Source organism: Labilibaculum euxinicum (assembly GCF_963678175.1).
GTDB lineage: Bacteria > Bacteroidota > Bacteroidia > Bacteroidales > Marinifilaceae > Labilibaculum > Labilibaculum euxinus.
On sequence record NZ_OY782756.1, the window covers coordinates 576,713 to 692,055 of the forward strand.

General features: G+C 35.2%; 105 protein-coding genes and 2 tRNA genes (2 of these 107 running past the window's edge). 28 read left to right on the top strand and 79 right to left on the bottom strand.

Going from position 1 to position 115,343, the window contains the following annotated elements:
• The 8 genes from ACY0M5_RS02585 to ACY0M5_RS02620 form a co-directional block, all read right to left on the bottom strand.
• On the bottom strand, positions 1–684 hold the 5' portion of the coding sequence (locus ACY0M5_RS02585; protein WP_461630721.1) for a DUF2797 domain-containing protein. It extends 120 nt beyond the left edge of the window; only the first 684 of its 804 coding nucleotides appear in the window; it begins with the start codon at positions 682–684; its stop codon lies beyond the left edge, outside the window.
• A gap of 12 nt (positions 685–696) precedes the next feature.
• Entirely contained in the window at positions 697–1,200 is a 504-nt protein-coding gene (locus ACY0M5_RS02590; RefSeq protein ID WP_461630722.1) for a peroxiredoxin family protein, read from the bottom strand.
• 53 nt (positions 1,201–1,253) lie between these two features.
• The gene (locus tag ACY0M5_RS02595; protein WP_320020214.1) at positions 1,254–2,510 is read right to left on the bottom strand and encodes a peptidase U32 family protein; all 1,257 of its coding nucleotides are present in this window, start codon (positions 2,508–2,510) and stop codon (positions 1,254–1,256) included.
• 165 nt (positions 2,511–2,675) lie between these two features.
• Entirely contained in the window at positions 2,676–3,182 is a 507-nt protein-coding gene (locus tag ACY0M5_RS02600; RefSeq protein WP_461630723.1) for a TlpA family protein disulfide reductase, read from the bottom strand.
• A 163-nt stretch (positions 3,183–3,345) separates the two neighbouring features.
• Positions 3,346–3,876, bottom strand: coding sequence for a hypothetical protein (locus tag ACY0M5_RS02605; protein WP_124993369.1), 531 nt, complete (start codon positions 3,874–3,876; stop codon positions 3,346–3,348).
• Positions 3,877–4,156: 280 nt separating this feature from the next.
• A complete protein-coding gene (locus tag ACY0M5_RS02610; protein WP_461630724.1) occupies positions 4,157–4,852 on the bottom strand; it encodes a hypothetical protein in 696 nt (231 codons plus the stop codon).
• A gap of 331 nt (positions 4,853–5,183) precedes the next feature.
• On the bottom strand, positions 5,184–5,639 hold the full coding sequence (locus tag ACY0M5_RS02615) for a hypothetical protein (protein ID WP_461630725.1): 456 nt from the start codon (positions 5,637–5,639) through the stop codon (positions 5,184–5,186).
• A gap of 4 nt (positions 5,640–5,643) precedes the next feature.
• Complete coding sequence (locus ACY0M5_RS02620; RefSeq protein WP_461630726.1) at positions 5,644–6,024, bottom strand: InlB B-repeat-containing protein; 381 nt, start codon at positions 6,022–6,024, stop codon at positions 5,644–5,646.
• 1,033 nt (positions 6,025–7,057) lie between these two features.
• Between ACY0M5_RS02620 and ACY0M5_RS02625 the strand changes: the two genes are divergently transcribed.
• Positions 7,058–7,801, top strand: a complete 744-nt coding sequence (locus tag ACY0M5_RS02625; protein ID WP_461630727.1) for a DUF6261 family protein — start codon at positions 7,058–7,060, stop codon at positions 7,799–7,801.
• A 426-nt stretch (positions 7,802–8,227) separates the two neighbouring features.
• On the opposite strand, the gene ACY0M5_RS02630 is transcribed toward ACY0M5_RS02625, so the two are convergent.
• From ACY0M5_RS02630 to ACY0M5_RS02640, 3 genes are all read right to left on the bottom strand, one after another.
• Positions 8,228–9,013, bottom strand: a complete 786-nt coding sequence (locus tag ACY0M5_RS02630) for an alpha/beta hydrolase (RefSeq protein WP_461630728.1) — start codon at positions 9,011–9,013, stop codon at positions 8,228–8,230.
• Positions 9,014–9,075: 62 nt separating this feature from the next.
• A complete protein-coding gene (locus tag ACY0M5_RS02635) occupies positions 9,076–9,318 on the bottom strand; it encodes a zinc-ribbon domain-containing protein (protein WP_461630729.1) in 243 nt (80 codons plus the stop codon).
• Positions 9,319–9,602: 284 nt separating this feature from the next.
• Positions 9,603–10,964, bottom strand: coding sequence for a YihY/virulence factor BrkB family protein (locus ACY0M5_RS02640; RefSeq protein ID WP_156197064.1), 1,362 nt, complete (start codon positions 10,962–10,964; stop codon positions 9,603–9,605).
• Positions 10,965–11,145: 181 nt separating this feature from the next.
• On the opposite strand from ACY0M5_RS02640, the gene ACY0M5_RS02645 reads away from it, so the two are divergent.
• The 7 genes from ACY0M5_RS02645 to ACY0M5_RS02675 all read left to right on the top strand — a co-directional run bounded on the left by ACY0M5_RS02645 (position 11,146) and on the right by ACY0M5_RS02675 (position 19,603).
• Positions 11,146–11,829 (top strand): response regulator transcription factor, encoded by a 684-nt coding sequence (locus tag ACY0M5_RS02645; RefSeq protein ID WP_124993363.1) that lies wholly within the window; start codon positions 11,146–11,148, stop codon positions 11,827–11,829.
• Positions 11,830–11,832: 3 nt separating this feature from the next.
• On the top strand, positions 11,833–13,089 hold the full coding sequence (locus ACY0M5_RS02650) for a sensor histidine kinase (RefSeq protein ID WP_461630730.1): 1,257 nt from the start codon (positions 11,833–11,835) through the stop codon (positions 13,087–13,089).
• Between the two features lie 51 nt (positions 13,090–13,140).
• A complete protein-coding gene (locus tag ACY0M5_RS02655; protein ID WP_461630731.1) occupies positions 13,141–15,051 on the top strand; it encodes an LTA synthase family protein in 1,911 nt (636 codons plus the stop codon).
• Positions 15,052–15,398: 347 nt separating this feature from the next.
• Positions 15,399–16,127: a glycosyltransferase gene (locus ACY0M5_RS02660; RefSeq protein ID WP_124993360.1), complete on the top strand. Its 729-nt coding sequence runs from the start codon at positions 15,399–15,401 to the stop codon at positions 16,125–16,127.
• A complete protein-coding gene (locus ACY0M5_RS02665; RefSeq protein WP_124993359.1) occupies positions 16,127–16,762 on the top strand; it encodes a lipid-A-disaccharide synthase N-terminal domain-containing protein in 636 nt (211 codons plus the stop codon). Before ACY0M5_RS02660 ends, ACY0M5_RS02665 begins: the two co-directional genes overlap by 1 nt.
• Positions 16,763–16,774: 12 nt before the next feature.
• Positions 16,775–18,442 (top strand): ArnT family glycosyltransferase, encoded by a 1,668-nt coding sequence (locus ACY0M5_RS02670; protein ID WP_461630732.1) that lies wholly within the window; start codon positions 16,775–16,777, stop codon positions 18,440–18,442.
• Positions 18,443–18,556: 114 nt separating this feature from the next.
• The gene (locus tag ACY0M5_RS02675; protein WP_461630733.1) at positions 18,557–19,603 is read left to right on the top strand and encodes a GDP-mannose 4,6-dehydratase; all 1,047 of its coding nucleotides are present in this window, start codon (positions 18,557–18,559) and stop codon (positions 19,601–19,603) included.
• A gap of 88 nt (positions 19,604–19,691) precedes the next feature.
• On the opposite strand, the gene ACY0M5_RS02680 is transcribed toward ACY0M5_RS02675, so the two are convergent.
• From ACY0M5_RS02680 to ACY0M5_RS02705, 6 genes are all read right to left on the bottom strand, one after another.
• The gene (locus tag ACY0M5_RS02680; protein WP_461630734.1) at positions 19,692–20,342 is read right to left on the bottom strand and encodes a glutathione peroxidase; all 651 of its coding nucleotides are present in this window, start codon (positions 20,340–20,342) and stop codon (positions 19,692–19,694) included.
• 143 nt (positions 20,343–20,485) lie between these two features.
• Positions 20,486–21,520, bottom strand: a complete 1,035-nt coding sequence (locus tag ACY0M5_RS02685) for a glycosyltransferase family 9 protein (protein ID WP_461630735.1) — start codon at positions 21,518–21,520, stop codon at positions 20,486–20,488.
• Positions 21,521–21,730: 210 nt separating this feature from the next.
• Positions 21,731–21,970 carry an ATP synthase F1 subunit epsilon gene (atpC, locus tag ACY0M5_RS02690; RefSeq protein ID WP_124993356.1) on the bottom strand — a complete coding sequence of 80 codons (240 nt, stop codon included), beginning with the start codon at positions 21,968–21,970 and terminating at the stop codon, positions 21,731–21,733.
• A gap of 54 nt (positions 21,971–22,024) precedes the next feature.
• Positions 22,025–23,539 (bottom strand): F0F1 ATP synthase subunit beta, encoded by a 1,515-nt coding sequence (gene atpD, locus ACY0M5_RS02695; RefSeq protein ID WP_124993355.1) that lies wholly within the window; start codon positions 23,537–23,539, stop codon positions 22,025–22,027.
• 93 nt (positions 23,540–23,632) lie between these two features.
• Positions 23,633–24,607 carry a polyprenyl synthetase family protein gene (locus tag ACY0M5_RS02700; RefSeq protein ID WP_156194814.1) on the bottom strand — a complete coding sequence of 325 codons (975 nt, stop codon included), beginning with the start codon at positions 24,605–24,607 and terminating at the stop codon, positions 23,633–23,635.
• A 152-nt stretch (positions 24,608–24,759) separates the two neighbouring features.
• A complete protein-coding gene (locus ACY0M5_RS02705; RefSeq protein WP_461630736.1) occupies positions 24,760–27,180 on the bottom strand; it encodes an efflux RND transporter permease subunit in 2,421 nt (806 codons plus the stop codon).
• 491 nt (positions 27,181–27,671) lie between these two features.
• Here ACY0M5_RS02705 and ACY0M5_RS02710 point away from each other — a divergent pair, with 491 nt between their 5' ends.
• Entirely contained in the window at positions 27,672–29,366 is a 1,695-nt protein-coding gene (locus tag ACY0M5_RS02710) for a Na/Pi cotransporter family protein (RefSeq protein ID WP_124993352.1), read from the top strand.
• A gap of 483 nt (positions 29,367–29,849) precedes the next feature.
• Here the strand turns inward: ACY0M5_RS02710 and atpG are convergent, their stop codons facing one another.
• From atpG to rsgA, 14 genes are all read right to left on the bottom strand, one after another.
• A complete protein-coding gene (gene atpG, locus ACY0M5_RS02715; protein WP_461630737.1) occupies positions 29,850–30,722 on the bottom strand; it encodes an ATP synthase F1 subunit gamma in 873 nt (290 codons plus the stop codon).
• Positions 30,723–30,800: 78 nt separating this feature from the next.
• Positions 30,801–32,402, bottom strand: a complete 1,602-nt coding sequence (gene atpA / locus ACY0M5_RS02720) for a F0F1 ATP synthase subunit alpha (RefSeq protein ID WP_461630738.1) — start codon at positions 32,400–32,402, stop codon at positions 30,801–30,803.
• A gap of 42 nt (positions 32,403–32,444) precedes the next feature.
• A complete protein-coding gene (gene atpH, locus ACY0M5_RS02725) occupies positions 32,445–32,993 on the bottom strand; it encodes an ATP synthase F1 subunit delta (protein ID WP_461630739.1) in 549 nt (182 codons plus the stop codon).
• 61 nt (positions 32,994–33,054) lie between these two features.
• Positions 33,055–33,549: a F0F1 ATP synthase subunit B gene (locus ACY0M5_RS02730; protein ID WP_124993348.1), complete on the bottom strand. Its 495-nt coding sequence runs from the start codon at positions 33,547–33,549 to the stop codon at positions 33,055–33,057.
• 98 nt (positions 33,550–33,647) lie between these two features.
• Positions 33,648–33,905: an ATP synthase F0 subunit C gene (gene atpE / locus ACY0M5_RS02735; protein ID WP_156194809.1), complete on the bottom strand. Its 258-nt coding sequence runs from the start codon at positions 33,903–33,905 to the stop codon at positions 33,648–33,650.
• A 62-nt stretch (positions 33,906–33,967) separates the two neighbouring features.
• Positions 33,968–35,053, bottom strand: a complete 1,086-nt coding sequence (gene atpB / locus ACY0M5_RS02740; RefSeq protein WP_461630740.1) for a F0F1 ATP synthase subunit A — start codon at positions 35,051–35,053, stop codon at positions 33,968–33,970.
• Between the two features lie 655 nt (positions 35,054–35,708).
• Positions 35,709–35,951 (bottom strand): AtpZ/AtpI family protein, encoded by a 243-nt coding sequence (locus tag ACY0M5_RS02745; RefSeq protein ID WP_124993346.1) that lies wholly within the window; start codon positions 35,949–35,951, stop codon positions 35,709–35,711.
• Positions 35,938–36,306: a bactofilin family protein gene (locus ACY0M5_RS02750; protein WP_124993345.1), complete on the bottom strand. Its 369-nt coding sequence runs from the start codon at positions 36,304–36,306 to the stop codon at positions 35,938–35,940. Before ACY0M5_RS02750 ends, ACY0M5_RS02745 begins: the two co-directional genes overlap by 14 nt.
• Before the next feature lie 311 nt (positions 36,307–36,617).
• A complete protein-coding gene (locus ACY0M5_RS02755) occupies positions 36,618–37,616 on the bottom strand; it encodes a beta-ketoacyl-ACP synthase III (RefSeq protein ID WP_124993344.1) in 999 nt (332 codons plus the stop codon).
• Between the two features lie 232 nt (positions 37,617–37,848).
• The gene (rpmF, locus tag ACY0M5_RS02760; protein WP_101311674.1) at positions 37,849–38,034 is read right to left on the bottom strand and encodes a 50S ribosomal protein L32; all 186 of its coding nucleotides are present in this window, start codon (positions 38,032–38,034) and stop codon (positions 37,849–37,851) included.
• Between the two features lie 16 nt (positions 38,035–38,050).
• A complete protein-coding gene (locus ACY0M5_RS02765; RefSeq protein WP_461630741.1) occupies positions 38,051–38,578 on the bottom strand; it encodes a YceD family protein in 528 nt (175 codons plus the stop codon).
• 200 nt (positions 38,579–38,778) lie between these two features.
• A complete protein-coding gene (locus tag ACY0M5_RS02770) occupies positions 38,779–39,924 on the bottom strand; it encodes a sensor histidine kinase (protein ID WP_156194804.1) in 1,146 nt (381 codons plus the stop codon).
• 65 nt (positions 39,925–39,989) lie between these two features.
• The gene (gene mnmH, locus ACY0M5_RS02775) at positions 39,990–41,021 is read right to left on the bottom strand and encodes a tRNA 2-selenouridine(34) synthase MnmH (RefSeq protein ID WP_461630742.1); all 1,032 of its coding nucleotides are present in this window, start codon (positions 41,019–41,021) and stop codon (positions 39,990–39,992) included.
• A gap of 83 nt (positions 41,022–41,104) precedes the next feature.
• The gene (rsgA, locus tag ACY0M5_RS02780) at positions 41,105–42,031 is read right to left on the bottom strand and encodes a ribosome small subunit-dependent GTPase A (protein ID WP_124993340.1); all 927 of its coding nucleotides are present in this window, start codon (positions 42,029–42,031) and stop codon (positions 41,105–41,107) included.
• Between the two features lie 154 nt (positions 42,032–42,185).
• On the opposite strand from rsgA, the gene ACY0M5_RS02785 reads away from it, so the two are divergent.
• Positions 42,186–42,953 (top strand): exodeoxyribonuclease III, encoded by a 768-nt coding sequence (locus ACY0M5_RS02785; RefSeq protein ID WP_124993339.1) that lies wholly within the window; start codon positions 42,186–42,188, stop codon positions 42,951–42,953.
• A gap of 242 nt (positions 42,954–43,195) precedes the next feature.
• Here ACY0M5_RS02785 and pepE read toward each other — a convergent pair whose 3' ends face one another.
• The 5 genes from pepE to ACY0M5_RS02810 all read right to left on the bottom strand — a co-directional run bounded on the left by pepE (position 43,196) and on the right by ACY0M5_RS02810 (position 48,873).
• Positions 43,196–43,906, bottom strand: coding sequence for a dipeptidase PepE (gene pepE / locus ACY0M5_RS02790; RefSeq protein ID WP_461630743.1), 711 nt, complete (start codon positions 43,904–43,906; stop codon positions 43,196–43,198).
• A 46-nt stretch (positions 43,907–43,952) separates the two neighbouring features.
• Positions 43,953–45,959 (bottom strand): tetratricopeptide repeat-containing sensor histidine kinase, encoded by a 2,007-nt coding sequence (locus tag ACY0M5_RS02795; RefSeq protein ID WP_461630744.1) that lies wholly within the window; start codon positions 45,957–45,959, stop codon positions 43,953–43,955.
• A gap of 123 nt (positions 45,960–46,082) precedes the next feature.
• Positions 46,083–47,162 (bottom strand): outer membrane beta-barrel protein, encoded by a 1,080-nt coding sequence (locus tag ACY0M5_RS02800; RefSeq protein WP_160463479.1) that lies wholly within the window; start codon positions 47,160–47,162, stop codon positions 46,083–46,085.
• 156 nt (positions 47,163–47,318) lie between these two features.
• Positions 47,319–48,377 (bottom strand): hypothetical protein, encoded by a 1,059-nt coding sequence (locus ACY0M5_RS02805; protein ID WP_461630745.1) that lies wholly within the window; start codon positions 48,375–48,377, stop codon positions 47,319–47,321.
• A gap of 10 nt (positions 48,378–48,387) precedes the next feature.
• A complete protein-coding gene (locus ACY0M5_RS02810) occupies positions 48,388–48,873 on the bottom strand; it encodes an RNA polymerase sigma factor (RefSeq protein ID WP_124993334.1) in 486 nt (161 codons plus the stop codon).
• A 174-nt stretch (positions 48,874–49,047) separates the two neighbouring features.
• On the opposite strand from ACY0M5_RS02810, the gene ACY0M5_RS02815 reads away from it, so the two are divergent.
• Positions 49,048–49,860, top strand: a complete 813-nt coding sequence (locus ACY0M5_RS02815; protein WP_461630746.1) for a 5'-nucleotidase, lipoprotein e(P4) family — start codon at positions 49,048–49,050, stop codon at positions 49,858–49,860.
• A gap of 90 nt (positions 49,861–49,950) precedes the next feature.
• Here ACY0M5_RS02815 and ACY0M5_RS02820 read toward each other — a convergent pair whose 3' ends face one another.
• Positions 49,951–50,208, bottom strand: coding sequence for a hypothetical protein (locus ACY0M5_RS02820; RefSeq protein WP_461631703.1), 258 nt, complete (start codon positions 50,206–50,208; stop codon positions 49,951–49,953).
• 55 nt (positions 50,209–50,263) lie between these two features.
• Here ACY0M5_RS02820 and ACY0M5_RS02825 point away from each other — a divergent pair, with 55 nt between their 5' ends.
• The 5 genes from ACY0M5_RS02825 to ACY0M5_RS02845 all read left to right on the top strand — a co-directional run bounded on the left by ACY0M5_RS02825 (position 50,264) and on the right by ACY0M5_RS02845 (position 54,359).
• A complete protein-coding gene (locus ACY0M5_RS02825) occupies positions 50,264–50,893 on the top strand; it encodes a DUF4271 domain-containing protein (protein ID WP_461631702.1) in 630 nt (209 codons plus the stop codon).
• A 36-nt stretch (positions 50,894–50,929) separates the two neighbouring features.
• Complete coding sequence (locus ACY0M5_RS02830; RefSeq protein ID WP_124993331.1) at positions 50,930–51,682, top strand: uroporphyrinogen-III synthase; 753 nt, start codon at positions 50,930–50,932, stop codon at positions 51,680–51,682.
• Between the two features lie 84 nt (positions 51,683–51,766).
• Positions 51,767–52,204 carry a ribonuclease P protein component gene (gene rnpA / locus ACY0M5_RS02835; protein ID WP_101311683.1) on the top strand — a complete coding sequence of 146 codons (438 nt, stop codon included), beginning with the start codon at positions 51,767–51,769 and terminating at the stop codon, positions 52,202–52,204.
• Positions 52,188–52,385 (top strand): membrane protein insertion efficiency factor YidD, encoded by a 198-nt coding sequence (gene yidD / locus ACY0M5_RS02840; protein ID WP_231610292.1) that lies wholly within the window; start codon positions 52,188–52,190, stop codon positions 52,383–52,385. Before rnpA ends, yidD begins: the two co-directional genes overlap by 17 nt.
• Before the next feature lie 288 nt (positions 52,386–52,673).
• On the top strand, positions 52,674–54,359 hold the full coding sequence (locus ACY0M5_RS02845; protein ID WP_461630747.1) for a S41 family peptidase: 1,686 nt from the start codon (positions 52,674–52,676) through the stop codon (positions 54,357–54,359).
• 221 nt (positions 54,360–54,580) lie between these two features.
• Here the strand turns inward: ACY0M5_RS02845 and ACY0M5_RS02850 are convergent, their stop codons facing one another.
• Positions 54,581–55,348 (bottom strand): LytR/AlgR family response regulator transcription factor, encoded by a 768-nt coding sequence (locus ACY0M5_RS02850; protein WP_461630748.1) that lies wholly within the window; start codon positions 55,346–55,348, stop codon positions 54,581–54,583.
• A 236-nt stretch (positions 55,349–55,584) separates the two neighbouring features.
• Here ACY0M5_RS02850 and ACY0M5_RS02855 point away from each other — a divergent pair, with 236 nt between their 5' ends.
• Positions 55,585–55,980: a MotA/TolQ/ExbB proton channel family protein gene (locus ACY0M5_RS02855; RefSeq protein WP_461630749.1), complete on the top strand. Its 396-nt coding sequence runs from the start codon at positions 55,585–55,587 to the stop codon at positions 55,978–55,980.
• Between the two features lie 56 nt (positions 55,981–56,036).
• Here ACY0M5_RS02855 and polA read toward each other — a convergent pair whose 3' ends face one another.
• The 3 genes from polA to ACY0M5_RS02870 all read right to left on the bottom strand — a co-directional run bounded on the left by polA (position 56,037) and on the right by ACY0M5_RS02870 (position 59,762).
• On the bottom strand, positions 56,037–58,811 hold the full coding sequence (gene polA / locus ACY0M5_RS02860; RefSeq protein ID WP_461630750.1) for a DNA polymerase I: 2,775 nt from the start codon (positions 58,809–58,811) through the stop codon (positions 56,037–56,039).
• A gap of 155 nt (positions 58,812–58,966) precedes the next feature.
• Positions 58,967–59,413: a 6-pyruvoyl trahydropterin synthase family protein gene (locus tag ACY0M5_RS02865; RefSeq protein ID WP_124993325.1), complete on the bottom strand. Its 447-nt coding sequence runs from the start codon at positions 59,411–59,413 to the stop codon at positions 58,967–58,969.
• A gap of 49 nt (positions 59,414–59,462) precedes the next feature.
• A complete protein-coding gene (locus ACY0M5_RS02870; protein WP_101311803.1) occupies positions 59,463–59,762 on the bottom strand; it encodes an ArsR/SmtB family transcription factor in 300 nt (99 codons plus the stop codon).
• A gap of 203 nt (positions 59,763–59,965) precedes the next feature.
• Between ACY0M5_RS02870 and ACY0M5_RS02875 the strand changes: the two genes are divergently transcribed.
• Complete coding sequence (locus ACY0M5_RS02875; RefSeq protein ID WP_461630751.1) at positions 59,966–60,952, top strand: polyprenyl synthetase family protein; 987 nt, start codon at positions 59,966–59,968, stop codon at positions 60,950–60,952.
• On the opposite strand, the gene ACY0M5_RS02880 is transcribed toward ACY0M5_RS02875, so the two are convergent.
• The 7 genes from ACY0M5_RS02880 to dtd all read right to left on the bottom strand — a co-directional run bounded on the left by ACY0M5_RS02880 (position 60,949) and on the right by dtd (position 72,025).
• Positions 60,949–62,865, bottom strand: a complete 1,917-nt coding sequence (locus tag ACY0M5_RS02880; RefSeq protein WP_461630752.1) for a PAS domain-containing protein — start codon at positions 62,863–62,865, stop codon at positions 60,949–60,951. The genes ACY0M5_RS02875 and ACY0M5_RS02880 overlap by 4 nt on opposite strands.
• A gap of 99 nt (positions 62,866–62,964) precedes the next feature.
• Positions 62,965–63,864 (bottom strand): deoxyribose-phosphate aldolase, encoded by a 900-nt coding sequence (gene deoC / locus ACY0M5_RS02885; protein WP_461630753.1) that lies wholly within the window; start codon positions 63,862–63,864, stop codon positions 62,965–62,967.
• A 234-nt stretch (positions 63,865–64,098) separates the two neighbouring features.
• On the bottom strand, positions 64,099–69,087 hold the full coding sequence (locus ACY0M5_RS02890) for a T9SS type A sorting domain-containing protein (protein WP_461630754.1): 4,989 nt from the start codon (positions 69,085–69,087) through the stop codon (positions 64,099–64,101).
• 60 nt (positions 69,088–69,147) lie between these two features.
• Positions 69,148–70,308 (bottom strand): ABC transporter substrate-binding protein, encoded by a 1,161-nt coding sequence (locus tag ACY0M5_RS02895; protein ID WP_461630755.1) that lies wholly within the window; start codon positions 70,306–70,308, stop codon positions 69,148–69,150.
• 62 nt (positions 70,309–70,370) lie between these two features.
• Positions 70,371–70,955 carry a phage tail protein gene (locus ACY0M5_RS02900; RefSeq protein ID WP_124993319.1) on the bottom strand — a complete coding sequence of 195 codons (585 nt, stop codon included), beginning with the start codon at positions 70,953–70,955 and terminating at the stop codon, positions 70,371–70,373.
• Between the two features lie 281 nt (positions 70,956–71,236).
• A complete protein-coding gene (locus ACY0M5_RS02905) occupies positions 71,237–71,572 on the bottom strand; it encodes a nucleotide pyrophosphohydrolase (RefSeq protein ID WP_225441413.1) in 336 nt (111 codons plus the stop codon).
• Positions 71,573–72,025 (bottom strand): D-aminoacyl-tRNA deacylase, encoded by a 453-nt coding sequence (gene dtd, locus ACY0M5_RS02910; RefSeq protein WP_461630756.1) that lies wholly within the window; start codon positions 72,023–72,025, stop codon positions 71,573–71,575.
• A 184-nt stretch (positions 72,026–72,209) separates the two neighbouring features.
• On the opposite strand from dtd, the gene ACY0M5_RS02915 reads away from it, so the two are divergent.
• Entirely contained in the window at positions 72,210–73,193 is a 984-nt protein-coding gene (locus tag ACY0M5_RS02915) for a lipoate--protein ligase (protein ID WP_461630757.1), read from the top strand.
• Between the two features lie 68 nt (positions 73,194–73,261).
• On the opposite strand, the gene uvrC is transcribed toward ACY0M5_RS02915, so the two are convergent.
• The 24 genes from uvrC to ACY0M5_RS03035 all read right to left on the bottom strand — a co-directional run bounded on the left by uvrC (position 73,262) and on the right by ACY0M5_RS03035 (position 102,923).
• On the bottom strand, positions 73,262–75,064 hold the full coding sequence (uvrC, locus tag ACY0M5_RS02920) for an excinuclease ABC subunit UvrC (RefSeq protein ID WP_461630758.1): 1,803 nt from the start codon (positions 75,062–75,064) through the stop codon (positions 73,262–73,264).
• A 26-nt stretch (positions 75,065–75,090) separates the two neighbouring features.
• Positions 75,091–76,734: an adenine deaminase gene (gene ade / locus ACY0M5_RS02925; protein ID WP_461630759.1), complete on the bottom strand. Its 1,644-nt coding sequence runs from the start codon at positions 76,732–76,734 to the stop codon at positions 75,091–75,093.
• A gap of 169 nt (positions 76,735–76,903) precedes the next feature.
• Complete coding sequence (mnmG, locus tag ACY0M5_RS02930; RefSeq protein ID WP_124993315.1) at positions 76,904–78,781, bottom strand: tRNA uridine-5-carboxymethylaminomethyl(34) synthesis enzyme MnmG; 1,878 nt, start codon at positions 78,779–78,781, stop codon at positions 76,904–76,906.
• 146 nt (positions 78,782–78,927) lie between these two features.
• Positions 78,928–79,353 carry an rRNA maturation RNase YbeY gene (gene ybeY, locus ACY0M5_RS02935; RefSeq protein ID WP_101311242.1) on the bottom strand — a complete coding sequence of 142 codons (426 nt, stop codon included), beginning with the start codon at positions 79,351–79,353 and terminating at the stop codon, positions 78,928–78,930.
• Positions 79,354–79,356: 3 nt separating this feature from the next.
• A complete protein-coding gene (locus tag ACY0M5_RS02940) occupies positions 79,357–79,764 on the bottom strand; it encodes an ATP-binding protein (protein ID WP_101311243.1) in 408 nt (135 codons plus the stop codon).
• Positions 79,757–83,050: a synaptonemal complex protein 1 gene (locus ACY0M5_RS02945; RefSeq protein WP_461630760.1), complete on the bottom strand. Its 3,294-nt coding sequence runs from the start codon at positions 83,048–83,050 to the stop codon at positions 79,757–79,759. Before ACY0M5_RS02945 ends, ACY0M5_RS02940 begins: the two co-directional genes overlap by 8 nt.
• Positions 83,051–83,071: 21 nt before the next feature.
• Positions 83,072–84,298 (bottom strand): murein hydrolase activator EnvC family protein, encoded by a 1,227-nt coding sequence (locus tag ACY0M5_RS02950; protein WP_461630761.1) that lies wholly within the window; start codon positions 84,296–84,298, stop codon positions 83,072–83,074.
• Between the two features lie 7 nt (positions 84,299–84,305).
• The gene (locus tag ACY0M5_RS02955) at positions 84,306–85,169 is read right to left on the bottom strand and encodes a DUF4292 domain-containing protein (RefSeq protein ID WP_461630762.1); all 864 of its coding nucleotides are present in this window, start codon (positions 85,167–85,169) and stop codon (positions 84,306–84,308) included.
• Positions 85,159–86,937, bottom strand: coding sequence for a tetratricopeptide repeat protein (locus ACY0M5_RS02960; protein ID WP_461630763.1), 1,779 nt, complete (start codon positions 86,935–86,937; stop codon positions 85,159–85,161). Before ACY0M5_RS02960 ends, ACY0M5_RS02955 begins: the two co-directional genes overlap by 11 nt.
• Positions 86,938–86,943: 6 nt before the next feature.
• A complete protein-coding gene (locus ACY0M5_RS02965) occupies positions 86,944–87,948 on the bottom strand; it encodes a sugar phosphate nucleotidyltransferase (protein WP_461630764.1) in 1,005 nt (334 codons plus the stop codon).
• A gap of 103 nt (positions 87,949–88,051) precedes the next feature.
• The gene (gene dut / locus ACY0M5_RS02970) at positions 88,052–88,486 is read right to left on the bottom strand and encodes a dUTP diphosphatase (protein WP_101311249.1); all 435 of its coding nucleotides are present in this window, start codon (positions 88,484–88,486) and stop codon (positions 88,052–88,054) included.
• A gap of 186 nt (positions 88,487–88,672) precedes the next feature.
• Positions 88,673–90,166, bottom strand: a complete 1,494-nt coding sequence (locus ACY0M5_RS02975) for a lipopolysaccharide biosynthesis protein (RefSeq protein ID WP_461630765.1) — start codon at positions 90,164–90,166, stop codon at positions 88,673–88,675.
• Positions 90,167–90,537: 371 nt separating this feature from the next.
• Positions 90,538–90,906, bottom strand: coding sequence for a YccF domain-containing protein (locus ACY0M5_RS02980; RefSeq protein WP_156194775.1), 369 nt, complete (start codon positions 90,904–90,906; stop codon positions 90,538–90,540).
• 20 nt (positions 90,907–90,926) lie between these two features.
• Positions 90,927–91,916 carry a DUF3187 family protein gene (locus ACY0M5_RS02985; protein WP_461630766.1) on the bottom strand — a complete coding sequence of 330 codons (990 nt, stop codon included), beginning with the start codon at positions 91,914–91,916 and terminating at the stop codon, positions 90,927–90,929.
• 48 nt (positions 91,917–91,964) lie between these two features.
• Positions 91,965–92,912 (bottom strand): ROK family protein, encoded by a 948-nt coding sequence (locus ACY0M5_RS02990; RefSeq protein WP_461630767.1) that lies wholly within the window; start codon positions 92,910–92,912, stop codon positions 91,965–91,967.
• Between the two features lie 74 nt (positions 92,913–92,986).
• The gene (locus tag ACY0M5_RS02995) at positions 92,987–94,285 is read right to left on the bottom strand and encodes an HlyD family secretion protein (RefSeq protein WP_461630768.1); all 1,299 of its coding nucleotides are present in this window, start codon (positions 94,283–94,285) and stop codon (positions 92,987–92,989) included.
• Between the two features lie 33 nt (positions 94,286–94,318).
• Complete coding sequence (locus ACY0M5_RS03000; protein WP_461630769.1) at positions 94,319–94,702, bottom strand: GxxExxY protein; 384 nt, start codon at positions 94,700–94,702, stop codon at positions 94,319–94,321.
• A gap of 54 nt (positions 94,703–94,756) precedes the next feature.
• A complete protein-coding gene (locus ACY0M5_RS03005) occupies positions 94,757–96,964 on the bottom strand; it encodes a peptidase domain-containing ABC transporter (protein WP_461630770.1) in 2,208 nt (735 codons plus the stop codon).
• 83 nt (positions 96,965–97,047) lie between these two features.
• The gene (locus ACY0M5_RS03010) at positions 97,048–97,926 is read right to left on the bottom strand and encodes a thiopeptide-type bacteriocin biosynthesis protein (RefSeq protein WP_289530506.1); all 879 of its coding nucleotides are present in this window, start codon (positions 97,924–97,926) and stop codon (positions 97,048–97,050) included.
• Positions 97,907–100,072, bottom strand: a complete 2,166-nt coding sequence (locus ACY0M5_RS03015; RefSeq protein WP_461630771.1) for a lantibiotic dehydratase family protein — start codon at positions 100,070–100,072, stop codon at positions 97,907–97,909. Before ACY0M5_RS03015 ends, ACY0M5_RS03010 begins: the two co-directional genes overlap by 20 nt.
• Before the next feature lie 5 nt (positions 100,073–100,077).
• Positions 100,078–101,232 (bottom strand): lanthionine synthetase LanC family protein, encoded by a 1,155-nt coding sequence (locus ACY0M5_RS03020; RefSeq protein WP_461630772.1) that lies wholly within the window; start codon positions 101,230–101,232, stop codon positions 100,078–100,080.
• Positions 101,233–101,319: 87 nt separating this feature from the next.
• Complete coding sequence (locus ACY0M5_RS03025; protein WP_461630773.1) at positions 101,320–101,475, bottom strand: TIGR04149 family rSAM-modified RiPP; 156 nt, start codon at positions 101,473–101,475, stop codon at positions 101,320–101,322.
• Positions 101,476–101,746: 271 nt separating this feature from the next.
• Positions 101,747–101,944: a hypothetical protein gene (locus ACY0M5_RS03030; RefSeq protein WP_461630774.1), complete on the bottom strand. Its 198-nt coding sequence runs from the start codon at positions 101,942–101,944 to the stop codon at positions 101,747–101,749.
• Between the two features lie 274 nt (positions 101,945–102,218).
• A complete protein-coding gene (locus ACY0M5_RS03035; protein ID WP_461630775.1) occupies positions 102,219–102,923 on the bottom strand; it encodes a Crp/Fnr family transcriptional regulator in 705 nt (234 codons plus the stop codon).
• 215 nt (positions 102,924–103,138) lie between these two features.
• Here ACY0M5_RS03035 and ACY0M5_RS03040 point away from each other — a divergent pair, with 215 nt between their 5' ends.
• Positions 103,139–103,558 (top strand): OsmC family protein, encoded by a 420-nt coding sequence (locus ACY0M5_RS03040; protein ID WP_124993298.1) that lies wholly within the window; start codon positions 103,139–103,141, stop codon positions 103,556–103,558.
• 149 nt (positions 103,559–103,707) lie between these two features.
• Here the strand turns inward: ACY0M5_RS03040 and pheS are convergent, their stop codons facing one another.
• From pheS to ACY0M5_RS03060, 4 genes are all read right to left on the bottom strand, one after another.
• The gene (gene pheS, locus ACY0M5_RS03045) at positions 103,708–104,730 is read right to left on the bottom strand and encodes a phenylalanine--tRNA ligase subunit alpha (protein WP_124993297.1); all 1,023 of its coding nucleotides are present in this window, start codon (positions 104,728–104,730) and stop codon (positions 103,708–103,710) included.
• Between the two features lie 120 nt (positions 104,731–104,850).
• A complete protein-coding gene (locus ACY0M5_RS03050) occupies positions 104,851–105,675 on the bottom strand; it encodes a peptidylprolyl isomerase (protein ID WP_124993296.1) in 825 nt (274 codons plus the stop codon).
• A 109-nt stretch (positions 105,676–105,784) separates the two neighbouring features.
• Positions 105,785–106,597, bottom strand: coding sequence for a peptidylprolyl isomerase (locus ACY0M5_RS03055; protein WP_461630776.1), 813 nt, complete (start codon positions 106,595–106,597; stop codon positions 105,785–105,787).
• A gap of 37 nt (positions 106,598–106,634) precedes the next feature.
• On the bottom strand, positions 106,635–106,991 hold the full coding sequence (locus ACY0M5_RS03060; protein ID WP_461630777.1) for a hypothetical protein: 357 nt from the start codon (positions 106,989–106,991) through the stop codon (positions 106,635–106,637).
• 141 nt (positions 106,992–107,132) lie between these two features.
• Between ACY0M5_RS03060 and ACY0M5_RS03065 the strand changes: the two genes are divergently transcribed.
• The 4 genes from ACY0M5_RS03065 to ACY0M5_RS03080 all read left to right on the top strand — a co-directional run bounded on the left by ACY0M5_RS03065 (position 107,133) and on the right by ACY0M5_RS03080 (position 108,945).
• Positions 107,133–107,207 (top strand) — tRNA-Val (locus ACY0M5_RS03065).
• A 29-nt stretch (positions 107,208–107,236) separates the two neighbouring features.
• Positions 107,237–107,311 (top strand) — tRNA-Val (locus ACY0M5_RS03070).
• 325 nt (positions 107,312–107,636) lie between these two features.
• Positions 107,637–108,203 carry an RNA polymerase sigma factor gene (locus ACY0M5_RS03075; protein ID WP_124993293.1) on the top strand — a complete coding sequence of 189 codons (567 nt, stop codon included), beginning with the start codon at positions 107,637–107,639 and terminating at the stop codon, positions 108,201–108,203.
• Positions 108,175–108,945 (top strand): hypothetical protein, encoded by a 771-nt coding sequence (locus ACY0M5_RS03080; protein ID WP_461630778.1) that lies wholly within the window; start codon positions 108,175–108,177, stop codon positions 108,943–108,945. Before ACY0M5_RS03075 ends, ACY0M5_RS03080 begins: the two co-directional genes overlap by 29 nt.
• Positions 108,946–109,278: 333 nt before the next feature.
• Here ACY0M5_RS03080 and ACY0M5_RS03085 read toward each other — a convergent pair whose 3' ends face one another.
• Positions 109,279–111,996, bottom strand: a complete 2,718-nt coding sequence (locus ACY0M5_RS03085) for a CHAT domain-containing protein (protein WP_461630779.1) — start codon at positions 111,994–111,996, stop codon at positions 109,279–109,281.
• Between the two features lie 500 nt (positions 111,997–112,496).
• Here ACY0M5_RS03085 and ACY0M5_RS03090 point away from each other — a divergent pair, with 500 nt between their 5' ends.
• The 4 genes from ACY0M5_RS03090 (at position 112,497) to ACY0M5_RS03105 (ending at position 114,080) form a co-directional block, all read left to right on the top strand.
• Positions 112,497–112,598, top strand: a complete 102-nt coding sequence (locus ACY0M5_RS03090; RefSeq protein ID WP_124993290.1) for a bacteriocin class II family protein — start codon at positions 112,497–112,499, stop codon at positions 112,596–112,598.
• A gap of 67 nt (positions 112,599–112,665) precedes the next feature.
• The gene (locus ACY0M5_RS03095; protein ID WP_124993290.1) at positions 112,666–112,767 is read left to right on the top strand and encodes a bacteriocin class II family protein; all 102 of its coding nucleotides are present in this window, start codon (positions 112,666–112,668) and stop codon (positions 112,765–112,767) included.
• Between the two features lie 67 nt (positions 112,768–112,834).
• Positions 112,835–112,936, top strand: coding sequence for a bacteriocin class II family protein (locus ACY0M5_RS03100; RefSeq protein ID WP_124993290.1), 102 nt, complete (start codon positions 112,835–112,837; stop codon positions 112,934–112,936).
• A gap of 280 nt (positions 112,937–113,216) precedes the next feature.
• The gene (locus ACY0M5_RS03105; protein WP_124994529.1) at positions 113,217–114,080 is read left to right on the top strand and encodes a sensor histidine kinase; all 864 of its coding nucleotides are present in this window, start codon (positions 113,217–113,219) and stop codon (positions 114,078–114,080) included.
• Between the two features lie 51 nt (positions 114,081–114,131).
• Here ACY0M5_RS03105 and ACY0M5_RS03110 read toward each other — a convergent pair whose 3' ends face one another.
• Together ACY0M5_RS03110 and ruvB are read right to left on the bottom strand one after the other, a co-directional pair.
• Positions 114,132–114,461 carry a hypothetical protein gene (locus ACY0M5_RS03110; protein WP_461630780.1) on the bottom strand — a complete coding sequence of 110 codons (330 nt, stop codon included), beginning with the start codon at positions 114,459–114,461 and terminating at the stop codon, positions 114,132–114,134.
• Between the two features lie 12 nt (positions 114,462–114,473).
• Positions 114,474–115,343, bottom strand: partial view of a Holliday junction branch migration DNA helicase RuvB gene (ruvB, locus tag ACY0M5_RS03115; RefSeq protein WP_461630781.1) — the 3' portion only. Its footprint extends 153 nt past the window's final position; only the last 870 of its 1,023 coding nucleotides appear in the window; the start codon falls outside the window, past its right edge; it ends in the stop codon at positions 114,474–114,476.

Genomic DNA, 115,343 nt, shown 5'->3' on the forward strand with positions numbered 1-115,343 from the left:
CTCCTTTTCGAACCCAAAACTAACTATCTTTTCCGGTTGTGAACTCATAGGATAAATCATCTCAAACACCTCATCCTCAGCGGAAATGTATTGTTGCAATTCAGGATGCAACAAGCCTCCTGCTTTTTTCTTTTCGGATAATAAATCAACACCTTCAGTGTGTTTCAACTTCAACATTGCCCGCCAGTTGGTTTTATCCGAGAAATGGTCTTTTAGAGCTACTTCAATAATACCGGCAATATGACGATTGGGCGTTTTTGCCAATTTAACGGCTTTACTCGCTCCCTGATCCATCCAACGGGTAGGCACCTGCGATTCCCGGGTGACTCCCACTTTCAGATTTCCGGAATAGGCCAGGTATACAAAATGAGGTTGAAGCGCATTTTTTTTTGCCCATTCCATATCGCGTGAAATTCCCAAATAGGAAAGATCCAGCTCCGGACGAAGAATACTTTCATCTGTCTGCGGAAGCTTAGTAAAACAAGAATAGCAATATCCCTGCGAGAAAGATGTCTTCGTTTTCTTTCCACAATGAATACAATTGATCTGTCCTAAATAAGTAAAGCTTAGTTTTTTGCCTACCAAAGGATTCATTTGAACTACATCTTCGCCTATTGGCAACTGATACTCAACGATCTCTTTAAGATCAGTTCTCATTTTTCTGATGTTTCCCTGCTTCTGCATTCAATTCTCTATTTATAAATTCTCCTGAATCACTTTCATCATATGCTCGAGTTCTTCCAGACTAAAACCAACTCCCTGCCATACAATTTTGCCTGTTTTATCAACAATAAAGTTACGGGGAATGTACTGACTTGCAAATTTAGCATACACCTCACGTTTGGGATCGGGAGCAATAGGAAATGTAAGGCCTTTTTTCCCGTTGAAAGCTTCCAATTGTTCCTTTGTGTGTTCTCGCCCAATAGAAACCATTGTAAAATTTTCATTTTTAAATTTAGGCCACAACTGACTCTCAACTTCCGGCAGTTCTTTCATGCATGGGCCACACCAGGTAGCAAAAAAGTTAACCAAAACTACCTTGCCTTTTAAATCACTGATAACAAATTCTTTTCCATCCAAAGTAGGAATTGAAAAATTGGGCACCTGATCGCCGGTTTTTACCAGTGATCCCTGATGATCCTGTGCAAAAAGTGTTACTGCGGTAATAATGGCCAATAGAGTAATGAATATTTTTTTCATCTGTTTAATATTATTTTCAATTATTGCAGACTCTTCAAGATACTTTAGACTCTCTACTGAATTAAGTCGTTAGTTACCTCTACAATCTTATACAATTTATCCGACCGGCGAATCATTGTATCCATTGAAATGGAAAAGCTATCGCCTTTAACGGCTTTTTCGACTGATTTCAGATCAACCCGAATTTCTTTTACGGTTGTTTCAATTACTCCGGTTGTTGGCCCGGTTATCAAAATCTGATCACCCACCTTTAATTCCTGCGATTCCAATAAAAATTCTGCCACTTTAATCTTGGCAAAGTAATTGGTTCCCTTACCAATCAACATCTTGCGCTTGGTTGCACGGTTGCCGTACTCCTCACTCCATTCTCCAATCTTTTGTCCGAGATAATAACCATCCCAAAAACCACGATTAAAAACTGTTGCCAGATTCTCCATCCATTGGTCGATTTTATCACGGGTATAAGCACCTTCCAAATACGCATCAACAGCTTCGTTATAATTTGAAACCACTGTTTTTACATATTCCGGAGAGCGGGCCCGGCCTTCAAATTTCAAGACACGAACTCCTGCATCGAGCATTTTATTTAGAAAACCAATGGTGCACAAGTCTTTTGGCGACATGATGTATTCATTATCGATCTCCAGCTGATTTCCAGATTCTTTTTCGGTAACCGTATAGGCTTTTCGGCATGTTTGCATGCAGGCACCACGATTTGCCGATGAATTTTTCTCATGCAGACTCAAGTAACATTTTCCTGAAACGGCCATACACAATGCTCCGTGGGCAAACATTTCAATCTGAATCAACTCCCCTTTTGGACCGCGGATTTCCTCATCAACAATTTGCTTGTAGATAGCTGCTACCTGATTCAAATTCAATTCCCGAGCCAGAACTACCACATCGGCAAACTGAGCGTAGAACTTTACTGCCTCGATGTTGGTAATGTTGCATTGGGTGGAAATGTGTACTTCCACATCAATTGTTCGGGCATACATGATTGCAGAAACATCGGCAGCGATAATTGCTGTTACGCCGCCTTCTTTTGCCGCATCTACAATTTTGTGCATTACTTTGATATCATGATCGAACAAAACAGTGTTCACCGTTAGGTACGATTTGATATTGTTCTCCTGACAAATAGAAGCAATATTGTGCAAATCTTCGATGGTAAAGTTGTTCGAAGATCTTGATCTCATATTCAACTGCTCAATGCCAAAATAGATAGAATTGGCTCCTCCCTGTATGGCTGCCATCAATGATTCGTACGAACCAACCGGCGCCATTAATTCAATTTCACTTCTATTCATCTAAAAAATCTCCTTATCTGGAAAAATAAAAAATTCACTATTTAGAATGATTTCTGCTTTTTCAGGCAAAAACACCTTCTTTCTGATACTCAGCAAAAGTACTCTTTATGAGCCATTCCTGCAAAACAATCAGGGAATCAAAATTAGCAGATTTGTTATTAGAATCTAATTATTTCGGCTTATTACATTCATAAACTCATCGTAGCAATGCGGCAACTTTTTGTTCAGCACTTTCCCATTTCTGTCAACCAGAAAGAAAACGGGAATAGCCCAGGTAAATATCTCAGCCTTCGGAAAGGTTTTTTCCAACAGGAACTGAATGCCCAAATTCTGGAACACACCTTTATCGGGACCAGTGAAATCGAGAAACCAGGAATTTATTTGTAAGCCCGAAGCGGAAACTAAAGAATCAACTTCTTCTTTGTTTTTACTTGCTGCAATTAGCAGTATCTGATATTCGGAAGTATCGATAGTTTCCTGAAGTCTGGGCAGCGTTTCGGCCAATGTTTTGCGGCAGCCACTGCACCAAGTGGTCCAAACATATACCAGGGTTTTATCCTTTTGGGAGATAAGATGAGTCAATTTCCCGGAATCAATCATCCTTCCCTTTTCGGAAGAATTTGAGCAGGAAAGTGTTGCAAATAATAGGCTGATAGCTAGTAAGTATCTCATGGCAGGTATTTTTATACCGTAGAAGATACAAATTTTATGATTGTCTTTGTTTAAATTACAACACGATTCAATCGTGTGGCAGCGGGGAGTTAACCCACCGTAGCTATTGGGCAGTTCCTGCCACACGAATGCTTAGTTGTTATGTGGTTTTTTGAATTCCTGCTTATAAGGCTAAAACCAATAATATCCAGGCGCCCCAACCTAAAGCTTCCATTCCAATAAGCTGTCCTTTTGCTTTTTTCCTGTAACAACTTAAATACTCAGGGTCGCTGAATTGGTCTTTGTTTTTAGACATCATATAGGTCTGTCTCCCTTTTTCAGGAGTTGGATTTGCCAATGCAGTTCCTATAATTGCAAATGGTCCAAATAATACTCCTAAAACAAAGTGACCACCCTTTTTACCGTGATAGTTTTCTGCATCAAGTCTTGCATTAAAACATTTGTTTTCTTCGTCAGCTTGCATTTCCAGATAGTTTGTATAAACTTTATCTTCTGCATTTTCAAATTCAATTGAATATATTTCTGATGCAGGAACAATGTATTTATTACCTTCTGATTTGAAGACAATTGCACAGTCTTTGATTCTTTTTACTTTTCCTTCAAAAACCATTTCATTGTTGAGGGTTAAAATGTCATTGGCAAAGGTGCTAAAAGCAAAGACAATTGCGGTTAAGGTCAAAATTGTTTTTTTCATAATTCGTTTTTTTTACTTCCTACTCTTATGGATTTTCGGTGTCTCCCCGTTTTTTTTAATGGGCTCAGGTTTCCATTAATTGTTTTTGATTTTTTTTAAGTCTTAATTGTTAACGCAAGAACTATTAAAATTTGTTGATTTTTTCGTTTGTGTCCTTTGGCCTTATTGGTTTTAAACAAACCAATTAAAGAGGTTTGCTGGTGTTCATTAATTGTATTAAACTTTAAAACGACTCATCACCGCCCATGAAATTTAGCTTTTGTTATGCCATGGCTTTTTTTTAATCCTTGTTTTGAGTCATTTGAAATACAGCTGCATTTAATACTTGTAAACAAATTTTTGCTGTTCTCTCGTCTGGGAAAAAGTTACTTCTCATTTGCTCAAATGGATGAATATAATTCCTAAAATCGCGTAGAGCATGACTAAATTTTTTCACGTCTTCTTTTAAAAGCCCAATTTCTGCTACAACATCAATAAAATTACTTAAAGACCATAAATGAAACTGTTTAACTTTTCCTTCCTTAGTTTTTGGGGTGCATTTTGCTGTATTAAATGATTGTGGTTTATTAGAGGCAATCCCCAACAACAAACCTTCAAGTGTACTGCCTGACATAAAAATTACCGACAACCATGATTTTGCTTTAAAACATTTTTGAATTTCGTCAAAACGATTGGTTAGAACGTCCGTAATTATTCCGTCGAGACCAATCCTTTCAATTGAGATATTTGAAAACTCTCGATTTATAAAATCATCTTCTTTTACTTCACTCTTATGCTGATCAAAGTTTATGCTTCCAGCTTTAACAAATGTTAGGTCTTTTCCAATTCGCTTTACTTGCCAGTCATCAAATGCCAAGAATTGGTTGAAATCTTTAATCAACATGTCAAGAACATCAATCCGACCTACAAAATTTACAGGAGCAAAAGCTTTTTTAATACATTTATCAAGTTCAGGTGTTCCATTAATTTTCTCCAATTTGGAGTCTGTATAAATCCATCGTGAAGGGAAACCTTGTCCATATGAATCACTGAAGCCTAATTCATTAAAGAAAGCAACAAGCTCATGACCTTTTCGGTATTCCGTTTCTTCATTTATTAAATCCCGAAGTCGTTCGAGAGTTTTTTTTTGTAATATCATTTTCGTTCTAGTAATTCTGGTTAAGCTTGGACATGACGTTTAGTATATGAAAAGTAGGCGGTTTCGAAGCACTTCACTTTCAGTTAAGCACAAACTTTGAAACGAGCCAAAACCCTTAATTTTACCACTAATCCGCCTATTTTTTATATACATTGTGTGTAAACTGGCTTTATTTAATTCTTTTAACTCCGACACTATTTCCTTCTATAAGAATTTTATGATCGTACCCATTTGAATATATAATTGCATCAGGTCTATATGAATAATTGTAGTCATAATCATACTCGCTTTGTTTCCATATTTGTCCATTGTCAAGTTCAAAAATCGTATCTCCTGACCATCCATTAAAATCGTTAACAATCGTTGCCTTAATGACATCTTCTATTAATTCAACTTCCACGAATTGTTTTTGTCCGTCAACCGTCAAAAAGTGTCTATTCCGATATTCATAAATAGTAACATTAGCCATATAGGAATAATGATACCAATATTTGTAATTTTTTTGAAGCCAAAATTGACCGTTGTAAAGAGGAAAAAGGTTTTCGTCATCAAAACCTTCAAAATCTCCATCAATTCTAGATTTTATTTTTGGTTTTCCATTGGATATTAATTCATTGTAATCCATTTGCTTAAAGTTTTTTAGCGACTATTCGTCCACTTTTATTTTCCTTATATGTGTAACCTGATGACGGAAATGCAACCACTCGACCATCTTTTCCTTCACGATATGTATATCCACTTGACGGGAATGCGACAACTCTTCCGTCTTTTCCTTCTCTATAAGTGTGTCCTGAAGAAGGAAATGCAACAACTTTTCCGTCTTTTCCTTCTCTATATGTATAACCGCTAGAAGGGAATGCAACAACTCTCCCATTTTTTCCTTCTCTATGAGTATAACCACTGGAAGGAAAAGCCACCACTCGACCATCCTTACCTTCTCGATAAGTGTATCCACTTGATGGAAAAGTAACCTTGACTCCATCTTTTCCTATTCTGTATGTATCTGCCATATTATTCTTTTAAGTTACAATGTTTGTTCAGCTTGTTTACAACGATTGTGAATGTGTATATACATTTATTTCTACTATATCAAATAAAAAGGTACACAACACATGCCGTATGGGGGTGTATTGTGCAGCTATTTACAATTCACAATCCCAAATCTAGCAAATTATAATCACTATCGGGGTACTATTTATAAGGTTTTTAGTTGCCATAAGCGATTGAGCGGAAAGTTGAAAGCTTTGCTCTTACATATTCAACCATAAATATATTTTCGCAGACCGCCGCCGAAGAGAATTGCTCAAATGAGTGCTAAAAACAGGAATTCTTCTTCGGCATTGATAAGTGAAGGACAAATTGGCAGATTTCTGATCAGAAATGAACTCGTTTGTGCAAATTTGAGCGTTTTCTCTTCGGCAATGAGCAATTTGAATGTAATTGTGGGCAATTCTGATGTGAAATGGGCAATTTGATGGCAAATGTGATCAAATTCTCTTCGGCAGTGGTCTTTTCAGCTCAAAAATGGCTGTCAACTCAAAATAAATGGCTTACAGGCATGACAAGCTGTCCATTTTCTCTTCGGCAATGCAAATATGAGTTCATTTTTGGCCTTTTCGTAAGAGAAAAGGCTGCAGACAATGCGAAAATCGATGTTTTTGAATGAAACAAGGCCTAATACAATTCAAAAACAAGCTTTGCATGTGAGTTGAAACTGAAACCGGAAGAATTTTTGATGCATACCTGGCGAAATACCACATAAATAGTCGTTAAATACATTTAAGCATTTAATTTTACTATATCATGGCAATAAAATCAGATAATAAAATAGACTGATGGAAATACCGAAGCTGTAAGCACTTAAATCATGCGATTTGAAATTATCATAGTATTTTTCATTAAAAACATGCTTACTGTTAGATTGATTTTGTAGATTAGCTGTCCGATAGCCCAAAAATATCCAACACAAAACATTTTTAACACAGAAGCTCTGCACCGCTTTTTACCTTTCCGGCTCAGACTTCGCTAAAATTATCAGAGAGAATGACTATAAATTATTATCATTATTGCGACAGCAATGAAATTAGTACCGGCACAAGTGTTATTGTTGGTGAACTGGACAAAAAAGATTGGTCGGCCGACCAGATATTGAGCCATATTATTGCAGATTTGGGAACGACAAATAAAGATCTTACCCGGTCGATTGAGTACAGCCTTAGTGGTGCTTTGGCCGAGAACCTTAGAAAAGAGGATGAGATTGCCGACAACGATTTTGTGTGCTTAAAGCAGTTTGTAAAGGCAAATACGTATTTGCCCAATGCGAATCTGGTGCAGGATGCTGTTGATGTTTGGGGCTTATTAAAGTCGCATAATTTGAATCTTCATAAACAGAGCTGCGAGAAACAATTGGCATTAAGCAAAGCGCTGCTGGGTAATTTAGACAGTGCGCAATTTAAGGCGAAAATTGCCAATCTGATTGCTGTTAGTCCCAGAGTTGAAAAGTTTAAACAATCGACCTCTGATTTAGAAACAGCTTACTCGAAAATAATGGAGGCAAATGCCGTTAAAGAGAATATTACGGCTCCTTCGGCACTAAAAAATGAGGTGAGAAAAATTGTGAATGAAAGATTACTGCCTCATCTCGAAAATGCAGTAAAAGCAATGCCGGAAATCTACCAGGAAATTCTTGGTGTAATTACCGAGACCATCGAGGCCGTGAATGCTAAGGCGCAAATCCGCAAAAGCATTCGATCCAAAGCCGCCGCAGAAGAGATTCCTGCAGAATAAAAACAACGGGCTAATTATAAGAAGAGCAAACCTGGGCGGGTTTGCTCTTTTTTTTGCTTGCTATTGAATAACCCTCCTCTGCTCTTTTACACAAATATTCGCTTCCCGGGCAATAGTTTGTTTGTAAATATTAAGCACCCCTCAGTTCTTCGAACATCTCCACTTAAAATGGGAAAAAGATCTGCGGATTTATCTCTCCCTTTCACACCTCAACCTGTCGGCTCCACGAAAACTTTCGGGATCCCCTTAAAAAAGGAGAATTTCGGAAAGAAAGCTTTAGACTCTTTTTTTACTTGATACTTGTTACTTGATACTTGATACTTGTTACTTGATACTTGATACTTGTTACTTGATACTTGATACTTGTTACTTGCTACTTGATACTTGTTACTTGCTTCTGAACAAACACCACTCTGCCAGCCTGTTTTATTTCAGTTGATTTAAGAAACCGGTTATGGCCACCCAATACTCTTCTCCGCCTTGCTGATTTTTCCACAAAGCACGGGAACCATGATGTCCGGCTCCTTCGGGAACAAACTGAACCTGTTTTTCGAGTAATTTATGCTTTGCGAGCAAATCGGTCACACTTTTTGCTTCGCTGTTCGAACTGGTTAGAAACATGGGCTTGTTAAAATCTTCCAAAACATCGACTAATGACCCTTTGGTTCCGGCCAGATAATTACCCGGACTAAAAGAGATTACTGCACTTACATCTTCCCGATCGGCAGCGATATACAATGCCAGCGTTGAGGAATAGGAAGATCCCCACAAGATTACTTTCGAGGTGTATTCCTGAGTCAAATAATCGATTGCTGCAACAATGTCTGCTTCAGCATCCTGATAATCGACTCCTTTTGCCGCTTTATGAGCTCTTAAATAGGTTTCGTTCTGAGTGTTGCCAATTGGCCCGCCCGAACGCTGATCAATCGCCAGGCAGTTAAAACCCATCTCGTTTAATCGTTCGGCAATACCGGCATATTCAAATTTGTTGAACCGGGCCTGATGGCAAAGTAAAATAAACGGAGATGTCTCATCAATCTGATACAAGTGAGCGCTAATCATCAATGAATCCAAAGATTCAAACTCAACCAATTCAGGATATCCGGCTTGTTCCTGTATTTCGGAAACGGCTGTTTCAGCTTTTTTAGAAGCCGGATTGCATGATGCCAATACCAAGTTTAAAGCGAACAGTAGTAAGAGAATATTTTTCATCAATTTTAAGTTTAGTGTTTTTACTAACAGATGATTAAATGTAGGAATACCCTGCTTGAAAATCAACGGGCATTCTTTTTCCAATTGTACTCGTCTTCGTTCAATTGATTTCCATTTTTACAAATCGGACAGTAGTGAATGTATCGGGTTTTTATTGGGAATACGGATATAAAGAACAAACTGGCATAAGTGGCGTTCTTTTCCAATATCCATTTTGTGGTGTTGTTACAATGGTAACAATGCTCCTGATTATAGCATTGCTGCTGTTCTACTATTTTATCGTTGGCTCCGAAAATGAAGATCATATTTTTGTTTTTTTATTTAGAACCCTTTAAGTGTTTGAGATAATTGTCACAAGATAATATTTGATGCAAACAATACTGCAAGTCTGCAAAATAATATTTAGAACACGCCTTTGCCTGCCAGGTATCTCTGCAAAAAAGGGAGAATTCCGGAAGCGGGACATTTCATCGGATTCTTGTAAAACCTCACCCATCACATTGTATTTGGAATCAAAACCTCACCCCGGCCCTCTCCTGCAAGGAGAGGGAGAAAAAAAGCAAATAGCCACTTTGGTATTCTTTGGGTACTATGCAGTAAACTCTTTATCCAAATCAATATCCTTCAAAAATGTCTCTTGCTGACTCGATGAAACTGAATTTCGGTAGTCCTGCAAAATAGATTTTAGTTCTACATATGTCTCGGTCTCCAAAACAGGAATCTTATCAGATCCTGTATTCTCCAAAATATCAATCACTTTGTTTACCGACATGGTATTAATATCAAAAGCCGGATGGTATGCTATTTGTTTGTCTGTATCGGTTACTAATTCTGCCACCAATCGGGCATTTATCAAATCGAAAAGAATTTCCCGTACCAAACGGATAGGCATCTGTAATCGATGAGAAATATCCTGAGAAAGCATTGGCACCTGATCCTTTTTAAAATTATGGATAATTAAATGCAGAACATATATACTTAACAAGCGTTTGTAGTCGTATGCTATTTCGGAGGTTTCTGTTTCGTACTCGTAATTTTCAACATTCTGCTCAGCAAACGAAATTTCTGCGCCCAACAAAACCACCAACCAACTCATCTGCAACCACATTAAAAATAGCGGCAAGGCGGCAAAACTACCGTAAACAGCATTATAGGTTGTAACCATCCCCTGAAACTCGATGTATAAAACCTGAAATATTTGATAAATTGTACCGGCAATTACTCCCGCAAGTAAACCCGATTTAAATTTCACATGCGTATTCGGCATAAAGGTGTACAGCATGGTAAATAAAGTCCAAACCAAAAAATAAGGAGTTAAATTAATCAGAAAGCTGAGATACGGCCCAACTGCTTCCATCAACGTATTCCCTTGGGTTACCTGTTTAATCATGGTTTTTAAGAAAACTGTTGCACCGCTGGAACCAATCAGTAAAATGGGTGCAAAAATCATGATTGCAGTATAATCACTGAATCTGCGCCCCCAGGTTCTCCCCTTCTTTATTCGCCAAACATCGTTAAACGATTCCTCGATATTGGTTAAAACCTTTAATACCGACCAAAACAAGATGACAAATCCCAATCCAGCAACTAGCGATCCTTTTGTATTGATCAACATCTTGTTCGCAAACTCAATCAGCCAGTTCAAGACTTCTTCCTGACCGGAAAGATTCGCTATCAGCTCCTTCTCTAGCTTCTGTTCCAAATCGAATCCTTTGGCAATTCCAAAACCCATAGCCAAAACAGGCACCACTGATAAAATGGAATAAAAAGTTAATGCAGATGCCCGCAATTGACATTTGTCTTCGTAAAAGCCTTTAATAGCCAAAAGGTAAATTCGTAATTGCCGAATTAAAAAATAACGAGGTCCGGACAATTCTTTTAAGCGCATGTTCCATACTCCACGACTCAAAAAATTCATTACGATGTCGAAATAATTACGAAGACTCTTCATTTCTTGCTTTTTATTAACTGATTTATGAGTTCGAATTTACATAAAAGGCAAAGATTTACCAATAATTTCAAAATCCTGCCATCTGATTGATTCAAAAGAAGCAAAAAATCTTTTTCTATTAAGAAATCTTCTTCCCTTTTTTTAAGTTTGTAAGAACTAAGCTTACTTCTTATCTCTCATCATGAAAAAAGAAATTCTAATTATTGAAGATGACCTTTCGCTGCAAAAAATCTTAGCTGATTATCTTTCAAGTTGTGGATTTCAATGTACTTGTGTGGAGCTGATTAAGGACGGCAAATCTCTTTTCGATAAAAAATTTTTCCACATTGTACTTCTTGATTTGGGACTTCCCGATGGAGATGGATTGGATTGCATCTCTTTTATTAAATCAATTTGGTCCAATACAGGTGTGATCATTATTTCAGCCCGCGATAAGCTGGAAGACCGGGTTGATGGTCTTAATTTAGGTGCTGATGATTATTTAGTAAAACCATTTCATCTTTCAGAACTCAATGCACGCATCAATGCTCTTGTGCGGAGAAACTTTCAAGCCGAAAATCAGGTGTTAAGCTTTGGCGAATTGGAAATTGATACTCGTTCCAATCAAGTGAAAATTAGGAATGAACAAGTAGATTTTAGCCGAAAAGAATTTGACTTATTGCTGTATTTTATCGAAAATAAAAATAGAGTTCTTACTAAAGAGAGTTTATTTGAACATGTGTGGGGCGAAAATCCGATTTTTATGGATAACTCCGATTTTATTTACACACACATCAACCGACTCCGGAAAAAAATCAAAAATCATACCGGAGAAAATTACATCAAAACTGTTCATGGGTTTGGCTATAAATTAGATAATCATTAAAAAATGAAACTCTTAACGAAGATCAACAGATCCTATTTCAAATATGGTATTCTGGTATTTCTAATAGCTGATGTTATAATTATTGCAATGAGCAATTACTTTTTAAAAGAAGAAATTGACCAGCAATTGCGTCTTGAAGCTAAAGAAATTTTTGAGGTACTTAAGGAAAAAGGAGAATTTCAGAGCATCTATCCTACGGATATGGCTACTCCCATTTCTTCCTCAGAAAATAGAACAAATATCAAAAAGGACACATTGATTTTGGACTTGTACCAAAATGAACTAACTCCTTATAGAGAATTCACAACCACTCAATCAATTAATGAAAAATATTATCGAATTACAACACGGCAAATGCTGATGGAATTCGATGACATTTTCACAATTTTCACCACCCTAATATCCAGTGTTTTATTATTAATTTTCATCGGTTTACTGCTATTTACAAGTCGGTTAAATACCTCCCTATGGAAAACATTTAATGACAATATTGAAAAAATAAAATCTTATTCTTTTACTCCTCCATCAAAATTGGAATTAACAGCTACCGGAATTAATGAGTTTGATGATTTAAACCAGGTGCTTTCCATGATGTCGAGTCGATTGGAAAAGGATTACACAGCAACTAAGGAATTCTCCGCCAATGCTGCCCACGAGCTTCAAACTCCGCTTGCAGTTATTCGAAATAAATGTGAAAACTTATTTTCTGACTCCGACTTAGATGAGAAAACAATCAAAACAATACGGGAAATATATCTTTCTACAGATAAACTTTCAGGCATTACCAAAGCACTGCTCTTGCTTGCAAAAATTGACCACGGACAATTTAATGAGAGAGATCATGTCTCCTTGAATCAAATTTTCAACTATTGGATCAATGCATTTCAGGATGTAATACAAGATAGAAACCTACAGGTTTCTCTTTCTGCTGCGGACAACTGCCAATTGTTAATGGACAAAAGATTAGCCAACCTATTGATTCAGAATATTTTTGTAAATGCCCTAAAACACAGTAAGAATGGTGAAGAAATTTCAATATATTTAGCTGAAGATTATTTTACAATTGCTAATTCGGGTGAACAAGCCATTAACCAACCCGAAATGATCTTTAATCGGTTTTATACAGAAAGCCAAAATGTTGGATCAACAGGAATTGGTTTGGCTATTGTAAAAAAAATAGCAGACCATTATAAAATAGATATCAACTATTCTTTTAAGGATTTTAAACACTTATTTACATTCAAATTACAGGATTGTTAGCTTTTTGTTAGAATCAGGTTGTTTTTTTGGCTCGTAATAATTTAATAAAATATGACGTTCAAAAATATCCTGCGTAGTCGATTTGGTGGTCTTGTACTGTTTGGTTTCATTTTCCTTGCCATTTCTTTTCTGATCCGCACCATTCTATTAATTACTGATTTACAAAATGTTGATCTTAGCTTTATTCGGTTTATCCAAATTTACAGCATAGGCATATTTTACGATCTGGTAACCATTTCCTACTTTATCATTCCTTTTACAATCTATCTGCTGTTTGTTCCTGATAAAATATTTAACTCCAAAATCCATCGCTGGATTTCTTATGTGTTTTTTATTGTAACGATTGGAATTCTTGTTTTTTCGGGAATTGGCGAATGGTTTTTTTGGGAAGAATTTAGTGTGCGATACAACTTTATTGCTGTTGACTATCTGGTTTACACTCACGAAGTTATTTCCAATATTCGGGAGTCCTACCCAATGCCTGCTATCCTATTAGGTATGTTATTGGTTTCAGGAGGAATTTTTGCCTTGGTTAAAAAGAATTTCGACCTTAGCATCCATTCAGAATCCCGATTCGTTAAGCGTCTTATCACCTGTGTTATTTTGTGGATGTTCCCTCTTGCTGCATTCTATTCAATCAATAAAAGTTCAGCAGAAATAACTAAAAACACATACTCCAATGAGCTGGCTCACAACGGAATCTATCAGATTTTCGCAGCCTTCCGAAACAATGAGCTTAACTACAATTCCTTTTATCAATCAATCGATGATAAAGAGGCTTTTACAAACCTTCGAAAGTTGATAAAAACATCAAACAGTGAATTTACAAGTGAGGATGTTTTTGATGTAAGCAGAAAAATTACTTATCCGGGCGACGATAAAAAATACAATGTAATGCTGATCACTGTTGAGAGCCTGAGCGGGTCATTTTTTACTCGTTTTGGCGGAAAAGACAATATTACTCCCAACATGGATACGATTGTTCAGCAATCGCTTTTTTTCACCAATTTCTATGCTACAGGTACACGTACAGTTCGTGGAATGGAAGCACTAACTCTCTCCTTGCCGCCAACTCCTGGATTTTCGATCGTTAAACGACCAAAAAACGAAGGCATGTTTACCCTTGGGAATATATTGACCTCAAAAGGTTATAATTCAAGCTTTATTTATGCCGGAAACGGTTATTTTGATAATATGAACTACTTCTTTGGAAACAACGGATACAATGTGGTTGATCGAAATGATTTTCTGGACAGTGAAATTACATTTGAAAATGCCTGGGGTGTTTGCGACGAAGACCTGTTTGCGAAAGCATGTCAGGTGGCCGACAGCAGTTATAAAGAAGGAAAACCTTTTCATAATTTTATCATGACAACATCCAATCATCGTCCTTATACTTACCCTGATTCAAAAATTGATATTCCATCACACACAGGAAGAAACGGTGCTGTTAAGTATACTGACTATGCCATTGCTAAATTTCTTCGTGAAGCAAAAGATCACGAATGGTTCAAGAATACTATTTTTGTAATTGTTGCAGATCATTGTGCTTCAAGTGCAGGAAAAACATCTCTTCCGGTAAATAAATACCACATTCCGCTTATTATTTACGCTCCAAATATTATTCAGCCATCTGAAAACAATTCGGTAGCTTCCCAAATTGATTTTGCTCCGACTATTCTGGGGCTTTTAAATATGGATTACACATCCAAATTTTTTGGCAAAGACATTCTGTTGGAGAAACCAAACCGTGCATTAATTGGCACTTATCAAAAAATTGGCTTGTTACAAAACGATCAACTGATTGTTCAATTGCCTGTAAAACGAACCGAATCCTTTAAAATATCCGGAGAAGAACAAGATGTGGAACAAATAAATCCGGCCGAATTAAAAGATGCAATTACTTACTATCAAACAGCCAGTTATCTTTTTCACCATGAAAAATATTCTTTTAAAGACTAAAAAACCTTATACCCATAGTTGGCGCTGTTCTGCAAAACTAATTTTGAAACACCTTAAAAAGGCTAAATAAAAATGAAAGGATTCCCTAATAATACAACCTCAAAGGTTGTATTATTAGCTCCTAAATTTAAGAATGTCCCGTTTCCTCTTTTTAAGTCTCGGCAAAAATTGCACTTTTACAAGTAAAGAAACCATCTCGTCCCGTTATGTTTTTACTTATTTCAATCAAAAAGTACACATTCAATTCATATCTTTGAAAAAATGTATATTTAGAAAAAATGTATTATCTGTATTGTGATTTGTTTGGCAATGCTTATAACCACTACCAATTCGTTAAACCAAACTTAATGAGCCAGCAAGAAAAAGAATTCGAATTAACGATCATTGTTCCCGTTTTTAACGAGGAAGATAATATGCAGCGTGTAAAAGAGGAATTTACAGCCTACTTTGCAAGCTCAAAATATGCCTCAAAAGTACTTTTTGTGAACGATGGTTCATCGGATGGAAGTCAAAAAATGATTGAAGACATTTGCAATAATTCTGATCGTTTTTCTTATTTGGAACTAAATAAGAATCATGGTTTAAGCGCAGCTATTAAGGCTGGTTTTGACAATACAACAACTCCTTTTGTTGGCTACATCGATTCTGATTTACAAACTACCCCGTTCGATTTTGATTTATTAATGGAACATCGAAATGAATTTGCTCTGGTAACAGGTGTTCGTCAAAACAGAAAAGACAGCTTTGTGAAAAACATGAGCTCAAAAATTGCAAATGGATTTCGCCGTTATATGACTAAGGATACCGCTGAAGATACTGGTTGTCCACTGAAAATAATGAAAACCGATTACGCTAAAAAAATGCCTTTCTTTACAGGAATGCATCGTTTTATTCCAGCCTTAATCATGTTGCAGGAAGGTGAAATAAAACAAATTCCGGTACGCCATTTTCCAAGAATTGCAGGCGAGGCCAAATACCATCTTTTCAACCGTTTGGTTGGCCCTTTTAAAGATTGTTTCGCTTATCGCTGGATGAAAAAACGTTACATTAATTACGAAGTTATTTCTCGTAGCTAATGGACAGCATGTATATTTACGCCATTGGTTTTTTTGCACAAGCTCTGTTTTCAGCACGGTTAATTGTGCAGTGGGTAAAGTCTGAAAAAGCCGGAAAAACCTTATCTCCGGTATTATTTTGGCAAATCAGTATTTTGGCTTCGTGGATGCTGTTTATTTACGGCTTGCTGCGCGATGATTTTGCCATTATTATGGGACAAGTGATTGCTTATTCCATTTACATCCGAAATCTGCACATCCAGAACAATTGGAAAACCTTGCCCATATTAACACGACTAATTGCCATTATAACTCCTGTTGTTGTTTTAGTTTTCATGCTAAAAAACTGGGGATTTCACTATCAGCAATTATTTAAAAACGAAGACATTCCAACTCTTCTTTTAATTTGGGGGGTAGCAGGACAAATTACCTTTACTTTCCGTTTTGTTTACCAATGGATCTACTCTGAACGTAAAGGAGAATCTGTACTTCCTATGGGTTTTTGGGTCATCAGCATCATCGGATCAATCATGATCTTATCTTATGCTCTCTATCGAAAAGATCCTGTTCTTTTTCTTGGTCAGGGTTTTGGGATGTTGGTTTACTGCAGAAACATCATACTTATTCGAAAACAATCTCACAAGTTAGATCACTAAACTCAACTTAAAATGATTCAACGTTATCTGTTTGAGAACAAAACTTCTGTTCATATTTTATTTCTACTAGTGGTTTGCTACTTCGCATTCTTCTTTGCCAACAGTAGTTTTTTTGTGAATATCATGGAAGCACGAAACTTTGTGACTGCCCGTGAAATGATTGAAAAAGGAAACTGGCTTGTTCCCACAATGAACGGCGAATTGCGCTTGGCAAAACCACCGCTTCCTACATGGATTACAGCAGTATTTGGAAACTGGTTTGGAATCGAAAATGTAAGTATGCTTCGATTTCCGGCGGCAATGGTCAGTTCCCTAATGGTAATCTTGATGTATTTCTTCACCATTTCCCTAAATAAAAACAGAATAGCTGCTTTATGCAATAGTCTCGTTTTAGCATCAAGTTTTTATATCGTTTATATGGGAAGAACCGGAACCTGGGATATTTACTGTCATAGTTTTATACTTGGTGCCATTCTCTTTTTTCATAAAGCCTGGAAAACAGAAAATAAAAACTGGAGATTATTTATTGGTGCCGGTATCTTTTTGGGTTTATCCTTCTTAAGTAAAGGACCCGTCGCATTTTTTGCCGTTTTAATTCCATTTTTAGTTGCCTATTCATGGGTATACGATGGAAAAGTAATTCTACAAAAATGGCAGCCGCTTTTATTAGCCATTGGAATTTTTATTGTGATCAGCTTTTGGTGGCCTGTTTTTATCTCTTTGGTTCACGCTGATGAAGCTGCCGCAATTGCTAAGCTGGAATCCGGCTCTTGGATGAACCGTCATGTTCGTCCGTTTTATTACTATTGGAATTTCCCTATTCAATCAGGAATCTGGACACTGATTATTTTCTCAGCATTAATTTTTCCATATGCCCTTAAACGATTCGAAGCCAAAAAAGAATACAAATTTGCACTAATCTGGACCATTACAGCTGTTGTGCTGCTATCGCTGATACCAGAAAAAAAAGACCGATATCTACTTCCTGTACTAATTCCTGGCGCTTTACTAGCCGGGCAATTAATTCAGCACTTATTTCAGGTTTTTAAAAACAAAACGGCTGACAAATGGGACAATCTCATTTTTGGAGTTAACATCTGGTTAATTGCCATTGTTGCTCTTGTAATGCCTGTTGGTATTTTTATCTTTTTCTATCAGGATCAGCAAATATCATTACTCGCATTTATTCTTTTTGCTCTTATTTCCGAAGGAATTTTTCTGTTATTGCTGATGGCATGGAAAACCAAAAACATTCTAAACTTTGTTTTTGGTTTGATTTGTTTAATGACAATTACTGAAGTGTTCATAATTCCAAACACCAGCAGTTTACAAAACAGAAATAAAGAATTTAAAAATATCCGGGAGGCACGAAATATCGAATCAATAAAAGATTTAAACCTATATAGTATTGGTAAGGAAGAATTTAGAATTGAATTGGTTTGGGAAGTTGGCCGAGAAGTAAAGTCTTGTAATACAGAAGATTTAACTGAATTCCCTAAGGAGAAATCATTTGTCGTTTTCTCCTCTGAGAATCCAAAGGAATTGTTCTCCGACTTGCAGCTTCAAAATATGGAATTTGAAACAATCGATCATTACGATTACAATCGTCAACCAAAAGGAAATAAACGCTACAGTCCATATTTTCAGAAATACATGACCCTTATTACGATCAAACAATAGGATACTATTAGTTAAAAAAATTAATATTTCAGGCAAAATCAGTCATCTTTCATGATTATAGAATAGCTTTGTTTTACTTTTAAGTTAATTCTTCGGTTGTTGAAGATAATTGATATGGATTTATCTAATTTTGATTCACTCTTTTTGAATCAAATCCAAAAAAATAAGTCAGAAGTAAATATGCAAACTGTGGAGAATAAATCAACAAAAAGAACCATTCTTATAACCGGATGTGCTGGTTTTATTGGATCTCATCTTTCAGAAAAATTACTATTGCTGGGATATAAAGTTATTGGTATCGATAATTTCGATCCATTTTATCCGAGAAATATAAAAGAAGAAAATATGGATCCTTTTTTTCAGAATTCATCCTTTACATTTCATGAACTGGATTTACGGATTGATTCAAGTTTGGATATCATCGAAGATCCAATTGATTTGGTTGTGCATTTGGCGGGCAAGGCGGGAGTCCGGCCTTCTATCGAAGATCCGCAAGGATACATCGACAGCAATATCACTGCAACCCGAAATGTATTGGATTTCATGCGAAAAAAGGAAATTAAAAAGCTGGCTTTTGCTTCCTCCTCATCGGTTTACGGCAACAACAAAGAGGTTCCTTTTTCAGAAAATCACAATGTTGACCGGGCCATTTCGCCTTATGCTTTTTCCAAAAAATCCTGCGAAGTTTTAAACCACAGCTACCATCATTTGTACGATTTGGATATCATTAACATGAGATTTTTCACTGTTTTTGGTCCTCGTCAGCGACCCGATCTGGCCATTCATAAATTTCTGAAATTGTTCCGGAATAAGCAACCGATTCCAATGTTTGGAGATGGTTCAACGGCAAGAGATTATACTTTCGTTGATGATACTGTGGAGGGAATTGTAAAAAGTTGCAACTATCTATTCAATCACGAACAGGTTTTTGAAACCATAAACCTGGGCAACAGCTATCCAATTCTTCTTCGCGACATGATTGAGATAATAGCGAAAAACGCTGAATGCGAACCGAAAATCAATCATCTGCCAATGCAGGCAGGTGATGTGGAACGAACCTATGCTGACATTTCCCGTGCAAAAGAACTGATTGGTTACAATCCACAAGTTAGTTTCGAAGAAGGAATTAAACGCTTTATAACTTGGTTCGACAATCAATAAAAATCATCTGTATTGAGTTAAAACATAAAAAAGAGACTCCAAATCAATTGAAGTCTCTTTTCATATTTTTTCTGATTCACAATCAGAATTATAACATTCCTTTTATTTCATCTTCAAAATCTTCAGGAGCAACGTTTGGTTCAATTCGTTTTACCACTTTTCCATTTCTATCGATAATAAATTTGGTGAAATTCCATTTGATCCCGTTTCCTTCATAAATCTCAGGAAATTTTTCACTGATGAATCCCTTGAATTTTTGTCCCGATTCTGAATCATCAAAACCTAAAAACGGTTTTTCTTCAGTCAGCATTTTATAAAGAGGATGAGCATTTTCCCCACGAACTTCAATTTTCTCGAACATTGGAAAGCTTACGCCATAGTTTTTCTCACAAAAAGCAGCAATTTCTTCCGATGTTCCAGGCTCTTGTTCCAGAAACTGATTACTCGGAAATCCTAAAATTACGAATCCCTGGTCTTTGTATTTCTGATACATTGCTTCCAAACCTTTGTATTGTGGCGTTAAACCGCATTTACTTGCCGTATTAACAACCAAAACAACTTTTCCTTTATACTGATTCAAATCAACTTCCGCACCAGTTAAAGAGGCTACTTTAAAGCCATACAATACTTCTTTCATACATTTCTCTTTTTTACAATCTTTCTTTGTCTCTGTTTGTGCTATTGTCTGATAAGACATCAAACCTACAGCAAATATTAGCAGTAAGGCAATTTTTTTCATTTCGACTATTTTTATCGTTTGTGTTTGTTTTGCATTTCGAAAAAATCCATTCCAATTTGTATCGCGTGCGATACAAATATATGCTTTTATTTTTAATTGTTTTAAATAAGCGTGTTAAATATCTGTTAACTGATTAAAATAATTCAGGCCATCCGTTGAATCACTTCTTTGGCCACCCATTCCGGAGTAATATCTACCATACATTGCTGGTAAACCTTTTGTTTGCACTTCCCTGAGCCATCTTTTGTACATGGCCGGCATTTCATATCCACATCGAGGGTTTTGATGTGTTCTCCCGTGGTAAATCCAAATGCAGTTGGCCCCATTAAAGATAAAGCAGGAATACCAAACTTATCTGCAGCATGCAAAAAACCAGTATCACCGGAAATTACCAAGTTCGATTTCTGAACCAAATAACAGGATTCCAGTAAATTGGTTTTTCCGCTAAGGTTCAGAACTCTTTCTTTTGCTGCAGCCTCAATTTCTCCACAGAATACATCATCGGGTCCGGCTAAAATTACAAAATGATAATCCGGCAATTGCTGCACCAACTTTTGCCAATGAGAGACAGGCCAGCGTTTCATCATCCAGGCTGCAGAAGGAACCAAAGTGACCAATTTAGATGGTTCCCCCTTAAAATTTGAAAAAACCTTCTCCTCCATTTTCTGCTTTAACTCCTCAGGAAAATACCAATTGGCATTGACTTTTGAATAATCTGTTAAACCCCATTTTTCAAGAGGTTTCCGATACGAAAGCATTCCTTTAAAAGGCATTGGAAAACGATCAATACCAAACTTGAATAACAAAATTCTTTTGATTCTATCTTTGCTCCGCATGGTATATTTAGATCCAATACCGAACCAACGTTTCCATCGTGGTACCAATACTGTTTTCAGCACAATCGATCGAATATTGCTGTGAGCATCGTAAACAAAGTCGAATTTTTCCTTTTTAAGCTCTTTTGCCTGCTTTATAAGACCTTTAAATCCCTGTCTTCTATCAAATCCCCAAACTTTGTAAATACGCTGATCCATCGCTAAAAAAGAAGACATGTCCTTTCTCGCAATCCAATGAATCTCAGCATCCGGATAATGGTTTAAAATACCATCAACAGCTGTCATGCATTGAATAATATCACCTATGGAAGAAAAACGAATAATCAGGAATTTTTTAGGCATTTTTTCTAGTATCTGGTACGGCGTAAATAGACTATTTACAGCTTTTGTTTAAACAATTATCGTCACAAAAATAGTAAGAGTAGTTAGTAAATCCACAATGTTGGCAATAAAAAAAGAGACTTTAGAAATTCTAAAGTCTCTTTACGATAAGTTGTATTGCCAATATTAAGTACTGATTACTATCGTACTAAATACGAACTTCTATTTTCTCTAGTTATCTGCCAATACTGAAATTACATTTTTCTTACATTCAACAACACCTCCGTTGATTTCAAAGAAAATTTCTTCACCTCCAACTGATTTAAGTTTAATCGTTCCTTTCTCCAGACTTGAAACAATTGGAGCATGGTTTTTCAATATTTCAAAAGATCCGTTTTTTCCTGGCAACTGAACCAGTTCAACTTCTCCGGAATACAGACTCTTTTCAGGCGTAACAATTTCCAAATGCATAATTAAAAATTCTAATTTACAAGCACTTACACTTCAAGTATTTTAGGTGTCTTTTTATTCTTTTTCAGATTCTGCCAACAATTTTTCACCCTTTTCGATAGCTTGTTCAATTGTACCAACAAGGTTAAAAGCAGCTTCCGGATATTGGTCAACTTCACCATCCATAATCATGTTAAAACCTTTAATAGTATCCTCAATAGAAACCAAACATCCTTTTAATCCGGTAAATTGCTCAGCAACGTGGAATGGCTGTGATAAGAATCGCTGTACACGACGAGCGCGGTGCACGACCAATTTATCTTCTTCAGAAAGTTCTTCCATTCCCAAAATCGCAATAATGTCCTGCAATTCTTTGTATCGCTGCAAAATCTCTTTTACATCTGTAGCACATTTATAGTGAGCTTCACCAACAACATCTACTGAAAGAATACGGGAAGTAGAATCCAATGGATCCACCGCAGGATAAATTCCTAATTCAGAAATCTTACGATTCAATACAGTGGTTGCATCCAAATGGGCAAAAGTTGTTGCCGGAGCAGGATCTGTTAAATCATCCGCAGGAACATAAACCGCCTGAACCGATGTAATTGAACCTCTTTTTGTTGAGGTAATTCTTTCCTGCATCACTCCCATTTCTGTTGACAGGGTTGGCTGATATCCTACTGCCGAAGGCATACGGCCAAGTAGTGCCGAAACCTCAGATCCCGCCTGAGTAAAACGGAAAATATTATCTACGAAGAAAAGAATATCACGTCCACCTGATTTTTCATCACCATCACGCAAACTTTCCGCAACAGTTAGTCCCGAAAGAGCAACACGGGCACGTGCTCCTGGTGGTTCATTCATCTGACCAAAAACGAGTGATACCTGAGAGTTATCCAAAGCTTTTTTATCAACTAGAGAGAGATCCCATCCGCCTTTTTCCATGTTTTTTTCAAACGCTTCTCCGTATTGAATAACTCTTGACTCGATCATTTCACGAAGCAAGTCATTTCCTTCACGGGTACGTTCACCAACACCAGCAAATACAGATAAACCGTCCTGACCAATGGCAATATTATTAATTAATTCCTGAATCAATACTGTTTTACCAACACCAGCACCACCAAACAAACCAATTTTACCACCCTTTGCATATGGTTCAATAAGGTCAATTACCTTAATACCAGTATAGAAAACCTCTGATTCTGTACTAAGCTGATCGAATGCCGGAGGAGTTCGGTGAATTGTATAACCACCTTCTTTACTAACAGAACCAATTCCATCAATGGTATCCCCGACAACATTTAGTAATCTACCTTTGATTTTATCTCCGGGAGGCATCATAATAGGCGAACCTGTTGCAATTACATCCATTCCACGACGCAAACCGTCAGTTGAATCCATTGCAATGGCACGAACAGTATTTTCACCAATATGCTGCTGACACTCAACAACCAAATTTTTACCATTTTCAATCACGACCTCTAAAGAATCGTAAATTTCAGGAAGCTTGGTTCCTTCCTTATCAAAACTTACATCGATAACAGGTCCGATAACCTGTACAATTTTGCCTGTATTTTGTGACATTTACATTAATTTTTTGGATCATTAATATCGCGTGACAACAAATTTAGAATTTTTTGTCAATAAAGGAGAATGTAATCTGAATTTTTAACATTCTTAAACGGAACGATCGACTAAACCTTTAACCAATGAATATAGTTCCTTTTTCTTTTCGGCATCAACATCTACTTTATCAAGATATTCGAGACATAAAGCAAAATAATTCTCAATTTTATTCTGTGAATATTCACGAACATTCAATTGCTCATAAATAGTTCCTACGGCCTTTATTTTTTCTTCCGGATTAAAAGATTTTGTTGTAATCCAGAACTTTAATTCTTTTTCGACATCTCCCGAAGCAGTTTCCAGAGCATTAATTAAAAGAAAGGTTTTCTTATTGGATAAGATATCACCACCAATTTTCTTTCCAAAAACAGCCTCATCACCAAAAACATCTAAAAGATCGTCCTGAAGTTGGAATGCCATACCTAAATTCACACCAAAATGGTATAATAACTCAGCATCTTTTGAGCTGGCATCACCCATTATTGCTCCCATTTTTAGACTTCCTCCTAATAGAACTGCTGTCTTCAATCGAATCATATTTAAATATTCTTCAATTTCAACATCATTTCTATCTTCAAATTCCATATCGAACTGCTGTCCCTCACAAACTTCCAATGCTGTTTGATTAAACACAGTAAGAACATCGCGCAGATATTTGTCTTCGCAGGAACCAATATACTGATATGCTTTAATAGACATGGCATCACCAGAAAGAATAGCTACGTTACTGTTCCATTTTTCGTGAACTGTTTTCTTCTTTCTGCGAATTGGAGCGTTGTCCATTACATCATCATGCAAAAGTGTGAAATTGTGAAATATTTCTATGCCGATAGCAGGCAAACAAACTTTTGATAGATCATCCTTGTATAAATTAGCACCCAGCAGAACTAAAATTGGGCGAAGCCGCTTCCCTCCAATACCTAATATATATTTCATTGGTTCGAAAAGACCTTCCGGCGGAGCAGAAAACTCCAGTCCATCTATCTCTTTTTCAATAATTTCATGAAGTTCATTAAAACTATACATTTTTTTATAGAATTTAGATATAAGAAGTTAGATCTGAGATCGATTTACAGGAACTCAAAAAAACCTCAAATGAGATTTATGCTTTTAATCAGAAATCGCTAAAGGCAATTATAGAATAGCTTTCAGAAACAGCTCACTAAAATATAAAAAAATCAATTCACAAGGCTTTCTTTTTCCTCTTTGTTTTCCATCGGAGCAATTCTAAGATCATCCAGTTCAATATCTTCCTCTTCATCGAAAATCTGAAGCAGTGGTTCTTTGAACGATCGGTTGGTAATAAACTTCTCAAGAGTCAGCAACAATGATGGCAACAAAATTAAGTTGGAGAGCATTGCTGAAAGTAAAGTTACCGACACCAGTATCCCCAAAGAAACAGTTCCTCCAAAATCAGATAAAGCAAAAATACCGAAACCGAAAAACAAAATGATAGAGGTGTACATCATACTTTGCCCGGTTTCGCGAAGTGCAAGAACAACAGATGATCGAATACTCCAATTGGTTGCTTTTAATTCTTGACGGTATTTAGCCAAATAGTGAATGGTATCGTCAACGGAAATACCAAATGCGATACTAAACACCAATATGGTTGATGCCTTAATAGGAATACCGAAAAAGCCCATTAGTGCTGCTGTAATTATCAATGGCAAAATGTTTGGCAGCAAAGCAACCACAACCATTCTTTTGGAAGAAAACATCCAGGCCATGAATGAGGCAATAAGAAAAATTGCCAAAGCAAGACTTATAAATAGATTCTTTACCAGATATTTATTCCCTTTAAAAAAGATGATACTGGATCCTGTTACATGAACAGTGTATTGATCCTCAGGGAAAATTTCACTTACACGGGCAAGAATTCTTTGCTCCATTTCTTCCATTCTGGTAGTTCCAATATCCTTCATTCGAAAACTCATTCGGGTAATTGACTGAGTAGAATCCACGAAAGTGCTGAACAATTTAGAATCATCACCAGTATCGGCCTTGGCCAAATAGGACATTATCACATTTCGAGTATTGCTGGTTGGCAATTTGTAGTATTTTTCCTTGCCGTTGAAGTAAGCTTGATTGGCAAATTTAGCCGCCTCAACAATCGAAACAGATGATGATATTTCAGGATATGATTTTAACGTATCGTTAAGAGCATTTAATCGTTTTAAGGTTGATAACTTTAAAATGCCTGCCTTTTTCTTGGTTTCTACCATCACTTCCAAAGGCATAATTCCATCCATGTTCTTTTCGAAGAACTTCAGATCCTGAAATATTACATTGTCATGCGGCAAGTCATCAACCATATAACCAGTGCTTTTAATTTTGCTGATTCCAACACCCCCAATGGCAACCAAAATAAATGCCGCAGTATAAACTACAGTCCGTCTGTTCAATACAATCTTTACCAATTTGCCCACAAACCAAACAGTCATTTTATTGTCCAAATGACTTGTTGCTTTTTGATCCGGAGGGTTTAAAAAACTAAAAATGATTGGGATTAGAAGTAATGAAAGAACAAAAACCACCATAATATTTAAGGCCGCAATCACACCAAACTCCTTCAATATCTGACTGGAAGTCACTATAAAAGTGGCAAAACCTGATGCTGTAGTAAGATTGGTCAAGAAAGTTGCATTTCCAATTTTAGAGACAACACGTTGCAAAGCTTTTATCTTGTTGTTGTGCCGAATATATTCTCCGTGATATTTATTAATGAGAAAAACCGAATTCGGAATCCCGATTACCACCAGTAATGGCGGTAACATTGCGGTAAGCAAAGTAATTTTGTAATCGAACAAGACCATTGATCCAACCGCCCAGATTACACTCAAACCAACAACCAACATGCAAAAGAAAACCACTTTAAAAGAGCGGAAAAACATAAATAAAATAATCGCAGTAATTAGAAGAGAAAGGTAAATAAACATTTTCATCTCCTTTTTAATCATTTGCGCGGTAACTACCCTAATATAAGGAAGTCCCGAGTATTTCATTTCCAAATCGTACTTGGCTGTAAACCGGTCAGTAATTTCCCGAACCTTAACAACCATTGGTTCACGCGCTTTCGAATTAATAATTCTGCCGTTCACCGTAATTCCCATCAAATATGTATGAGATTCCTTATTAATTAAGCTGCCTTGATAAAATGGCAATGACTCGGCAACAATAGCAAGACTATCTAATTCTTCCTGGGAATTTAGTTTCTTTGGGAATATTGTTTGAAATTCAAATTTCTTCGCTTCATTGTTTTTATTGATATTGTAGGTGTGTGCAATGGAAACCACGGCATCAATTCCATCCAAAGCTTTCAGGCTGTCTCCTAAGGCAATCCAATCGTTAAACTTCTCAAGTTCATAAAAATCGGTATCCTGAACGGCAAAAACCATTACATTTCCTTCTTGCCCAAAAGTGTTTTTAAAACGCTCATATTCCACAGATGCAGGGTCATCATCAGGAAGAAGTGCCGCATACTGATAGGACATCTCCACAAATTGAGCTTTGTATCCCATAAATATTGTGATAAGTCCAACTATCACCAAAAGTAAAATTCTATTCCTAAGAATTAATCCTGCAATTCTGTTCCACATACTATTATCCTGCTAAAGAGATCTTCTCGTTTTTATTTTTAGATTTCGGCGAAAATACGACTTATAATCATTTTATCAAAAGATGATGATTGTATAGAATCCTAATACGCATCTGTTAATGGTATTAAGCTTCAAAATTATACAAATTCAATGAAACCAGTTGGTTTTTAACAAATTAATTGCCAAAAACAAGTGTGTTTTAAATGATTAAATCTCAATTATTCACAAATTTCATTAAAAATTAAATATGAATCCCAATTTTCCTGATGCAAGCCTGCACACAATCAACTTACTATCAAAACAATTAGTAAGCGTTAAAAATTTATAAAAAATCTCGGTGCCATTTTATTGTAACATTTTTCTAAGCTTATTTTTACTTTTTCTTAATACTCAATTAACACGATAAAAAATTAGAGGTTTTGCAAATATCTTCTATTTTTGCGGCCTTAACAGCTACTAATCTATTGAAAAACAAATAAACTAAATAAGTTATGAATTACGGATTGACCGATATTTTAACACTTATAGGGTCTTTAGGCTTATTCCTTTACGGAATGAAATTGATGAGTGAATCTCTTCAACAAGTTGCCGGAGACAAGATGCGAACCATTCTCGCAGCAATGACTTCCAACCGATTTAAAGGTGTAATGACCGGTGTGTTAATTACTGCCCTTATTCAGTCGTCATCAGCAACAACTGTAATGGTGGTTAGCTTTGTAAATGCCGGGTTGTTATCGCTGGTAGAATCAATAGGAGTAATTATGGGTGCCAATATCGGTACTACGGTTACTGCCTGGTTAATCTCACTTTTGGGATTTAAGGTTAGTATGAGTGCAATATCTTTGCCTTTAATAGGTTTAGGTCTTCCATTCCTGTTTTCAAAAAATCGCACAAAGAAAAATTGGGGTGAATTGATTATGGGATTTGCCTTGCTTTTTATAGGCTTGCAATTTCTTAAAACTTCAATGCCTGATATCAAAAACAATCCTGAAATTCTAAATTTCCTGACCAGCTATACGGACATGGGATTTGCTTCTTCCCTACTATTTTTGACTATCGGAACCCTTCTTACTATTTTAATTCAATCATCATCAGCTACCATGGCACTTACTTTAGTAATGTGTAATAGTGGATGGATTAGTTTCGAAATGGCTGCTGCTATGGTACTGGGAGAAAATATTGGTACTACCATTACAGCGAATCTTGCCGCAATGATTGCCAACACTTCAGCTAAAAGAGCTGCAAGAGCCCATCTAATCTTTAATACTTTTGGTGTTATGTGGATGCTGATTGCACTGCCATTTTTCTTAAAGATGGTTGCTTGGGTTAACATGACTATTCTTGGTGGAGGCAATCCTTTTACAAACACAGCTGCCGTACCTATTTCTTTGTCATTATTTCATACCGGATTTAATATTCTAAATGTTGTTATCCTGATTTGGTTTGCCAATTTCATAGTAAAAGTAGTTACCAAACTGGTTCCTGTTCGGGAAGATGTAGAAGAGGAATTCAAACTTCAGCACATAAAAACTGGAACTCTTTCTACTCCAGAAGCATCTTTATTTTTAGCTAAAAAAGAAATCAGTGCATACGTAAAAAGCACGAAGAAAATGTTTAGCTATACCAAGCAGGCATTTAACGAAACTAATGATAAAACTTTCAATAAACTTTTCGAGAAAATTGACAAAAGAGAAGATGAAAGTGATGATATGGAAGTGGAAATTGCCAACTTTCTTGCTAAAGTGTCTGAAACCAGACTAAGTTCTGAAAACTCGGAAAGAGTTCGTGCTTATTTTAAAATGGTAAGTGATATTGAAAGTGTTGGTGATTCAACTCTTAACCTCGCCAAAGCAATGAAAAGGAAACGTGAACAAAAAGCATGGTTTCCTCAGGAATTGAGAGATAATATCAACAATATGTTCGCCTTGGTTGACGAAGCTCTTGATGTGATGCATGAAAACACTAAAAAAGAATTTGCGGAAGTAAAAATCAAAAAAGCCTGGGAAATTGAGCGTGAAATAAATGATTACCGAACTCTCCTAAAAACAGAACATTTAAACAATGTTGAGGAACATAAATACAAATATCAGGCTGGTATTATCTACAACGATCTGTTCTCTGAGTGTGAAAAAATAGGTGATTACTGCATCAATGTAAGTGAAGCTCTTAACGAGATAAAAGAATAATCCAGCTATTGGCATTTTAGCCATTGGCTTTTGGAATACAATTGATCCTCATCCGGAATGGATGGGGATTTTTTTTTGTCCTGTTTCACCATCAGAACAATCCAACATATCATGAACCACTGGGAATTTAATGGAGCAGTCCCGTGCTGTCTGTAGTAAAATGATAAACTTATATTGGTAAGTTACACGGTATTGGAACTGCTGTTTCAAAACCAATCTATTTCCCCTATCTGGACACGTTGTATACTTTTTCATTTGATTTAACACAATTGTCTGGGAAATACATCGCACCAATTGTGAAAAGGATCAATTGCTATAGCTTAACAGTCATTGTAAATTTAGAATTTCGGCCAGTCTGTATAAGTAGCTATCACAGACTGGCCTAAATTCATCACAAAAACAAGTCTATTCTAAAAAAAAAGCCCACCCTAAGGTGAGCTTGCAGCAAATATAAATCGTTTAAATATGGTCTTTAAAATGGCATTAGCTGGACAATGCATCTGCTCCTGATACAATCTCCAAAATTTCGTTGGTGATTGCAGCCTGACGGGCTTTATTGTAGGTCAGATTCAGATCCTGAATTAAATCAGAAGCATTATCTGTTGCCTTATGCATTGCTGTCATTCTTGCTCCGTGTTCCGAAGCAAAAGAATCCAGCATTGCCTTATAAAATTGTGTTTTTAAAGATTTTGGAATCAACTCATCTAAAATTTCTTCCTGATTTGGTTCAAAAATATATTCTGTCTGACTGCTCATATCCTCTTCGGGCTGAACTACTGGCAAAAACTGTTCGGTTGTTAGAATTTGTACTCCCGCATTTTTAAACTGATTGTAAACTAATTCAACTCTGTCATATTTCCCTTCTACAAACTCTTTCATAACGAAAGAAGCAATAGCCGAAACACTTTCAAAGTTCAAATTATCGTACACATGATTGTATTCTCCAACAACATTGAAATGTTTACGAAGAATTTCAAATCCCTGCTTTCCAATTGCCAATATGTGCAGTGAACCTCGCTGCTTTTGTTCAGCGTAAGTAGTCTCACCCAAAATAGTAACCTGCTTAATTACATTTGCATTAAATCCACCGCATAAGCCCTTGTTAGATGTAATCGCAACCAACAAAACCTTTTCAGGCTCTCTCTCCACACCGTATAAGTTATCATCAGAATTAGTCAAACTTCCAGTCAGGTTCGATAAAATCTCATGAAGCTTAGCCGCAAATGGACGAATTTGCACGATAGCATCCTGAGCCTTTTTTAATTTGGCAGCAGAAACCATTTTCATCGCAGCAGTAACCTGTTTGGTTTTCTGAACCGATGAAATACGAGTACGAATTTCTTTTAAATTAGCCATTTATTCTAATTCATAATTAGCAATGATCAATTAATAATTAATGAGTTATCTTCCTCATTATTAATTACTAATTGTTAATTATTTATATTTCGCAGATAACTCATTCACAACGGATTTCATGATATCCTGTGCTTCCTGAGTATATTTTCCCGATCCCAGCTCAGTTAACACAGCTTTGTGCTTCATAGCCATGAAATCAAGAAATTCAACTTCAAATTCTTTTACTTTATCTACAGGAACATTACGCAATAATCCTTGTGATCCGCAGTATAAAATAGCTACCTGCTTATCAACGGTGTAAGGTGAATATTGTCCTTGTTTTAAGATTTCCACATTCTTTGAACCTTTATCTAAAACAGAACGGGTTGCAGCATCCATATCAGAACCAAACTTGGAAAAAGCCTCTAATTCACGATATTGAGCCTGATCCAGCTTCAAAGTACCCGCTACTTTCTTCATTGATTTGATCTGAGCATTACCACCCACACGAGATACCGAGATACCTACATTAATTGCAGGACGAATACCAGCATTAAAAAGATCTGATTCCAAGAAAATCTGACCATCGGTAATCGAAATTACATTGGTTGGAATGTATGCTGATACATCACCAGCCTGAGTCTCGATAATTGGAAGTGCAGTCAAAGAACCTCCTCCTCTGATAATCGATTCACCATTCTTATCCTTAGCATTTTTCATGCTCTCAGGCAAGTCATTCATCTGACGGGCAATCTCATCTGAATTAATGATTTTAGCCGCACGTTCTAACAATCTTGAGTGCAAATAAAATACATCACCTGGATATGCTTCACGCCCTGGTGGACGGCGAAGCAGCAGAGAAACCTCACGGTATGATACCGCTTGTTTCGATAAATCATCATAAATAATCAATGCAGGACGACCTGTATCGCGGAAAAACTCTCCAATAGAAGCTCCTGCAAAAGGGGCATAAAACTGCAATGCAGCCGGATCAGCTGCTGTTGCCATCACAATAACCGTATAGGCCATTGCTCCATGCTCCTCAAGTGTTCTGGCAATATTTGCTACAGTAGAACCTTTCTGTCCTATAGCTACATAGATACAATAAACCGGCTCTCCTTTGTCGTAAAATTCTTTCTGATTGATAATGGTATCAATTGCGATTGCTGTTTTACCGGTTTGACGGTCACCAATGATTAACTCACGCTGTCCGCGTCCAATCGGAATCATCGCATCAATCGACTTTAATCCTGTTTGCAAAGGCTCGGTTACCGGCTGACGATAAAGTACCCCGGGAGCTTTACGTTCCAATGGCATTTCGTATGTTACACCCTTTATTTCCCCTTTTCCATCAACAGGTTCACCAATGGTATTAATTACACGTCCTAACATTCCCTCACCGACATTGATTGAGGCAATTCGCTTGGTTCGTTTTACAACATCACCTTCTTTAATTCCTTGAGTTTCTCCCAAAAGAACAGCTCCGACATTGTCCTCTTCGAGGTTCAATACAATACCTAAAACGCCATTTTGGAATTCAATCAACTCATTGGATTCAACGTGCGATAAACCGTAGATGCGGGCGATACCATCCCCAACTTGCAATACGGTTCCGACTTCTTCCAGTTCTGCTTCGGTTTTTAATCCTTGTAATTGCTGCTTTAGGATTTCCGAAACTTCTGCAGGTTTAATACTAGCCATATTTAATTTTTATTTAGTCAGAGTTTAATCCGATTTGAAATTCTATTTCATATGATTTGAAAGCAATTCGCGCTTAATTAAATTCAACTGATTGCTAACACTCGCATCCAGTTGCTGATCTTCAATTCGAAGCACAAATCCACCAATAATCTCTTTATCAACCACCTCCTGCAATTCAATTCTTGCATTGAAAGATTTTGAAAGTAATTCACTCAATTTGAGATTGATTTCCTTCTCAATAGCTGATGCAGATGTAAGTGTTGCTGATAAAACCCCTTTATCTTTACGACACAATGACAAAAAATTTCGGGAAATATCCTTTAGATAAATTTCACGACGATTTTGCACCACCAAATCTAAAAAATTAAGACTGACCGGATTTATTTTATCACCAAATATCAGCTTAACCGAAGTTCTTTTCTGAGAAGTTTTAACAACAGGACTTTCAACCATAAGCCAAAATTCAGGCATTGTTTTACAAACCTCATCAACCAGCTGAATATCTTTAATTACGGACTCAATTAAGTTTTCCTCTTTTCCTAATTCAAAAAGAGCTTTGGCATAACGAACCGAGATTTTACTTTCGTTCATATTCTTTTAGATTATTAGATGTGAGATCTGAGATTCAACGAGATTCCCATCCTCTCATTTACTAATTCAACTTTACTTCGTCCATTAACTTTTTGAAGTAATCTTTTTGCTGCTGATCATCAGCAAATTGCTGACGGAGAATTTTCTCTGCTATTTCAACAGAAAGAAGTGCAACCTGAGCTTTAATTTCATTCAAAGCTGCGGATTTTTCACTCTCAATGTTTATTCGTGCCGATTCTATTACTTTATCAGCCTCAAGAGTCGCTTTTTGTTTGGCTTCACTAACCAATTTACTGCCCATCTCTTTTGCCTCTTTAAGCATTGCTTCACGCTCTTTTCTTGCCTCCTGAAGAATTCTTTCATTATCGGCCTGTAATGCCGCCATTTCTTCTTTGGCACGCTCAGCAGAACAAAGAGCTTCTTCAATAGAGTCTTCCCGTTCTTTTAATGCACTTAATATCGGTTTCCAAGCAAACTTTTTCAGGATAAATAATACAATGGCAAATGCCAAAAGCATCCATATAAAAGTTCCTAATTCAGGTGTTACCAAGCCCATGTTATTCTATTTTAATTCACTTAAAGTGATGTTAACATCCAAATAGATTCCACAATTTGCCGCAGACAATCTCTTATGGCAAATTGTGGATAATGCTATTACAATACGATAGCCAACAAACAGATGATAATCGCAAAAAATGCAGCACCTTCAATAAGAGCCGCAGCAACAATCATGTTTGAACGAATATCTCCAGAAGCTTCTGGTTGACGAGCAATACTCTCAAGAGCACTACCACCAATTTTACCGATACCAATACCAGCACCAATGGCAGCTAAACCAGCTCCAAATGCAGCACCCATTTTGGCAATGCCCATACTTGCCGCAGCCTGAAGAAGAATTGTTAATGTAATCATAGCGTTTTTAATTAATTGATAAAAAACTATTAAAGCTCCCATTTTTGGGAGTAGATAAATTCTTAATGATGTTCTTCTGTTGCCATACCAAAGTAAAGCGCAGAAAGAAGCGTAAACACATAAGCTTGAATTAAGGCTACCAACAGCTCAAGCATATCCATAAATACAACAAAAAGTACTGAGACAACTGAGGTTCCGTATCCTAATCCCGGACTAATCTGTCCAAAGATGAAAATCAAACTAACAAAAGCCAAAACAATCATATGACCTGCAGTAATGTTGGCAAAGAGTCGAACCATTAAAACAAATGGTTTTGTGAAAACACCCATTACCTCAACCAAAGGCATCAAAGGTACAGGAAACTTTAACCACCATGGTACACCTGGAGTGTTCACAATATGTTTCCAATACGATTTATTTGCATTCACTGATGTAATTACAAAAGTAAACAATGCCAATACCATTGTTATGGTAATATTTCCAGTGACATTTGCACCTCCCGGTAAAAATGGTACCATTCCCATTAAATTATTCAACCAAATAAAAAAGAAGATGGTTAACAGATAAGGCATGTATTTTGCGTATGTCTTTTCTCCAATGGCGGGTTTAGCAATCTCATCCCGAATAAAAATTATAATTGGCTCAACAAAAGACTGAAGACCTACAGGAGCTTTTCCTTTTCTTCTTGTATACGATTTGGCTACAGAAATAAATACCAACAACAGAATAACCATACTTATCAGCATGGCGACAACATTCTTAGTCATTGAGATATCAAATGGACGTACTTCATGTCCGTTTACCATTTCAACTACTTTTCCTCTGTATTCACCTTCACTGGCAATCGAAAATCCTTCATAAGCTGAATGTCCGTGATGAAAATTACTGGACATGAACATGTGAAATCCGGAATGCTGAGAGTAAACAATCACCGGCAAAGGCATGGTTGCATGAAAATCACCAACACTAAAAACATGCCAATCGTAGGAATCAGCAATGTGATCCATTATAAAATTTCCTGGCTCAAACTTTTCTTTTTCATGTGTTTCTTGAGAAGCAGGTTCCGCATGCTCATCTCCAGAGGCAAAAACCGGAATAACATTTAATGCTAAGAAGAAAATCAACAGAAATCGATGAATATTTTTCATACGTAAATGACTTACTTTTTACAACAGATACCAAATACCTTGGCTTGAGGCAAAATCAACTGATTTGGATTTTATTCAATCTGTTTGGTTAAAATGTTAATTCAAAACAAATTGCATTAACAATATTTTCAGGAATGATTACTCATTCATTTATTACTTACTTTTTAAACTAAAAAACTACAGGTTTTTAATTTGACTTCCAAATTTAATAAAAAAACTATTGCATTCGGCTTTTTAAAATCATTTAACATTTCCAGACCTTAGTGTATTGGATAAAGATACAACATCATAAGTCGTATATACTACGTAGCAAAATCCAAAAAACAGGACGAAACTCAATGCCTGTGAACGATCCAATAAAACATAAATGATGACAAAACTTAGGTGTGAGAATAATTTTATTCCAAACCATGCCATATAATTTGTATTGAAAACCCGGGGATTATTCTTTGCGGATTTAATCAATTTATAATGCTGAAAGGAACTTATCAGGAAAAAGTACAATATAACGAAAGGAAACACATAATTGAACCATGGTTTTAACAGAGTCAAATACATCAGAACCGAGATGACTAACAGTGCTCCGGAAATAACTCCTAAGTTTCGAATGTACTTTTTAAATGATTTTTCCATATTCGAATTTATATGCGTCCGATTATTTTTTTAACAAATCTTTTAACGCAAAATATAAGGATAATACAACACCTCCAAATGCTCCGATGATTGTGAATAATGGAAATTCATTTTCCAAATACTTATCTAACTGAAACCCTCCAAATAACACCAAAAGGATGATGGCAATCATTTGAAATGCCAGACCAGAATATTTTGCCAAACTGGTCGTTTGTTGTTTTCGCTTTTCGAAGGAGCTTTTGTGATTCTCTTTACTTTTTTTCATCTTTTTTTGGAGCTGGCTCACCCATTTTACAGGATCCGGTAAATTTGGCTCCTGGCTCAACAGAAATTTTATCAGTAGTAATATTACCTAAAATTACTGCTGAATTTTTTAAATTAACCATTTCTGAAGCAAAAATATTGCCTTCTACCATTCCTGAAACATCAATTGTTTTACAATGAACATCTCCTTGAATTTTACCGGTATTTCCGACAACAACTTTTCCATTCACCTTCATTTTCCCGTTCAGGAATCCATCAATTCGAATATCTCTTGATGCTTGAATATCTCCGGTTATGGATGTTCCATCGCAGATCAAATTTACTGCGGTTGACTGTACTTCGTTGTTTTTGCTCATTTTATCTTTTTTGCTAAACATGTTAATATCATATTGAATTTATAAATCTGAGTGGATAAATATTGCCAACACTTATGAAACTGATGTCATCACCATAAAGCAGTTACAGATACACGAATTTCATCAGCAATAGTAAATCAACTCAATTTTATAAAAAAAAGTATTTTCGAATTAAAAAAGAGCTTACGGCTCTCTTTGCAAGCCATACAAATATAAAAATTTGGTTGAAGAAAAACCACTCTTTTAAAATGATTCCAAGAAAAAAGGCCTCCCAATTGGAGGCCTGATTATATTTTCACTTAATTATTGTTTTATTTAGGATTGTAACCCCATTTCAAAAGAATTGAGCCCCAGGTAAACCCAGCCCCAAATCCTGAAAGGATAATGTTATCACCTTTACTCAATTGGTTCTCCCACTCCCATAAACACAAAGGAATTGTTGCAGAAGTAGTGTTTCCGTACTTCTCAATATTGATCATTACTTTCTCTTTTGCCAATCCCATCCGTTTTGCTGTAGCTTCGATAATACGGTTATTCGCCTGATGCGGTACTAACCATGCTAAATCATCAGCAGTCATATTGTGTTTTTCCATCATTTCAACGGAAACATCAGCCATATTGGAAACAGCATGCTTAAATACATGATTTCCCTCCTGATAAATGAAATGCTCGCGGGCATCAACTGTTTCATGACTCGCCGGTTTGCAAGATCCACCAGCTTTTTGATGCAGATGTTTTCTACCAAACCCTTGAGTATGCAGTATCTCATCGATAATGCCAATATTTTCAGTAGTTGGCTCCAACATTACTGCTGCAGCGCCATCTCCAAATATAGGGCAAGTCTGACGATCTGTATAATCAACGATTGATGACATTTTTTCAGCACCAACAATTACCACTTTCTTATACATTCCCGATTGAATGTATTTTGAACCTGTTACCAATGCGAATAAGAATCCCGAACATCCGGCATTTAAATCAAAACTAAATGCGTCATTAATTCCCAGTTTATCGCTAATTATATTAGCTGTTGCCGGAAACTGCATGTCAGGAGTTACTGTTGCACAAATCAACAAATCTACATCCTCAGGAGAAGTATTGGTTTTTTTCAAAAGCTCTTCAACAGCTTTAGCTCCTAAATCTGAAGATCCTTTTCCTGCGCCTTTTAGAATTCTTCTTTCCTTAATACCAATACGAGTCATAATCCACTCATCGGTTGTTTCAACCATGGTGCTTAATTCCTCATTGGTAAGAACATAGTCCGGAACATAAGCTCCAACACCTGTTATTACTGCATTAATTTTTGACATTCTTCTAGCTTACTTAGTGTTTATCAGATAGATTCAGCGTTCTACTTACACAAAAATCCCATTCTAAACAAATTAAACAGATACCGAATTATACTTCAACAAAAAATGATTGAAACAATTTAATAACTCCGGAATTTGCAAAATGAAACTGTATAATAAGCAAAATTGCTCCCAAGTAAGACCTGAGGAGCAAATTTACATATTGCGTTTAACCTAAATAACTTGACTTAGATTATGCTGTAACTTTCTTTTCGATCGCCAATTTACCTCTGTAATAACCGCATTCAGGGCAAACAGTATGATATTTAACAGTTGCTCCACAATTTGAGCAAGATGCTAAAGTAGCTGGAGTAGTTTTAAGATGAGTTCTTCTCTTATTTCTTCTCTGCTTCGACGTTCTGTGTTTTGGATGTGCCATTTTTCAACCTATTTAACTAATTATTATCAATCAATTTTCTTAAATCATTCCATCTTGGATCGATGATCTGTTCATCGTTCACCGAATGGTCATTCAATTTTTGAATCATTTCTTCATTACAAGTACTATCTCCATCTTCATCTTCCGGATGAACAAAGCTTAAAGGCAAGCTAAGTGAAAACAGTTCATAGATGTAATGTGCTGTTTCCAGTTCGTTTACCGCTTCTGAAATCACAATAACATCATCAGCCAATTCTTCGTTTTCCTCTCCAAATTTCACATAAACAGAGCTTTCTCCGCTCACCTCCATGTCAAATAGTTCGAGACAACGATCACAGGCCACATTCATTTTACCTTCCAATTCAATAGTAAGAGTCATAACCAAAGTTTTCTTCTCCAGTGTTACTTTCACTGAGGCATCAACCTGATATGCATCTTCCTGTTGAAAATGCTCAAAGAATTCCTGATCAATGGTAAAATTGAATTCATGCTTACCATCTTTCAATCCTTTGAAAGGAATCGTATATTTTGCTAGATAATCCAAAATATTCTAATAAAACTTTGCAAAAGTATAAAAATTAATCATACGTTTTCATAAATCTCAACATCTTTTTTCGGCAATCTTAACCAATTATTAAACTGAATTACAGTTTCAATGATAAAACTCCCTTGAAAACGGGCTGCAAAAATAGGTAGTTATTTGTTGGTTTCAAAAAAAAATCAGCTATTTGAAAATCAAATGGTTCAATTTAAAGGTAAAATAATCCTAAACACCGCACCGTTGCCCAATTCTGAGCTAACAACAAAAATTTTTCCGCGGTGATAATTTTCAATAATTCGTTTCGAAAGAGATAATCCAAGCCCCCATCCTCTCTTTTTTGAGGTAAATCCTGGCTTAAAAATAGTCTTAAATTGATTTCTTGCTATGCCTTTACCGGTATCGCTGATATCGATTATTAGTTGATTTGCTTTATTCGAAACTAAAAATTTCAAACTCCCCTTGCCTTCCATCGCATCAACCGCATTCTTCGACAAATTCTCTATTACCCAAGAAAATAACTCTTTATTTAATGGAACAACTGCATTCTCCACATCAACACCATCTAAATTAAAATCAACCTTGCCCGAAGTTCTCTTTTTTAAGTATTCGATACTGCTGCTAAGTACATCCAAGATGTTTGTAAACTTTAAAACCGGCTTTGAACCAATTTTTGAAAAACGTTCAGCGATTACCTCTAACCGATTAACATCTTTTGCCATTTCGAGAGATAATTGAGGATCAATCTCACCGGATTTAATCAGCTCCATCCAAGCCATTAAAGAGCTGATAGGTGTTCCCAACTGATGAGCTGTTTCTTTTGACATTCCGACCCAAACCTGATTCTGTTCAGCTGATTTTGAATACGAAAAAGCCAAAAATGCAATCAGAATAAATGTGATAATTGCTCCCAATTGAACAAATGGATACCAGGCCAATCGCTTTAAAAGACTTGAATCGTCGAAATAGATGTAGTTTTTTCCATTTACAAGCTCTATTTCAATAAAATGGTTATCATCCTTCATGTCCTGAAGTTTCTCCTTTAAAACCTCATCTTCATTCCTTTTCGGGAGTTTAATATTTCTATGATCAACGATATTTCCATCATCATCAATAAGAATAACAGGAATGGTTTCATTCTGTTCCAAAATACGGTTAATCAGAGAAACATCCTGATCAGGATTCAACTGCAGACTCCGCATTCCTTCGGCCCACAATTCAATTTTTTTCACCTCTTCGTTAGCTAGTTTTCCAACTAAATTATTGGTATAAAGAATTGAGCCAAAAACGATTATTATGGCAATCAGTAAAAAATAAAATTTCCAATGCCTGTTTTTCAGATAGATATCCAAGATTTTCGAGTTCTAAGGTTTCACATAAAGGTAACGACAAATCTTTTGATTTCTTATCTCAAAAACTACTTCTTTAAGTTCGAGTAAAACTCAAGTATGGCTTTCGCATTCTCTTTAGGATCATCTTTTTCGAGTGCAATAGAATAAATGGTTTGCCCTTTTCGTTTTTGCTGACCGTGGAGGTAAGCTTTGTCGTAGTAGGTTAAAGTAATATCTGCAACAGTATGAAAATCGCCTTTATCAAGGCTTTCCAAAGCGTTTTTCACATTCAATCCGCCTAATCTTTTCTCAATTTTTAAAACAAGTTCCTTTAAATCAGCAATATCGAAACATGCATATTCCCTCACCAATCTTTCAATTCGCTCGATTTTCGGAATATCCATTTTAACAACATCAGCTTTTCTCATTCTAAGAAACAGTTGCTCGTTAACCCAAACAGCACCAACAGAGTTGCTTTCATCTTCAATCCAGATGGTCTTATCAAAATCGAAACCAGACCAGATTTTAGCCAGTTCATTTTCAAAATTCTCATTGGTTGGTTGATCAGCTTGTCCCAAGGCTCCAAACACCGATCCTTTATGATTTGCAACTCCCTCTAAATCGAGAACCTGATGTCCCATTTTTATCATTTCATGCAAAACTTCCGTTTTACCGCTTCCAGTCATTCCACCCAAAACAATAATCTCCGCTTTCCGGAGAAACTGCTCTCGATTATACGCTCTGTAAGCTTTGTAACCACCCTTTAACAGATAAACTGTAAATCCGGCAGTCTCGAACAACCAAGCCATGCTTCCGCTTCTCATTCCGCCTCTCCAGCAGTGTATCAATATTTTTCTTTCGGGAGCAATTTTTTTTGCTTGCTTTACAAAACGAGCCAATTTTGGCCCCACCAATTCCAAACCTAATAATACAGCTGAATCCTTTCCTGCTCTCTTGTATTTGGTCCCTACTACAACTCTTTCTTCATTGGTGAAAATTGGAAGATTCTGAGCTCCGGGAATATGACCTGTCTCAAATTCTGCAGCAGTTCGAACATCAACCATAGGTACTATTTTACCCATTTCAAGAAATTCCTTAGGATCAAGTATTGTAGCCATTTATTCGTTCCATATTAATAAAAAATAGCACGTAGTAATTACGTGCTTATGTCTTAAAATCGTTTTTACAATTCCTGTATTTTCTAAATTCTGTATTTACTGTCCTCATCTTCCATGATCATCCCCAGATAACTTTCATATCTGGTAATACAGATTTCTCCAATTTCGACTGCGCCTTTTACAGCACATTTTGGTTCATGCACGTGGGTACAGTTGTTGAATTGGCAATGCTTAGAAGTTTTAAATATCTCTGGAAAAAAATGAGACATTTCTTCCTTTTCCATATCAATAGTTCCAAAACCTCTAATACCTGGAGTATCGATTATATAACCCTCAAAATCCAATTCGAACATTTCTGAAAAAGTTGTGGTGTGCTTCCCTTGAGAATGAGCTTCGGAAATTTCTCCAGTTTTTAGATCCAGACCAGGTTGTATCGCATTTATTAAAGTTGATTTTCCAACACCAGAGTGCCCTGAAAGCAAATTTATTTTGCCTTTTAAAGCTTCTCTGATAATATCCAGATGGGTTCCCTTCTTCGCAGAAATTTCAAAACACTTGTAGCCTATTTTTTCGTACGTATATTTTAGTTCCGCTAAACGTGTTATATCATTTGGACGATATCTGTCAATTTTATTAAAAATAAGATTCACAGGAATTCGATATGCCTCGGCAGCAGCTAAAAAACGATCAATAAAAGTTGTCGTTGTCAACGGATAGTTGACAGTAACAATTAAAAATGCCTGATCGATATTTGCCGCAATAATTTGACTGTGTTTTGACAAATTTGATGATTTACGAATAATATAATTCTTACGATCGTGAATCTTCACAATTACATTCGCCTCATTTTCTTCTTCAAAATCTACTTTATCACCAACCGATATAGGATTGGTTGTACGAATGCCTTCCATTCTAAACCGCCCTTTTATCCGGCAATTATGGATTTCACCATCGTTGGATTTTACGGTATACCAACTTCCTGTCGACTTGATTACTACTCCTTCTTTCAATGTTCTTATTTTTATTACAAAAGTAGTTGATTTGAAGTAATTTTAGGCAATCGTATTGCATTTTCTGAATTTTTAATTTATCTCTTATCTGAATTTATCCTTATCAGGGTTTTCTTTTTTTTATCTTTATTCTCTTCAAATAAAAACATACGCTATGCGAAAAATAATAAGTTACAATGTAAATGGAATTCGAGCCGCCCTCGGAAAAGACTTTATTGGATGGCTCAAACAAGAAAATCCGGACATCCTTTTAATTCAGGAAACAAAAGCTCAGCCAGAGCAGATAGAAACTCATCTTTTTGAAGAATTGGGATATCATTGTTACTGGTTTTCTGCTGAAAAAAAAGGATACAGTGGTGTTGGTATCCTGACTAAAGAAAAGCCAGACAGTGTGGTTATTGGCGTTGACAACCCAAAATATGATATTGAAGGAAGAGCAATTAGAGCTGATTTTGGAGATGTTTCGGTTTTTAGTACATATCATCCATCAGGAACAACCGGCGGGCCACGACAGGATTATAAAATGGAATGGTTGGCCTATTTTCACGATTATATTAATGAACTTAAAAAAGAAAGACCAAATTTGATTATTGGAGGCGATTATAATATCTGTCACAAAGAAATAGATATTAGTAACCCGGAAAAGAAGAAAGGTGTTTCGGGATTCCTACCTGAAGAAAGAGAATGGGTAAGCCAATTTATTGACAGTGGTTTTATAGACAGCTTCAGAGTATTCGATCAATCACCGGATAAATATAGTTGGTGGAGCTACAGAGCTGGTTCCAGAGGGAAGAATTTGGGTTGGAGAATCGATTACCATATGGTAAGCGAACCTCTTCGCGAGCTACTAAAAGGAGGATCGATACTAGCTGATGTGATTCACTCGGACCATTGTCCTATTGTTGTTGAAGTTGATTTTTAATATCACCGATATAAAATACTATCATCCCGGGAAGGTTTTCCTTTTCGGGATTTTTATTTTTAAATTTGATCCTGCACTTGTTTCTATAATCTATAGAAACATTAACAATCCTAACTGTTGCAGCAATTGATTGGATGACACGCGGACATGGATAGCAAAATTAGACTGTTTTGTCAATCCTACTCAAAACTAAAGCAAGCGGTTGAAGCAGATTCAACCGCTTTAAATATATCTTCTAAAATTTATTTCAACAAAAAATTAAAATCATCCTTTGGACTCAATTCGTATGCTTGAACATTATTTTTAAAGATCCGGCAGTTGAGTTTACCAATCAAATTAATTTTCCCGTTTTCTACCAAGAACATACTACCCTCTCTTAAACCTGCAACATACATATCAGTATTTACAACCATAAATTCATTAATACGATCTTCGCGTGTTTCTCCTCCATGACCATCAGGATTTTTATCTAAATAGTGTGGGTTAATCTGAAATGGGATTAAATTAAGTGCATCAAATCCCAAAGGATCGATGATTGGCATATCGTTCGTGGTTTTAATCGTGGGGCAAGCCAAATTTGAACCTGCACTCCAACCGATATATGGCACATTTTCACTGATAACTTTCTTGCGGATTGCCTTCGTCAGGTTGTTTTTATGCACCAAATGCAGCATATTCCATGTACTTCCACCACCTACAACAATTGCTTCAGCCTCTTCAACAGCCTTTACCGGATCTTCGAAATGATGAATAGAAACAATATCATGGCCAACTTCATTGAACTTAGCCTTTACTTTGGCTTCATACTCGTCGAAAGAAACAGTCACTCCTGCGTAGGGGATAAATAAAGCCTTAACCGGCTTATCGCCTAAAAAATCTTTGATGTTGTTTTTAGGATAGTCTAAATATTCCTCCCCGGCCATCGTGGAGTTACTTATTAATAATAATCTCATTTGCGCTGAATTTAGTTTATGTAGATGTGAATTATCTGACCTAAATTTAGACATTTACAAATGAAATCAGGGTCTCCTTTTTCACAAATTCACTAAATTTCTCATCACTCATCGGTCTGCGGGGAATGATAAACGAAAATGTGCTGCCCTTATCAACTTCACTTTCTACCATCATTTCGCCATGATTTTTCACTAAGAAATCCCTGCACAAAGTAATACCCAGACCTGTACCTTTCTCATTAGCAGTACCATCAGTCGTTTTTCCCTCGTAAATATTCTCAATCTGATCCGGCATCATTCCAATTCCATTGTCAATCACCGAAATTTTAACAAAATACTCTCCAATCTCCGATTTAACTTCAATAATTCCTCCTTTATTGGTGAATTTAATTGCATTTGAGATCAAATTTCGCAGAACTGTATTAATCATATTCCAATCGATATACACTTCTACTGAAGGATTGGTACTTGCAATTAAACGAATGGACTTAATTTTTGCTAACTCTGCCGACAAATTTATATTTGAATTAATTATCGAACTGGCATCAACCATTTGTAAATTAGCAGATATTGTAGATGTTTGATTTTTTGCCCAAAACAACAGATTTTCAAGCAATTCGAATGAATTATCCGCAGAATGAAACAAAGATTGCAAAAATTCTGTTTTATCTTCTTCAGACAGATCCAATTCCTTGTCGGTAAGCATCATTCGTAATCCATTACTAATGTTGCCAATTGCTCCCCGCAAATCATGGGCAATTAAGGAAAACATTTTATCCTTGGTTTCATTGGCTGTTCTAAGCTTATCTTCACTCTCTTTAAGCCTTTTCATTGCTCCTATTAACTCCTCCTGATGCTGACTTACCAGACGATTACGCAGGTATAAAAGCTCATTGTCCTTCAGATTATTTCGGTACCGGAAAGTGAGAAGAAATATAACCACAAGTAGTAAAAGTAGAATCAGTAAACCAATGGTATACTGACGGTTAATTTCCAATTGTTGTGTTTGATTCTCAGCACGAAGAGCCTGATTTTCCTGATTTTTAATGTTTTCCATGTGCCTGGAATCCAAATCATCGATTTTATTTGATAAATGCTCCGACGCAATAGAATCCTGATAAGATTGAAGATTTTGATAGGCAATTACTGAATTCTTATAATCGCCAAGTTTTGTATAGTAAAGCGAAAGATATTTGTAATAATCCCGAAGTAATCTTTTCGATTTTAATTGTTTGCCAACCAGATAACCTTTGTCAAGATGATGTTTTGCTTTGATGAGATCGTTATGATGGAGATATAAATCACTCATATTCAATTCAAAAACCCCGGTTTTATTGTTTGGTCCATTTGATTTATAATAGTCAACAGCCTCATGATAAGTTCGAATAGCTTTAAGAGTATCTCCCATTTCGGTATACAAACTGCCAATATCATTCAATAGTTCTCCAACGATGGATCTGTGCGAAATTTCTTTCCCAAGTTTCAGTCCTTTCTGTAAATAATCAATGGCCTGATCATAATCTCGAATTGACTGATAGTAAACACCAAACATATTCAGACATCGGGCAATTCCCACCTTATCATCCAGTTGCTTATAAATAGTGTTGGCTTCCTCTGTGTAATTGTATATTTTGTTGATTTTCCCAGATTGGTAGTAAACAGTAGCCAATTGGTGACTGATATCAGCAACTTCCTTTTGGTAATCATGATTTTTCGCAAAACGATATGCCTGCAGTAAATAATCCAGCGAGAAATCATACTGATTATCCTTATAGTAAGCCGTTCCCAAATAAAACATGGCTTTCACTATTTCCTGATCATAACCAAGACTTTGAGCCGTCGCTAGAGCTCTGGTAGCTATTTCAATTCCTTTTCCAGGTTCAGTATCCCAATATGCCCGGCTCATCTCCAATAATGTCTCCAATTTTTCCTGACCAAACACTTTTGTATAGCGATTATTCAAGCTATCCAAATTTGTCTGAAAATCAGCAAATACAGGCAGAGCAAGGAAGATAGAAAAAAAGCAAATTAAAAGCTGGAATTTTCTTTTCATGTCGCTAATATACTATTTTTAAAGCACATAATTCAACACTCGTCAAAGCTCAAAAAGCAAATGAATAAAAATGCCGGATTCATCAAGTATCCGGCATAATAATATTTATATATCAGTAGTATTCTAAAAACTCACCAAGGTAATTCCAACTGTAAAAGGCACTAATTCCGGACCTTTATTATATTCGAATAAATCGGTTAATCCATAGGTAGCAAAAAAGTTCAGTGAACGATAGCCAATGCGAGCATGAGCTGCACAACGCAGAGTGTTCAGGTTAAAATCGTCGTGATCTTTATCTTTGTGCATATTCCCGTTCGATTTGTATTTCACTTTTGTATGAGAACCAATTCGTAATCCACCCACTAATCCAGCCGACATGTGAACTCTTCGGGATTTGTACTTAACAGGAATTTGAAACTCTAACAATAAAGGTACAGTTAGGTACAAACTGGTTAATTTGCTTTTTTTGATGTTCCAGTCAGGATCAAAAGCAATTGGTTCAATTTTTCCGGAACCATCATTGGCTAATGTTATATTTTGATCGAAACGGTAATTGTTCCATTCCAATCCCATACCAGTCACCAAACCAATGGTGTTTCTTTCCTTTTGTAAACTAATATCATACTGAAGAAAGTTTAAGTTAACGGCAAGTGATTTGGCCATATCTAAATCCATAAAATCCTTCTGATCATCGAGATAATCACCATAATACTCGTCAGCAAAACCATTTACGCCCACTTCAAAACCTGCCCAATGTCCTCGAAAACCTTTCTCCTCTTCAAGAAAAAACTTATCCTGATTAGCATCCCAAGGATTTACCTTCTGAATTCGGATTCTGGTTCCGTGCCAGCCGTCAATAATATTAATCTGCTTTCCGCCAAGTCGGATTTTTGTAGTGTCTCTGTCCTCTTCAAAACCTACTTTGCCAATCTTACCAATTTTAGCTTTAATCCCTTTGTCATCCTCAACGACTTTTACTAAATCTTTTTCGAGAAATTTAACTTTTGTAGTGTCAGCGGTCGTTTCCCATGATTGAGTTTTAACAGTTTCTTTTTTCTCTGATTTCTTTTTTTGGTTCGACCACGAATCTTCAATTAAAATCTTCTTCTTGATTGTATCTGTTTTTAAGGTATCAGCAACTTCCTGGGCGTTACTTCCAAATACAAGCACAAAGGCCATACATAGCAAAAATATTTTTTTCATCATTTTATAATTTTCTTGTTACTATCAGGTGGAACTTGCCAATTATAAATCATCATTCGTATAGAGTTAATGATAATTTACTCTTGGGCGTTTCATAATGGTATATTTATCTTATTTCTATGGGTAAGACGAAGTGGTGAATGAATAGTTACAGGCTTATTTAATTGTTTTTGAAAAACCGATGCCTGCAGTATTAAAATCTAATCGCGTTTTCTCTGTAGCAGAGTCATACTTCTTCTCCAACTGAACATTTTTCCCTGCAATTTCGCCCAATTTATCGACGCCATATTTCGCAATAGCATATAAAACAGAGTTTTGAGCTTTCTTTTCGGGCACACTTGATTTCCATGACATACCCAATTGTGCAAGTCCGTTATTTTGAGTGCTGATTTCAGTATTCTCTTCTTTGGGAATATCCAGTTCTATCTTTGGATCTGCAGAATTGGCTAATGCAATGAGTTCTGCATCAGCAGAAAGCACCACAGGTTCAACTCGCTTAAACACCTTTTCTATATTTTCAACTTGTTTTTCATCTTCCTGACTATCTGTTGTCTGCGCCTGTCCTTTTTCAACAGAATATTTCTTCTCTGGCTTCACAATCTCTTGTTTGGGAGTTGCAATAGCCTCAACATCAATTGCCTTTTCAGTTTTATTTGTCTCCTTACTTTCCGTAATTGCAGTTTCTACCTTAGCCGTAATTTTCTCTTCATTTGATTGATTGCCTTCAAATTGATACAAAATACTCCAAAGTGAAAAAAGCAGAACAATTGAGGCAGCAACTCCAACTCTTGAAGAATACCGCCAGTAAACAACTTTACGGGAACTTCTTTTCAGCTTTTCCTTATCGGTGAAAACAAGACTATTATCAGCATGTAAAATCGTTTTTTGATAAATCTGATTCTCGTAATGAAAGGACTTGTTCTTTTCCAGAAAAGTATCGAATGCAATTTCATTTTCAACCGACAAGTCTCCTTCTAGCCGGGCAATACAAAACTCATCAAAACTTTCGCGAAAAGGAATTTCTTTTAATGATTTTAAATCAATTTTAACGCAGTCTTTAGTAAAAACAGGACACTCCATCTCCTCCAATTCTAATTTTAAATCTGGATTTTTGGTTAAAAAATCTTCCAACGCGACAATCTGAAGGGAACTTAACGTTCCTTCCAAATAATCAAGGAAGAATTCCTCGTAGTTGTATCGGGTTATTTCCCTCATCTCCTATTCCTTATACTATTGATTCAATACTTCCAATGTAATTCTTCAAATGCATTCTTGCCCGATAAATATAAACTTTCACCTGCGACTCAGTTAAATCAGTAATTTTTGCAATTTCGGTGTAAGAATATCCTTCGTAATCGCGCAATAAAATTACCGATCGCTGAACCTCCGATAATCTTTTCAAGGCATCATCAAGAATCTCACTTAAATCTGAATAATGCTCTGAATGCGAATAATCCCGAACATCCACATTTTCAAAATCTTCTTTTCTTTTCTCCCGTCGAATCAAATCAATCATAGTATGATACGCCGTTGTGTACAAATAAGATTTTACTTTCAGAGAATTCACATTCTCAACATTTCGCCATAATTTCTCGAAACTATCCTGCACAATATCCCTCGCTTTATCCTCATCTCTAATGTTTTTGAGGATAAAACGAAACATTCCATCAGCATGCTGATCTACGCTTATATTGTATTCGTCCAGGTTCATATTTAGTGGCAATCAAATGTATGACGCATACACCTAAATTAAAGTTACAGCCATTTTTTTATTATCTTCGATTTCCGAAACCATTTTTAGTATAATCTGCAATTTGAAATTCATCTCCGAAGATTTTAAAAATTCAATTCCTAGTGAATTACTAAAATTAAAATATCAATTGATATGAGAAAATTATTTTTTGCTTTAGCTGCATTTTCCATCCTGATTTCGTCTTGTTCCAAACCTCAGGATTCAAAAAAACAGGAAAATAATCAGAATGAACATTTAGTAATGGCTACTCTTTGGTTTCAAAGAGCTTCGGAGTGCCGAGCATTGTATTATCAGGCATTTAACATGGCTAAACTTTCGTTGGATAATCAATTATTAACCAAGAGTGATAATACAAAACCCAAAGCTGTTGTTGTTGATATTGATGAAACCGTTTTAGACAACAGTCCTTTCGAAACCAATTCGATTCGCAGCGGCAAAGCATTTACACGCGCAGCCTGGAAAGAATGGACAGATATGGCAAAAGCTTCAGCTACACCTGGCTCTTTGGAGTTTTTAAAATATGCAGAATCAAAAGGCGTTGAAACATTTTATATATCCAACCGTGATACTTCGGCTTTGGCTAAAACCATCGAGAACCTTAATGAGTTAGGATTTCCCTTTGCAGATAAAAGGCATGTGTTACTAAAAACGAAAACAAGTATAAAAACCGAACGCAGAAACAAAGTACTGGAAACTCATGAAATTTTAATTCTTGCCGGTGATAATTTAGGTGATTTTGATGAGTTTTTGGAAGACAGATCAACTGACTTTGGCTTTTCGAAAGTAGATGAAAGGCAGGCCGAATTTGGACAACGATTTATAGTTCTTCCCAACCCAATGTATGGTTCATGGGAGAAAGAGGTGCTGAAAAGTGAGAAAAAATTAGATGGATTTGAAAAAGAGAATCTGCGCAAAAAGCAATTAATAGGTTACGAAGAACTCTAAACAAGATTATAAGCCCGATAAAATTTCGGGCTTTCTTTTTGGCTGGAAATATATCTCCACGAAAAATAAAATTATCTTTGTAAAAATCAATCAAATAAGTTCCTGATATAGTATGTCGCAAAATAATTCACACCTTTTACTTGTGAACAAGATTCCTCTAAATGATTCATTGATCCAATCAGGCAATGAATTAAAGGATTCCATTATTTTTCTTCCCGCGCAGCAAGTATCAGCAAAACAAACAGGAACAGCAGCAGATTCTGTTCCATTCACTAATCCGGGAATCAGAATCCCAATTGATTCTTTACTGATTTCAGACAGCATCCCAATAACTGAAAAAGATTCCACTGTACAAGTAGTCCGTGAGAAAGGAGTTCTAATTGCTTCTCATAAAAGCGACTGGATGGCTGGTGTGCTTCTATTTGCATTGATTTTAATGGCAATCGTAAGATTTTCATTTAGCAAATTCCTGCTCCGGGTATTCGATTCAACAATCAACCACCAAACTTCGTCCAACCTTTTGTTGGAAAAAAATATGAGAAACTTAAGAGGTTCAATTTTCTTAAACCTCCTTTTTTATGTGAATTTCACCCTGTTTATCGTACAGTATCTTGTTTACATCCTTTCGCTGAACCATGAGAACAACAATATTGTTTTTTTCCTCTATTGTTTTGTCGGATTAGTGGCTTTATACAATGTCAAATTCATCTTCATCAGATTTATTGGATATATTTTTAACGGGATTAAGGAAAGTAAAGAATATTTACACACAGTATCTATTTACAATAAAAATTTAGGGGTAATCCTCTTGCCCATCACTATTAGTGCGCCATTTATAGCACAACACTCTGTACCAATGCTATTAAATTCGGGTCTAATTTTAACTCTGATTTTTTATGTATTCCGACTATCCAGAGGTTTAAAAATATTATTTCGCCAACATGTGTCAATATTTTATATGATTTTGTACCTTTGTGCACTGGAAATTTTGCCCTTGCTAATGATTTACAAACTGTTGTATCTATTGGTATAGGTCGGTTAATAAATTGTCGAACTAAACTCTACTATTTTGAAAATCAAGACGATACTGGTTTCGCAACCAAAACCACAAACTGAAAAGTCCCCGTATTTTGATTTGGCCGAAAAATATAATTTAAAAATTGATTTTCGACCTTTTATTCAAGTTGAAGGAATTTCAGCCAAGGAGTTTAGACAAGAAAGAATCAATGTATTGGATCACACAGCTGTAATATTTACTAGTCGTACAGCAATTGATCACTTCTTTAGAATTTGTCAGGAACTTAGAATTACTGTGCCCGATGAGATGAAATACTTCTGTATCTCAGAATCAACGGCTTTTTATCTTCAGAAATACATTGTTTACCGCAAAAGAAAAATCTTTTTTGGAGAAAAACGATTTGAGGATTTAATGGAAATTATTTTGAAGCACAAAGGAGAAACATTTTTAGTTCCTCTTTCGGACATTCATAAACAATCCATTCCTGAATTGCTTACTAAAAGCAAAATCAAATATTCCAAAGCTGTTCTATACCGAACTGTAAGCAGTGATTTGTCGGATTTAGCAAATGTGAATTATGATGTATTAGCCTTTTTCAGTCCTTCAGGAATTGCATCTTTGCTCCAAAATTTCCCTGATTTTAAACAAAACAATACACTTATTGCTGCATTTGGACCTTCTACATCTGATGCTGTTACATCAAATAACCTAAGACTTGATATTCAGGCTCCGATGCCGCAGGCACCATCTATGACGATGGCTCTTGATCAGTTCATTAAGAAATTTAATAAGGAGAATAAATAGATATTATCTCTAAAAAATTCAATCAAACAAAAAAAGGGGAAATTATTCCCCTTTTTTTGTCGATTTTTGTAATATATGGTAGATATGAATCGCTTCACATTTAAAAAGGCGGAAAGACTGACTCATAAAATCCTTATTGGAAAACTTTTTTCTGAGGGAAAAGGATTTATTTGTTACCCTTTTCGTGTTGTATGGAAAGAAGCGAAACTTAATTCGGAATTTCCGGCACAGGTAGCCATAACAGTATCTAAACGAAGTTTTAAAAAGGCAGTTACCCGAAACTTGTTGAAAAGAAGAATTCGTGAAATTTACCGCCTCAATAAGGGAGAACTATATCGTGAACTCGAGTCCATCAATATAAACATTGCTTTTATGCTCGTTTATCTACCTAAAACAATTCTTACAACTTCCGAAATGGAAGACAAGTTGATTAAAGCCCTTAAAAGATTACCAAAAGAATATGAAAAGCATTCTCAACTTTCTGAAAAAAGTGATTCTGTTCATCATGATACTTCCGATTAGGTTTTATCAATACGCAATTTCACCCCTTACCCCTTCTGCCTGCAGGTATCATCCTACCTGTTCAACATATGCCATTCAGGCTCTTAAAAAGCACGGCCCTTTTAAAGGCACTTATCTTGCTGTAAAAAGAATATTTTCATGCAATCCCTGGGGCGGACATGGCCACGATCCTGTACCTTAGACATTTTTTTTTTGCAAAAAAACAAATTCACAACCAGGTATTTAGAACTATTCTTAATAATCTGGCGTATACAGATTTTATTCCATTTATTATTTCCCTTTTCTCACTGAATTCAAGTGCCGTAGGGTTAACAAATGTTAAAGTCAATTATTTTAAAAAGGGAATAATTATATTTGTTTTAACCTACATATTATTTTATTTCTTCTAATTTGTAAATTCGTGCGTTAGGGATAGCAAAAGCTAGGCTGCGGGGAGAGTTATTTTAAGTATCAATTTAAACAAAAACATATGAAGCTTCGAAAAAAATCGGGAGCCATCTGGTTACTTGCTGTGTTACTGTTTTGCAGTGCAGCTTTCTGGGGGTTTAACAGAGACGAGAGAAATTTTGAGATTAGCAAAAATTTAAACATTTACTATACTTTATTTAGAGAATTGAATCTGTTTTATGTAGATGAAATTGATCCGGGTGACTTGGTGAAAAAAAGTATGGACGCCATGTTAAGTACTCTTGATCCTTACACAACTTACATTTCTGAATCAGAAATTGAAGACTTTAAGTTGATGACCACCGGCGAATATGCCGGTATTGGTTCATTAATCAGCAAACACAAGGATGAAGTAATTATTGCAGAACCTTACGAGGGATTTCCTGCTTTTAAGGCTGGTTTAAAAGCAGGTGATGTATTGCTTGAAATCAATGGTACACCGGTATCAAAAAAGAGTACTGACGATGTAAGCAGTCTGTTAAAAGGACAACCGAATGTTCCTCTTACAATTAAAATAAAGCGACCTGGTGATGATAAAACAATGGAGAAGAAATTGGTGCGTGAAAACATCCAATTAAAATCAGTTCCCTACTACGGAATGGTTTCTGATTCAATTGGATATATTCTTTTAAATCAATTTACAGATAAAGCTTCAGGGGAAATTAAAGCTGCTTTAAAAGAGCTTAAAGAACAAAATGCAAAATCTATTGTTCTCGATTTGAGAGGTAACCCGGGAGGTTTATTGGATCAGGCAATTGAAATTGTGAACCTGTTTGTGGACAAAGGTGAAGATATTGTTAGCACCAAAGGAAAAGTGTCGCAATGGGATAAGTCTTACACAGCCACAAAAACACCTTTTGATGCCAAAATTCCAATTGCGGTATTGGTAAACAGAGGATCAGCGTCGGCGTCGGAAATTGTTTCAGGTGCCATTCAGGATCTCGACAGAGGTATTATAATCGGAGAAAGAACATTTGGTAAAGGATTGGTTCAGACGACAAGAAATTTGACCTACAACGCCAAATTAAAGGTGACTACAGCGAAGTATTACATTCCTAGCGGAAGATGCATTCAGGCACTCGATTACAGCCATAGAAACGAAGATGGAAGTGTAGGAAAAATTGCTGATTCTTTAATTACAGAATTTCACACTAAAAATGGACGGTCTGTTTATGATGGCGGTGGTGTTCTTCCGGATTTGAAGATTGAATCGGAAAGATACAGTAGCTTAAGCATTAACCTGATTCGTCACTTCCTGGTTTTTGATTACGCAACTTTGTATGCAAACAGCCATGATAAAATAGCGGGCGCGAAAGAATTTAAAATTTCGGATCAGGAATTTGAAAAATTCTCTAAATACATTAAAGAACAGAAGTTTGTTTACGAATCGGAAAGTACTGAAATTCTGGATGCTCTTAAAAAGTCAGCTAAAGAAGAAAAGTACTTTGATATCTCAACCAATGAGTTTGATGCTCTTACGGCAAAGTTAACTCCTAACCTAGATCGCGATTTAACACGATTTAAAGATGAAATCAGCGACTTGCTGGCACATGAAATTATTAAGAGATATTACTACCAAAATGGTGGTATCGAATACAGTTTAAAAGAAGATAAAACTCTTTTAAAAGCCATTGAAGTGCTTCAAGATAAAAATGAATATCTGGGTATTTTAGATGGAAGTATCGGTTTGCATGCTTTAAATAAGTAAAAAGATTACTTTTAAATTGATATCAAAAAAGCTCATTCTTTTCATTGAAAGAATGAGCTTTTTCTTTGCACGGCATTACTACCAAATTAACATCAAAATTGATCTTATAAAATAGTGCTCCTAGAATCAAGTCATACCCTGACAAGAACGGCCTGTATATAGTCAGAGCATGACAAGCTGATATTTTAAGCAGGATTTTGGTATTAAATTGGTATAAATATTTATTGTCCTCCTAAGGATTCTTTAACTTGTTTTCGATAAGTTCGTCCGATATTTAATTGGATGTCATCTACTAAAACCTGATCGTAAGAAAAACTCTTAAGTCTATCTTTATTAATGATAAAAGAACGATGAATCCGTAAAAAACTCCCCGGTAACCTATCTTCCAAATTACTGATTTTTTCTTTCGTTTTTATTTTCTCTGTATCGGTATGAATATTTACATAGTTAGATAAACTCTCAATATATTTAATATTTGTATACTTAATTTTAATTGTTTTTCGATTGGATACAATCTCCAGGCAGGCTTGTTTCAACTTTTCTTTTTCAAGCATAAATTCCTGAATAATTTGCTGCTTTTCCCTAATCTGCTGACTCATTAACAAAAAGGAACCAATAAAGACCATCAAATAAAGAAGTGCAGCCAATAGAAATGTATTTGAGGCATTTGGACCAAGGTTTTTAAAGTTAAAATTTGCAAGATATATAAAAGAGAACATTAGTACTATTGTTTCGAGATACATCGATATTACAGCCGTGTAAAAAGAATATAAGCCAAACCGAACATATTTCTTTTGCATATAATATCGTGGAACCAGAAAATAGTTAAAGAAATAAGAGGTGCCCAGAACAATTGGTAAAAGCATACTTATAAAGAAAAATGCTGCTGCATTATTTCCCCATGAAAATCCAAAAACCAAGGTTAAAATAAGAAGAACAAAAATCCAGTAAAAAATATGATAGTATGGATTTGACGATTTTTTAATCATTCTTTTTCAGTTAAGTTCTCAATTACAGCCTACAAAACTTCCTATTATCTCAATATATGTTAGATTACAGATTTGCAGACAGATTTAATATATTTTCGGCTAATTTAGCTTAGAAATTAAAAATACCTAAACAATGTAGATAAACAACACGTTTAGAACCGTATTTGACCTTGCCTTAAAACTGCTGATCACATTACTTTGAAGGTATTAGTATTAATCTTTTAAAAGTAAAAATTATGAAAGAAATGTTTTTTATGGGTGGTGTACTCTTTATGGGGATACTTAGTATACTTCTTATTGTTATGGTATCGTGGATTGCTTATCATTTAATTGGTGCTCTATTTTCCAATAATACAACACTGGAAAAAGCAATTCAAAAAGTAGGGTATGGACAATCAATCGGCTTATTTGCCATGATAATTGGCATATTTGGGCAGTTACTTGGATTATTCAATATGTTTTCGGTTTTAGAACAAGTGGGTAGTATTTCACCAAGTGTGATTTATGGCGGAATAAAAGTTTCGATGATACCCACATTTTATGGAATCATTATTTATCTCCTCTCTATCCTATTGAGGTTTGTTGCTGGTATTTTAATTGAAAAAAAACTGGAAAAGCAGGGGATTTTGTAACAAAAAAGCTCATTCTTTTTGCAAGAATGAGCTTTTTTTAGTTTCTGATATTTTTATTAATGCGCTTCCAACCAGTTCTCTCCAACTCCCATATCTACGGTAAGCGGAACGGAAAGCTGAATGGCATTTTCCATTTCTTCTTTTAAAATCAACTTCATTTGATCCAATTCAGACAACAAACAATCAAAGTTCAATTCATCGTGCACCTGAAGAATCAATTTAGATTGCATCCCCTCCCGTTTCATTCTTTTGGTGATGTTGATCATCGCAATTTTGATTACATCTGCCGCTGATCCCTGAATAGGTGCATTAACCGCATTTCGTTCTGCTACACCCCGGACTATTGCGTTGCTGGAATTAATATCTTTTAAATATCTTCGGCGGGACAGTAAGGTAACTACAAACTCATTTTCACGGGCTTTCTCCACACATTGATCCATAAACAACTTAACTCCCGGATAAGATTCAAAATAGCCTGTAATCAACTCTTTTCCTTCTGTTCGGCTAATACTCAACCGTTCGGCAAGTCCCCAGGCCGAAATTCCATAAATAATTCCAAAATTGGCAGTTTTAGCTCTGCTTCGCATGTCCTTGCTCACCTCCTCGAGTGGAAGCTTGTAAATTTTTGCCGCCGTAGCTGTATGAAAATCTTCGGAATTGATAAAAGCATCTATCATATTCTGATCCTGACTCATGTGAGCCATTAACCGCAATTCCACCTGCGAATAATCAGCTGAAAGGAAAGCGTGATTTTCGGATGAAGGGACAAATGCTTTTCGGATGTATCTGCCCTGCTCGGTACGAATTGGAATATTCTGTAAATTAGGGTTGGTTGAACTTAATCTTCCTGTTGCAGCTTCGGCCTGATTAAAAGAGGTATGTATTTTCCCTGATTTTTCGTTAATGTAAGTTGGAAGTGCCTCAACATAGGTGGAAATCAATTTTTTCAGCGATCTAAAATCCAATATTTTTTGAATAATTTCATGCTTATCCTTCAATTTAGAAAGAACATCTTCGGATGTTGAATACTGACCCGATTTGGTTCTTTTAGCTTTACTGTCGAGCCCCATTTTATCAAACAAAACATCGCCCAGTTGCTTAGGCGAAGCCACATTAAAATCGACCTCGGCCATTTCTTTGATGTCTTTTTCGATACCATCTACCTCCTCATTCAGAACAAGAGCGTAGTCTTTTAGAGTTTGTACATCAATACTAACTCCTGTGAACTCCATATCTGCTAAAATGCTTACCAAAGGCATTTCAATATTGTAGAACAAATCAAGTAGTTCGTTATCTTTCATACGACCTTCAAATTCTTCTTTCAATTCAAGGTTTAGAACTGTTTCCTCACAATAAGATTCATGTTCAATCACCTCTGGCTCCAACATCAAACTCAATTGAGCTTTTTTTCCTTTCGACTTATCCTCTTTTGAAATTGTCTGATAATTTAAAATAGAGTAAGCAACAAATGCGAAATCATGTTTTAATTCGGGTTGAATTAAGTAGTGAGAAATCATAGTGTCGAAAATCGGCCCTTTTACATCAATTCCATGCCAACGCAAAATCAAAATATCACGTTTGATATCGTGACCAATTTTTAAAATGTTTTCATCTTCGAAAATAAATTTAAACTCTTGAGCCACTTTTTTTGCTTCTTCGAAATTTTGAGGAAAAGGAACAAAAAAGGCTTTGTCTTTTCGATACGAAAAAGTCAATCCAAGAAGATTTGATGTATTTGGGTCGGAACCGGACAAAATTGTTCTAAAAGAGTACTCTTTCTGAACACACAATTCAGCTTTTAAATCGGCTCTTACAGCCTGATTATCAAGTACAAAAAAATCACAACCCAATCCATTTATATCTCTTAGAATCACGTCCTTAACTTCTACTGTATCCTTGTCCGTAAATTTTTGACTCTCATTGGCAAAAAGATTCCCCTGATTTTTAAAAACCCGTTCTGCCAAGGTAAAAAACTCCAACTCCTTAAAGACGGCTCTCAATGCCTCTTCATTATAATCTATCAGTTTAAAATTATCTTCATCAAAATCTATGGGGGCATCGAGTGATATTTTTGCCAGCACTTTTGAAAATCGAACTTGTTCTTCCGATTCAATAATTTTTTCTTTTTGTTTTCCTTTTAGCTTATCGGTATTCTGATACAAACCATCGATGTCCTTATAAAGCTCTATTAATTTTTGAGCCGTTTTCGGACCAATTCCCGGACAACCCGGAATATTATCCGCTGCGTCTCCCATCAAACCTAAATAATCAACAATTTGATCGGGATGTTCTACGCCAAACTTTTCTTTAATTTCAGGAACACCCCAAACCTCAACCTCTTTCCCATTACTTTTAGGCTTAAACATGAAAATATTCTCACTCACCAATTGTGCATAATCCTTATCGGGAGTCATCATATAAACCGTATAGCCTTTTTTTTCAGCCTTTTTAGCCAAGGTTCCAATCACATCGTCAGCCTCGTATCCTTCTACGTCAAATTCAGGAATATTAAAACCTTGAATAATTGACTTGATATAAGGGATCGATTTTCTTAAGTCTTCGGGCATTGGAGGACGCTGTGCTTTGTAATCCTTAAACATATCATGACGAAAAGTTGGTCCTACCGGATCAAAAACGACAGCAATGTGCGATGGCTTTTCTTTTTCAAGCACTTCCAATAATGTATTGGTAAATCCAAGCATGGCCGAAGAATTAATTCCGGTTGAAGTAAATCTTGGATTTTTAATAAATGCGTAATATGATCGGTATATCAAGGCAAAAGCATCTAATAAAAATAGTTTTTTGCCCGAGTTGGTATTTGCTGAGTTCATAAGATTCTAAATATAAATTGTATTGAAACAAAAGTACAAGATAATCGCTTTGTAACAATTTTCAAGACTATTATTCTCAGTTCTCTTCTTGTTTTATAAACACAAAAAAGCCTGGCATTTTTTCCAGGCTTATCAATTGTAAATTTTATTTCAGCTTAATTGTCTTCTGCATACCACTCAGCAAACGATGTGGCTGTTTCGTGTAATTTTAGTGAGTGCAGTTTCACATCCAAAGGCAAACGCATTTTTATTTTTTCAGCAAAATCAACAATCATGTTTTCACAAGTTGGCTGATAATCTGTAATAAAAAAACGCTCAAACATTTGTTCAATATTCAATTGCTCCAGATTTGGAGTTGCCTTACTCAAAACAACGGAATGATCCAACTGGTCAACAATTTCTTCATTAACAATATTTTTCAAATCTCCAAAATCCATTACCATTCCCAATTTCGAATTATTTGGATCGGTTATTGGTTCGCCAATTACTGTAACAAATAAAATATAGGAATGACCATGAATATTTTTACAAAGTCCATCGTAGTTCCATAAGGCATGAGCCATTTCGAAATGAAACTCTTTGGTTAATCTTACTTTTGCCATTTACTTACATTGTATAAAAAAACCAGCACTAAACTGGTTCTTGAATTTCTTATCCATGAGTACAATTGCTGATACAATCAACAATGTTACTAAGACTGCAGTGTTTTAAATAATAATATGTATTCTTTCCTTCTCTTTTTGAAGAAAGAACGCCTTTATCTTTTAAAATTCCCAAATGATGAGAAGTTGTTGATTGCTCAATTTTTAATAATTCATGAATTTCAGTCACTGTAAGCTTCTTTCCATCCTCCAGATATCCTAAAATTGCAATTCTCATTGGATGAGCAATTGCTTTAAGCATGTTAGCCGCTTGCTCTAGCTTTGCAGGTTCTAATTCTTTAATTTTCATACACAACTATTATTCACGTAAAGTATCAAATGCAAATATATGAATATATTCTTAAATAGGCTATATTATACATATTGAAATAGTTAAATTTCTCGTTTTGTATATAATTTAATTAAAGTCTTAATAAATACTAGAGTTTTAAATCCGATTATTTGAATTAGGAACGGTTTTACGAGAAAGATAAATTATTAACTTTGGTTGCTATGAATTTGAAGAAAACCAGTATCAACGATATAAAAGCTCCGATAAAACAAGAAATGGAGAAATTCGAGTCCTTTTTTAAGGATTCAATGAAGACAAAGATCCGTTTACTGGACATCATTAACCGCTACATTATCAAACGTAAAGGGAAAGAAATAAGACCTATTCTTGTTTTTTTAAGTGCTAAAATTACCGGTGAAATTAGCAATTCTACCTATATTGCGGCAGCACTTACTCAACTGCTGCACACGGCCACATTAATACACGATGATGTTGTTGATGAAGCTTACGAAAGAAGAGGCTTTTTTTCAATTAATGCTTTGTGGAAAACCAAAGCTGCCGTATTGGTTGGAGATTTTCTTCTATCGAAAGGCCTTTTGATTGCTCTTGACAACAATGAATTTGAACAGCTAAAGGTTCTTTCGGAAGCTGTGAGAGAAATGAGCGAGGGGGAATTACTTCAGTTGGAAAAATCAAGAAAATTAAACATTACAGAAGAGATTTATTTTGATATAATCTATAAAAAAACAGCCAGTTTAATGGCTACATGTACTCTGCTTGGAGCTATTTCTGCTAAAGCAAATGATGCTGATCAGCAAAAACTTAAAAAATTCGGAGAATACCTCGGAATTGCTTTTCAAATGAAAGATGATTTGTTTGATTACGAGAAACAAGGAAGTATTGGAAAACCGACTGGCAATGATATCAAAGAAAAAAAGTTAACCCTTCCCTTGATTTATGTTTTAAGAGGGGTTTCTGAAAAAGAACGTCGCTGGGCTCTGACGATAATTCGCAAACACAATAAAAACTCTGAAAAAGTGAACGAACTAATCTCTTTCGTAAAAGAAAAGGGAGGCCTTGATTACACCCGGGATAAAATGTTTGAATTCAAACAAAAATCATTGAATATTTTAAATGAATTTCCTTCATCGGAAGCGAGGGAAGCTTTAATCAACATAGTGGATTACACAATTAACAGAAACGTTTAGGCTTGCTGGTTTATTGGCAACTGAACGGTAAAAACACTCCCTTTTTCCGGTGTACTTTCAATCGATATTGAACCATTATTCAGAGCAACAAACTCTTGACAAAGTATTAATCCTAAACCCGTTCCGGATTCTTCACAGGTTCCAACTCTGGTATAATTTGTATCAATCCGAAACAATCTTTTCTGATTCTCTTCGCTAATTCCTAATCCATCATCTTCAATAGAAATAATTGATTTAGACTCGCTTTGTGCAATTCGAATTTGAATATTGCCACCGGGTCTGGTAAATTTTATGGCATTCGAGTATAAATTTCGGATAACTGTATCAAGCATGTATTCATCGGCGAAAGCCATAGTATTTGCTCCTTTAATTACCCTTACAAATATATTTTTCCGATCGGCTTTGGTTTGATGAAGTTGAATATTTGACTCCATCAATTTTGATAAATCAATTTGTTTGGGGTCATGTTTTATTTTTCCCATTTGAGATCTGGCCCACTCGAGGAGGTTATTCAATAAATTGTACTCCAAATTAGCTGCTGAATGAATAATTGAAGAAGCTTCAAATATCTGATCCTTTGACATTTTCCTGCAATTTTGATGCAGATTTTTAGCTATCGGCAGTAAGGCATTAAATGGATTCTTTAAATCATGTGCGATAATTGAGAAAAACTTATCCTTTGCCTTAACAGCCTCACTTAAAGCCTCTTCGCTTCGTTTTCTTGTCGTTATATCACGAGCTATTGCCATTAATGTTTCACACTCTCCTGCCCTATTAAATTCAGGAATTAATTGCCATTCAAAATGAAGAACTTTACCTTCAACAACAATGCTAAAATCAACACAATGCAGCTTCTTTGTTTTAAAAGCAATATCTATTCCCTGTTCCCAAAAATCACATTTATCTTTTGGAAAGCCCATTTCCTGATGCGTTTTTCCAATAAATTTCTCTGGTTTAATTTTTAATATCTGCAAAGAAGCCGAATTCACAAATATATGTTTGTGATTTACATCAAACCGCATAATTAAGTCTGTGGCATTCTCTACTAAAGTCCGGAAACGCTCCTCACTCTCCTGCAACTTATTTTCCGCAATTTTTCTTTTTTCGATATTTCTAATGGCTACAAAATAAATATTTGTATTCGAAAAACGGATGAGATTTGCACTTACTTCAACTGCAATTCTTTTGCCTGATTTACTAATTAAGCAAGTCTCAAATAACGCAAAACCACTTGCCTCCATCTCTTTAATACGAAGATCTAAATCCATCGAGCAACTGGCATCATCAATATTATTGATATTTAATTGACTCAGTTCTTCTTCAGTATACTCCAATAATTCACTTAAACGCGAGCTAAATTCAATTAAATTTCCTTTTCCATCATGAACTAAGAAAGCATCTCCTGCAGATTCAAAGATATTTTTGTAGAATTCTTCTCTCTGCCCTATTCGATCTACCAGATGATAGTAACTGGAAATGTCTTTACTTTGAATAATAATTCTTTCAACATTTCCTTTTTTATTTAAAATCGGTGAAAGATATTTTTCTTCAAATCGAATCTTATTATTTTCCAAATTTGACTTTAGAAAACTATTTGGCTCCCGACTTTCCAGAATCTGCGGAACAACACATTCTTCACAAGGTTTATCTAACCCATAAAAAATATTATAGCATTTCGTACCAATTAATTCAGATCGTTTTAAATCTGCTCCTTTTAAGAGTTTTTCATTCACCTCAATTAAAGTGAAATTTGTATCAATTACCGAAACTGCATCTTTACTATTAATTAAAGATTTAGATTGATTGTGTTCCTCTGTAATATATTCCTGAGGAATTAGCTCACGCAATCGTTTAATTTCATTTTCCAGTTCTTGAACTCTTATTTTCAAAGGATCATTGGATTCATTGTACATGTACAAATAAACATTTAAATGGTGATGTTAAATAAATTTATTGCAAGTAAATAAAAAAAGTCGGAAATAATCCGACTTATAAGTTAATAAATAAGCATTTTAAAAATACTTTATTTCTTTTGGATCACCGGTTTCCAGTTTATGAATCTCCGTTAATAATGCATTTGCCAAACTGGATGCTCCTATTCTTGACCATTTGTTATTTAACCATTCCTCTCCTAAATTATTTTTTGAAACCGCATAAAATTCAATAGCATCCTTAGCTGTAGATATTCCTCCTGCAGGTTTAAAACCAATCATCTTTCCTGTCCTGTTAAAATACTCTTTAATTGCCTGAGTCATGACATAAGCTGCTTCTAAAGTTGCATTTACTGCCACCTTACCAGTGGACGTTTTAATGAAATCAGCACCAGCTTCCATTGCAATAATAGATGCAGTACGAATATTTTCTGCCGTTTTAAGTTCTCCTGTTTCCAGGATAACTTTTAAATGTGCCTTACCACAAGCTTTTTTCTGAATTGCAATTTCATCAAACACCGTTTGATAATGCCCTTCTAAAAAAGCTCCAATCGATATCACGATATCAATATCGTCAGCTCCTTTTTCAACAGCCATTTTACACTCCAATGCTTTAACTTCTATAAATGATTGAGAAGATGGGAAAACACCTGCTACAGAAGCAATTCTAACGCCCTCAGCTTTTAAGTTTTCATTCAATGTTGACACCTGATACGGATATACGCAAATAGCTGCCACATTTGGCATGTCAAAATCATTCTGGAAGTTATTTACATTGTCAGCAAAACTTTTAGCCTTTGCGTGCGTGTCTGTAGAGTTCAGTGTCGTTAAATCTATAAAAGAAAAATTCTTCTTCAGATTCTCAATTGTGTACAAAGTTTCATAGTCTCTGTCCAAAATTGATTTGACATTTGCTTTTACTTCTGCATCGCTAATCTTAAGATCATATGATTTTAAGATTTCTAAAATGTCTTTCTCCATAATGTATGTAAATAATTAGTAACCAGTTGCGAATCTTTATTCGCTGATTTTTCCATCAATAATCTAAACTTCTATTAGTCAGAATATTGTCTTTAAGGTTACGAAATTAAGATATTTTTCACTCATCCCCTATTTCTACTATGTTAATTTATTAGAACTTAGCCAGCCTAAAACAAGAAAACCAAAATCATCGCAATGATGACTTTGGCTAACTGCTATAAAAAATGTACTTCTTTATTGCTTAACAATCTTGTAGCTTTTTCGGTATCCTTCCGATTCAATAACCAAAAAATAAGCGCCGCTTCGTAATTGCTCAACTGATTTAATAATTCTTACTTCTCCACCTATATTTTTATGCTCTTCCTTAAATATCAAGCTTCCTGTCATGCTGAACAATGAAATTGTAGTCTCATCATTTCTAAAATCAGATAGATCGATATGCAATTCATGAATAACAGGATTTGGATAGACCCGAACGCTTAGTTTTTTTGGAACATCATCAATTCCTGTAACTGTTTCAACAGTAATTTCAAATTCTTGTTTTACCGAAAATTCATCATCTGAAGCTTCTAGTATTACATTAAACTTACCTATTTCAGTCGGTATTCCGCTTAATGTACAAGATCCATTTCCATGATCCTCCACACTTAACCAATCTGGTTTTTCAATAACTGATATTATACATCCATCCTCATCAACATCCTCATACTCCATATTATAAACATACATATCACCCACTGTTGCTTGAACAATTGGTTCTGATAAAAATTCCGGAGTTTCGTTTTGATTCTCAATATTAATGGTAAACCTATCGTTATAACTTAATCCGCCTTGATCAGTAACTGTTACTTTTAGTGAATAGCTAATATAATCTTCATAATTAAATATCTCTTTCGAAACAATCCTGTCTCCATCCAATTCGAAATACTCATTCTCTGCCAGATTAAATGTGAATGTCTCATCAATATCAGCGTCGCTAGCAGTTAATATTCCCACTTCAGTTCCAATGGCAGAATTTTCGGCAATTGTAGTATTTGACAATTGAATGGCTGTTGGGGCATTTTCGTTACTATCATTGATATTAATTATTACTATTTCTGCAGAACTGGTATGTGTTCCATCGCTTACAGTAACTGTTAACGAGTAACTTGTTGTTGTCTCGTAATCCAGATTCGTGTTATCTGTTACCGTAATTTCTCCGGTAGTTGAATTAACAGCAAAAATGCCGTCAGTATTGCCTGCTGTGATTGTCCAGCTGCTAAATGTTGTTGCGGTTGCATCTGAATCGGTGGCCAAAACTGTTCCTACGGATGTTGTATTTGAAGCATCTTCATCAATATTGAATGTTTGTGAAGCTGTCACTATCGGAGCTACATCATTGACATCTGTGATATTGATTGTTATCGTCTCTGCTGTTGAAGTGTTTATTCCATCGGAAACAGTAACGGTGTATGTGTATGATGTTGTTGTTTCATAATCTATACCTGAGTTATCGGTTACGGTGATGGCGCCACTTGATGCATTGATCTCAAAAATGGAGGCGCCGGTTCCTCCTGTTTCTGTCCAGGCTGAGAAAGATGTTCCTGCATCTCCGTCTGTCGCAAGTACTGTTCCTACGGCTCCTGAGTTTGCGGTATTTTCTGCAATACTAAAACTCTGGGTGGCTGTTACAACTGGAGCTACATCATTGACATCTGTGATATTAATGGTTATCGTCTCTGCTGCTGAAGTGTTTATGCCGTCAGAAACTGTTACGGTGTATGTGTATGAGGTTGTTGTTTCATAATCTATACCTGAGTTATCGGTTACGGTGATTGCTCCGCTTGATGCATTGATCTCAAAAATGGAGGCGCCGCTTCCTCCTGTTTCTGTCCAGGCTGAGAAAGATGTTCCTGCATCACCGTCTGTTGCAAGTACTGTTCCTACGGCTCCTGAGTTTGCGATATCCTCTGCGATACTAAAACTCTGAGTAGATGTTACAACTGGAGTGTTATCATTTATATCTATGATATTAATGGTAATCGTCTCTGTTGCTGAAGTATTGGTTCCGTCAGAAACTGTTACCGTGTATGTGTATGATGTTGTTGTTTCATAATCTATACCTGAATTATCGGTTACGGTAATTGCACCAGTTGATGCATTGATTTCAAAAATAGATGCGCCGGTTCCTCCTGTTTCTGTCCAGGCAGAGAAAGATGTTCCTGCATCTACATCGGTAGCCAGAACAGTTCCTACAGCTCCTGAGTTTGCGGTATTTTCTGCAATATCAAAACTCTGTGAAGCTGTTACAACTGGAGTGTTGTCGTTTATTGCATTCACATCAACTGTTACAGTTTCTGTTACTGAAGTGTTAACTCCATCTGAAACTGTGATGCTCAAGCTGTAACTTGTGATTGATTCGTAATCCAGTTCATTCGCATCATTAACTGTAATTTCACCCGTCGATGAGTTGATGGCAAATACGCTGTTTGTATTGCCTGCTGTAATTGTCCAACTGCTAAATGTTGTTGCGGTTGCATCTGAATCGGTGGCCAAAACTGTTCCTACGGATGTTGTATTTGAAGCATCTTCATCAATATTGAATGTTTGTGAAGCTGTCACTATCGGAGCTACATCATTGACATCTGTGATATTGATTGTTATCGTCTCTGCTGCTGAAGTGTTTATTCCATCGGAAACAGTAACGGTATATGTGTATGATGTTGTTGTTTCATAATCTATACCTGAGTTATCGGTTACGGTGATGGCACCGCTTGATGCATTGATCTCAAAGATGGATGCGCCGGTTCCTCCCGTTTCTGTCCAGGCTGAGAAAGATGTTCCTGCATCTCCATCTGTAGCCAGAACTGTTCCTACTACTCCTGAATTTGCAATATTTTCTGCAATACCAAAACTCTGGGAGGCTGTTACAACTGGAGTGACATCATTGACATCTGTGATATTAATGGTTATCGTCTCGGATGCTGAAGTGTTGGTTCCGTCAGAAACAGTAACGATGTATGTATATGATGTTGTTGTTTCATAATCTATACCTGAGTTATCGGTTACGGTGATTGCTCCGCTTGATGCATTAATCTCAAAAATGGATGCGCCGGTTCCTCCTGTTTCTGTCCAGGAGCTAAAGGAAGTTCCTGCATCTACATCGGTAGCCAGAACAGTTCCTACAGCTCCTGAGTTTGCGGTATTTTCTGCAATGCTAAAACTCTGAGAGGCTGTTACAACTGGAGTATTATCATCATCTGTTAAAGTACAGATAACCTGCTGTGTACCCGATTCAGTGCCATTTGTCACAGAAGAAATATCAATAATTACAGTTTCATTATCTTCATCCAAATCATCATTCACTCCTGTTATTGTAGCAGTGCCTGTAGTATTTCCGGTAGTTATAGATATGGATGTAGAAGATAAGGAATAATCCGTCCCTGATGTAGTACCCGATTTTAATAAATTTACACTTACAGTCTTATTAAATGTATTTGAAAGGGTAGCTTTAACAGAAGTACTTCCTGCATTCTCAGAGATTGAAGAAGAAGGATCCAAACTCAAGGTAACTGTTGGTTCAGGCGTAACTGTAAGTGTTGCCGTATATGTTGATGTACTATAATCAGTTCCATCACTCACATCAAAAGTAAAACTTGAAGAAGTACCATTTGTATTCAAATATTTTAATTTTCCTGCATCTAAATCAGCTTTCGATACTGTTCCATTATTTGATAAAGCTGATTCTGCTCCATTTATTGTTCCACTACCATCAGCATCTACCCATAAAGATCCATTAGCAGGAACTGCCGTAATCCTAACATGATCAAGAGGATCACCATCATCATCAGAATAACCAAAATTTGCAGTTGCAAACGCATAGGTAGTATTTTCATAAATAGTAGATGTGGTAAAACTTGAAGCAGTGGGCTTATCATTAACGGCAGTAATATCAACATTAACTGTTCCTAAAGGAACATTTGTTCCTCCACCACTACCTGTATAGCCCCCATCATTAGCAGTCAGCGTTAAAGTAGCGGCATCGCTTCCATTAACATTCGAAGCACTTGTATATTTTATATTCGATGACGTATTTAAATAAGTATCAATATTAGCTACAGAACCTGTTAAGCTTAGTGTTGCTGTACCTGAACCTCCAATGGTGACTGAACCTCCTGAACCAGCAGTAAGAGTTCCTGCTGATGCCTCAATAGTTAATACAATACTGTTTGATCCTGCATCAACATCACTTAATGTGGCAGCAGAAAGATCAACATTACTAGCAATGTCCTCAGAAACCGTTATATCTGTTGGCAAACCTGAAACGCTTGGATCATCGTTCACTGCGGTAATATCAAAGCTAACACTTGTCGGGCTGGAATCATCAGTCCCATCATTGGAAATAAAAGCAATGGTTCCTGCATTCGTGCCACTTAGGTTTGGTGTAGGAGTAAAAGTTGCAGCATCTAAGGCAGTATTAATTGCTGCCAATGTACCTGTAGCTGTAAAACTTGCATTTCCATTTCCGGTGCCACCAAAAGTAATGCCTGTAGTTCCTATAGTAAGTGTTCCTCCTGTTATTGTGAATGTAACAGTCTGGTCATCTCCATCGGTATCTGCTACTTGAATATCATCAGCCAAAGCAACATTTGTATCATCTTCAGTTACACTTGGTGCACTAGGTGCTGTGGCAGTGGGGGGGGAATTGATTACAGCTGATTCAAATTTAAAATTATCAAAGAAAAAACATAAATCAGCTCCTTCAATCCTTATTTCATCTACAACCCAATCATAAGCCTTTGTTATTTCTGAACTTATACTAAAAGCTTCCTGATCGCCAGTAGGATTACCTCCTAAATATCCTTTAATTGTAATTGAGGCATTTCCAATATCATTATATAACCAAATTCCCTTAAATGAAAAGGACTGACTATCGGTACGTTTCACTATTAAAACAGTAATATCTCCTGCATTTGAAGCTACTAGAGCAATTCCACCACTACTACTCTCTCCATAATTTGGCCAATAATCCATCCCGTCATCAATACCTCCATTAGTAGTAAATTTAAAATCTTGATAAGTAAATGGTGTTGTGCCAAGACAAAGATTATAATCAGCCCCTCCTAGATCATTAAAATTATAAGTTGTTTGAGCATAGCTTAAAGTTCCAGCAAATAGAAAAACTATTGCCAATATATTTTTAGTAAATCCAAGGACTAGATGTTGGGTATAAAATGCTTTCATAATTTAAGTTTTTAGGTTGCTCTGAATTGTTGAACTAGGTATAAAAAAAACATATCTATTTTACACACACAAGTACGGATTTTGCCAACCGCTAACGTTCTCTTTATGAATCTTTTCATAGGTTTCATGATCGTATTTCATGGCTGTTCCCTGTCCAATTACAATCTTATTGACGTTGTTAGTGTGAAAACCAATTTTTTCAATATCGATAAGGGGAGCAGCATATTCTGAGTTCAAGAAAAAGGAGCGTTTGCCTCTGGGGCCATCAATAGTTTCTGTCTTTAATCGTTTTTTAATCTCTGTCCAATTACCATTTAAGAACTCGGGTATTAATCTTTCGAAAATCAAACCTGTTTCATATCCTAATAGAGTATAAAAATCAGGTTTCTGCCCTGCAAAATCGGACACTCTTTTCTTGAACAATAGATTAGCCTTTTCTTGTGAATTGTAATTCCACATCGAGGCCGAATAGAATTTCAAATCCAGATTACTTACTTTTTTTAATATTTCATCGGAAGCCATATGAGCACTTACAATCAGAGGAATTTGCTTGTTTAAACCCGATTTGTAAAATTCGTCATAGAACTCTAATGCTTCATTTCCACAGAAAAGTGCATGAATGAATGAGGGTTTTTCAATTCTTATTTGCGAAAAAACTTCTTGAATTCTGCCTTTTACCTGAGAACCTTCGGGAAGATAATTGAGAACTTTAAAATCCATCTCTTTGGCTCCTGCCATCTCTGCACCTTGTCGAAAAGCCGATTGCAGATGATATCCACCATCGTAAATGGGTGTCAGCACTATTCCCTTATCTCCAAATTGCTTATAAGTCCAATATCCTAAAGCAAATTCTGACTGCCACATTTGAAAACTATTATTAAAAACAGCTTCAGAAATATGGTGATTGTAAGGAATATACTCACCAACATCAAAGAATAAAGCCATTTTTTGTCGGTTTTCGATACTAGGAATAATCGACGGTAAAACTTTATAGCTGACAAAACCCGAAACAATATCAACTCTGTTGAAATTTAACAATTTATTAACTGCCTCAGTAATGGCTTTATCCCCACCCTGTCCTACATACTCAGGAATAAATTGAAAAAGATGATGATATTGTTCTGGAATAGCTGAATAAAATCCAGAGATGAGACTAGGTGTCATTTCTGGGTAAATAGAAGAATACGGTGTAAGGAAACCGATTTTAATATTATTGTTCATCAAAAAAATAGGGTTTGATAATAAGTAAAATTGGGCCAGCAGATATTGCCAACCCATATATATCAATATTGTCTTGGAGGATAAATTCCATTCATACAAATGATATAATTTACAACCAATGACGGCTGAATATTGGTATGGTAATGGTCTCCTCCTGCTGCTTCAATAGCAATATCACCACCACTAGAAGCCACCCCTGTCAACTCTACAGTTGGCACTTCTGAATTGTAAATGGTATCAGGATATCTTCCTGCTGTTGCGGCCAAAGTTCTGGCATTATTAGTGCCTGGTACGCTTTCTGTTCCAGGAAGTGCACTAGCCATAAATTGAACATCTACAGACGAAAGAGTTGCTGTATGTGTATGTACAGGTATCTGAGATGAAACAAGTTTCACTTTTTCTACACCTGCCCTCAATCCCATTTTATTAGGAGAAAGACCTATGCCACTTCCATAACCCAGAGGAACTCTGCCTCTAAAATCAGGCAACATAAAACTAGCTCTACCATCACCACCGTATGTGATACCAATCAAAGAAAAAAGAGCTGTGTTGTCGTCAATTGATAGTGTTTGACCCCAACAAAGAGACCAGTAATTAGGAGCCCAACTTAGGGGCCACAAGCCAATAAAAGAAAGAAATGCGTCCATAATTTAAATTTAAGTACAAATAATATTTGTTTGACAAAACGACATCAAATAGTTATGAATGTACGTAAATTAATTATTAAAGTTAAAAATACCACTGTGAAATATTTCACATAACAAGTTATATTTTTAATAATCAACAGAATACTTCTTCAAATTATAAAAGTCGTTTTTCTGTTAACCTATTTCATATCGAGAAAAGTATAAATAAATAGGCCAAAGTCATCGGAATGATGACTTTGGCCTATTTATGAATACAAATTATTTTTTACTATTCCGTAAACTTAGAGTTTCTCATTATTTTTATGCCGATACATATCCCGCTCCGTTTTCTTCTCAAGATTCTTCTGAAAAGCTTCGTTTAAATCAACTCCTGTTTGATTTGCCAGGCACATTAGAACCCAAAGAACATCAGCCATTTCATCTGCTAAATCAACTTCCTTATCGCTTTCTTTGAAAGATTGCTCTCCATATTTTCTGGAGATAATTCGAGCCACCTCTCCTACCTCTTCGGTCAAAATAGCCATGTTGGTCAATTCATTAAAATAACGAACTCCATACTTTTTGATCCATTGATCAACTTTTTCCTGGGCTTCCTTAATTCCTATCTGATTCATCATCTATTCCTTGTTTTTAGTATCCATTACAATGGTAACCGGACCACCGTTAACCAATGAGACCTGCATTTCGGCACCAAATTTTCCTGTTTCCACCTTCTTTCCGGATTCTTTCTCCAAACGAGCAACAAAATTCTCGTACAGAGGTACTGAAATATCAGGTTTTGCAGCTGTAATATAAGATGGTCTGTTCCCCTTTTTAGTTTTTGCATGCAAAGTAAACTGACTGATTACCAAAATATTTCCATCCACTTCAAGTAAAGATTTATTCATTACTCCTTCCTCATCGTCAAAAATTCGAAGATGACAGATTTTTTTACTCAACCATTCCGAATCCTCTTCCGTATCAGCATTCTCTATTCCCACCAACACCAGCAATCCTTTCGATATCTGCCCGATTATTTCAGAATCTACACTCACTGAAGCTTGAGTAACCCGCTGAACCACAACCCGCATATCAATATATTTATTAAATGTTACAATTAATTGTTCCTCTCAAATATAACACATCATATTCATGTAAAAAAGATATTGCTAAAGCCGTTTTTCCAGACTTGCACCTTATTAAAATTGATTCTAAATTAAGATATTTCCCAATTAATACTGATATTTGTAATCCGTTACAAAAAAAAAGTAAAGCATGTTGTATTTCATCAGTTCATCTACCAACCCCGTTTTTAACATTGCCTGCGAAGAGTATTTGCTAAAGAACCATGAAGATGATTTTTTCTTCTTGTATACCAATACTCCTGCATTAATTGTAGGAAAACATCAAAATACCCTGGCTGAAATCAATCTCGACAAAGCTGAACAGGAAAATATACCTGTCATTAGAAGAATGTCAGGTGGAGGAACCGTTTTTCACGACGAAGGAAATCTAAATTATTGCTTTATCAAGAGTGGAGAAAAAAGTAAATTGGTTGATTTTCAAAAATACAGTCAGCCAATTATCGATACTCTTCAAAAGCTGCACGTAAACGCTAAATTTGAAGGAAAAAGCGATTTAACGATCGATGGAAAGAAATTTTCAGGGAATGCTTCACACATTTTTAAGAACAAGCTTATGCAACATGGCACAATGCTATTTTCAAGCGATTTAAATCGCTTAAATCAGCTGTTAAAGGTAAATCCTCTCAAGTTCAAAGATCGGGGCATAAGATCAATTAGAAGTAAGGTAACGAACATCTCTGAATATCTTTCCCATTCCATGAGTATCGACAACTTTGCTCAATTAATTTTAACGGATTTGACAACGAAATTTCCAGATGCCAAGGAATTTGAACTATCGGCAATTGATATTGAAAAGATAGAAGCTTTAATGGCAGAGAAATACAACAACTGGGAATGGAATTATGGCTACTCACCCAACTACATCTTTGAAAAACTCAGTAATTTTTCGGGAGGAATCATATTAGAGGTTAGCATGACAGTAGAGAAAGGAATTATTAAAAATCTTAATTTATTAGGTAATTGCCTGGTAGAAAACCACATTTTGGACTTTAAAAGCTTAATGATCGGTCAATATCATGACAAAGAGACTGTATATAAACAAATTAACAACCTAAAAATAAACTTATACTTTAAACATATCACACAAAAAGAGATTTTGTCCGCATTTTTTTAGCTGTGTGAATTATTTTTGAATTAAAATTACATTGAATAAATATTCAAGTAACTTCTCAAATAAAATCTCTAATGGAAATATTTCCAGACTATTAAAGCTTTTGAATTTCCTAATTCAGATTCCAAATCAGCAAGTGTGGCATTTTTTACATTCTCTACAGATTTAAACTTTTTAATTAACTTTTCAACTGATTTTCGCCCAATACCTTCAATTTTATCCAATTCAGAGACAATAAATGCTTTTGATCGCTTCTGCCTATGAAAGGTTATTGCAAAGCGATGCGATTCATTTCGCAAATGTTGAATAGTTTTAAGAGTCTCTGAATTTTTATCCAGATACAATGGGTAAGGATCTCCGGGAAAATAGATTTCTTCCAGTTTTTTGGCGATTCCAATTACAGAAATCTTTCCACGCAATTCTAATTTATCCAGACTATTTAAGGCGGCTCCCAATTGTCCTTTTCCCCCATCAATCAAAATCAATTGCGGTAAACTCTTTCCCTCGTCCAGCAATCTTTTATAACGCCGGTAAATTATTTCTTCCATAGAAGCAAAATCATTTGCTCCAACTACTGTTTTTATATTAAAATGCCGATAATCCTTTTTATAAGGTCTTGCATTCCTGAACACAACACAAGAGGCGACGGGATTAGTTCCTTGTATGTTCGAATTGTCAAAACATTCAATATGAACCGGCGCATCTTTTAATCTTAAATCGGTGCGCATGGTTTCTACAATACGTTCGGAATGCGATTGTTTTAGAGACTTATCCCCTTTCTTTAACTTTTCGAGACGATAATATTTAACGTTGCGTTCAGATAAATCCAGCAATTTCTTTTTATCGCCACGTTGAGGGACAACAAACCGAACATTTTCAATGGATAATTCAAGCTCAAAAGGAATCAAAATTTCTTTTGCCGTACTAAAAATCTTCTGCCGGATCTCTGTAATAGCAAGCAAAAGCAAATCCTCTTTACTTTCGTAAATTTTCTTTTTCATTTCAATGGTGTGTGCCTGAATAATGGCTCCATTTACCACTTTTAAAAAATTTACATAAGCAGAATCTTCATCATCAACAATAGAATACACATCAATGTTATTAATGGAAGGATTTACAATTGTTGACTTACTTTGATACTTTGCCAGTAAATATAATTTCTCTTTAATAAGATGTGCTTCTTCGAATTTAAAATCATTGGCCAGTTCCTGAATTTTTTCTTTCAAATGAGAAGTTACCGAACCAATATTTCCTTTCAATATATTCCGAATATCCTGTATTGTTTGTTCATACTCTTCTTTACTCTCCTTCCCAACACAAGGTGCTTTGCAATTCCCAATATGATACTCCAAACAAACTTTGAATTTTTGATCTCTAATCCCCTCTTCCGACAAACTTAAATTACAAGTTCGAAGTTGATACAAAGACCGCATCATATCCATTAAAATCCGAACCATTTTCACACTCGTATAGGGTCCAAAATATTCCGAACCATCTTTAATCAAATGACGGGTGACTTGCACTCTGGGAAAGTTTTCGCTTTTAATACAAATCCAGGGAAAAGATTTATCGTCTTTCAAAAGAACATTGTACCGCGGCTGATGCTTTTTGATTAAGTTATTCTCTAATAACAGGGCATCCTCTTCCGATTCAACAACAATGTGCCGAATATCCACAATTTTGCGAACCATTATATTGGTTTTTGCCGAATCGTGAACTTTGTTAAAATAGGAAGCAACCCTTCTTTTGAGTCGCTTTGCTTTTCCTACATATATAATTGTATCGTTCTCATCAAAAAACTGATAAACTCCTGGCTCTTCAGGCAAGGCGGAAACCAAAAATTTTAAATGTTCTATGTTTTTGTTTTTTATCACTTATTATAATTTTCCACTAATATAGCTTACTCTTCTTTAAAAAGGTCTATTACTCTAAATTCTTTAACATCAAAAAGACCTTTATCTGATAATTTTAGTTTTGGAATTACCAGTAAAGACATAAATGCAAGAGTCATAAAAGGAGACTGAAAATTTGACCCCAAATCGGAAGCAAAATCACTCAATTTTGCATATTCCCTTACCAAATCCTCTCCTGTCTTGTTCGACATTAATCCCGCAACTTCCAATTCAACCGACTCACTTTCTCCGTTGTTAACGGCAACAATACCACCTTTCATTTCAATTAGAGTATTAATTGCATGAAGTAAATCTTCATCACTTGTTCCTACCGCAATAATATTGTGACTATCGTGAGCAATACTTTCGGCAATAGCTCCATTTTTAAAACCAAATCCTTTGGCAAATCCCATTACTGGTTTTCCATTATCGTATCGACTCATCACAACCATTTTCAATAAATCATTATCAATGTCAGATACAACATTTGAATCAATTACCTTTGGTGTACACAAAATTGAATCAGTTATCAGATCACCATCCTTAACAACCATTGCCCGCAATGAGCCATTTTTAGGCTTAATAGCCAAATCTGCTAATTGAATTGGTTTTCGACTAAAATTATTCAAGATGATTTCATTACTTACATTAAACAAAACCTCCTTATTTTTATAAATACAAACACCTTTTCGAAATGCCTGCTCTACAACAAATGATTCCGGATGATCAATTACAATAAAATCCGCAGAATCGCCAACCTGCAGCAATCCCAGGTTTAATCCGTAATGATGGATTGGATTGTAGCTAGCGGCCCGAAGTAATGAAAATAAATTAAGTCCCTTCTTCAATCCACGTTTAATCAGAAAATTTATATGCCCATTTTCAATTAAATCATCTGGATGCAAATCATCTGTGCACAACATGATTCTATCCGGGTGTGTTTCCAACAAAGAATACAGCGCCTCAAAATCTTTAGCAGCACTACCCTCCCTTATTTGAATCATCATCCCTAAAGAAATTTTTTCAAGAGCTTCCTCCAAAGTTGAACATTCATGATCCGCAGAAATTCCAGATGCCACATATTTTTTCAAATCCCTTCCTTTTAAACCTGGAGCATGACCATCGATTTTTTTTCCAAGATTCTTACACGCTACTATTTTTTTGAGTACCTCAAGATCGTCTTCAATCACACCAACAAAATCCATTACTTCAGCAAGACAAACAACTTCTTCTCTTTTCAGTAAGCTTTCCACAATATTACTATCCAAAACAAAACCTGAAGTTTCGTGTTTGGTGGCCGGCACGCATGAAGGAACACCAAAGCGAATTTCCAAAGGAACTTTACCGGCATCATTAATCATGAAATCAACGCCAATCTCACCCAGCACATTTGCTATTTCGTGCGGGTCTGTAACCAAACCTAATGTACCAAACTGTACAACTAAACTTGCAAATCGACTTGGTATTAATAAGGTACTTTCAATGTGCATGTGTGCATCAACAAGTCCTGGTAAGATATATTGATCAGGAACAGAATCCCTCTTACTAATGGAAGTGATTCTTCCCTCTTCAACATACACCTCTGCATTGATTATTTCACGCGAAACAACATCCACAACTTTACCTGATATCGAAAATCTATTACTTGTCATATCTCATCTATTATCATTTAATAATGGTAATCTCTAAATTCAATTCCTAAAATAGCTCAATATTGCCTTCAAAAACGCCCGAAATTAACTTTTCGACATGCAAAAAGGCAATTTCGGGCGTTTTAAGGAGTAAACTATTTTAAAATACTCCTTAGTTCCACGTGGAACGTTATCGTCCCATGAGTACCAAAAGAACGTTAATATCGCTAGGAGAAACACCCGATATCCGCGATGCCTGTCCAATAGTTTGAGGCTGAATTTTATCCAATTTTTGTCTTGCCTCAGTCGAAATAGATTGCAAACTTGTATACTCAAATCTGCCTTTTATATTAATATTCTCCAAGCGGGTTAATTTTTCTGCGATCAATTTTTCCCTATTTATATAGCCCGAATATTTTATTAAAACCTCAGCTGCTTCAATAATTTCTTCTCGTCTGTTTGGTATTAAATCCACCACTTCTTTTAATGGGATAATATCTTCCAGTAAATCTTTAATCTGAACCTGCGGACGAAGAATAATATCATACAATTTAACGCCCTGTTTTAATGGTGCCGTTCCTAATTTTTCCAGAACCGGATTTAAGAATTTTGGTTTGCAGCTAAACTCTTTACAAAAGGTAACTAATTTATCTCTAAACTCAATTTTCTCTTCCAGCAAGTCAATTCGTTTTTGTCCCACTAATCCTAATTTAAAAGCCTTAGGACTTAAGCGTAAATCTGCATCATCCTGCCTTAATAAAATACGGTATTCGGCTCTTGATGTAAACATTCGGTAAGGCTCATCAACACCTTTAGTTACCAAATCGTCAATTAAAACACCAATATAAGCTTCGTCTCTATTCAGTGTGAAAGCCTCTTTTCCTTGCACCAATAAACTCGCATTTATTCCTGCCATCATTCCCTGAGCTCCTGCTTCTTCATATCCGGTTGTGCCATTAATCTGTCCGGCAAAAAATAAGTTCGAAACCAATTTTGTTTCCAAAGTATGATGAAGTTGTGTTGGATCAAAATAGTCATATTCAATTGCATATCCCGGACGATACATTTTCACATTTTCCAATCCCGGAACTTTTTGAAGTGCTTTTAGCTGAACATCCCAAGGAAGACTCGATGAAAATCCGTTGATATAATACTCATGAGTGTGCTCTCCTTCTGGTTCTAAAAAAAGCAAATGTTCCTGCTTCTCAGCAAAAGTTGACAGCTTAGATTCTATACTCGGACAATATCTTGGGCCTGTACTCTGAATTGTTCCATTATACATCGGAGATTCTTCAAACCCTTCTCTGAGACTATCGTGAACATCCAGATTTGTATACGTAATATAACATGGTCTCTGAGTAAGAATACGATCTACATGATCTGTCAGATAAGAAAATTGATAAAATCCTTCTTCCCCATCCTGTCTTTTCATTACTGAAAAATCAATACTTCTGCCATCTAAACGTGCAGGGGTTCCGGTTTTCATTCTCCCAACTTCAAAGCCAATACTTTTTAATTGTTCACTAATTCCTACAGATGCAGGTTCTGCTGTTCTCCCCCCTTTTTCCTGCTTACGCCCAATGTGCATTAATCCGTTAAGGAAAGTTCCATTAGTTAATATTACCGATTTCGCAGTAATGTCAATTCCCAATTTAGTAGTCACACCAACTGCCTTGCCATCCTCTATAATTACTTGAACAACGGCATCCTGCCACATGTCCAAATTATCTGTATTTTCAACAATTTTTCTCCATTCCGAAGAGAAAATCATTCTATCGCATTGTGATCTTGGACTCCACATTGCAGGTCCTTTAGAGCGATTAAGCATACGGAATTGGATGGATGAACGGTCGGTAACTATTCCTGTAAAGCCTCCCAAGGCATCTAATTCACGAACAATTTGCCCTTTTGCAATTCCACCAATAGCTGGATTACATGACATTTGAGCAATTTTATTCATATCCATGGTAACCAAAAGAACCGAAGATCCAAGGTTTGCCGCAGCTGTTGCCGCCTCACATCCGGCATGACCGGCACCTACTACTATAACATCATACTTTGGCAACATACAATAAAAGATATTTATATTCGTTATTCTTATTCGTGCAAAGGTAATTATTTTATCTAATAAACTGAAAACCAATTAACTGCAATGGACATACCCATCCTAATCATCTAGAATTCAGATCAATAAACTAAAAAAATTTCACAAATTTAATCAATATCGGAAAGTAATGCTAATGATTCGTCCTCCTTTTGGGTCATTATTTCCTGATCCTCATCAGTTTTATCATCAATTCCCATTAAATGAAGGACTCCATGAATCATTACACGATGCAATTCCTGAAGATACTCGCATCCGTATTCTTTTGCATTATCAAGAACTGTATCAACACTTATAAATAAATCTCCTGATACAATATCAGCAACAGTATAATCAAAAGTAATTATATCCGTAAAGTAATCGTGATTTAAGTGTTCACGATTCATTTCAAGCAGGTAATTATCAGAGCAGAAATAGTAATTTATCTCTCCAATTTCGAAACTATTATTAACAACAACGCGATTGATCCATTCGCTTAAGCGCTTCTGATCAATCGCGGGAATACTAGCTTCACACGTATCGTAAGTAATCAACATTTTTTATCCAAAAATAAATTTCATTTCTACTATAGCACCATTCTCTCCAAATTCAATATCATCAGCCAGGTGATTCATTAGAAAAACTCCCCGTCCATGTGTCTTCTCCAAATTTTCAGGAAGCGTTGGGTCAGGAATATTAGAAAAATCGAATCCTTTACCTTCATCCCACACAATGAAACTAATAGATTCGTCATCAATATTGTATTTAACTTTCACCTTTTTAGTTACGTCTAGCTGGTTGCCATGCAAGATCGCATTATTGACAGCTTCAATAAGAGCAACTGAAATTTTTCCGTAAATTTCAGAACTAAGGTTATGAGATGAAGAAATCTCATCTATGAGCCTTTCAACTCTGCTTATATTCTCTAATTCGGATGGAAAGATTAGCAATTTTTCTGATTTAGTCATTATTTATTTTGATCATGTAATCCAAATACAATTTATTATAGTAGTCGAGCATTTTTACATAAGAGTCATCGAAAATACCTTCAAAATCTGTTCGTATTCTTTTATACTCAAATATTTCCGTAGGGTTACTCAATTTAATAATATTTCCAGAATTACTTTCTCTTTTTTTATCAAAATCTTTTTCTCTCTGAGCGTTTTCAGCTTCCAACAAACGAGAAATTATTCTATTTTGCCTATTAATTGTATTCGAATTTATGGAAAAATTAGATATGTCTGATTGCGTTTGGTCAATCATTTTCATTATTTCACGTAATATATTCTCTGTCTCGTCTCCAACTCCTCTTTTCTGAAGAATTTCACTCAAATTTTGTTGAAACATTTCCTGCCTTTGTAAAAACTTTCCCAATTTTTCTTTAGAATTATTTTTACCATTTCCTGATTTCATTTCCTGAATCATCTCCTCCAACATCTTTTTTAAGGACTGCTGCTCCGATTGCATACCCGCAAATGATGGTTTTCCTCCTTTTTGATCGCCAATTTGATCGCCAGGCATAGCATTCGCCATTTGTTCCATGAGTTGTTTTAATGCCTCGGAAAGAAACAGTGATAATTCGTTAACTTCAGTTAATACTTTTTGTTGTGTAACATTGGCTTGAATTTTTCTTCTGTTGTTAGCTTCTTCGAGAACCTGATCGAGATAATTGCCTATACCAAAAATTCTATTTCCAATTAAAGCTGCAACCTGAGGTGAGTGAGATGAAAGAGATAGCAATGAATCCTGAATTAATAAATACTCTTCTTTTAATCCCCCCTGTTCTTCAATCATTTTTACAAATAAAGGATTTCGATAATCCACAGTTTTGTAATCAGTCAATACGGCCTCCTGCTGAAATGAAAATTCCATCAGGTTATTCATCAGGCGAATTAAATTATCAATATCAACGGTAAGCTGAGCACTTACACTTTTTGAAAGATTACCATTCAACTTCTGAGCAAGTGCTTTTTGTTTTTTAGAAGTTGCTTTCATATTTTTTGAAGCCTTAGAGGTTTTACCTTCTTCTAGAAAGTTTTTTGATTCTTTCATCATCTCAGAAATAGACTCAAGATCTTCGGAAGGATTTTGAAATTGATACGGGTCACTAATGCCGGAATTTTTTTCGAGAAGATTTTGCAGATCTTTTTTCAGATCATCCCATTTTTGACTTTCCTCAACTTGCTGAGAATTCATTTTTTCCTCCTGCCTGTGCCCTAGCTCACTAATTTCCTCCTGACTATTGGCAATTTCATCAATTCTATCAATAATTTTATTCGTATGAGCCTCAATATCATATCGTTCCAACAAACTCAGATTGCGATCCATTTGTTTCTGAAAATCATCAAACGACATGTTTATTTGGTTCCCTAGCTTATTTAAATCTTCCGGTTTAAAATCTTCAGCCAATTTGTTAAATTCTTCAAACAATTTTTGCAACTCATCATCCATTACATTTTCAAGAAGCTTTTCAATTTGTTTTTGCTTTTCGATTAGTAAAGAATCTTTTTGTCCCAAAGAATTTGACAACTGATTTTTTTTTGCATTCTCTTGCTTGATATTATTTAGCAACTCATCCAATTGTTTCTTTTTAGAATCGATTTGCTGAAACATTTGCTGTTGCTGCCATTTGTCTCCGGTGCCATCCAACATATTTTTTTGCAGACGCTTTATATCTTCCTGTATGGATTGACTCAGATCAATTCCTTTTTCGATTCGATTCGAGATACTATCCTGCATACTTGTATTTAAATCGTACAACTGCTTCGAATCCGGAACTAATAAAGAAAATTGCTGGGAACGAGACATTTTCGGTTTATTTATTCCATCATTATCGAAAACTTCAAAATAATATTGTACACGACTTCCTTCGCTTACATCAACATTTGCAAAATCGAAGGCATAATAAAACTCCTGAGAACTAAGATTCCGATTCAAGCTTAGAGGAATGTAAACAGGTAACTGATCATTAATAAGATAACAAAACCGCAATTTCGAAAATCCATAATCATCCTTCAATATACCTTTAAAATAGTAGGCCGTAGGCAATAAAGTATCTTGTATAACTGACACCTGAATTTGCGGATAAAGATCTGGTATTATATCAATGGTATAATTGGCAAAAAGCTGTTTTTCAAATTGCTCATTACTAACATAAATTTGGTAGTTGTTTTTCTGAAAAATGGTTTTTGAAAATAAGAAGGTATTGCCTTTATCTTTTGAATCGACCTGATTTAAAGAATCATTGAAGACAACTTGAACTGAATTGGTGTCCTCCCCCTCAATCGTCCATTCCAATAAAGATCCTTCGGGTACACTAATATCTCCCAAATTTTTCTCTTTAGTTTCTGGTAATTTTGTGTAAGATGGTGATTTTACCGTAAGTTCAAAAGACTTAATTCCCGGTTTTAATAAAATCTCCAGCTGATAGGTTAATGATGTTATTTTACCGGCCTTTAAAAAGAAACTTACTTCTCTATTTACATTCCTGAAAAGATAACTGAAACGATTACTTCCTTCCTTTTTTAATAGGAACTGATTCCCTTCACATACCAGGTAGACATCAGCCGGCACATATTTACCTTCGGTTTGCACTTCTAAGTAGAAATCAGAGCCTCGAACCACCTTCATAGCACTTTGGCTTACTACAAATTTAAAGTCGGCTGGAGCGATGTATTCCTTCCTAAAATGAACCAGACGATTCGCGCTGCTGGAGTACATATCCGGCAAGGCAATATAAGTTCCAATAATTGCTATAAATACGATAATAAGGTATTTTAAATAGCTAAGGTTCGATTTGAATGATATTGCTTTTCTAAAAGGAATCAATTGAATAGATTCCATTCGTTGGTTGATGCTGGCCATTAAAAGGGAGTCGACGGATGAATCACTTTTAGCTGACAGCTCGGTTAATTCCAATGTATTAATCAACCGATCCTGCAGATCTGGAAAATATTGTGTAATAATACTAATTGCCTGCCTGTAGCTTATTCTTTTTCCAATCTGCAACAAACCAATTATGGGTAAAATAATTAGTTTCACGATCATTAACGAAAAAAAAAGTACAGAAAAAATAGCGAGAAATGTTCGAACCGAAACTGAAAAATACAGTAAGTATTCTGTATATGAAACAATCAAGAAATAGGACAAAATCAGAACAATACTCAAAAGCAAACCTCTTAGGAGCTGATTTTGGTAGTATTTTCGAATAAACCGATCTAATTTTTCGATAAAAATTTCCTGCTTAGAACCCATATCAACTACTACGTAAAAGAGTTAATTCCGATACAACCACAATGAGGGATCCAATTTTGTACTCCCTTTCCATAATTGGAATTTAAGAACAGTTTGGCTTTGTGCCTGGTCGGTATACACCACACCAATTTTCTCTTTAGAAGTAACTATATCGCCTTTTTTCACGGTAACTGAAGAAAGGTTTGAATAAACTGAGAAAAACTCACCATGGCGAATAATGATTACATTATTAAGACCAGGCATTGAAAGAATGTGTGTGACTTCCCCTTTAAAAATAGAGCGACATTCGGCATTGCTGTCAGTCGTTATATTTACACCATCGTTTCGAACATTAACATGCTTAAGTACTGCATGTTTGTGCTCTCCGAATTTTTCAGATATAAAACCAGTTTTTGTTGGCCATGGAAGCTTTCCCTTATTTTGATCAAATGATTCTGAAAGAACTTTTTCCTCTGGAGTTAAGCCATATTTGCCTCCTCCGCTGTTTTTCTTGGCTGCCAGTTTAGCCTGATTTTCGATGATTTTCTGAATTTCTTTTTCCAGCTTTTTAGTATACCGTTGTTGTTTCCTTAAATCATCCCTAAGTTGTTTTTCACGCTTTTTCAATTTTGAAATAATCTCAGATTGCTGAGATTTCTCTTGAGCTAAACTCTGACTTTCCTTTGTTTTATCGGATAGCAAAACAACTTTTTCACTCTTTGCCGTTTTTAAACGAAGCAGGTTTGCTTTCAGTGTATCTTTTTTGGAGCCTATCAGTTTGCCTTGTTCTTTGCTGTATTCCGAAAATTGCTGAAGATACTTATATCGTTTATAAGCTTGGTTAAAATCTTTCGATGACAATAAAAACATCAGTTTTTCGTGTGAATTTCTTTGCTTGTATGCGTATTGAATCACCTTTGCGTACTGTTGTTTCAGCTTATTCAATTCATCTTCCAATCCTTTTACATCTGCATTAATTTTACCTATCTGAGAATTGATATAAGAAATTTCATTTTCAATGGACTGAATCAAAGCTTGTCTGGACTTTATTCTTTGATTTAGAAGGTTTAATTGCCCCAACGTTACATTCTTATTCTTCAAAGTGTTGTTAAGAAGACTATTGGTATACGCTATATCTTTAGAATTCTGCTCTTTTCGTTTTTTAAGAGTAGAAATATCATGCTGAGAAAAAGCATCTACTGATGATAAAAACAGAAGAGCAATTACTAAATAAAATATTTTATTACACGTTAATTTGTTAATTCCCATAGTGGTTTTATGGATAAATTCGATCGTATTTGTCCGGTATTGTAAACGAAAAGCGCAGATCTTCACTAAATGTTACCTTATTAAATTTAATGTTACAAGATAATAAATGTTTTGGATCCTTTACTTCAAAAGCCAATCGTTGAGGAAACTTCCTGCTTTCAAAAACAGTGAAATCCCGATACTTAATCGTAATGTCTCTCGCTGCATCAAATTCTTTTACCAATATATCTGTAATTCTCATTAATGAAGGATCGATATCTACTCTTTGATAATTAAACCTATTTAATTTTTCCAGCTTATCCTTTTTTAATTTTCGATCAATCTTTCTCGCTTTATCAGATATAAAAACATACTTGTTGTCAATTATTTTTCCATCAAAGGATCGAATAAAAGCTTTTTCCTTCTCTTCATTGTCTACTCTAAAAATTGAATTGGTAAGTATACTTTGGAAAGAATAAAAATCCAAATCCATATTTAGTTTGTCAGAAAGAAACTCAAAGTTATCAATAAAATAGGTTTTCTTTATCCGATCGATCATTTTTACAGAATCAGGTGTAATGAGCAGCCGGGCTACCGGTATCCCAACAGAGGCAGTAATATCAATCCAAATAACACTATCCTTTTCTATTTTAATAGAACCTTTAAAACTTTTGCTTATGCCATCAACCGAAAAGCTTGCAGAAAAGCGCTTTACATATATACTTTTATAATTTAAACTACTATCTATTAGCCCATTATATAACCTATTGTCGGAGATTGGTTTTGCCTTCTCAACACCTAACTCATAAAATGATTTACAGGAAAACTGAAAAAGGGCAATGATAACGATCAGAGCCCTTACGACAGTTTTTGAATATTTTTTATTGCCCATTTTCTTGCTTCTCTTCTTCTTCAGGAATGCTCCCTGTCTTTATTTTTTCGGCCAAATACACTGAACCTTCACCTATTTCAATTGCTTTTTTCCACTCTTCAAGAGCCTTTTCATTCTCCCCTAAACGAAAAAGAATATCACCATAATGCTCCACAATTACAGCAGATTCTCCCCCCCCGAATTTCAAAGCTTTTTCCAAAACACTTTTAGCATCCTTAAATTCTCCCATTCGATATAAAACCCATCCATGAGTATCCAGATAAGTAGAGTTTTCTGCCTCAAGTTTGATGCAAAGAGAACTCATTTTTTTAGCTTTTTCAAGTTCTTGCCCTTTAACTGATAAATAATAGCTGTAATTATTTAACACAATTACATTTTCCGGCTCAAACAACAATACCTCATCATACGCTTTAAATGCTTTTTGTGCATCGCCCATTTGATAGTAAGCATCGCCTAAGTAAGTCTTAAACTGAACCCGTAACTTTACATTTTCACCAATATAAGAAAAACCCTCCTCCAATGTTTCAACTGCGGTTTTGTACTCTTGTTTTTGAGCTGCAGCAACACCTTTAAAGATATATAAAAGAGGTTGGGTCGGAAAATATTTTAATGCTTCAGAGCTTTCATTAAACATACTTTCAAAATCCAACATTTCATTGTCTATTAAAAGCAATTCTTCCCAAACTACATAATTTGTTTTTTCCTCTTCAAGCACTTTCCTTAAGTGATATCGTGCGCCTTCATTATCTTTTCTTTTTCTAAGAAAATCAGCATAAAGTGCATGTACTCTTACTTGTCCAGGATGAACTTCAACCAATATGTCCAATAATTCTTTCAAATACTCATCAGACATGCCTTCTTTATTTCCATTCATCAGAATGGAAATTAAAAATTGAATTTTCTGATCCGATTCAATTTCTGGATTTCTGAAAGCCTTTGTAAGTGAAGCATTACTTTTTTCAATTTCGCCTTTTCTTCGATAAAAATCCGCTAAATAAAAATGAACCAAACCGTTTTCCGGATCAATTTTCAATATCTTTTCATACTGCTCAAAAGCTTTATCTTCATCTTTGTCCTCCATATACAAATCGGCTAACATTCCATAGAAATCAGCCCGGTAAGGATTCTTTTTTATCAGCTTCTGAATTTCGGAATAGGCCATTTTTCTGTTGCCTGCAGCAAGATACAAGCGCTCTTTTTCCAACGAGATCCCTTCCTGAATTCCCTCCTTTTTCTCTAAACGATTATAGACTTCTATGGCTTCATCAAATTTTTCTACTGAAGCAAATATCGCGGCTTGTAAATAATAAAAGTCGTTTCGTTCCGGATGTAATTTTACCAAGTCATCATACACAGCACAAGCTTGATCCATCATCCCCTTTTTTTGGTAAATATTTGCAAGCTGAATTTGATACCAAATATTTAATGGCTGCAATGAAACAGCAGCTCTGGAAAGCTCCAGTGCACTCCCCAAATCTTCCTGACTCATATAAATATTCGCCAATTCGTAACGGACAACAGCACTCGACGGATCAATTTTAAGGCAAGTTGCATACAAAGAAAGTCCTTTATCCAACTCCTGCAGCAAAATAGCCTTCGTTGCCTCCGCAAAAGCAAAATCGAACTCTAATTTTTGCGCCTCTGTCAACCTTACTTCTTTCTGTACTATCTCTTTTTTAGGCATTGGTACAATTTCCCCTGCTAAAACAGAGCCTGACACCAAACAGCCGATAAGAACTGCCATCCAAAATTTACATCCCACCTTCATCTATCTTTATTTTGAGAAGGTCGCAAAATCTCCAACATTCCATTCCGAAACTTCACCCTGAACATCAACATAATTACCTATCATAGAATTTTCAAGGTTTAAGTTTTCAAGATTTGAGTTACGCTGAATGATTGAGTTGCGAACCAAAGTATTACTTACTGTCGTATTTGCACCTACCGAAACATGAGGTCCAATTACCGAATTCTTAATTTTTACATTTTCTCCAATGTAACATGGAGGAATAATAATGGAATTTTCAGCTGAAGACGAAGGGCAAACTAAATCATCATTCTTGTGGTATTCCAATATTCTTTGATTTGTATGAACGGTTGCATCCTTATTTCCACAATCCATCCATTCTATAACTTGTCCTGGCTTAAAAGAAAGTCCTTTGTTCTTCATGTTTTCCAGTGCATTTGTAAGCTGGTATTCACCATTTACCAACACCTTATTTTTCATCAGATATTCCAATTCATCCCGCAGATTATCACCATCTTTAAAATAGTAAATTCCAATGATTGCTAAATCAGATACAAAATTCTTTGGCTTCTCTATAAAATCCGTAATGTTGTTCTCATCATCAATTTTAACAACCCCAAAAGCAGATGGATCCTCCACTTTTTGTACCCATATCACACTGTCTGCCTCAGCATCCAAAACAAAATCTGCTTTAAACAAAGTATCTGCGAAAGCAACTACAACCTTGTCGGATAATGAAGGTGCCGCGCAATAAATGGCATGAGCAGTACCCAGTGCTTCTTCCTGATAGTAGATACTTGCTTTAGCGCCAACATTTTTAGCAATACCGCATAATCTTTCTTCAACTTCCTTGCCAAAATCACCAATGATGAATGCTATTTCATCAATTGCTTCGTCGGAAACTTTTGCAATTTCCTCGACAAGACGCTGAACAATAGGCTTGCCTGCAATTGGAATTAAAGGTTTTGGAACCGTTAAAGTATGAGGACGCATGCGTTTCCCCATTCCTGCCATTGGAACAATTATTTTCATCTGTTAAAATATCTAGTAGTAGTGAATTGTAAAATAACTAAAAAACGGATCAAATGTACCCTTTTACAATTTGTTTTGATCCAAATTAATAATTTTTAACGCATTAGGATTTTCCTGTATGTCCGAATCCTCCGGCACCTCTTTCTGATGTCTCCAAATCCTCAACCGGTTCCCACCTTACCGTTTCATGAGCCGCAACAACCATCTGACAAATTCTATCTCCATCTTTGATCTCCACCACACGATTTGAAAGATTTGCAAGAATTACTCCTATTTCACCACGGTAATCAGCATCAATAGTTCCTGGTGTATTTAATACAGTAATCCCTTCTTTTAGAGCCATACCTGAACGAGGTCGAATTTGAGCTTCGTATCCGGCAGGTAATTCAATAAACAATCCTGTTTTTATTAATTTACGTTCCAATGATTCTAATAATACCGGTTCGTCCAGATTTGCTCTAAGATCCATACCTGCAGATAATTCTGTACTGTATTTAGGTAAGTCGTGCTTCGATTTGTTAACTATTTTTACTTTCATCTGTTTATATTTTTTTTATGGTCAGATGGAACTTAGCATGCTGGAAAATTATTCTCCTGTGTGTCAAAATTCCTTGTCATGGGCGTTCCATATAAATGACTATTGCTTGAAGAATATTTCATTTTTTTTCGAGTGGCTAAGATACATTTTTCAAAACTCTTATGAAAGGTTGATAATAGATCTTGATTACTTCCTTTTCCTGTTTATACCAACAATCTTTCCTAAAGAACTCCACAATCGCTCTTTTTGAATAAATACAATTATAAAAAGCAATAACAATGGAGTTTTTTCAGCCATTTTCAGCCATTGATTTTCTGGGTTAAAATAAGTGCTGATTGCAAAAATGGTTGTTGCAAGCAGCAAATAAAAAAGTATTCCCTTTAAATCGTATGGTACAGGATAGTATTTTTGACCTGCGATATAGGATATTACAGTTATTACAAAAAAGCAGGCAAGAACTGAATATGCCGCCCCCATATACCCGAATATTGGAACAAGCAAAATATTCAAAACTACAGTAATTATAACTCCGACAATAGCTATATAGGCACCAAACCGGGTGTTATCGGTTAGCTTGTACCACAAAGATAAAGAGAAAAATATTCCAAAAAATAAATTTGCCAGGAGTACGTACGGTACAATTCCCAGTCCTTCATGATAACGGGAATCAATTAAGATCTTTACAATATCAAGATAGAACATCACCCCAAGAAAAATAATAAGACCAAGTATTACGAAGTATTTTAACACATCGGCATACACCTGCTTTGAGTTCTTCTCTTTTGCCTGAGAAAAGAAAAATGGCTCGAAAGAATATCGAAAAGCCTGTATAAATAGAGTCATGATTACTGCAAGCTTGTAATTTGCTCCGTAAATTCCTGTTTGATAGAAAGGATTTTGTGATTCAGGAATCAACTCCGGCATTATCATTTTATCTAAATTGATATTGAGCGTTCCACATATGCTTACCACTAAGATCGGTGAAGAATAGATCAGAATTTTAATGAGTAATTTTTGATCCAACTTTAATCGAACCTTTAATATATCAGGAAGAAGTAACAGTAAATTTATGAAGCTGGAAACAAATATGGCCAGAAAAATATAACCGATTCCAAATTCAGGATTCCATATTATAGTGATTGGAATTTGAGGATAGTTATTATAAATCCATGGACACAAGAGTAAAAAAAAGAGATTTATTCCCAAATTAACTCCAATGTTGATCAGCTTTAGTCCTGCATAACGAACCGCTCGGTTCTCCTTGCGTAATTTTGCAAATGGCAAAGCTGTTATAGCATCAAGTCCCAATGTAAGTGCAAGCAGTATAATAAAGCTCTTGTTTGTAGGAATTTCGAAAAAAACAGCGAGCGGATTTAAAAAACATGCAATAATAATCAAGAACAAAATACTTGTTGTAATTAAAGAAATAAAACACGTTGAAAAGGTGCTATCGCCCTCCTTCTCTTGACTTGCGAACCGAAAGTATCCTGTTTCCATGCCATAGGTTAAAACAACCAGTAATATAGCAACATACGACATTAGATTCGTAACAATCCCATAGTCTTCGGGAATAAATAAACTGGTATACAGTGGCACCAGTAACCAATTAAGCAATCGGCCCAAGATGGAACTTACTCCATAAATGACTGTTTCTCCGGCAAGCTTTTTAAGAGGATTCAAATCAAGTAAATTAGTGTATTAGAATTGGCAAATATATGATAATTTTATTTTTCATTTTCCTAAAGTGTCTGAAAATGAATTCATAGATGTTCCACGTGGAGCAATTCGATTTTTGCGTGAGAAAAAGACCGTTCGGTATTTATATCAAAAATAAATAAGGGGCACACAAACGATTTCGATGGAAATATTTGATAATTTGAGTCTTATAAGCTTAATAAATACTTTTTTATCCCAATTATTTTTTTCACTTTTGTTGACATACGCGTTAAGGAACGTTTATGTTAGTGTTTGTTGTTTAAGTATTTTGTGAAAATCCTGACCTCTCGGTCAGGATTCTTCTTTTTTATAAGCGTTTGTATTTTTAGCAGACACTACCGAATACTTTTTCCAAATGGAGTTAATGCAAAACCTGCTAACTTAACATGCTGAACTGCAAATGGAATCCCAATTATTGTAATGGCAAATAACAGCGCAAATAACAAATGAGTTAGAGCAATCCACAATCCTCCGATAAAAATCCAGATTACATTTAAAAGAATACTTAAGCATCCCCCAGCATGCTCGTTATACACCACCTTTTGCCCGAATGGAGCCAATCCCAACACAGATAACTGTATGATTTTCAGTCCAAATGGTATTCCAACAATCGTTAAGCACATTAGTAAACCACTGATAATATATTCTAAGAAAATGAATATTCCTCCGAAAATTATCCAAATAATATTGCCAATTAAACTCATAAATATTTGCTTTATAAATATTAAAACTGATATGATACTCCCACCTGAAGAACAAAATCAGGTGCTGTATTAACAATGATATCCTCAACAAAGGCAAGCGAAACAGCTACATCTTTTGCAACAAAATAATCCAGTCCGAGAACTAATTGTGCAGATGCTTTTCCCAATTGTTTAGTATATGATTTTTCATACAAACTTGTATGAAAATCGAGTTGAGACTTTAAATACCAATTATTATTCACATTAAAGGCGAGACCAAAACTTCCAAAACCAACATTGCGGGTTACTTTGTTTTCCAGTAATGCTCCTTTGCCAATCCTTAAATAACCTCCTGAATAGTAAAAGGAAAACTGTTTCCTTTCAGGGGTTGAATTAAGCATTCCTGTTATTTGGAATCCAAAATCACTGGTTCCACTACCCACTAAATTTGTTTTATTTCCGGTTGGTATCTTCACGAAAGTGCGAAAAGAGAGATCGTGGTTTGGACTTTGTATAATGGGTGTTCCCATAGAAAAACTAATATCACCAAAACTAAGTTTACTTTCATTCATTTCGAAAACGATTTCCTCTTCTTCCATGAAAAAGTAATTTAAATTGTATGCTGGCATAACGTCCCTTGATTTCCCAGGTAAGTTAAACGCATCGTGCCAATTACTAATAAAAGAATCCATAACTCCACTCGAATGCTTAACTACCGGAATAACGATACCAACTTCCAGTTTAGAAAGCAGACCGTAACTTAGAAATAGTTCATTTCTATACATCTCTCCATCCAAGTATATGGCTTCTTCATTGATTTTACCACTTGTAGCATTATTAGCAATACTAAAATAGTTACCGAACCAAAAAGAATTTTTCTCAAGAATTGAGCCTCCCGGGTTGGTTGGAATCCCGAAAAAATGAACCAAAGGGCTTTGGTTATGAGTTTGAAAAGGTTTCACCAATTTCTGACCAAGAGCGCAATTAGTAAGTAAAACAATTTCAAAAAAAAATACTGCTAAGCTTCTCATGAATATTCCCGGCCTGATTAATTTGATCAACTGGGTCAAATCTACAAATTATTCAACAACTTTCCATACGAGTGCTGCTGATCCCAGTACACCGGAATTTCCTTCAACAGTAGACAGCTTTAACTGCGTTTTTTCTTGAAAAACAGATAATAAATTCTGTTCCATATGGTATTGTGTCGGTTTTAAAATTAAATTGCCGGCTTTAGATAATCCTCCAGACAAAAATATGGCTTCCGGATTGTTCAAAGCAATTACATTCGCCAAAGCAATTCCAAGAATTTTACCCGTAAACTCAAAGGCTTCAATTGCAATTTGATCCCCAGAATAAGCTTCCGCAGCTAATCTTCTGGCACTCATTCTATTGAAGGGAATATTTCTCAATTCACTTGAATAAGAAAATTTTGCGAATAATTTACTCACAGTTCTCTTAATTCCTGTTGCAGATACATAAGTCTCCAGACAACCCAATCTTCCGCAACCACAATGCCGACCTTCAGGACGCACAATCATATGTCCCATCTCACCGGCCAAACCAGAATGGCCATGCACCAATTCCCCGTTAACAACGATACCCGATCCTAATCCTGTTCCTAATGTTAAAACCATAAAGTTTTTCATACCAACAGCACCTCCAAACAACATCTCTGCCATGGCAGATGCATTGGCATCATTTGTAACAAAAACAGGAACTCTAATTTTTTGACTCAAAAGTTTACCCAGTTCAAACTTCCCTTTCCACGGCAGGTTCGAGGCATCCTGAATGCATTGATCCAAATAATTTGCATTTGGAGCACCTACTCCAATACCTACCAACTCACAATTCAATTTCTCAGCAAGAGACTGAATTCTATCACATAATTCATCTATAAATGCTTGAAAAACCAAATATTTCTTTGTGAAAATGAAATCCTCAGCAAGAATATTTCCTTTTCTATCGACCAAACCAAAAACCGTATTTGTTCCGCCAATATCTATCCCAACAGCCAGCTTTTGCATATCAATTGTTTTTGTATCAAAATTTATTGCATGGGAAGAAACCAATCCGTACCGAATCAATATTCTTTAGTAAGTTACAAACGGTCTTTAATTAATGATCGAATCGGATTAAAAATACGTTGTAACAGGCGAAGATCTTCTGTAATTATTTCAGCCTGACCTTCAATCTGCTGTGCAAAATCCAACTCAATTCCATAATTGGTAACCAAGCCTTTAGGAAAATCCACATCCAGGCTGTATTTCTGATCCTCCGGAACTTTTGATATGGACCGAATGATACCTTCCAACATCCCGTATTCAAGATAAGGATAATTATCAAGTTTTATATTCACCCGTTGTCCTATTTTAACCTTGCCTGCTCCCTGCACTCCTAATTCAACTCTGGCTATAATTTTAGTTGAATCTGAAGGCAAAACAGTGAAAACCCTTTCTCCAGTCTTAACATTTTGATTGGAACTGTAAAACCTGTTGAAACTAACCTTTCCATCAATAGGCGTTATGAGGACATACTTTTGTTCCCAAATGTTTATTTGAGCCTTTAGGTTATCGAATGATTGAATAAGCAGATTCTGTAATTCCTTTCGCTCTCTTTCTTTATTTAACTCTAAATCGATAATTTGCTGATCCACTTCAGAAATACTAATCTGAGTAGAAGCAAGTGAAGAACGCGTGCCCTGAAAAGCATAGCTCTGTTCCAGATATTTTTTACGTGCATTTTGGAAATCGGACTGCGAAATTACACCCCGGTCAAATAGAGATGAATCGCGAAGAAATTGCTTTTTTGATATCGCTAATTCACTTTCAGAAATCACTTTTTGCTGGTACTGCCGCTCGTAATATAAATTGTATTTACTGATTTTATCCTTGTAAGATTCTATTTTTCGATCGTAATAATCCAAATCAAAAAAACGCTGATAATCAGCATATGATTTTAAAAACCCATTGTAATACGATTGAATTTCCCCCAAACGAAAATTACCTTCCAACAAATTAGATTTAATGCCATCCACACCCGTAAGGTGTTCATGAAACTCATTCATTTTTGTTTTTAAAACGAACACATCATCATTAACCGCAGGATTTTCGATAATGGCCAAAAGTTCTCCCTTTTTCACTTCCTGATTATCTTCAACATACAGATTTTGAATCTGTCCGGATGATCGGGCAACCAATTCGGCAGGCGGATTTAAGGTAGTAAGAACCAATTTGGAATGAATAATATCCGGATAACGAAAGAACCAACTGCCAATCAGCAGAGCAAAAATAACCACAAAGAAAAGAGTTGTCCCGCTTCGAATGATCCAATTGGGCATTCGCTGCAAAATCTCCTTAACTTCATCTGACCGTAATTCTATGTTTGTATCCTTCTCCATAAGACTAGACGCGGATTGCGCTGAAAAATATGATTAAATATGATAATTTTTTGTGAACACTTTTCTTTTATATTGTGGTTTTGCACCAAAATTAAGAAGTAAGCCCACCTCAATATTAGTCGCTTTTAAATAATTTACTAGCTGAACCTCATGCTCTGGTGCAATTCTTTCCACTGCTTTTAGTTCAATAATTACTTGGTCATTAACAATCAGATCAGCAAAATAATCACCTACCTTTTCATCCTTATAAAAAACTGTAATTCTCTTTTGCTCTCCCACTTCCAAGTCAAGGTGTTTTAGTTCTAGTACCATTGCCCGCTCATAAACTTTTTCTAAAAAACCATAACCCAACTCATTGTAAACATTAAAAAATGCTTTTAAGATAAGTCCCGTTATTTCAGAATGTTTATAATTCATTTCTTTTTAATGAAAATCAGTGTAAATCATAAATATCATATTTATCCGCGTCAATTAATTTCCTAGCTCCAATTGGTTCTTAACCAACTGATAATAAGCTCCCTTCAATTTTGTTAAATCAGAATGAGTTCCTTCCTCAACAATCTTTCCTTTATCCAGAACAATTATTTTATCGGCACTACGAACTGTACTTAAGCGATGAGCCACAACAACCACAGTTCTTCCCTTATTGAATTCCTCCAAATTGTTCATGATTGCCTTTTCGTTGTTCGCATCCAAGGCATTAGTTGCCTCATCGAAAAATAAAAATTTAGGATTTTTATACACGGCTCTAGCAATCAAAATACGTTGCTTTTGCCCTTGACTTAAACCATGACCGTTGGCGCCAATCCGTGTGTTGTAGCGCAATGGCAAACTTTCAATAAATAGGTCGATGCAGGCAACCTGAACCGCATACAACAATCTCTTTTTATCGATGAACTCATCACCAACTGCAATATTTTTGGCGATGGTATCCGAAAAGATAAACCCATCCTGCATCACCACTCCGCAATTTTGCCGCCACATGGCTGAACTGTAATTTTCGAGAGTAACTCCACCCAAGGAAATTCGTCCTTTTGTAGTGGGATAAAATCCCAGCATCAGCTTAATTAAAGTCGTTTTTCCGCTACCCGATGCACCTACAATTGCGGTCGTTTTTCCATCTTCTATCTTCAAATTAACGTCATCCAAAACCATTTCGGAATGCGGGCCTTCGTACTGAAAGAATACTTTTTCAATATCTATGGCCTTTTCTTCTGGAATATCAATTAAACGATCCTCATTTGGCATTTCTTCCTCTTTCATCTCGTGAATCTCACCCAATCGCTCGAGAGAAATTTTAGCATCCTGCCACGAATGAATGAACTGAACCAGATTGTCGAGCGGGGAATTCAATTGACCGATGATGTAAGACACTGCCAACATCATACCCAAAGTCATGCCTCCATCGAGTACCGATTTGGCCGCCAAAAAGGTGATAATGATATTTTTTGTTTCGTTGAAGAAAATGGAACCTGATACCTGATACTGATTCAAAGCCAAACCTTTGGTTCTCACCTTAAACAATTCAGCCTGTATTTGCTCCCACTCCCAACGCTTTTGTTTCTCACAGTTGTTCAGCTTAATTTCCTGCATTCCGGTAATTAACTGAACCAATGAATTCTGATTGTTCGATAACTGAGCGAATCGTTTCCCATCCAATTCTCGGCGCTTTCGCAGAAAAAGATTCACCCATATTAGATACAAAACCGATCCAATTACAAAAACAAAAAAGATTTGCATGTCGTAAATGGCTAAAACAATTCCAAAAATCACCAGATTGACCATCGAAAACAGGATGCTTAAGGTTGATGATGTCAGGAAACTTTCGATTCGGGTATGATCCTGTATCCGCTGCAATAAATCACCGATCATTTTAATATCGAAAAAGCCAATGGGCAATTTCATTAACTTGATTAAAAAGTCGGATATTAATGAGATGTTTATTCGTGTTGAGATGTGCAAAAGTATCCAGCTTCGGATGAATTCCACCGACATTCGGGAAATAAACAGTACCAATTGGGCAATCAGTACCAAATAGATGAAACTCAGGTTTTGCGTATTGATACCTACATCGACTATGGATTGGGTAAGGAATGGAAAAATCAGTTGCAGCATACTCCCAAACAACATTCCCAGTGCCAATTGCACCAAAAACTTATGGTACGGCCTTAGATATTTTAACAGGAAACCAATACTTTTTTTGTTGGAAATATCCTCGTCGCCCTGAGCGTAAAAATCGGGTGTAGTTTCCACCAACAAACACAGGCCTTTCAGTTCCCCCTGACTTTGTGTACTTGCCCACGACTTAATAAATTCCTCTTTGGTAAATTTTAGCAATCCAGATGCCGGATCAGCAACATGAACAGTAGTTGTCTTCTTTTTTACCTCGATTTTGTGCACCACCACAAAATGATTTTGCCCCCAATGGCAAATAGCCGGAAGGGTAGCATCATCCTGTAACTGTTCGTAACTAATGCGCACGCCCATAGTTCGCAAACCAATACTTTCAGCTGCATCGGCAATGCCCAGCATAGAAACTCCCTCGCGGGTAATGTGTGATTTATCTCGTAAAGACTGCAGACTGAAGTTTTTACCAAAATGTGAGGCTATCATGCGCAAGCAAGTCGGGCCACAATCCATGGCATCCAATTGGCGGAAATGGGGAAATTTTTTCTTCAAGGCAGAATGGTAGTTAGTAAATTTATTATAGTCAAGCTAAAAATAGGGAAAATTTAGCTTAAATCGTACCGTTAAATATTGAACTATCTATCATTGTCCGCATTCATACATTTTAATCTAGCGATTTTAGATTTATAAGATCGGATCATAAAATCATACACAATCAGTTCAAAAAGCCGTTGATTACCTCTAAAAGCTCTATTAACAAGCATATGGATATGGCTTTGAATTATATAATGCAAATACTCAATATTAACCGAAGGCGTTTCCTTTATTGCATTTAAATTATATTCCATGGCAGAACTGTATTCTTGAATTAATTTTGAAATAATTGTATCCTCTTGAGAAAATAAATACTTATCTATTTGGGTTCTTTTTACCCTATATTTAGCTTCAAGATTTCGTTTGAAAAAACTATCAACAGAAAATTCCTTACTGTAATAACACTTCATTTTCTCTGCAAATTGCTTTTTACCTTCAATACTTAAATTTACTTTCGTAAGATAAAAATCGACCAACGAAATCACAAAATACAACCTATCATCATACTGCTTTTCGTGTAATAAGTATTCCAATAACATCTTACTCTCCAGGCAAAATATCTTTTCTGAATTTTGTATTGAGTCAATATTATATCTTTCTAATTCTCTTTTATAACTATCAATTTGCAATCCTCCAATCAAATTTTCCTGAATGAAAGGTTTAAAGTGATAGTTAACTCGAGATACAATTTCATATAAATGTTCCATAGAGGTTATAAGTAACCTCAATCGTAAATGTGGTTTGGGATCACAATACCTAATAAAAAAAAAACTTTTTATTGATTTACTTTCAATTAATTCCTTACATAAGAAATGAACATTACTAACCAGTATTTCATCTGCTATTTTTATTCCACAATATATTTTATAATACAACCATGTATCACAAGGCAGGTAACTATCAATAATCTTTTTTGACATTTGAAGAGTATTTATTATTATAGAATGTTACAATAAACTCGCTTTGATAGTAACCTTCCGGTCCCTTTACAATACCATCATCCTCGAAAAACTCAGTAAGCTTAACAAAGCTACCTTTTTGTAATGCATCTAGAAAAATCTTTCTACAGAGTTCGTTATCAAAATCTAATAGAAGCTTTTGATCACCTTCCTCCATTATAACCTTTGATGGTAGTTTAAAGAAATTGACAATATGTTCAAAGTATTTATCATCACTATCCCATTTAGCATTAGTAGTCTCGTCTTGAGTAACAATCCACATAGCAGGTGAGAATATTAAATTGTCATAACAAACTCTTGGCAAATAAGAAACTAAATTCTCAATATTTCCCCAATTAAAACTCAAATTCGGTTTTACATTTTGGTGTTGTAGATCACACAAAAATTGGTACACATGAAGTGTTTTGTAATTATAATTATGAGCGCAACTAAGCCTTGGAATTATCTCTTTTTTTAGCTTTTGTGAATATAATACTATATTACCATTTTTAACTTTTAGTATCAAATCACTGACAAAAATTTGATGATCTAAATCCTGGCTTGAATTGGCCATAAAAGGGATTTCAAATTTCCGTAAACCAGGTCTAAACAATACATTCCCCACTCTTGAGTCAGGTATAAAAACGATTTCAGCAATTAATTTATTCTGACCAATAAGCTTTGATTCTTTTATACAGATCTCTTCAATAAAATCCTTTATCTCCTCATTTGTTGATCCAAATCGACCAATAAAATTTGTAGCGCTAGAGCCACCTACATACGAAATATGTATTTTTGGGTCATGATTATTTTGCTGTGTTAATTCAATGAATGCAGAAAAAGTAATTGGAATATTTACTTCGGATTTATTCAAATCCAAAAAATCTATATCTGTTAATTCGATTGCATTTTCTCCTTGTAAAAAGGCCTTATTCAACCTTTTTAATAAAAATAGTTCTCGTGCTGTTAAGACACAATTATTGATCTCTTCATATTCAACAACCAAACCTTCAATCAATTCGGAGTCATCAGATTGACTATTTATAAATTGATTATATCCTATGCCGCAATCAACATCCAAGGCGTGCATTAAGGGTATTTCTTTATCGCCAAATCGGCTTATAAATTGTGACTTAAATTGCTCTAAGCGACTAATTCGTTCATCCTTAAAAGAATTCATCCAGTTTAGAACCTCAATTCCTTTTTTAACACTCTCTAATATTTCCCTAGACATAATACAATTATCTGTGGGTTTATAGAGATCAACCTGTAAAAAATTCTTCAATTCCTTTCGAGGTAATAGATAAGCTAATTCCTGTCGAATTAATTTATACAGATCCATATTAGTCTCATAATGATTATCATCAAGTGACTGAATTGATTTCTTAATTATTTGCAACGAATTAATTATTGATGTTTCACAATTAATAGGTTTTAATATTTCTATTAATCTATCTAAAGGATCAGCACCTGTTATTTGCAAATCAATCTCGCTAACTAATATTTGAGAATTAATTAATTCATTTATGAAGTTTTTAGAAATTTCATTTGAATAATTATTGGCTACAAGATATTCCACTAAAGCATCATACTTTATACCTTTTGTAGCAAAATTCAATATTTCTTTAAGATGGGTTGAATAATCTACAGATACCAGTTCATAAGTTCTAACAAGATTACTATTTATCAAATACTCAATGTATCTAAATTTATCATGTAACTCATACAAACTAGTATTTGCATAATATTTTGTGCTTTGATAAATATCTGGTAATGATTTCACGTATTCACAAATCATTCCAAGACACCCCATATCCAATCTTGATTTTCTTATGTATTCATTTCTTCTTTTCAAAAAAAAATTATTCTTTTCCCCAAATTTTCCGATAGAACATCCAGCAAATAAACCAAAAGGAGTACATCTAAAACAAGATCTTCTCCAAAACTTCTCTAAAACAAGTGATTGTCTCTCTGAAATATCAGCTTCCTTACTGTATATTTCATAAAAATCCTGAGACGAAAGGAATAAACCTTCTTTAAAGAGATCTGAATAGTCTCGTTTATCAATATTTTTAACCGGAAAAATAGGAGTTCTTACAATAAATTTATTAAAAGCACTTATATCCATAAATATTATATTAAAAAAGCATCATCCCAAACACTTAAATTCTCATCCAAATATGACAACATAGCTAAACCTATTCCCGAAATTCCTGTTAAAAATGAAGTATCGCACTCCATTCCAAAACCATTCCAAGTTTTAAAACCAGCAATTCCATCTACAAATTTTGCCTCGCTTATCATTTTCTGCAACCAATAATCTCTAGCTTTAATAAATCTTATATCACCATATTTTTTGAACAAACGGTAAGATATTTGCATATTACCAGCCGTTCCATGGCATAAACTAGCATCAATAATTCCATGTTTTTTTGAATCTCTAACATCAGAAAAAATATTTGCTAATCGTTGAATTACATCTTTATTTTCGTTTCCGGTTATTAACGTTTGTGATAATGCATATAAAATTCCCACAGAACCATTACACCAAATGTATCGACTACCATAAATATTCTTCTCATTATTTATACCAATTGGGATATCATCCAACAAACTTTTATGCCCCAGATCACTCATTATCAAAGTTGTTATGTCTGAAATTAAACTCTGTAAACAATCATGATATTTTAAGTTACCAGCAAGTCTGTTACAAATAAGAAGTAAACCACAAATACCATGAGCAACTCCAAAATCGAAGAAATCTCTATTGTAATCTTGCCAATGCATTTTTCCTCCATAAGAATAAACTTTCGTTTTAAGTGCTTGAATTATTCCATTTATAAATTTTTCATTTTCTGGATTATTCTCCAAATCATAAGATAAATAATAAATATTTCCTAAAGCTCCATGCAATAAATCCAATTTATTCAAATCAATAAAATCAAGAGTTAAATTATAAATTTCATCCTCAATACCTTTATACACATTTTTATATTCAGTGGATAAGAAATTAGTTCTAATAAGGTGTTTTATTGACCATAACACACCTGTCAAGCCTTCAGAAAAACCAAGATTCATAGGTTCCTCTTGCAAATACTGAATTACATCCTTCACAATATTTAATCCTAGAACTTCGATACGATTATCCTTCAAATATCGACTCGCATACAATAAAAATAAAGCATTCCCAATTCTCCCTCCATGTAAAGAATTATCTGCTGGTTCATGATTTAATAGTACGAGATGTTCACATATTAATTCAATTTTACAGGAAATAATATGTTTCATTAGTTGCTTAATTTTTCCATTTTTTTTAGAAAATTAAAGGCAGATAATATATATCTGCCCCCATAAATAGTAACAAAATTATTTATTTTACTGCAAAACAGTATGTTCATCACATTTTACTGTCAAGCTCATGGCAGTACAAATGTGTCTCATGGTGGCACCACCTTTTACACCTTTCATCTCTGGCTTACTTAAGTTTGCAATAGATTTTTTTCCTAATTCTAATTTTTTCGCTTTTTTCATAACTAAAAGAATAAATTAGCATAGCTCCATTCCCCGCACAAGTGCCAATTGCACAGGTCATCTCGTTTAGGTAGTTTTGCTCTTGTAAAATGTAGCCTAACTACCAGAGTCGTTCCAGGTGAGAACGGATATTTGTTTACTTATTCCGGAACGACTTAATTAATAATGCGCATTATTAATTTAACCAGCACCAAATTAAAGAAGCTCCCTGCCAAAAATGGCAGGGAGCTATTAATATTTACATTTTTCGGAAAATACTGTTAATTTATAATTATTCCAAAATATAGCTTTGTAACGTTCTTGAATAGGAAATAGTAACATCTAAATCCTTTATGCAATCTAAAATCCGATACAGGTTCCGCTGTGAAACCCCAAGTTTATGAGATAGTTCGCTGGGGCTTCCTGTTGCTTTTCTATCGGCGAGCTTAATAACTCTCTCTATCAACTCCTGGTTTTGGGTAATATTCATTTCGCTATGATTTGGTTCATTACTATATTTCTTAATTCCGCAAAAAGAGAAAAGGTAACCCTTGTAAATGTTAAAATAAGTTAAATAGATTTATCCATAAAATAATTTATCTATTATAATAAGCTTAAAATCTTAATTTACAATAAAAGTATCTTGGTTTATTAATATTAAAACCTTATAAATTCCAAATCTCTAAGAATAATTTTCAAAAATTATTACAAAAAACCCCATCCGGACGAACCTGATGGGGTTGAAATATTATTGCAGACAGGGATTACAAAATTCCGCCGACTTTTTTAAGTGCTTTGGTATTTAGTATTTTTATTTTTCGTCCGTTTAATTCTATTAACTGATCGGATTTAAATTCGGACAGTAAACGTATCACCGATTCGGTGGCTGTTCCTACCATATTGGCCAGTTCTTCGCGCGTAAGAGCAATTTTAAGCGTACCATCCTCGGTCAATCCAAAAGCTGTCTCCAATTGAATTAAAATCTCTGCTAAGCGTTCCCGTACTGTTTTTTGAGCAATATCAGTGATGTAATCATTTGCTTCATCCAATTCTCTGCATGTGAGCTGAATTAATTCCATTGCAAAATTAGAATTCTCTTGAATCAGTTTGGTTAAAACCTTACCAGGGATGAAACAAACGGTAGCATCTTCAATTACTTTAGCAGAAGTGCATGCCCGCTCCTGACTAAGAACAGATCGAAAACCAATTAAGTCGCCAGGCTTCGCAAAACGAATGATTTGCTCTTTCCCTTCCAAACCTGTTTTAAATACTTTTAAAACACCCGAAAAAAGAAAGTAGCATCCTTTCGCGGAATCGCCCTCAGAATAAATAATACTGCCTCTTTTATAGAAATGAACATCTTCACCCCAAAATAAAAGATTCATATCTTCTACCTTCAAATTTTGAAATTTTTCACCGAATTTATCGGCTAATTGATTGCAATTTGGAAGAATTGGATTCTGCTTCATTAAAAAATCATATTAAACTGAAATCAATACTACTAATTCAATAATAATTCCTTGTGTAAAACTTCAACACCTGACAAACTCATTAAAAAAATTATTTGTTTCGAAGGGTTTTTTCCTACTTTTATTACAAATCACTTTCAATTTGTAATCAGGTCAAATATACAAATTTAAGTTTTACTTATCCAAAAGGTAAAAAGACTAAATACACAGCAATTATGAAACACAAAGTAGAATTATCGTGGCTGGGAAACCTCGCCTACGAAACCAATATGGATGGTCATAAAATGATTACTGACGCCGGCACCGAAGTTGGCGGTGATGACAAAGGCTTCCGTCCAAAGAAGCTAATGCTGACCGCTTTGGCGGGATGTACGGGCATTGACACGGCGTTAATTGTGAAAAAAATGAGGCTTGACATCCGGGATATTAAAGTATTAGTAGAAGGAGAGCTAACCGAAACTCAGCCCACCTACTATAAAAACATGCACATTACTTACGAATTCTTTGGCAAGGATCTTCCCCGTAAAAAATTGGAGCGGGCCGTTAAAATATCCGAAGAATCGCAATGTGGGGTAAGTGCTTTGTACAAGCAGGTGATTCCTGTTACATCAGAGATTATATATCATGAAGAGTAAAAAAAGTCTTGAAAAATCTAGAATACTCTAAGAGTCCAATAGTGGAAAAGTCAAACAGTCCACAAAATAAAAAAAGTGCCTCCCGCAAGGAAAGGCACTTTTTTGTTTTTATCGTGTAAGATTAACACATCTAAAATCTCCTGTTTTTTCTAGAATCCTGCAGCCGAAAATTGCTCAAGGAAACGAATGTCGTTCTCGAAGAACAAACGAAGATCTTTAATACCGTATTTCAGCATGGTGATTCTTTCGATTCCCATTCCCAAGGCAAAGCCTGTGTATTTTTTATTATCGATTCCGTTTAATTCCAAAACATTTGGATCAACCATACCGCAACCCAAAATTTCTAACCAACCAGTTCCTTTGCACACATTACAGCCCTTTCCGCCACAAAGTGAACACGTAACATCAACCTCGGCCGATGGCTCGGTAAACGGGAAATAGGATGGTCGTAATCTGATTTCAGTTTTCTCTCCAAAAAATTCTTTGGCAAAATAAGTCAGTGTTTGTTTTAAATCTGCAAACGAAACGTTCTCGTCGATATACAAACATTCAATTTGATGGAAAATACAATGAGCACGTGCAGAAATAGCTTCGTTACGGAAAACACGACCCGGCGTTAAACAACGAATCGGCAATTCCATTTCAGACATATCATGAGCCTGCACAGAAGAAGTATGAGTACGTAAAATAACATCCGGATTTTTCTCGATGAAGAAAGTATCCTGCATATCGCGGGCAGGATGTTCTTCCGGGAAATTTAAAGCTGAAAAGTTATGCCAGTCATCTTCAATCTCCGGACCTTCGGAAATTGTAAATCCCAATCGGGAGAAGATCTCTGTGATTTCATTTTTCACTAAAGAAAGTGGATGGCGCGAGCCCAACTTAACCGGATCACCCGATAAAGTCAAATCCAAACCTGATTTTCCAAAATCAAGATTGGTGAAACTATCTTTAAGAGAATTTACTTTATCCAATGCAGTTGTCTTCAACTCATTAAGCGCTTGACCAACAGCCTTTTTCTGATCGTTTGGAACATCCTTAAAATCTGCAAACAAAACAGCAATACTACCTTTCTTACTAAGGTGTTTGATTCTAAATTGTTCAACTTCCTCTAGTGTAGTTGCCGAAAATCCATTCAGCTCCTCAAGTAAATTCTTTATTTTGTCTAACATATTTTTAATCTTTTGAAATCCGATAGTCGGCAAAGTTACAAAAACTTTTTTCTCCTTGTTACTGACGATTCTATTTTAGCAGGAAGAATCAATAATAATTTAAACAGATTTCTCAAATCTCTAATATTCCAGAATTTTTACATTCATTTTAACATCCTGAAAAGGCCGGTCATTTGCATCCGTTTTAAGGTTTACAATTTTATCCAAAACATCCAGCCCTTCTATCACTTCCCCAAAAACAGTGTAATTACCATCAAGATGCGGAACTCCGCCGACCGTTGTGTAAGCTTTACGACGAGCCTCAGAGAATTCAAGTCGCTCTTTGGAGCTATTGTATTCAAATTCTATCGACTCCTTAATTGTTTTCGCAATGGCTCTAAATTCTTCCACCTTACCGGCTTTTTTTAAGGAATCCAAAACAACTCTTTTACTCGAAGTTAAAAACCTTTTTACGATTCGCTTTCTTAAAGGAACATTCACTTCTTTTTCCATGAGAGTTAATTCCTCATCCGTAAACACCCTTCCATGAGCAATATAGAACTGAGAAATATCTGATTCCTTAAAAATATTTACCTTATCCGGCTTTCTTGGTGCAGCAATTGCCCCCTTTTTATGAAAGTATTTAGGATTAAATTCTGATTCGATGGTTCTGTTCGAACTGCCGTAACCTATCATTTTTCCTGCCGGCGCATTTCTGGAATCCTGCGATCCGCCCTGAGCCACAAACCCCTTTATTACACGATAAAACAGCGTTCCATCAAAATGCCCGTTTTCAATTAACTGCAGAAAATTTTGCCTGTGCTTTGGAGTTTCCTTGTACAACATCAATTTAATATTGCCCATATTGGTCTCTATTAAAATAATTGAGTTGGTGGTTTGTCCAAATGACAGGTTCGTTATTAGCAGAATTGCAATTCCAAATAGGACTTTCTTACCAAATTTCATTCAACGATATCTTTTTAAATTTGGACTAAGATAAATAGCCAGAGTTTGAAAGCCAAAAAAAAGCTTCGCAATATATTACGAAGCTTCCATTTACAACTTGTAATGTTGTCTATTTTAAGATTTTTATTTTCATTGATATGTCCTTTAACGGACGATCAAAATTGTCTTTTTCAACACCGGCAATCGAATCAATTAAATCCATTCCGTCGATAACTTCACCAAAAACAGTATAGTTTCCATCCAAATGAGGAATTCCACCAACAGTAGTATACGCTTCAATTTGTTCTTTACTTAATACAATTTTCTCACTATTAAATATTGAGTCTACTTCCAATTTAATACCATCAATTGCATCTGTTAGTTTATCCAACTCACCCTCCATTTGATATTTGGAAAGAAGTTCAGCCTTTTGTTCTTGAACCTTTTTGAAAATAGAACTCTTTAATCTTCCATTCATTTTCGTTTGCAAAGTATCCAATTCGCCTGGAGTATATATCTTGCCTTGAGCAATATAAAACTGAGATCCAGCGGATTTCTTTTCCAGATTTACATCATCTCCTTCTCTTGCGGCAGCAATAACTCCACGCTTGTGAAATAATCCTGTTTTAATTTCTGCAGGAATTTGATATCCAGGTCCTCCTTCGCCCAATCGCTGCCCCAACTTTGCACCTTTAGAATCCGGATCTCCACCTTGAATCATGAATCCATCTATCACCCGATGAAATAAAGTTCCATCAAAATATTTTTCGTGTGCCAATTTCACAAAATTATCCCGGTGAGCCGGTGTTTCATCATACAAACGGATTTTTAAATTTCCATACTCGGTTTCAATCTGAACAATTCTATCTTTTTTTCCCAACTCCAATTTTTGCTGGCAGGATATAAATAGAAAAACGATGGCAATACAAATAAGATTTTTCATAGGTGCATATTGAGTTTTAAAATCCCGAATTTAGCTTTTAGTTCTCAACTTTTAAATAATCATTGCCTTTAAAGTACTCTACTATCGAAGATTTAAGCAATAATTCTTCTTTTTCCTTAGAAAAAGGAGGAACCATTTTATTTTTCTTGAAAACCGGCCAATCATTTTCATCATAACCATCAATTTGATAGTAATTCCATTTCATCAACAAGGTACATGTTGCCAAATTGATGTGATCCATTTTTTCATCCTTTTCATACTTCTCCTGAAATCCTTTTCCTCGCTCCTGTATCCCAATTAGCAGTAATGTTCCGTTTAAATCTGCATCCACATTAAAATCTTCAGAAATTTTATATAAAAGTTTGTTCCAGTCTCTTTCCAAATTATTATCCATTGTATCAATTTTTTATGAATGCTAAAAGTAAAGATTTCTAAGTACTTTAGAACCTCTTTAAAAATATATTTTCACTTTTTTAATTATTCTTCTTGCAGATACAATATTTCCATCCTATATTTGCATCGCTTTTAAGGGCAAGGGCGATTAGCTCAGTTGGTTCAGAGCACTTGGTTTACACCCAAGGGGTCATAGGTTCGAATCCTATATCGCCCACTATAAAAAGCACATATTCCCAATAATTCGGGCGATTAGCTCAGTTGGTTCAGAGCACTTGGTTTACACCCAAGGGGTCATAGGTTCGAATCCTATATCGCCCACGGAAAGATCAGATTTTCACTAGAAAGTCTGATCTTTTTTTTGCAATAAATTATGCATTCATAAATCTTTTTATGACATCTACCGTATATTCATTTAATGTGGTCAAAAAAAATAACTTTCAATAACCTCCAAATTTAAGAGAATATTGTATATTGGATCGGTTTATGTTAATAGATCATTTTTTTAATAAAAAAACATCAATTTAATTTAAATTTTATTAGTCACTTAATCAATCACTTAGATGGTAAAGTGCATTTTTTTTTACTTTTTTTTACTATTTGTGGGTTACCTTTTGGCCATTAGAGGAATAAAGGGATAGGAAATATGGATTACACTACGGAAGCGATACTTGAGGGGATCAGCATGAGCAACAATGATGTATTAAATTACATCTACAGCAAGTTCTTCCCAAGTATTCGGAATTTTATAGAAAACAATAATGGAAGCGAAGAAGATGCAAGAGATCTTTTTCAAGAAGCCATTATTGTAATCTACCGTAAAATGAAAAAAGAACCTTTGGTTCTGAATTGTAATTTTAAAACCTATATCTATTCAATTTGTAGACTTTTATGGTTGAAGCAACTTGAGAAAAGAAAAAATAGCAATGAAATTAATTCGGAAGCTATTTTGGACAATAGATTGGATGAAGCAACACAGACTTACGATCAAACCGAAAGGTACAGGCTGTATCAAAAACACTTCAAACTTCTAGGTTCAGATTGCAAGAAGGTACTTCAGTTAACTCTTGACAAAGTTTCCTTAAAGGAAATATCCGAAATTATGGGATACAAGAGTGAGAAGTACGCAAAAAAGAAAAAGTATCAGTGCAAGCAAGCATTAATGGAAAGTATTAAAAGTGATAATGAATTTAAAGAAGTATATGATGAATGAAATGAATTTTGACCGTATCGAGGATTTTCTTGACGGTGATCTAACAGAAAGCCAATTGAAGCAGTTCGAGAAGGAATTACTCGAAGATTCTGATCTTCAAATGGAACTTGACCTTCATATGGAGGTTAATGAGGCTATAATGGAACAAGACGTTATGGATCTTAGAAACAAATTAGAGGCTATTGAAATACCTTCTAATCCTACTCAGAAGCGAAAACTGAAATTTTTAACTAAGTGGAATATTGCAGCGGCATCGCTTGCTTTAGTTATTGGTTTCGGGAGTTTAATGTATATCATGAACAATCGGTCCACTTACTCAAACGATAAAGTTTTTAGCAATTACTATAAACCATACAACGTTGTAATCAACACTCGTTCGTCTGACATCATGATTGATAATTTGTTGGTAACGGCTTTAAAAAGCTATGAAACTAAAGATTATCGGACCGCTTTAACTTTATTCAAAAAAATATTGGATAAAGACAGCACGAACATCACAGGCAATTTTTATTCGGGTATTTCGAATATCGAAATTAATGAGTACTCAAAAGCTAATAAGAACTTCAGCAGAGTATTAAAGCATAAGAATAACCTATTTATAGAGCAATCTGAATGGTATCTGGGTTTTTGTTACCTCATGACCAACGAGAAAGAAAAAGCTCTTAAGCAATTCCATGTAATTGCACAGGGAAATAGTTTCTATAAGACAAAAGCTTTAGAAATTATTAACAGGCTGGAATAGATCACTTCATCATTCATCAAAATAAAGTAAGCCATCCAATAAAATTGGGTGGCTTTTCCTATGCATTTAACTTTTTAATAAACTCTTAATAAGAACTAATAAATCCCTGGTTGGGAACGATGATAGTTCTAATAAAAATAATTGCAGTTTTCTCTGACTTCTAAATTACACAGAAGAATTAAAAAGAGATTAAAAAATTCAATTCTGATCAGAAAGATCTGGTATTGAATATCAAATAAATAACTTTTTGTTCCAATTTGATGAGTCAAAATTCATACCTCAATAGAACAAATAGACATCACTATACAATGAAGATAACAAAACAAATTGTTTCTAGGCTACAGCTTTAGTTTTGATTTTTTTACGGAAAAATAAGAATAAAATTATTCCAACAGAACCAAAAGCAAAATACATCAGTTTATGAATAAGACCATCATCATACAAAGGATCAACATCTCCTAAAGTAACATATCCAGACCAAAAATAAGGATGAGATTTTAATGCATCAGCTGTTTTTAAATATTCCAATTTAGCCTGACGAAGAGCATCATCCTTCTTCAATCCATGAGATAAAAAAGTATAGAAATTACTCATTAGATTTGATCCTGTCTTATCCTCTACGGTCCACAAAGTCATGATTACACTTGGACAGCCTGCATAGAAGAAACCACGTGCTAAACTCATTACCCCTTCTCCCTTCAATAACTTACCATCACCAGTGTTACAAGCACTTAAAACAACCATTCTTGCATTAAAATTCATGTTGTAAATTTCATGCGTGTTTAGAAGGCCATCTTGTAAAGAGTCAGAATTTTGTGTGAAAACGAGTTTTGAATACATCGGATTTTCATCATCAATAATAGTGTGCATTGCCAAATGAAGCACATCGTAATCACCCGAATTCGCCTTAAAATTAGCTTCCGTGGCCATATCATCAATAAACAAATCGCCATGAATCACTTTTGATATATTAATAACTTCCTCCTTTACTCCAGGCAAAGGATATAATTTATCCCGGTAAGCTCGTTCTGTAAATAATATCGAATCATTAATATCGTTATAGGATGGTGCAAAAGCTAAAATCGATTTGTTTGAAGAAAATCCATAGCTGCTCGAATGATTTTTGAAACCAAGAGTCGCTGAATTGTGGTAAGTAATTGAATTATATTTTATTAAATATTCGAGATTTCTATAATTCATCGTTGTAGAATCCGCTTCCTTTTTCAAAAGCGCACCAAATGGAATATAGGCCATTTTATCATCAGGAACAATGAGAAGACTTTTACCGGTCAACAGGCTGTCTTTACCATTCAATAAATATTGATACAATAAATAAGCTGATTTTGTATATTTTTGATAATAAGCAACACTATTATTCGCAAAATCATTCGTTTTCAGACAATTACGAACCTCCTCCAAATGATAATCAAAACTATCTTTCACAATCTTCTCCCGCTCAACTTCAAAACTAGATTTTGTAATTACAAAAGAAAAAAGCGCTGAATCAGAAATTGAGTATTCAATCAGTAAATCATTATCGCTTAACCTGCTCTGTAATTCTTCAATATCGATGGTTTTGGTATCGTATTTCAGTGCGTAATACTCCGGATAATCCTCCTCAAAACGAAGAACCATTTGATTGTATTCCTCATTCAAATTAAAAAGTACATTTTGCCATCCGCTAATGGAATCCCGGTCAGGTGTTTGTTTTCTTCTTTCGTCATGAACCAACTCACGATACTTAGCAATATTCAACTTCAAATTTGTTTCCTTCTCCTGCAATTCTGTTGAAATACCTCCGAAATTTTTTGCATTCACATCGTTTAGTGAAGACAGTAAATTAGCCGATTTTGAACGCTCAGAATATATAAAAGCCTTCTCTTTGTATTTTACATCTTTTGTGAGTTGATACAATTTTACTGCTATTTCAATTGCTTGATTATACGTTTCTTTTTCATTTTTTGAAAGAGCAAATTTACTTTCTTCATCCTGATAGGCAATTCTAATTTTATCGATAATATCCAAACAAAGATCATAGGTTTGTAAACTAAAATCCAAATCTGAAATACTATTGGTTTTATCGTATAAATAACGAAGAGTAACAGCCTTGGGTTTTAAAATTTCTAAAATGGAAAGCTGTGGATCCAGTTCATCCATTGTTGGATTGATGTAAACTGTACTATTATTGAAATTATCCAATTCTGAAATTAAAGCTTTTTGATAATATTTTAAAGCATTTAAATGATCTTTCTTTTTAAAGTAGTAATCACCGAAATTCTTTAAACAATGAGCTGTACCGGGATGTTTAGTACCAAAATTTATGTCATATACTTGATATGCCAGATTCAAATAAGAAAGAACATTATCGCTACTACCAATTTCATCCTGAAAAACAGCATAATTCAAATAAAGATCCCCTAATAAATAATAATTAGAACCACTCTCACCTTTCACTATTGAAATACCTTTTTTATAATATAAATCAGCATCTTGATATTTTCCCAGTTTTTTATAGCAATTACCGATATTATTGATAGTTGTAGAACTACTTTGAAATTTATTATGTTTTTTTAATTTTAATGTTCTTAAATAATAATCTAATGATTTAGAATAATTTCCATTTTTATATAAAATTACTCCTAAATTATGATTTATTTCAGATAACCACCTTGACTCTTTTAGCGGATCAATCAATGATAAAGCCTTTTCATAATAATTTTGTGCTTTTATTAAATCTCCGTAATTATTAAAAATGTTTCCTTTATTAATGTAAATAGGAATCAACTTTTCTGAAATACCTCCAAATTTTTCAATTGTAAAAGTCTCCGAAATAGTATAAAATTCCAAAGCTCTTTTTCGATCTCCCACTCTGTTTAATAAAACTCCAAAATTCACATAAGTCCTGTAAATCAGATTTTTATCAACTAATCCACCTTGATTAATAGTACCAATAGCATTTTCAAAAGATTGAACAGAATAATCAAATTCTCCTTTTCGTAAAAAACCAACTGCTCTATTGAACTGTTCTTGTAATAAAGAATCAGGATTCATTTTGTCAAAAGTAGAGAGATTGTCTATCTCGGAATTATAGTTAGAATTAGTACTCCCACAAAATAGAAAGAGAAGGAAAAGAGGAAAAAGAGGAAAAATAAGAATCTTTTTTAGAAAATTTTTCACGCTCAAGTTGAGTTTTATAATATTCTTACTAACAATTAATTACACCAAACAATAAGACTAATAAAGATCTAAATATAGGGCTATTTTTTTATTTTCTTTAAAAAAAAGTCTGTTTCCAGGGTTACCTTTTTCAAAAAAAGGGAATAAAGGGGTGTAATCGATAAAAAACTTAAACAATCCTAATCTAACAAAAGACCAAACAGCAATGAAAAATTTTGAAATAGTATCTCAGGAAGAATTACAAAACATCAAAGGTGGTATCAACGAAATGACTGATGTTAGTATTTGTGACGATTGTATCGTGTAAGTACCCAATTGACCAAATCCAAATTTCCTATAGTAAACCTAGTATTGACCAATAAAACCAAACAGCAATGAAAAATTTTGAAATAGTATCTCAGGAAGAATTACAAAACATTAAAGGTGGTATCAACGAGATGACTGATGTAAGTATTTGTGACGATTGTATCGTGTAAGTACCCAATTGACCAAATCCAAATTTCCTATAGTAAACCTAGTATTGACTAATAAAACCAAACAGCAATGAAAAATTTTGAAATAGTATCTCAGGAAGAATTACAAAACATTAAAGGTGGTATCAACGAGATGACTGATGTAAGTATTTGTGACGATTGTATCGTGTAAGTACCCAATTGACCAAATCCAAATTTCCTATAGTAAACCTAGTATTGACTAATAAAACCAAACAGCAATGAAAAATTTTGAAATAGTATCTCAGGAAGAATTACAAAACATTAAAGGTGGTATCAACGAGATGACTGATGTAAGTATTTGTGACGATTGTATCGTGTAAATAAGTATCTCTTCAAAATATTGACAAAGTAGTTTGAATAAATTATATTTACTGAGCCCATGAATAATTTTGAAGAAGTATCCACAAAAGAATTACACTTAATTAAAGGTGGTGTAAACGAAATGACAGATATATGTATTTGTGATGATTGCATTGTTTAAATAAACCCAATATATATTTCCAATAAAGATTTTATCAATAAGACTTAGTGTACTTGTTTTTAAATAATGTAAAAAACAAAAGACTAATTAACTCTATTATTGAGACCTAATTCATTTGCATGGAGAGACGTCCTACATATAAAGAACTGGAGCAATTACTAAAAGAAGAAAAAGCTAAAACTGCCAAGGCAGAAGTGCTTAAAAATTCTTTTCTTGCAAATATGTCACATGAAATTCGAACGCCAATGAATGCTATTATTGGTGCTTCAGAATTATTACGTGATGATTCTCTTTCAAAAATAGAGCGAAATGAATTTACTAACATTCTTAATACCAGCAGTAAAGAATTGTTGGATTTATTTAATAGAATACTTGAACTTTCCCAATTAGAAAGTGGTTCTATGAATTTCCATGAATCGGAAATATCAGTTCACACTTTATTTATCCAATTGTATTCTATATTCGAACAGAATATTAATGATTCTCAGAAAAATTTAATTCTAAATTTTACTGAAGATCTTCAAGAAATTAAAATATTCACGGATCTTGACAAATTAACAAAGGTTCTATCCTATCTTCTAGAAAACGCAGTGAAATTTACTGAAAAAGGAGAAATTGATTTTGGTTGCGCAATTCAGGATAGAAATAATATTCTTTTTTACGTAAAAGATACTGGTCCCGGTATTAACAAAAACGAACAAGAACAAATATTTAAAAAATTCACGCAAGTGGATAATTCGTACACAAGAATTTATTCAGGTGCCGGATTAGGTTTGAGTTTATGCAAAGAAATTGTAAACTTTTTGGGTGGTAAATTATTTATAGATTCACACCTCGGACAAGGTTCCATTTTTTATTTTACAATTCCTCTAAAATATTCAGAATCGAACATCATTTTAAAAGAAAAAATTGAAGCTATTTTAAAGCTTAATATTAACGATATATATTCTTTATCTACTATTAAAAAGAATATTGCTATTTAGGAAAATTACTAGGTAATAGAAAGGAGCTTGCTGGTCACAAGCTCCTTTTTTTTATTTCGATTTAAAGGATATTTCTTTTAAATTCAATAGGAGGTCAAATACGATTGTAAGCATCAAAAAGTTGAACTTTTGATTCCAGTCGTAGAAAAATCCTATACAAGCTACAATCATAAACAGAATATTTGCCAAACGCAGAACATCCAAAATTTTAAATGATTTAACGCTTTCATAATTTAGTGTACTAAATCTGTAAAATACATTAAGAACAAGTCCAAGACTTAAAACAGCCAATCCGTATTTCTCAGCTTGTAAAATAAATAAGGCACCAATAATAATTAGTATTGTTGCAATGGTATAAACAATTGGTAATATTTTATTCATCTGTTCTTGCTATTAAAAAAGTAATTCAGGGTCAGTAAATTTGTTTTTACCCAAATGTGTATACGCCAGAGGAGTTACTTCTCTTCCTCGAGGCGTTCTTTTAATAAATCCTTCTTTGATTAAAAACGGTTCGTAAACTTCCTCGATTGTACCACTATCTTCACCAACAGCAGTTGCAATTGTAGAAATACCAACCGGCCCTCCATTAAATTTATCAATCACAGTATTTAGAATTCGATTGTCCATTTCATCCAAACCGTGTTTATCAATATTTAATGCTTCCAAAGAGAATTTAGTAATACTCAAATCTATATTTCCATTTCCCTTTACCTGAGCAAAATCACGAACCCTTCTTAAAAGTGCATTCACAATTCGTGGTGTTCCTCTGCTTCGTGAAGCAATTTCGCCTGCAGCTTCATGAGAAATCTCTACATTTAAAATTTTAGCAGATCTTTCCACAATTTTAGTTAAAACAGGAAGGTCGTAATACTCTAAGTGACAATTTATTCCAAAACGTGCACGCAAAGGTGAAGTTAGTAAACCCGAACGAGTTGTTGCACCAATTAACGTAAAAGGATTTAATTCAAGTTGGATGGAACGTGCAGCGGGCCCCTTATCAATCATTATATCGATCTTGAAGTCTTCCATAGCGGAATACAAATACTCCTCTACAATCGGACTTAAACGATGAATTTCGTCAATAAACAACACATCGTTAGGTTCAAGATTGGTTAAAAGCCCGGCAAGGTCTCCTGGTTTATCCATTACCGGACCCGAAGTAATCTTTAATCCAACACCCAATTCGTTGGCTAAAATATTTGAAAGTGTTGTTTTTCCCAATCCAGGAGGTCCATGAAGCAGTACATGATCCAAAGCCTCTTC

Bases quoted from the DNA above. Each gene is read 5' to 3' on its own strand.
- ACY0M5_RS02645 (WP_124993363.1), top strand. From the start codon at position 11,146: ATGAAAAAAGAAATTCTAATTATTGAAGATGACCTTTCGCTGCAAAAA.
- ACY0M5_RS02980 (WP_156194775.1), bottom strand. From the start codon at position 90,906: ATGAGTTTAATTGGCAATATTATTTGGATAATTTTCGGAGGAATATTC.
- ACY0M5_RS02675 (WP_461630733.1), top strand. From the start codon at position 18,557: ATGGATTTATCTAATTTTGATTCACTCTTTTTGAATCAAATCCAAAAA.
- ACY0M5_RS03055 (WP_461630776.1), bottom strand. From the start codon at position 106,597: ATGAAAAATCTTATTTGTATTGCCATCGTTTTTCTATTTATATCCTGC.
- ACY0M5_RS02955 (WP_461630762.1), bottom strand. From the start codon at position 85,169: ATGGGCAATAAAAAATATTCAAAAACTGTCGTAAGGGCTCTGATCGTT.
- ACY0M5_RS03035 (WP_461630775.1), bottom strand. From the start codon at position 102,923: ATGAAGCAGAATCCAATTCTTCCAAATTGCAATCAATTAGCCGATAAA.
- atpB (WP_461630740.1), bottom strand. From the start codon at position 35,053: ATGAAAAATATTCATCGATTTCTGTTGATTTTCTTCTTAGCATTAAAT.
- ACY0M5_RS02915 (WP_461630757.1), top strand. From the start codon at position 72,210: ATGTTGTATTTCATCAGTTCATCTACCAACCCCGTTTTTAACATTGCC.
- ACY0M5_RS02875 (WP_461630751.1), top strand. From the start codon at position 59,966: ATGAATTTGAAGAAAACCAGTATCAACGATATAAAAGCTCCGATAAAA.
- ACY0M5_RS02890 (WP_461630754.1), bottom strand. From the start codon at position 69,087: ATGAAAGCATTTTATACCCAACATCTAGTCCTTGGATTTACTAAAAAT.
- ACY0M5_RS03105 (WP_124994529.1), top strand. From the start codon at position 113,217: ATGGAGAGACGTCCTACATATAAAGAACTGGAGCAATTACTAAAAGAA.
- ACY0M5_RS03025 (WP_461630773.1), bottom strand. From the start codon at position 101,475: ATGAAAAAAGCGAAAAAATTAGAATTAGGAAAAAAATCTATTGCAAAC.
- ACY0M5_RS02965 (WP_461630764.1), bottom strand. From the start codon at position 87,948: ATGAAAATAATTGTTCCAATGGCAGGAATGGGGAAACGCATGCGTCCT.
- pepE (WP_461630743.1), bottom strand. From the start codon at position 43,906: ATGAGATTATTATTAATAAGTAACTCCACGATGGCCGGGGAGGAATAT.
- mnmG (WP_124993315.1), bottom strand. From the start codon at position 78,781: ATGTTGCCAAAGTATGATGTTATAGTAGTAGGTGCCGGTCATGCCGGA.
- ACY0M5_RS02665 (WP_124993359.1), top strand. From the start codon at position 16,127: ATGGACAGCATGTATATTTACGCCATTGGTTTTTTTGCACAAGCTCTG.
- pheS (WP_124993297.1), bottom strand. From the start codon at position 104,730: ATGTTAGACAAAATAAAGAATTTACTTGAGGAGCTGAATGGATTTTCG.
- ACY0M5_RS03075 (WP_124993293.1), top strand. From the start codon at position 107,637: ATGGATTACACTACGGAAGCGATACTTGAGGGGATCAGCATGAGCAAC.
- dut (WP_101311249.1), bottom strand. From the start codon at position 88,486: ATGAAAGTAAAAATAGTTAACAAATCGAAGCACGACTTACCTAAATAC.
- ACY0M5_RS02845 (WP_461630747.1), top strand. From the start codon at position 52,674: ATGAAGCTTCGAAAAAAATCGGGAGCCATCTGGTTACTTGCTGTGTTA.
- ACY0M5_RS02640 (WP_156197064.1), bottom strand. From the start codon at position 10,964: ATGAAGAGTCTTCGTAATTATTTCGACATCGTAATGAATTTTTTGAGT.
- deoC (WP_461630753.1), bottom strand. From the start codon at position 63,864: ATGGAGAAAGACATTTTAGAAATCTTAAAATCATATGATCTTAAGATT.
- dtd (WP_461630756.1), bottom strand. From the start codon at position 72,025: ATGCGGGTTGTGGTTCAGCGGGTTACTCAAGCTTCAGTGAGTGTAGAT.
- ACY0M5_RS02800 (WP_160463479.1), bottom strand. From the start codon at position 47,162: ATGAAAAAAATATTTTTGCTATGTATGGCCTTTGTGCTTGTATTTGGA.
- ACY0M5_RS02855 (WP_461630749.1), top strand. From the start codon at position 55,585: ATGAAAGAAATGTTTTTTATGGGTGGTGTACTCTTTATGGGGATACTT.
- ACY0M5_RS03060 (WP_461630777.1), bottom strand. From the start codon at position 106,991: ATGGATAATAATTTGGAAAGAGACTGGAACAAACTTTTATATAAAATT.
- ACY0M5_RS02825 (WP_461631702.1), top strand. From the start codon at position 50,264: ATGGCTGGTGTGCTTCTATTTGCATTGATTTTAATGGCAATCGTAAGA.
- ACY0M5_RS02655 (WP_461630731.1), top strand. From the start codon at position 13,141: ATGACGTTCAAAAATATCCTGCGTAGTCGATTTGGTGGTCTTGTACTG.
- ACY0M5_RS03010 (WP_289530506.1), bottom strand. From the start codon at position 97,926: ATGTCAAAAAAGATTATTGATAGTTACCTGCCTTGTGATACATGGTTG.
- mnmH (WP_461630742.1), bottom strand. From the start codon at position 41,021: ATGGCTACAATACTTGATCCTAAGGAATTTCTTGAAATGGGTAAAATA.
- ACY0M5_RS02985 (WP_461630766.1), bottom strand. From the start codon at position 91,916: ATGAGAAGCTTAGCAGTATTTTTTTTTGAAATTGTTTTACTTACTAAT.
- ACY0M5_RS02630 (WP_461630728.1), bottom strand. From the start codon at position 9,013: ATGAAAAATATTCTCTTACTACTGTTCGCTTTAAACTTGGTATTGGCA.
- ACY0M5_RS02960 (WP_461630763.1), bottom strand. From the start codon at position 86,937: ATGAAGGTGGGATGTAAATTTTGGATGGCAGTTCTTATCGGCTGTTTG.
- rpmF (WP_101311674.1), bottom strand. From the start codon at position 38,034: ATGGCACATCCAAAACACAGAACGTCGAAGCAGAGAAGAAATAAGAGA.
- ACY0M5_RS02895 (WP_461630755.1), bottom strand. From the start codon at position 70,308: ATGAACAATAATATTAAAATCGGTTTCCTTACACCGTATTCTTCTATT.
- ACY0M5_RS02865 (WP_124993325.1), bottom strand. From the start codon at position 59,413: ATGGCAAAAGTAAGATTAACCAAAGAGTTTCATTTCGAAATGGCTCAT.
- ACY0M5_RS02785 (WP_124993339.1), top strand. From the start codon at position 42,186: ATGCGAAAAATAATAAGTTACAATGTAAATGGAATTCGAGCCGCCCTC.
- ACY0M5_RS02755 (WP_124993344.1), bottom strand. From the start codon at position 37,616: ATGTCAAAAATTAATGCAGTAATAACAGGTGTTGGAGCTTATGTTCCG.
- ACY0M5_RS02660 (WP_124993360.1), top strand. From the start codon at position 15,399: ATGAGCCAGCAAGAAAAAGAATTCGAATTAACGATCATTGTTCCCGTT.
- rnpA (WP_101311683.1), top strand. From the start codon at position 51,767: ATGAATCGCTTCACATTTAAAAAGGCGGAAAGACTGACTCATAAAATC.
- ACY0M5_RS02945 (WP_461630760.1), bottom strand. From the start codon at position 83,050: ATGGGTTCTAAGCAGGAAATTTTTATCGAAAAATTAGATCGGTTTATT.
- ACY0M5_RS02750 (WP_124993345.1), bottom strand. From the start codon at position 36,306: ATGAGCAAAAACAACGAAGTACAGTCAACCGCAGTAAATTTGATCTGC.
- ACY0M5_RS03095 (WP_124993290.1), top strand. From the start codon at position 112,666: ATGAAAAATTTTGAAATAGTATCTCAGGAAGAATTACAAAACATTAAA.
- ACY0M5_RS03040 (WP_124993298.1), top strand. From the start codon at position 103,139: ATGAAACACAAAGTAGAATTATCGTGGCTGGGAAACCTCGCCTACGAA.
- ACY0M5_RS02990 (WP_461630767.1), bottom strand. From the start codon at position 92,912: ATGCAAAAGCTGGCTGTTGGGATAGATATTGGCGGAACAAATACGGTT.
- ACY0M5_RS03050 (WP_124993296.1), bottom strand. From the start codon at position 105,675: ATGAAATTTGGTAAGAAAGTCCTATTTGGAATTGCAATTCTGCTAATA.
- yidD (WP_231610292.1), top strand. From the start codon at position 52,188: ATGATACTTCCGATTAGGTTTTATCAATACGCAATTTCACCCCTTACC.
- ACY0M5_RS02700 (WP_156194814.1), bottom strand. From the start codon at position 24,607: ATGTATAGTTTTAATGAACTTCATGAAATTATTGAAAAAGAGATAGAT.
- ACY0M5_RS02650 (WP_461630730.1), top strand. From the start codon at position 11,833: ATGAAACTCTTAACGAAGATCAACAGATCCTATTTCAAATATGGTATT.
- ybeY (WP_101311242.1), bottom strand. From the start codon at position 79,353: ATGTTGATTACTTACGATACGTGTGAAGCTAGTATTCCCGCGATTGAT.
- ACY0M5_RS02745 (WP_124993346.1), bottom strand. From the start codon at position 35,951: ATGAAAAAAAGTAAAGAGAATCACAAAAGCTCCTTCGAAAAGCGAAAA.
- ade (WP_461630759.1), bottom strand. From the start codon at position 76,734: ATGACAAGTAATAGATTTTCGATATCAGGTAAAGTTGTGGATGTTGTT.
- ACY0M5_RS03100 (WP_124993290.1), top strand. From the start codon at position 112,835: ATGAAAAATTTTGAAATAGTATCTCAGGAAGAATTACAAAACATTAAA.
- atpE (WP_156194809.1), bottom strand. From the start codon at position 33,905: ATGATTACATTAACAATTCTTCTTCAGGCTGCGGCAAGTATGGGCATT.
- ACY0M5_RS02805 (WP_461630745.1), bottom strand. From the start codon at position 48,377: ATGAGGGAAATAACCCGATACAACTACGAGGAATTCTTCCTTGATTAT.
- ACY0M5_RS02880 (WP_461630752.1), bottom strand. From the start codon at position 62,865: ATGTACAATGAATCCAATGATCCTTTGAAAATAAGAGTTCAAGAACTG.
- atpC (WP_124993356.1), bottom strand. From the start codon at position 21,970: ATGCATTTGGAAATTGTTACGCCTGAAAAGAGTCTGTATTCCGGAGAA.
- ACY0M5_RS02795 (WP_461630744.1), bottom strand. From the start codon at position 45,959: ATGAAAAGAAAATTCCAGCTTTTAATTTGCTTTTTTTCTATCTTCCTT.
- atpG (WP_461630737.1), bottom strand. From the start codon at position 30,722: ATGGCTAATTTAAAAGAAATTCGTACTCGTATTTCATCGGTTCAGAAA.
- ACY0M5_RS02670 (WP_461630732.1), top strand. From the start codon at position 16,775: ATGATTCAACGTTATCTGTTTGAGAACAAAACTTCTGTTCATATTTTA.
- ACY0M5_RS02705 (WP_461630736.1), bottom strand. From the start codon at position 27,180: ATGTGGAACAGAATTGCAGGATTAATTCTTAGGAATAGAATTTTACTT.
- ACY0M5_RS02685 (WP_461630735.1), bottom strand. From the start codon at position 21,520: ATGCCTAAAAAATTCCTGATTATTCGTTTTTCTTCCATAGGTGATATT.
- atpD (WP_124993355.1), bottom strand. From the start codon at position 23,539: ATGTCACAAAATACAGGCAAAATTGTACAGGTTATCGGACCTGTTATC.
- ACY0M5_RS02900 (WP_124993319.1), bottom strand. From the start codon at position 70,955: ATGGACGCATTTCTTTCTTTTATTGGCTTGTGGCCCCTAAGTTGGGCT.
- atpA (WP_461630738.1), bottom strand. From the start codon at position 32,402: ATGGCTAGTATTAAACCTGCAGAAGTTTCGGAAATCCTAAAGCAGCAA.
- ACY0M5_RS03110 (WP_461630780.1), bottom strand. From the start codon at position 114,461: ATGAATAAAATATTACCAATTGTTTATACCATTGCAACAATACTAATT.
- ACY0M5_RS02605 (WP_124993369.1), bottom strand. From the start codon at position 3,876: ATGAAAAAAACAATTTTGACCTTAACCGCAATTGTCTTTGCTTTTAGC.
- ACY0M5_RS02620 (WP_461630726.1), bottom strand. From the start codon at position 6,024: ATGGCAGATACATACAGAATAGGAAAAGATGGAGTCAAGGTTACTTTT.
- ACY0M5_RS02850 (WP_461630748.1), bottom strand. From the start codon at position 55,348: ATGATTAAAAAATCGTCAAATCCATACTATCATATTTTTTACTGGATT.
- ACY0M5_RS02905 (WP_225441413.1), bottom strand. From the start codon at position 71,572: ATGATGAATCAGATAGGAATTAAGGAAGCCCAGGAAAAAGTTGATCAA.
- ACY0M5_RS02600 (WP_461630723.1), bottom strand. From the start codon at position 3,182: ATGAGATACTTACTAGCTATCAGCCTATTATTTGCAACACTTTCCTGC.
- ACY0M5_RS02730 (WP_124993348.1), bottom strand. From the start codon at position 33,549: ATGGGCTTGGTAACACCTGAATTAGGAACTTTTATATGGATGCTTTTG.
- ACY0M5_RS02595 (WP_320020214.1), bottom strand. From the start codon at position 2,510: ATGAATAGAAGTGAAATTGAATTAATGGCGCCGGTTGGTTCGTACGAA.
- atpH (WP_461630739.1), bottom strand. From the start codon at position 32,993: ATGAACGAAAGTAAAATCTCGGTTCGTTATGCCAAAGCTCTTTTTGAA.
- ACY0M5_RS02950 (WP_461630761.1), bottom strand. From the start codon at position 84,298: ATGGGAATTAACAAATTAACGTGTAATAAAATATTTTATTTAGTAATT.
- ACY0M5_RS02625 (WP_461630727.1), top strand. From the start codon at position 7,058: ATGACTATAAATTATTATCATTATTGCGACAGCAATGAAATTAGTACC.
- ACY0M5_RS02870 (WP_101311803.1), bottom strand. From the start codon at position 59,762: ATGAAAATTAAAGAATTAGAACCTGCAAAGCTAGAGCAAGCGGCTAAC.
- ACY0M5_RS02810 (WP_124993334.1), bottom strand. From the start codon at position 48,873: ATGAACCTGGACGAATACAATATAAGCGTAGATCAGCATGCTGATGGA.
- polA (WP_461630750.1), bottom strand. From the start codon at position 58,811: ATGAACTCAGCAAATACCAACTCGGGCAAAAAACTATTTTTATTAGAT.
- ACY0M5_RS02680 (WP_461630734.1), bottom strand. From the start codon at position 20,342: ATGAAAAAAATTGCCTTACTGCTAATATTTGCTGTAGGTTTGATGTCT.
- ACY0M5_RS02940 (WP_101311243.1), bottom strand. From the start codon at position 79,764: ATGACTAAATCAGAAAAATTGCTAATCTTTCCATCCGAATTAGAGAAT.
- ACY0M5_RS02635 (WP_461630729.1), bottom strand. From the start codon at position 9,318: ATGATCTTCATTTTCGGAGCCAACGATAAAATAGTAGAACAGCAGCAA.
- ACY0M5_RS03000 (WP_461630769.1), bottom strand. From the start codon at position 94,702: ATGAATTATAAACATTCTGAAATAACGGGACTTATCTTAAAAGCATTT.
- ACY0M5_RS02590 (WP_461630722.1), bottom strand. From the start codon at position 1,200: ATGAAAAAAATATTCATTACTCTATTGGCCATTATTACCGCAGTAACA.
- ACY0M5_RS03085 (WP_461630779.1), bottom strand. From the start codon at position 111,996: ATGAATCCTGATTCTTTATTACAAGAACAGTTCAATAGAGCAGTTGGT.
- ACY0M5_RS02615 (WP_461630725.1), bottom strand. From the start codon at position 5,639: ATGGATTACAATGAATTAATATCCAATGGAAAACCAAAAATAAAATCT.
- ACY0M5_RS02710 (WP_124993352.1), top strand. From the start codon at position 27,672: ATGAATTACGGATTGACCGATATTTTAACACTTATAGGGTCTTTAGGC.
- ACY0M5_RS03080 (WP_461630778.1), top strand. From the start codon at position 108,175: ATGAATTTAAAGAAGTATATGATGAATGAAATGAATTTTGACCGTATC.
- ACY0M5_RS02995 (WP_461630768.1), bottom strand. From the start codon at position 94,285: ATGGAGAAGGATACAAACATAGAATTACGGTCAGATGAAGTTAAGGAG.
- ACY0M5_RS03090 (WP_124993290.1), top strand. From the start codon at position 112,497: ATGAAAAATTTTGAAATAGTATCTCAGGAAGAATTACAAAACATTAAA.
- ACY0M5_RS03020 (WP_461630772.1), bottom strand. From the start codon at position 101,232: ATGAAACATATTATTTCCTGTAAAATTGAATTAATATGTGAACATCTC.
- ACY0M5_RS03030 (WP_461630774.1), bottom strand. From the start codon at position 101,944: ATGAATATTACCCAAAACCAGGAGTTGATAGAGAGAGTTATTAAGCTC.
- ACY0M5_RS02815 (WP_461630746.1), top strand. From the start codon at position 49,048: ATGAGAAAATTATTTTTTGCTTTAGCTGCATTTTCCATCCTGATTTCG.
- ACY0M5_RS03015 (WP_461630771.1), bottom strand. From the start codon at position 100,072: ATGGATATAAGTGCTTTTAATAAATTTATTGTAAGAACTCCTATTTTT.